Annotated in this window: 102 protein-coding genes, 4 pseudogenes and 1 riboswitch (1 of these 107 running past the window's edge); of the genes and pseudogenes, 45 read left to right on the forward strand and 61 right to left on the reverse strand. The window is 70.2% G+C overall.

The window, feature by feature from the left end:
- Positions 1-114: 114 nt before the first annotated feature.
- Entirely contained in the window at positions 115-468 is a 354-nt protein-coding gene (locus AB0F91_RS09515) for a hypothetical protein (protein WP_360596308.1), read from the reverse strand.
- Positions 469-700: 232 nt separating this feature from the next.
- On the opposite strand from AB0F91_RS09515, the gene AB0F91_RS09520 reads away from it, so the two are divergent.
- Positions 701-1,297, forward strand: a complete 597-nt coding sequence (locus AB0F91_RS09520; RefSeq protein ID WP_360596310.1) for a helix-turn-helix domain-containing protein — start codon at positions 701-703, stop codon at positions 1,295-1,297.
- On the opposite strand, the gene AB0F91_RS09525 is transcribed toward AB0F91_RS09520, so the two are convergent.
- Positions 1,281-2,327, reverse strand: a complete 1,047-nt coding sequence (locus AB0F91_RS09525) for an alcohol dehydrogenase catalytic domain-containing protein (protein ID WP_360596312.1) — start codon at positions 2,325-2,327, stop codon at positions 1,281-1,283. The genes AB0F91_RS09520 and AB0F91_RS09525 overlap by 17 nt on opposite strands.
- Positions 2,328-2,436: 109 nt before the next feature.
- Here AB0F91_RS09525 and AB0F91_RS09530 point away from each other — a divergent pair, with 109 nt between their 5' ends.
- Entirely contained in the window at positions 2,437-3,066 is a 630-nt protein-coding gene (locus AB0F91_RS09530) for an alpha-ketoglutarate-dependent dioxygenase AlkB (RefSeq protein ID WP_360596313.1), read from the forward strand.
- Positions 3,067-3,229: 163 nt separating this feature from the next.
- Here AB0F91_RS09530 and AB0F91_RS09535 read toward each other — a convergent pair whose 3' ends face one another.
- From AB0F91_RS09535 to AB0F91_RS09545, 3 genes are all read right to left on the reverse strand, one after another.
- Positions 3,230-4,504 carry a cytochrome P450 gene (locus AB0F91_RS09535; protein ID WP_360596315.1) on the reverse strand — a complete coding sequence of 425 codons (1,275 nt, stop codon included), beginning with the start codon at positions 4,502-4,504 and terminating at the stop codon, positions 3,230-3,232.
- A 300-nt stretch (positions 4,505-4,804) separates the two neighbouring features.
- Positions 4,805-5,764, reverse strand: a complete 960-nt coding sequence (locus AB0F91_RS09540) for a GH25 family lysozyme (RefSeq protein ID WP_360596316.1) — start codon at positions 5,762-5,764, stop codon at positions 4,805-4,807.
- Complete coding sequence (locus tag AB0F91_RS09545; protein WP_360596318.1) at positions 5,764-5,961, reverse strand: hypothetical protein; 198 nt, start codon at positions 5,959-5,961, stop codon at positions 5,764-5,766. The genes AB0F91_RS09540 and AB0F91_RS09545 overlap by 1 nt, the downstream gene beginning before the upstream one ends.
- Before the next feature lie 452 nt (positions 5,962-6,413).
- Between AB0F91_RS09545 and AB0F91_RS09550 the strand changes: the two genes are divergently transcribed.
- The gene (locus AB0F91_RS09550) at positions 6,414-9,476 is read left to right on the forward strand and encodes an AAA family ATPase (RefSeq protein ID WP_360596319.1); all 3,063 of its coding nucleotides are present in this window, start codon (positions 6,414-6,416) and stop codon (positions 9,474-9,476) included.
- Between the two features lie 266 nt (positions 9,477-9,742).
- Here the strand turns inward: AB0F91_RS09550 and AB0F91_RS09555 are convergent, their stop codons facing one another.
- The 3 genes from AB0F91_RS09555 to AB0F91_RS09565 are packed head-to-tail and all read right to left on the reverse strand — an operon-like array spanning position 9,743 to position 12,177.
- On the reverse strand, positions 9,743-10,588 hold the full coding sequence (locus AB0F91_RS09555; protein WP_360596320.1) for an ABC transporter permease: 846 nt from the start codon (positions 10,586-10,588) through the stop codon (positions 9,743-9,745).
- Positions 10,585-11,571 carry an ATP-binding cassette domain-containing protein gene (locus tag AB0F91_RS09560; RefSeq protein WP_360596322.1) on the reverse strand — a complete coding sequence of 329 codons (987 nt, stop codon included), beginning with the start codon at positions 11,569-11,571 and terminating at the stop codon, positions 10,585-10,587. The genes AB0F91_RS09555 and AB0F91_RS09560 overlap by 4 nt, the downstream gene beginning before the upstream one ends.
- A 36-nt stretch (positions 11,572-11,607) precedes the next feature.
- Positions 11,608-12,177: an NAD(P)H-dependent oxidoreductase gene (locus AB0F91_RS09565; protein WP_360596323.1), complete on the reverse strand. Its 570-nt coding sequence runs from the start codon at positions 12,175-12,177 to the stop codon at positions 11,608-11,610.
- Between the two features lie 169 nt (positions 12,178-12,346).
- Between AB0F91_RS09565 and AB0F91_RS09570 the strand changes: the two genes are divergently transcribed.
- From AB0F91_RS09570 to AB0F91_RS09580, 3 genes are read left to right on the forward strand one after another with little or no spacing between them, the layout of a single operon-like run.
- Positions 12,347-13,342 (forward strand): LacI family DNA-binding transcriptional regulator, encoded by a 996-nt coding sequence (locus tag AB0F91_RS09570; RefSeq protein ID WP_360596324.1) that lies wholly within the window; start codon positions 12,347-12,349, stop codon positions 13,340-13,342.
- Between the two features lie 40 nt (positions 13,343-13,382).
- Positions 13,383-13,943, forward strand: a complete 561-nt coding sequence (locus tag AB0F91_RS09575; RefSeq protein ID WP_360596325.1) for a helix-turn-helix domain-containing protein — start codon at positions 13,383-13,385, stop codon at positions 13,941-13,943.
- Entirely contained in the window at positions 13,940-14,554 is a 615-nt protein-coding gene (locus AB0F91_RS09580; RefSeq protein ID WP_360596326.1) for a class I SAM-dependent methyltransferase, read from the forward strand. The genes AB0F91_RS09575 and AB0F91_RS09580 overlap by 4 nt, the downstream gene beginning before the upstream one ends.
- 85 nt (positions 14,555-14,639) lie before the next feature.
- Here AB0F91_RS09580 and AB0F91_RS09585 read toward each other — a convergent pair whose 3' ends face one another.
- The 3 genes from AB0F91_RS09585 to AB0F91_RS09595 are packed head-to-tail and all read right to left on the reverse strand — an operon-like array spanning position 14,640 to position 19,893.
- Positions 14,640-15,530 carry an ROK family protein gene (locus AB0F91_RS09585; protein WP_360596327.1) on the reverse strand — a complete coding sequence of 297 codons (891 nt, stop codon included), beginning with the start codon at positions 15,528-15,530 and terminating at the stop codon, positions 14,640-14,642.
- Positions 15,527-18,442, reverse strand: coding sequence for a beta-mannosidase (locus AB0F91_RS09590; RefSeq protein WP_360596329.1), 2,916 nt, complete (start codon positions 18,440-18,442; stop codon positions 15,527-15,529). The genes AB0F91_RS09585 and AB0F91_RS09590 overlap by 4 nt, the downstream gene beginning before the upstream one ends.
- Entirely contained in the window at positions 18,439-19,893 is a 1,455-nt protein-coding gene (locus tag AB0F91_RS09595; RefSeq protein WP_360596331.1) for an APC family permease, read from the reverse strand. Before AB0F91_RS09595 ends, AB0F91_RS09590 begins: the two co-directional genes overlap by 4 nt.
- A gap of 107 nt (positions 19,894-20,000) precedes the next feature.
- Here AB0F91_RS09595 and AB0F91_RS09600 point away from each other — a divergent pair.
- Positions 20,001-21,202 (forward strand): annotated as a pseudogene (locus AB0F91_RS09600) (ROK family protein).
- Positions 21,203-21,205: 3 nt separating this feature from the next.
- Here the strand turns inward: AB0F91_RS09600 and AB0F91_RS09605 are convergent.
- Entirely contained in the window at positions 21,206-21,832 is a 627-nt protein-coding gene (locus AB0F91_RS09605) for a TetR/AcrR family transcriptional regulator (RefSeq protein ID WP_360596333.1), read from the reverse strand.
- 224 nt (positions 21,833-22,056) lie between these two features.
- Here AB0F91_RS09605 and AB0F91_RS09610 point away from each other — a divergent pair, with 224 nt between their 5' ends.
- Complete coding sequence (locus tag AB0F91_RS09610; protein WP_360596335.1) at positions 22,057-23,145, forward strand: DnaJ domain-containing protein; 1,089 nt, start codon at positions 22,057-22,059, stop codon at positions 23,143-23,145.
- 125 nt (positions 23,146-23,270) lie between these two features.
- Entirely contained in the window at positions 23,271-23,876 is a 606-nt protein-coding gene (locus tag AB0F91_RS09615; protein ID WP_360596337.1) for a LysE family transporter, read from the forward strand.
- Between the two features lie 48 nt (positions 23,877-23,924).
- Here the strand turns inward: AB0F91_RS09615 and AB0F91_RS09620 are convergent, their stop codons facing one another.
- Positions 23,925-26,381, reverse strand: coding sequence for a M14 family zinc carboxypeptidase (locus tag AB0F91_RS09620; RefSeq protein WP_360597056.1), 2,457 nt, complete (start codon positions 26,379-26,381; stop codon positions 23,925-23,927).
- Between the two features lie 204 nt (positions 26,382-26,585).
- Here AB0F91_RS09620 and AB0F91_RS09625 point away from each other — a divergent pair, with 204 nt between their 5' ends.
- Positions 26,586-27,251: a DUF998 domain-containing protein gene (locus AB0F91_RS09625; RefSeq protein ID WP_360596338.1), complete on the forward strand. Its 666-nt coding sequence runs from the start codon at positions 26,586-26,588 to the stop codon at positions 27,249-27,251.
- Between the two features lie 14 nt (positions 27,252-27,265).
- On the opposite strand, the gene AB0F91_RS09630 is transcribed toward AB0F91_RS09625, so the two are convergent.
- The 5 genes from AB0F91_RS09630 to AB0F91_RS09650 form a co-directional block, all read right to left on the reverse strand.
- Positions 27,266-27,658 carry a hypothetical protein gene (locus tag AB0F91_RS09630; RefSeq protein ID WP_360596339.1) on the reverse strand — a complete coding sequence of 131 codons (393 nt, stop codon included), beginning with the start codon at positions 27,656-27,658 and terminating at the stop codon, positions 27,266-27,268.
- 406 nt (positions 27,659-28,064) lie between these two features.
- Positions 28,065-29,996 carry an AMP-binding protein gene (locus AB0F91_RS09635; protein WP_360596341.1) on the reverse strand — a complete coding sequence of 644 codons (1,932 nt, stop codon included), beginning with the start codon at positions 29,994-29,996 and terminating at the stop codon, positions 28,065-28,067.
- Positions 29,997-30,034: 38 nt separating this feature from the next.
- Entirely contained in the window at positions 30,035-31,252 is a 1,218-nt protein-coding gene (locus tag AB0F91_RS09640) for an acyl-CoA dehydrogenase family protein (protein ID WP_360596342.1), read from the reverse strand.
- Between the two features lie 137 nt (positions 31,253-31,389).
- Positions 31,390-32,028, reverse strand: coding sequence for a TetR/AcrR family transcriptional regulator (locus tag AB0F91_RS09645; protein ID WP_360596344.1), 639 nt, complete (start codon positions 32,026-32,028; stop codon positions 31,390-31,392).
- Positions 32,029-32,033: 5 nt separating this feature from the next.
- On the reverse strand, positions 32,034-32,807 hold the full coding sequence (locus AB0F91_RS09650) for a LuxR C-terminal-related transcriptional regulator (RefSeq protein WP_360596346.1): 774 nt from the start codon (positions 32,805-32,807) through the stop codon (positions 32,034-32,036).
- Positions 32,808-33,049: 242 nt separating this feature from the next.
- Between AB0F91_RS09650 and fabG the strand changes: the two genes are divergently transcribed.
- From fabG to AB0F91_RS09700, 10 genes are all read left to right on the forward strand, one after another.
- The gene (gene fabG, locus AB0F91_RS09655; protein WP_360596348.1) at positions 33,050-33,811 is read left to right on the forward strand and encodes a 3-oxoacyl-ACP reductase FabG; all 762 of its coding nucleotides are present in this window, start codon (positions 33,050-33,052) and stop codon (positions 33,809-33,811) included.
- A gap of 5 nt (positions 33,812-33,816) precedes the next feature.
- The gene (locus AB0F91_RS09660) at positions 33,817-34,269 is read left to right on the forward strand and encodes a MaoC family dehydratase (protein ID WP_360596350.1); all 453 of its coding nucleotides are present in this window, start codon (positions 33,817-33,819) and stop codon (positions 34,267-34,269) included.
- A gap of 128 nt (positions 34,270-34,397) precedes the next feature.
- Entirely contained in the window at positions 34,398-35,423 is a 1,026-nt protein-coding gene (locus tag AB0F91_RS09665) for a phosphotransferase family protein (protein ID WP_360596352.1), read from the forward strand.
- 2 nt (positions 35,424-35,425) lie between these two features.
- Positions 35,426-36,649 carry an acyl-CoA dehydrogenase family protein gene (locus AB0F91_RS09670; RefSeq protein ID WP_360596354.1) on the forward strand — a complete coding sequence of 408 codons (1,224 nt, stop codon included), beginning with the start codon at positions 35,426-35,428 and terminating at the stop codon, positions 36,647-36,649.
- Positions 36,646-37,824, forward strand: coding sequence for an acyl-CoA dehydrogenase family protein (locus tag AB0F91_RS09675; protein WP_360596356.1), 1,179 nt, complete (start codon positions 36,646-36,648; stop codon positions 37,822-37,824). Before AB0F91_RS09670 ends, AB0F91_RS09675 begins: the two co-directional genes overlap by 4 nt.
- Positions 37,821-38,939 (forward strand): acyl-CoA dehydrogenase family protein, encoded by a 1,119-nt coding sequence (locus AB0F91_RS09680; protein WP_360596358.1) that lies wholly within the window; start codon positions 37,821-37,823, stop codon positions 38,937-38,939. Before AB0F91_RS09675 ends, AB0F91_RS09680 begins: the two co-directional genes overlap by 4 nt.
- A 153-nt stretch (positions 38,940-39,092) precedes the next feature.
- A complete protein-coding gene (locus tag AB0F91_RS09685; RefSeq protein WP_360596360.1) occupies positions 39,093-39,947 on the forward strand; it encodes an alpha/beta hydrolase in 855 nt (284 codons plus the stop codon).
- Between the two features lie 368 nt (positions 39,948-40,315).
- On the forward strand, positions 40,316-42,148 hold the full coding sequence (locus tag AB0F91_RS09690) for an amidase (RefSeq protein ID WP_360596362.1): 1,833 nt from the start codon (positions 40,316-40,318) through the stop codon (positions 42,146-42,148).
- The gene (locus AB0F91_RS09695; protein WP_360596364.1) at positions 42,145-42,345 is read left to right on the forward strand and encodes a hypothetical protein; all 201 of its coding nucleotides are present in this window, start codon (positions 42,145-42,147) and stop codon (positions 42,343-42,345) included. Before AB0F91_RS09690 ends, AB0F91_RS09695 begins: the two co-directional genes overlap by 4 nt.
- A 202-nt stretch (positions 42,346-42,547) precedes the next feature.
- Positions 42,548-43,108, forward strand: a complete 561-nt coding sequence (locus tag AB0F91_RS09700; RefSeq protein ID WP_360596366.1) for a GrpB family protein — start codon at positions 42,548-42,550, stop codon at positions 43,106-43,108.
- 98 nt (positions 43,109-43,206) lie between these two features.
- On the opposite strand, the gene AB0F91_RS09705 is transcribed toward AB0F91_RS09700, so the two are convergent.
- The 5 genes from AB0F91_RS09705 to AB0F91_RS09725 all read right to left on the reverse strand — a co-directional run bounded on the left by AB0F91_RS09705 (position 43,207) and on the right by AB0F91_RS09725 (position 48,237).
- The gene (locus AB0F91_RS09705) at positions 43,207-43,824 is read right to left on the reverse strand and encodes a TetR/AcrR family transcriptional regulator (protein ID WP_360596368.1); all 618 of its coding nucleotides are present in this window, start codon (positions 43,822-43,824) and stop codon (positions 43,207-43,209) included.
- Between the two features lie 54 nt (positions 43,825-43,878).
- A complete protein-coding gene (locus AB0F91_RS09710) occupies positions 43,879-44,853 on the reverse strand; it encodes a phosphotriesterase-related protein (protein ID WP_360596370.1) in 975 nt (324 codons plus the stop codon).
- A gap of 12 nt (positions 44,854-44,865) precedes the next feature.
- On the reverse strand, positions 44,866-46,521 hold the full coding sequence (locus AB0F91_RS09715; RefSeq protein ID WP_360596372.1) for an AMP-binding protein: 1,656 nt from the start codon (positions 46,519-46,521) through the stop codon (positions 44,866-44,868).
- Positions 46,522-46,717: 196 nt separating this feature from the next.
- On the reverse strand, positions 46,718-47,488 hold the full coding sequence (locus AB0F91_RS09720; RefSeq protein ID WP_360596374.1) for an SDR family oxidoreductase: 771 nt from the start codon (positions 47,486-47,488) through the stop codon (positions 46,718-46,720).
- Positions 47,485-48,237 (reverse strand): SDR family oxidoreductase, encoded by a 753-nt coding sequence (locus tag AB0F91_RS09725; protein WP_360596376.1) that lies wholly within the window; start codon positions 48,235-48,237, stop codon positions 47,485-47,487. Before AB0F91_RS09725 ends, AB0F91_RS09720 begins: the two co-directional genes overlap by 4 nt.
- 361 nt (positions 48,238-48,598) lie before the next feature.
- On the opposite strand from AB0F91_RS09725, the gene AB0F91_RS09730 reads away from it, so the two are divergent.
- The 5 genes from AB0F91_RS09730 to AB0F91_RS09750 all read left to right on the forward strand — a co-directional run bounded on the left by AB0F91_RS09730 (position 48,599) and on the right by AB0F91_RS09750 (position 53,789).
- Complete coding sequence (locus AB0F91_RS09730; protein ID WP_360596378.1) at positions 48,599-49,105, forward strand: DUF3040 domain-containing protein; 507 nt, start codon at positions 48,599-48,601, stop codon at positions 49,103-49,105.
- A gap of 600 nt (positions 49,106-49,705) precedes the next feature.
- The gene (locus AB0F91_RS09735; protein ID WP_360596380.1) at positions 49,706-50,722 is read left to right on the forward strand and encodes a YihY/virulence factor BrkB family protein; all 1,017 of its coding nucleotides are present in this window, start codon (positions 49,706-49,708) and stop codon (positions 50,720-50,722) included.
- 993 nt (positions 50,723-51,715) lie between these two features.
- Complete coding sequence (locus tag AB0F91_RS09740) at positions 51,716-52,165, forward strand: hypothetical protein (RefSeq protein WP_360596382.1); 450 nt, start codon at positions 51,716-51,718, stop codon at positions 52,163-52,165.
- 330 nt (positions 52,166-52,495) lie between these two features.
- Positions 52,496-53,131 carry a dimethylsulfonioproprionate lyase family protein gene (locus AB0F91_RS09745; protein ID WP_360596384.1) on the forward strand — a complete coding sequence of 212 codons (636 nt, stop codon included), beginning with the start codon at positions 52,496-52,498 and terminating at the stop codon, positions 53,129-53,131.
- Between the two features lie 346 nt (positions 53,132-53,477).
- The gene (locus AB0F91_RS09750) at positions 53,478-53,789 is read left to right on the forward strand and encodes a hypothetical protein (protein ID WP_360596386.1); all 312 of its coding nucleotides are present in this window, start codon (positions 53,478-53,480) and stop codon (positions 53,787-53,789) included.
- Positions 53,790-53,880: 91 nt separating this feature from the next.
- Here the strand turns inward: AB0F91_RS09750 and AB0F91_RS09755 are convergent, their stop codons facing one another.
- The 9 genes and pseudogenes from AB0F91_RS09755 to AB0F91_RS09795 all read right to left on the reverse strand — a co-directional run bounded on the left by AB0F91_RS09755 (position 53,881) and on the right by AB0F91_RS09795 (position 62,818).
- Entirely contained in the window at positions 53,881-54,243 is a 363-nt protein-coding gene (locus AB0F91_RS09755) for a cation transporter dimerization domain-containing protein (RefSeq protein WP_360597109.1), read from the reverse strand.
- Positions 54,244-54,249: 6 nt separating this feature from the next.
- A pseudogene (locus AB0F91_RS09760) lies at positions 54,250-54,495 on the reverse strand (hypothetical protein); the annotation flags it as partial.
- A complete protein-coding gene (locus tag AB0F91_RS09765; protein ID WP_360596388.1) occupies positions 54,492-54,911 on the reverse strand; it encodes a DUF126 domain-containing protein in 420 nt (139 codons plus the stop codon). The gene AB0F91_RS09765 and the pseudogene AB0F91_RS09760, both read right to left, overlap by 4 nt.
- On the reverse strand, positions 54,908-56,203 hold the full coding sequence (locus AB0F91_RS09770; RefSeq protein ID WP_360596390.1) for an aconitase X catalytic domain-containing protein: 1,296 nt from the start codon (positions 56,201-56,203) through the stop codon (positions 54,908-54,910). The genes AB0F91_RS09765 and AB0F91_RS09770 overlap by 4 nt, the downstream gene beginning before the upstream one ends.
- A 3-nt stretch (positions 56,204-56,206) precedes the next feature.
- Positions 56,207-57,496 (reverse strand): FAD-dependent oxidoreductase, encoded by a 1,290-nt coding sequence (locus tag AB0F91_RS09775; RefSeq protein ID WP_360596392.1) that lies wholly within the window; start codon positions 57,494-57,496, stop codon positions 56,207-56,209.
- Between the two features lie 9 nt (positions 57,497-57,505).
- Positions 57,506-59,125, reverse strand: a complete 1,620-nt coding sequence (locus AB0F91_RS09780; RefSeq protein WP_360596394.1) for a dihydroxy-acid dehydratase — start codon at positions 59,123-59,125, stop codon at positions 57,506-57,508.
- Positions 59,126-59,229: 104 nt separating this feature from the next.
- Positions 59,230-60,585 carry an MFS transporter gene (locus AB0F91_RS09785; RefSeq protein WP_360596396.1) on the reverse strand — a complete coding sequence of 452 codons (1,356 nt, stop codon included), beginning with the start codon at positions 60,583-60,585 and terminating at the stop codon, positions 59,230-59,232.
- 118 nt (positions 60,586-60,703) lie between these two features.
- Positions 60,704-61,657 carry a LysR family transcriptional regulator gene (locus AB0F91_RS09790; RefSeq protein WP_360596398.1) on the reverse strand — a complete coding sequence of 318 codons (954 nt, stop codon included), beginning with the start codon at positions 61,655-61,657 and terminating at the stop codon, positions 60,704-60,706.
- 396 nt (positions 61,658-62,053) lie between these two features.
- Positions 62,054-62,818 (reverse strand): SDR family oxidoreductase, encoded by a 765-nt coding sequence (locus AB0F91_RS09795; protein ID WP_360596400.1) that lies wholly within the window; start codon positions 62,816-62,818, stop codon positions 62,054-62,056.
- An 81-nt stretch (positions 62,819-62,899) separates the two neighbouring features.
- Here AB0F91_RS09795 and AB0F91_RS09800 point away from each other — a divergent pair, with 81 nt between their 5' ends.
- Together AB0F91_RS09800 and AB0F91_RS09805 are read left to right on the forward strand one after the other, a co-directional pair.
- A complete protein-coding gene (locus tag AB0F91_RS09800; protein WP_360596402.1) occupies positions 62,900-64,249 on the forward strand; it encodes an amidohydrolase family protein in 1,350 nt (449 codons plus the stop codon).
- Positions 64,246-64,968, forward strand: coding sequence for a GntR family transcriptional regulator (locus AB0F91_RS09805; protein ID WP_360596404.1), 723 nt, complete (start codon positions 64,246-64,248; stop codon positions 64,966-64,968). Before AB0F91_RS09800 ends, AB0F91_RS09805 begins: the two co-directional genes overlap by 4 nt.
- A gap of 60 nt (positions 64,969-65,028) precedes the next feature.
- On the opposite strand, the gene AB0F91_RS09810 is transcribed toward AB0F91_RS09805, so the two are convergent.
- From AB0F91_RS09810 to AB0F91_RS09835, 6 genes are read right to left on the reverse strand one after another with little or no spacing between them, the layout of a single operon-like run.
- Positions 65,029-65,790 (reverse strand): SDR family oxidoreductase, encoded by a 762-nt coding sequence (locus AB0F91_RS09810; protein ID WP_360596406.1) that lies wholly within the window; start codon positions 65,788-65,790, stop codon positions 65,029-65,031.
- Complete coding sequence (locus AB0F91_RS09815; protein WP_360596408.1) at positions 65,787-66,593, reverse strand: sugar phosphate isomerase/epimerase; 807 nt, start codon at positions 66,591-66,593, stop codon at positions 65,787-65,789. The genes AB0F91_RS09810 and AB0F91_RS09815 overlap by 4 nt, the downstream gene beginning before the upstream one ends.
- Positions 66,590-67,516 carry an allantoinase gene (locus AB0F91_RS09820; RefSeq protein ID WP_360596410.1) on the reverse strand — a complete coding sequence of 309 codons (927 nt, stop codon included), beginning with the start codon at positions 67,514-67,516 and terminating at the stop codon, positions 66,590-66,592. Before AB0F91_RS09820 ends, AB0F91_RS09815 begins: the two co-directional genes overlap by 4 nt.
- 20 nt (positions 67,517-67,536) lie before the next feature.
- Positions 67,537-68,274, reverse strand: a complete 738-nt coding sequence (locus tag AB0F91_RS09825; RefSeq protein WP_360596412.1) for an SDR family oxidoreductase — start codon at positions 68,272-68,274, stop codon at positions 67,537-67,539.
- The gene (locus AB0F91_RS09830) at positions 68,271-69,251 is read right to left on the reverse strand and encodes a Gfo/Idh/MocA family oxidoreductase (RefSeq protein ID WP_360596414.1); all 981 of its coding nucleotides are present in this window, start codon (positions 69,249-69,251) and stop codon (positions 68,271-68,273) included. The genes AB0F91_RS09825 and AB0F91_RS09830 overlap by 4 nt, the downstream gene beginning before the upstream one ends.
- Positions 69,248-70,885, reverse strand: a complete 1,638-nt coding sequence (locus tag AB0F91_RS09835; protein WP_360596416.1) for an ABC transporter substrate-binding protein — start codon at positions 70,883-70,885, stop codon at positions 69,248-69,250. Before AB0F91_RS09835 ends, AB0F91_RS09830 begins: the two co-directional genes overlap by 4 nt.
- A 354-nt stretch (positions 70,886-71,239) precedes the next feature.
- On the opposite strand from AB0F91_RS09835, the gene AB0F91_RS09840 reads away from it, so the two are divergent.
- Genes AB0F91_RS09840 through AB0F91_RS09850 form a run of 3 tightly spaced genes read left to right on the forward strand, consistent with a single transcriptional unit; the run spans position 71,240 to position 75,149 of the window.
- Entirely contained in the window at positions 71,240-72,187 is a 948-nt protein-coding gene (locus AB0F91_RS09840) for an ABC transporter permease (protein ID WP_360596418.1), read from the forward strand.
- Between the two features lie 25 nt (positions 72,188-72,212).
- On the forward strand, positions 72,213-73,109 hold the full coding sequence (locus tag AB0F91_RS09845; RefSeq protein WP_360596420.1) for an ABC transporter permease: 897 nt from the start codon (positions 72,213-72,215) through the stop codon (positions 73,107-73,109).
- Between the two features lie 21 nt (positions 73,110-73,130).
- Positions 73,131-75,149: an ABC transporter ATP-binding protein gene (locus tag AB0F91_RS09850; protein ID WP_360596422.1), complete on the forward strand. Its 2,019-nt coding sequence runs from the start codon at positions 73,131-73,133 to the stop codon at positions 75,147-75,149.
- Between the two features lie 448 nt (positions 75,150-75,597).
- On the opposite strand, the gene allB is transcribed toward AB0F91_RS09850, so the two are convergent.
- The 10 genes from allB to AB0F91_RS09900 form a co-directional block, all read right to left on the reverse strand.
- The gene (gene allB, locus AB0F91_RS09855; protein WP_360596423.1) at positions 75,598-77,007 is read right to left on the reverse strand and encodes an allantoinase AllB; all 1,410 of its coding nucleotides are present in this window, start codon (positions 77,005-77,007) and stop codon (positions 75,598-75,600) included.
- Positions 77,008-77,057: 50 nt separating this feature from the next.
- A complete protein-coding gene (locus AB0F91_RS09860) occupies positions 77,058-77,834 on the reverse strand; it encodes an SDR family NAD(P)-dependent oxidoreductase (RefSeq protein WP_360597058.1) in 777 nt (258 codons plus the stop codon).
- Positions 77,824-78,723, reverse strand: coding sequence for an NAD(P)-dependent oxidoreductase (locus tag AB0F91_RS09865; protein WP_360596425.1), 900 nt, complete (start codon positions 78,721-78,723; stop codon positions 77,824-77,826). The genes AB0F91_RS09860 and AB0F91_RS09865 overlap by 11 nt, the downstream gene beginning before the upstream one ends.
- 2 nt (positions 78,724-78,725) lie before the next feature.
- Entirely contained in the window at positions 78,726-79,520 is a 795-nt protein-coding gene (locus AB0F91_RS09870; RefSeq protein ID WP_360596427.1) for an amino acid ABC transporter ATP-binding protein, read from the reverse strand.
- A gap of 17 nt (positions 79,521-79,537) precedes the next feature.
- Entirely contained in the window at positions 79,538-80,197 is a 660-nt protein-coding gene (locus tag AB0F91_RS09875) for an amino acid ABC transporter permease (protein WP_360596428.1), read from the reverse strand.
- A gap of 22 nt (positions 80,198-80,219) precedes the next feature.
- Positions 80,220-81,020 (reverse strand): transporter substrate-binding domain-containing protein, encoded by an 801-nt coding sequence (locus AB0F91_RS09880; RefSeq protein ID WP_360596430.1) that lies wholly within the window; start codon positions 81,018-81,020, stop codon positions 80,220-80,222.
- A 199-nt stretch (positions 81,021-81,219) separates the two neighbouring features.
- A complete protein-coding gene (locus AB0F91_RS09885; RefSeq protein WP_360596432.1) occupies positions 81,220-81,903 on the reverse strand; it encodes a GntR family transcriptional regulator in 684 nt (227 codons plus the stop codon).
- Positions 81,904-82,349: 446 nt separating this feature from the next.
- Positions 82,350-82,688, reverse strand: a complete 339-nt coding sequence (locus AB0F91_RS09890) for a P-II family nitrogen regulator (RefSeq protein WP_285968736.1) — start codon at positions 82,686-82,688, stop codon at positions 82,350-82,352.
- Positions 82,685-83,995 carry an ammonium transporter gene (locus AB0F91_RS09895; RefSeq protein WP_360596434.1) on the reverse strand — a complete coding sequence of 437 codons (1,311 nt, stop codon included), beginning with the start codon at positions 83,993-83,995 and terminating at the stop codon, positions 82,685-82,687. The genes AB0F91_RS09890 and AB0F91_RS09895 overlap by 4 nt, the downstream gene beginning before the upstream one ends.
- Before the next feature lie 214 nt (positions 83,996-84,209).
- Positions 84,210-84,935: a hypothetical protein gene (locus AB0F91_RS09900; RefSeq protein WP_360596435.1), complete on the reverse strand. Its 726-nt coding sequence runs from the start codon at positions 84,933-84,935 to the stop codon at positions 84,210-84,212.
- A gap of 304 nt (positions 84,936-85,239) precedes the next feature.
- On the opposite strand from AB0F91_RS09900, the gene AB0F91_RS09905 reads away from it, so the two are divergent.
- Both AB0F91_RS09905 and AB0F91_RS09910 read left to right on the forward strand, forming a co-directional pair.
- Positions 85,240-86,124, forward strand: coding sequence for a M24 family metallopeptidase (locus AB0F91_RS09905; protein WP_360596437.1), 885 nt, complete (start codon positions 85,240-85,242; stop codon positions 86,122-86,124).
- A 93-nt stretch (positions 86,125-86,217) separates the two neighbouring features.
- Positions 86,218-87,168, forward strand: a complete 951-nt coding sequence (locus AB0F91_RS09910; RefSeq protein WP_360596439.1) for a helix-turn-helix domain-containing protein — start codon at positions 86,218-86,220, stop codon at positions 87,166-87,168.
- Between the two features lie 22 nt (positions 87,169-87,190).
- Here AB0F91_RS09910 and AB0F91_RS09915 read toward each other — a convergent pair whose 3' ends face one another.
- Complete coding sequence (locus tag AB0F91_RS09915) at positions 87,191-88,681, reverse strand: FAD-dependent oxidoreductase (protein ID WP_360596441.1); 1,491 nt, start codon at positions 88,679-88,681, stop codon at positions 87,191-87,193.
- Positions 88,682-88,816: 135 nt separating this feature from the next.
- Here AB0F91_RS09915 and AB0F91_RS09920 point away from each other — a divergent pair, with 135 nt between their 5' ends.
- Positions 88,817-89,431, forward strand: a complete 615-nt coding sequence (locus tag AB0F91_RS09920) for a TetR/AcrR family transcriptional regulator (protein WP_360596443.1) — start codon at positions 88,817-88,819, stop codon at positions 89,429-89,431.
- 12 nt (positions 89,432-89,443) lie between these two features.
- Here AB0F91_RS09920 and AB0F91_RS09925 read toward each other — a convergent pair whose 3' ends face one another.
- The gene (locus AB0F91_RS09925) at positions 89,444-90,406 is read right to left on the reverse strand and encodes a YafY family protein (RefSeq protein ID WP_360596444.1); all 963 of its coding nucleotides are present in this window, start codon (positions 90,404-90,406) and stop codon (positions 89,444-89,446) included.
- Positions 90,407-90,495: 89 nt separating this feature from the next.
- On the opposite strand from AB0F91_RS09925, the gene AB0F91_RS09930 reads away from it, so the two are divergent.
- Complete coding sequence (locus AB0F91_RS09930; RefSeq protein ID WP_360596446.1) at positions 90,496-90,957, forward strand: nucleoside deaminase; 462 nt, start codon at positions 90,496-90,498, stop codon at positions 90,955-90,957.
- 17 nt (positions 90,958-90,974) lie between these two features.
- Here the strand turns inward: AB0F91_RS09930 and AB0F91_RS09935 are convergent.
- Together AB0F91_RS09935 and AB0F91_RS09940 are read right to left on the reverse strand one after the other, a co-directional pair.
- Positions 90,975-91,696 (reverse strand): annotated as a pseudogene (locus tag AB0F91_RS09935) (GGDEF domain-containing protein).
- Positions 91,696-92,193, reverse strand: coding sequence for a hypothetical protein (locus AB0F91_RS09940; protein ID WP_360596447.1), 498 nt, complete (start codon positions 92,191-92,193; stop codon positions 91,696-91,698). The pseudogene AB0F91_RS09935 and the gene AB0F91_RS09940 overlap by 1 nt, the downstream one beginning before the upstream one ends.
- A gap of 321 nt (positions 92,194-92,514) precedes the next feature.
- Between AB0F91_RS09940 and AB0F91_RS09945 the strand changes: the two genes are divergently transcribed.
- The 4 genes from AB0F91_RS09945 (at position 92,515) to AB0F91_RS09960 (ending at position 96,512) form a co-directional block, all read left to right on the forward strand.
- Complete coding sequence (locus AB0F91_RS09945) at positions 92,515-92,700, forward strand: hypothetical protein (RefSeq protein WP_360596449.1); 186 nt, start codon at positions 92,515-92,517, stop codon at positions 92,698-92,700.
- Positions 92,701-92,943: 243 nt separating this feature from the next.
- Entirely contained in the window at positions 92,944-94,281 is a 1,338-nt protein-coding gene (locus AB0F91_RS09950) for a histidine-type phosphatase (protein WP_360596450.1), read from the forward strand.
- 296 nt (positions 94,282-94,577) lie between these two features.
- Entirely contained in the window at positions 94,578-95,537 is a 960-nt protein-coding gene (locus tag AB0F91_RS09955; protein WP_360596452.1) for a chitinase, read from the forward strand.
- Between the two features lie 90 nt (positions 95,538-95,627).
- Positions 95,628-96,512 (forward strand): MarR family transcriptional regulator, encoded by an 885-nt coding sequence (locus tag AB0F91_RS09960; RefSeq protein WP_360596453.1) that lies wholly within the window; start codon positions 95,628-95,630, stop codon positions 96,510-96,512.
- Positions 96,513-97,045: 533 nt separating this feature from the next.
- Here the strand turns inward: AB0F91_RS09960 and AB0F91_RS09965 are convergent.
- From AB0F91_RS09965 to AB0F91_RS10005, 9 genes are all read right to left on the reverse strand, one after another.
- Complete coding sequence (locus AB0F91_RS09965; protein ID WP_360596454.1) at positions 97,046-97,312, reverse strand: hypothetical protein; 267 nt, start codon at positions 97,310-97,312, stop codon at positions 97,046-97,048.
- A 101-nt stretch (positions 97,313-97,413) separates the two neighbouring features.
- Positions 97,414-98,022 carry a TetR/AcrR family transcriptional regulator gene (locus AB0F91_RS09970; RefSeq protein WP_360596456.1) on the reverse strand — a complete coding sequence of 203 codons (609 nt, stop codon included), beginning with the start codon at positions 98,020-98,022 and terminating at the stop codon, positions 97,414-97,416.
- Entirely contained in the window at positions 98,022-98,825 is an 804-nt protein-coding gene (locus AB0F91_RS09975; protein ID WP_360597060.1) for an NAD(P)-dependent oxidoreductase, read from the reverse strand. Before AB0F91_RS09975 ends, AB0F91_RS09970 begins: the two co-directional genes overlap by 1 nt.
- A 53-nt stretch (positions 98,826-98,878) precedes the next feature.
- Positions 98,879-100,045 (reverse strand): acyl-CoA dehydrogenase family protein, encoded by a 1,167-nt coding sequence (locus AB0F91_RS09980; protein WP_360596457.1) that lies wholly within the window; start codon positions 100,043-100,045, stop codon positions 98,879-98,881.
- On the reverse strand, positions 100,042-101,994 hold the full coding sequence (locus AB0F91_RS09985) for a biotin carboxylase N-terminal domain-containing protein (protein ID WP_360596459.1): 1,953 nt from the start codon (positions 101,992-101,994) through the stop codon (positions 100,042-100,044). The genes AB0F91_RS09980 and AB0F91_RS09985 overlap by 4 nt, the downstream gene beginning before the upstream one ends.
- A 10-nt stretch (positions 101,995-102,004) precedes the next feature.
- Complete coding sequence (locus tag AB0F91_RS09990) at positions 102,005-103,606, reverse strand: carboxyl transferase domain-containing protein (protein ID WP_360596460.1); 1,602 nt, start codon at positions 103,604-103,606, stop codon at positions 102,005-102,007.
- Positions 103,603-104,751 carry an acyl-CoA dehydrogenase family protein gene (locus AB0F91_RS09995; RefSeq protein WP_360597061.1) on the reverse strand — a complete coding sequence of 383 codons (1,149 nt, stop codon included), beginning with the start codon at positions 104,749-104,751 and terminating at the stop codon, positions 103,603-103,605. The genes AB0F91_RS09990 and AB0F91_RS09995 overlap by 4 nt, the downstream gene beginning before the upstream one ends.
- The gene (locus AB0F91_RS10000) at positions 104,751-106,457 is read right to left on the reverse strand and encodes an acyclic terpene utilization AtuA family protein (RefSeq protein WP_360596462.1); all 1,707 of its coding nucleotides are present in this window, start codon (positions 106,455-106,457) and stop codon (positions 104,751-104,753) included. Before AB0F91_RS10000 ends, AB0F91_RS09995 begins: the two co-directional genes overlap by 1 nt.
- The gene (locus tag AB0F91_RS10005) at positions 106,454-107,245 is read right to left on the reverse strand and encodes a TIGR03084 family metal-binding protein (RefSeq protein ID WP_360596464.1); all 792 of its coding nucleotides are present in this window, start codon (positions 107,243-107,245) and stop codon (positions 106,454-106,456) included. The genes AB0F91_RS10000 and AB0F91_RS10005 overlap by 4 nt, the downstream gene beginning before the upstream one ends.
- Before the next feature lie 161 nt (positions 107,246-107,406).
- On the opposite strand from AB0F91_RS10005, the gene AB0F91_RS10010 reads away from it, so the two are divergent.
- The 7 genes and pseudogenes from AB0F91_RS10010 to AB0F91_RS10040 all read left to right on the forward strand — a co-directional run.
- Positions 107,407-108,246, forward strand: coding sequence for an enoyl-CoA hydratase-related protein (locus AB0F91_RS10010; protein ID WP_360596466.1), 840 nt, complete (start codon positions 107,407-107,409; stop codon positions 108,244-108,246).
- Positions 108,243-108,842, forward strand: a complete 600-nt coding sequence (locus tag AB0F91_RS10015) for an acetoacetate decarboxylase family protein (RefSeq protein ID WP_360596467.1) — start codon at positions 108,243-108,245, stop codon at positions 108,840-108,842. The genes AB0F91_RS10010 and AB0F91_RS10015 overlap by 4 nt, the downstream gene beginning before the upstream one ends.
- A gap of 243 nt (positions 108,843-109,085) precedes the next feature.
- The gene (locus AB0F91_RS10020) at positions 109,086-112,079 is read left to right on the forward strand and encodes a ribonucleoside-diphosphate reductase subunit alpha (protein ID WP_360596469.1); all 2,994 of its coding nucleotides are present in this window, start codon (positions 109,086-109,088) and stop codon (positions 112,077-112,079) included.
- 70 nt (positions 112,080-112,149) lie between these two features.
- Positions 112,150-113,223: a ribonucleotide-diphosphate reductase subunit beta gene (locus AB0F91_RS10025; protein WP_360596471.1), complete on the forward strand. Its 1,074-nt coding sequence runs from the start codon at positions 112,150-112,152 to the stop codon at positions 113,221-113,223.
- 90 nt (positions 113,224-113,313) lie between these two features.
- Positions 113,314-113,504: riboswitch (cobalamin riboswitch) on the forward strand.
- A 120-nt stretch (positions 113,505-113,624) separates the two neighbouring features.
- Positions 113,625-113,804: a hypothetical protein gene (locus AB0F91_RS10030; RefSeq protein WP_360597063.1), complete on the forward strand. Its 180-nt coding sequence runs from the start codon at positions 113,625-113,627 to the stop codon at positions 113,802-113,804.
- Positions 113,720-114,296: pseudogene (locus tag AB0F91_RS10035) on the forward strand (5-methyltetrahydropteroyltriglutamate--homocysteine S-methyltransferase); the annotation flags it as partial. The gene AB0F91_RS10030 and the pseudogene AB0F91_RS10035, both read left to right, overlap by 85 nt.
- 181 nt (positions 114,297-114,477) lie before the next feature.
- On the forward strand, positions 114,478-115,343 hold the 5' portion of the coding sequence (locus AB0F91_RS10040; protein WP_360596473.1) for a cytochrome P450. The gene runs 595 nt beyond the window's last position; only the first 866 of its 1,461 coding nucleotides appear in the window; its start codon is at positions 114,478-114,480; its stop codon lies beyond the right edge, outside the window.

Below are 115,343 nucleotides of genomic sequence, written 5' to 3' on the forward strand. Positions count from 1 at the left end.
GGCGGCGCGCCGCCCCGGCGCTGTCCTGCTCCGCGCGGCGCTGCGGGGCCCCCTCCCCGCGGGGGGGGGGGGGCGCCCCCCCCCCCCGCGCGGCCCCCCCCCCCCGCGCCGAACTCACTTCGTCCAGAACTTCACACCGCTCCACTGCACCGTGATCAGTCCCGCACCACTGCTGGTGCGATAAGAACCGAACTTGTCGTAATAACTACCGCTCGGGCTGTCGATGGTCTGCTTGAGCGAACCGTTGAGGTACACCTTCTGCGTGCTGCCCACCTGGTTGATGGTGTTGACCCGCACGGACGTGCTCACGGTGGCACCACTGGCGAGCGTGTGACCGCCCTCCACCGCGTACATCCGGCCGCCCTTTTCCACCGCCAGCAGGAAGTACGAGCCGGCGTTCGACCCGTCGCGGAACGTCTGCTTCACGCTGATGCGCGTGCCGCTCATGCTGGTGACCACGACTTCCACGGACCGGTGCCGACCTGTGCACTCGCCCTCGGAGCCACCCCCGCGAGCCCGCACACGACCCCCGCGAGGCGTAGTCTTCCTGGCACTTGCCAACCTCCGTACAACTCAGGGCAGCGGTCGCGAGAAAGGTTCAGACCACTGCGTCGAAACTGGGTGATCACTGTTCGAGCACGGACGAAAACAGAGATTCACGACTCTTGACAGGTTTGTTTGTCAATGCTTGGCTCGGCCCATGCGGGACGTCGAGGTGATCGAGGACCCGGCCGCGGCGGCGGCCGCGCTGGACCCGGTCCGCGCACGGCTGCTCGCTGCCCTGGCCGAACCCGCGTCGGCGGCCTCGCTCGCCTCGCGCGTCGGGCTCACGCGCCAGAAGGTGAACTACCACCTGCGGGCACTGGAGTCGCACGGCCTCGTCGAGCCGGCGGGCGAGCGCCAGTGGGGCGGGCTGACCGAGCGCCTCTTCGCCGCCACGGCCGCGTCGTACCAGGTCTCGCCCGCCGCGCTCGGCGACGCCGGCACGTCGGCGATGGAGCCCGACCGGCTCTCCTCGGCTTACCTGCTGGCCGTCGCCGGCCGGACCGTGCGTGAAGTCGCCGGGCTCGTGCGCCGGGCGGCGCGGGCCGGCAAACCGCTGCCGACTCTCGCACTGGACACGGAAATCGCGTTCCGCTCTGCGCACGAGCGGGCAGCGTTCACCGACGAGCTGACCACGCTCGTGGCCGGGCTCGTCTCGCGGTACCACGAGGAATCGGCTCCGGGTGCGCGGACGCACCGGCTGATGGTCACCGCGCACCCGAAGCCGGCCGACCCGCCTACGCCGGCTGGATGATCACCTTGAGCGCCTGGTGGTCGGCGGCGTTGCCGAACACGTCGTAGGCCTGGTCGAGCTGGTCGAAGGTGAACGTGTGTGTGCCCATCTTCTCCGCGGGGATGCGGCCGCTCGCGACCATCTTCAGCAGCGTCGGAATGGACACGGTGTCGACGAGTCCCATGGTGAGCGTGATGTTGCGGATCCACAGGTCCTGCATGGGAAGTTCCACACCCACGCCGTGCACGCCGATGTTCGCGACGTGCCCGCCGGGCCGCACGAGCGCGGCAGCCGTCTGCAGGGTCTCGGGGTAGCCGACGGCTTCGATGGCGACGTCGACGCCGAGCCCGTCGGTGTGCGCAAGGACCTCCGCGACGGTGTCGGGCCCGGCGGTGACCGTGTCCGTCGCGCCGAACTCGAGGGCCTTTTCGAGGCGGAACTTGTTGGCGTCGATGGCGATCACCTTGGACGCCCCCCACAGGCCCGTGGTCAGGATTGCCGCGAGCCCGACCGCGCCGGAGCCGACGACGGCGACCGTGTCACCCGGGCGCACCTCGCCCGCGAGCACGCCGACCTCGTAGCCGGTGGGCAGGGAGTCGGCGAGGAAGATGGCCTGCTCGTCGGTGACCTCGGCGGGAACGTGGTAGAGCGAGGTGTCCGCGAAGGGTACGCGGACGTACTCGGCCTGGGTGCCGTCGATGAGGTGCCCGAAGATCCAGCCGACGCCGCCGACCGTGCGGCAGTGCGAGGGCATGCCCCGCTGGCAGTAGTCGCAGCGGCCGCAGCGCGTGACGGCCGGTACGAGCACCCGGTCGCCGACTTTGAAGCTCCCGACGGCGTCGCCGACCGCCGTGACCGTTCCGACGGCTTCGTGGCCGAGGATGCGGCCGTCGGTGACCGCGGCGACGTCTCCGTGGAGGATGTGGAGGTCGGTGCCGCAGATCGTGGTGGTGTCCACCTTCACCACGACGTCGGTCACCTCCTGGATCGTCGCGTCGGGAACGTCTTCCCACGCCTTGTTTCCTGGTCCGTGGTACACCAGTGCCTTCATCGCCACCTCCGGGTCGGGACCGACCCTCGACGCTACGTCGAGTCCGCGGAGCCGCCGGTCTCAAATTCAGACACCGAACAGGTGTTCGACGCTCGTGTACGGTGGGGGTATGAGTCACGCACTTCAGGGATCGCTCTTCGGGTCCGGCCTCGAAGGCGCTGCTTTGGGGTCCCTCAACCGGATCCGGCGCACGGACCTGGGCCGCGGCGCGTGGGTCGACGTGCTGCCGGGCTGGCTGTCGGGGTCCGACGAGGTTTTCACGCGCCTGGTCGCCGACGTTCCGTGGCACGCCGAGCAGCGGCAGATGTACGACCGCGTCGTCGCCGTGCCTCGGCTGCTCTGCTTCTACCGCGAAGGCGAGACACTGCCGCACCCCCTGCTCACCTCGGCCCGCGACGCGCTGTCCGCGCACTACGCGGCCGAACTCGGCGAGCCCTTCCGCACCTCTGGCCTGTGTTATTACCGCGACGGCCGCGACAGCGTCGCCTGGCACGGCGACACGATCGGCCGCGGCAGCTCCGAAGACACGATGGTCGCGATCCTCTCAGTAGGCACCGCTCGCCACCTCGCCCTCCGCCCCCGCGGCGGCGGGGAGTCCCGCCGTTACCCCCTGGGCCACGGCGACCTCATCGTCATGGGCGGCTCCTGCCAGCGCACGTGGGAACACGCGATCCCGAAGACGGGCAAGGGGGTGGGGCCGCGGATCAGCATCCAGTTCCGGCCGAGCGGGGTGCGTTGAGCAGTCCCCGGGCGCAGGGAAAAGCCACGATCAGCCGGAGCGGCGGAAAAGCCTCGTCCGGAGCGGTTCTTCGCCGAAACACACCGCCTCGTATCGGTGCGGCACCGCTCCGCTTTCGGGAAGCCGGAGAAGATCCACCGCGGAGATCCGGCGTGAGCCGGTGTCAGTGGACCAGCACCGGCAGTGAGTCGAGGCCGTAGACGATCGAGACCTTGCGGAACGCCAGTTCATCCGGCTCGACGGCCAGCCGCAGGTCCGGGAACCGCTTCACCAGGGCCGGGTAGGCCGTGCGCAGCTCCATGCGCGCGAGCTCCGCGCCGATGCAGCGGTGGATGCCGTAGCCGAAGGCCAGGTGCGAGGACGGGTCGCGCTTCGGGTCGAAGCGTTCCATGTCGGTGCCCAGCTTGGCGTCGCGGTTGGCGACGGACAGCGAGACCAGCACGATGTCGCCCTCGCCGATGTGGACGCCGGCAATGTCCATGTCTTCCTTGGCGAAGCGCGGGAACGCCATCTGCACCACGGTGAGGTAGCGCAGCAGCTCCTCCACGAAGCGGTGCACGGAGTCGTCGTCGCCGCGGACCGCGTCGAACGCGGCCGGGTCGCGGAGCAGCACCAGGGCGCCGAGGGCGAGCATGCTGGCGGTGGTTTCGAGGCCGCCGGTGAGCACACCGTCGGCGAGGCCCGCGAGCTCGAGGTCGTCGATCTCGTCGCCGTGTTCCTTGATGAGCATGCCGAGCAGGCCGTCGCCCGGTTGGTCTCGCTGCTTCTTGACGATGTCGAGCAGGTAGGTCAGCGACTCAGAGATCGCGCCCAGCGACGCGCCCGCGCCGCCGAACAGATCGAAGCGCGCGGTGCTCAGGCGCTGGAAGTCGGCGCGGTCCTCATAGGACACCCCGAGCAGCTCGCAGATCGTGAGCGACGGGATCGGGAGGGCGAACGCCTCCCACAGGTCCACGGGCCCCTCGGCGGCGGCCATCGCGTCGAGCTGCTCGTTCACGATCTCGTCGATCCGAGGCGTGAGGCGGTTGAGCCGGCGCATGGTGAACTCAGGCGTCAGCAGCTTGCGCAGCCGCGAGTGCACCGGCGGGTCGGCGAAGCCCAGCCCGCCCGGGTTCTGGTCCTCGGTCACGCCCGCGTTGCCGACGAGGTTCGTGAAGTCGTTGCTGAACTCCGAGACCTTGCCGAGGACGGCCTTGGACTCCTCATAGCCGGTCACGAGCCACGCGTTCATGCCGAACGGCAGGTCGAGCTTGCTGATGGGCGCCGCTTCCCGGCGCTGCCCCAGCGACGGCACGGGGTCGAGCCCCACGCGCCGCAGCGGTTCCAGCGCGGAGTCGGGCAGAAATGCCATCTTCTCGAGGTCGAAACCCTTTTTCTGCTGCCGGGCGAGGTAGCGGCGACCGGCCCAGGCGAGGATACGCGAGCGGAGACTCCCCATGGCAGCGACACTACCCCATCCGCCGTTCGGGTGATCCGGGCGGAGACAGCTGTCACCTGCGGTTCGAGATCATGACCTGCGCCGTGACCCGGCCGTGACCAGCGGGGAGGGCCGCACCGGCACAAGCCCGGAGAGAACCGATCACGCCGGCTCATCCACAGTGGACACCGAGGTCTCTTTCGGACTGCGCAAAGCCTCGGCGTGCTCAACTCGCCGGAGCCTTCACGCGCGTTCCGGCCACGGCAGGCCTTCCGGGTGAACGTGCGGGGCCGGGACAACCGGCCCCGCACCAAAAGGAAGTCAGGCGCGGTTGTTCACCCAGCCCTTCACCGCACCGGCGCACTGGTAGCGGACGACCACGTGTGACTTGTTCGCGTAGGCCCCGCTGGCCCCGGCGAGATCCCACGGCCCCGGCCGGTCCGCGTCGACCTTTCCGCCGGCCTGCACGGTGACCACGTCCCGGCCCGTCACGCCGGGGGTGTCCCCCACGAGCGAGATGCCGTCGAGGATGATCGGCTGGTCGTAGCTCGACGCCAGCCGCAGGTACCGGCCGCCGTTCACCGGAATGTGGAGCTTGCCCCACTGACCGGGCTCGGTCGCCTCTCCGCGGTCACTGCTCATGTCTCCGTCCTCCTCTTCTCCCGGGGTGCTGAGTGCGCCGAAGTGCGCCGTCGTGTAGCTCTCGTCGAGATCGACGCCGGCCGCCGAGATGCCCGGGATGGTCCCGGACGAGCTGTACTGGTGGATGTCGTAGCGGCCGGCGGCGGCGTCGGGCCGCGCGCCGTAGCGGGCGATCCAGATCACCAGACCGGGGATGCCCCAGCGATCCGGGCGCAGCAGCGTCGCGAGCGCGTTGTTCATGTACACGCCGGGCCGGAACCCGCGAGCTTCGATCCGCTGGCAGAACGCCCTGCCGAACGCGGCTTTCTGGCTGTCCGGGATGTTCGGCACCCCCGACCCGGTCGGGTTGTCCTCCAGATCCAGCATCGGGACGCAGCCAGTGGCGCCGAGCCGGATCACCTCGCCGAGGAAGACGTCGGCCTGCGCCGCGGCGCCGGGACTGGCCTGGACGAAGTGGTACCCGCCGACCGGGATCCCGACGGACCTGGCGCCGTTCACCTCGTTGTCGCCGCGGCCGCCGGCGGGGGTGCCGCCACCGTCGGAGAGCTTGACGTAGACGAACGTGACGCCGGCCCGCTTCACAGCGGGCCAGCTGGTGACGGTCTGGAACCTGCGGTAGATGTCGATGCCGAGCGCCATCAGGAACCGCCTTCCGTGACGTAGGTGGGCGCCGGGTCGGTGTCGCCGAGCTCGCGAACGGGGTCGGCCACGCGGTGGTTCCACCACCGGTGCGTCGTGCCGCACAGGTCTTGCCCACGCCGGGCCTGCCGCGGCGTCCGCGTTTCCGCCCGGAGCGCGGCGACCTCGTCGGTGACGGTGGTCGTGTTCGTCGGCACGACTGCTCCCCCAGTTGCTCAGCTCGGGACAATTTGTCCGTTTCGCGAGTTGGAGCTGCCTTGTAACCTGCCACCCGCGCCACGCTGACGACACCGCCAGCACGGGTATTTCCCTCGCCCGAACGTTGGAGACGGGGAACCTCGCGCCGCATCACGACAGCGAGCGAACTGGTCCGCTTTCGCCTGTCGCGCAGCGGGTTCACCACGAAATCGTCAGAGTATCGCCGTGCGGGGCACCCGTTCGGCACCACCGGTCGCCCTGAGCAGGCTCGGCCGTCCCGCCGACGCGGGCGCGACCGGATTGTCGGTGTCGTCGTCCGGAATGGGGTCGACCGAGACGAGGAGCTCTCCTGCCCGCAGAAACGTGCCGGCGCGGAAGCCCACCCGGAATGGGCGCGACGAACGACGGCGGGCCGTGAGAGGCTCGGCTGACGAACCCGGAGGAAACGGACATGAGTGCGGCGCTCATCGGACGGGAGCACCCCGCCTCGGTGTTGCGCGCGGAGCTGGCGCGCGCGACCGCGAGCCACGGCGGCCTGGTGCTGGTGACGGGAGAGGCCGGCATCGGCAAGACCACGCTCGTCACGGGGCTGGCCGACGAGGCCCGCGAACGCGGGGCGCTCGTGCTGGCCGGCACGTGCTGGGAGTCGGGCAGCGCACCCGGTTACTGGCCGTGGGTGCAGGTCGTGCGCGCGCTGCGCCGGGCCGCGGAGCCGCACGAGTGGGCCGCCGCGGATTCCGCGACGCTGTCGGCGCTGCTCGGCGAATCACCCGAGCCCGGTGACGCGTTCCGGCTGCACGACGCCGTCACGAGCGCGCTCATCACGCTCTCGCACGACCAGCCCGTGGTCGTGGTGCTCGACGACCTGCACTGGGCCGATCCCGCGTCGCTGCGGCTGCTCGACTTCGCGGCGCGCCACACGTGGTTCGAGCGGCTGCTGCTGATCGGCACGTACCGGGACGTCGAGGTCGACGCACCCGGCCACCCCCTGCACCAGCTCGTGCTGCCGCTCGTCGCGAAGGCCACCACGGTCACGCTCACCGGCCTCGACCCCGCGCAGGTCGCCGAGCTGATGGGCCGCACCGCGGGCACGAACCCCGGCTCCGAGCTGGCCGCCGACGTGCACCGGCGCACCGGCGGCAACCCGTTTTTCGTCGAGCAGACCGCGCGGCTCTGGCGCAGCGGCAGCCCTGTCTCGGCCGTCGCCCCGGGCGTGGCCGACGCGTTGCAGCGGCGGCTTTCGCTGCTGCCGGCCCAGGTGGCCGACCTGCTGAGCGACGCCGCCGTGCTCGGCCGCGAGTTCCCGCTGCACTTGCTGGCGGCGGTCGCCGGTGCGCCGGTGCCGCAGGTCGACCACCTACTCGGCCAGGCCGTCGCGGCGCGGCTCGTGGTCGCGCTCGGCGAAGGGCGCTTCGCGTTCGCCCACGACCTGGTCCGCGAATCGCGCTACGCCGGTCTCGGTGCCGAAGGCGCGGCCCGCCGGCACGCGACCGTCGCCGACTCCGGCCTGGTCGGCCCCGCCGAACGCGCCCGGCACGCCTACCTGGCGGGTGCCCTCGTCGAGCCGGCCCGCACCGTCGAGCTGCTCCGGGCGGCGGCCCGGGACGCGAGTGCGCGCCTGGCCATCGAGGAATCCATCGGCCACCTGCGGCGCGCGCTGGAGCGGGCGCCGACGGTCCGGACGCGCGCGGTCGTGGAGCTCGAGCTCGGCACACTGCTGTGGCGCGTCGACGACAAGGACGAGGCCTGGGCGCACTTCGAAGGCGCAGTCGCGAGCGTGCGCGAACTCGACGACGCGGAGCTGCTCGCGCGTGCCGGCCTCACCCTCGCCCGCGCCGACCCGGGCGGCGCGCGCCACGAGCTCGTGTCCGGCCTCCTGCTCGAAGCCCACCGCCGCCTGTGCGCGGGCACGCCGGCCGAACAGCTGTCGCTCGACCGCGTCACGCTGGAGCTCACGGCCCGCGCCGCCATGCTCGCCCGCGACGACGAGGACGACCACGCGCTCGCGTTCTCCCTGTGGGCTCGCCACGACGCCATCTGGGGCCCCGGCAGCGGCGCCGAACGCGAGCGGCTGACGGATGAGCTCGCGGCCGTCGCCCGCCGCACGGGCGATCGCGAAAACGAATACTTCGCGTCGTCGCTGAAATGGGTCGCACTCCTCGAACAGGGCGACCCGCGCTACCTCGACCAGTTCCGCTCATTCCAGGCCCTGACGGAAAACAGCGGCCTGCGCGGCGCCGAGCTGGCCGCGAAAATCGACCGCAGCGTGATCTGCGCCCTCCACGGCCGCTTCGCCGACTCGGACGCCGCTCTGCAGCAGGCGTTGGACGCACACCTCGGCCTGAGCGAACGCGAGTTCGGCTACATGGGCGACCAGCTGCTCTGGAGCACCCTGCTGCTGCAAGGCCGCTTCGCCGAGCTGGCCGAGCTGCCCGCCCGCATGAGCGACGCGGGGCACTCCCACCCCGGTCTCCTGCGCGCCCTCGCCGCCGCCCACGCCGGCGACGCGGCCGCCACGCGCGAACTGCTCGCCGAGGCCGCCGCGGAAGCGCCGTACTCCCGCGAGTTCACCCCGTTGTGGCTACGCTGCCAGGCCCAGGCCGCCGCGGTCCTGGCTGACCGTCCGGCCGCCGAACGCCTCCTGGCCGAGCTCACACCGTACTCCGGTGAGTGGCTGGTTTCCTTGTACGGCTGTGATCTGAGCGGCCCCGTCGACCTCTGGACCGGCCTCTTGGCCGCGACCCTGCGCGACCACGACCTCGCCGCCGACCGCTTCACGTCCGCCGCCCGCTCCGCCGACCGCCTCCGCGCACGCCCGTGGTCGATCGAAGCCCGCAGCCACCTCGCCACCGCCCTGCAAAACCTCGGCGACACCACGCGTGCGGCAGAACTCTCCGACACGGTCACCGCCGAAGCCACGTCCCTGGGCATGCACCACATCCCCGCCCGCGTGCGCTCGGCCCGCGCGGAACCGTTACCCCTCAACGAGTTCCGCCGCACCGACGCCGTCTGGTGCCTCCGCTACGCCGGCCACGAGATCCGCATCCCCGACTCCAAAGGCCTGCGCGACCTCCACTTCCTCCTCGGCCGCCCCGGCACCGACGTCCCCACCGTCCGCCTCCTCGCCCCCGAGGCCGACGTCGCCCCCACCTTCACCGGCACCCCCGTCCTCGACGACACGGCCAAAGCCGCCTACCGCCGCCGCCTCACCGACCTCGACGCCGCCATCGACCACGCCACCACTCTCGGCGACGACACCCGCGCCGCCACCCTCGACACCGAACGCGCCGCACTCCTCACGGAACTCCGCACCTCCTCCGGCCTCGCCGGCCGCACCCGCCGCCTGGGCGACGAATCCGAACGCGCCCGCAAGGCCGTGACCGCCCGCATCCGCGACGCCATCCGCAAACTGGCCGACCTGCACCCCGCCCTGGCCGAGCACCTCCACGCCACCATCACCACCGGTTCGAGCTGCTCATACCACCCGCCCACCCCCACCCCTTGGCGCCTGTAACCGCCGCCACCCCAGCCACACCACCCCAATGCGGCATTGGTTGCGTCGACCGCACCGAACGCCACAGTGGTAACTGAAGCTCGCCCAGCCCCTCCCTCACCCTTCCCCCCGGCCGGCCCCCGATTCTTTTCGCCCACACGGTCTGGACCGGTGGTCAGGTACTCTTTCCCGCCTTTTCAACCGGTGCAGACCGTAGTGAAACCCGAAAATCGGGGTGGCCCCACGACGCCTCTCGAGTGCAATGGTGCGCTCCGCGCGCCGAGCACTCACTTCCGGTTGTACAACCGCATAGTCCACGTGCCGAACACCAACGTCAGCGCCCCGGCCGCGATCAACGTCCACATGATCGCCCCGAAGTCCCAAGCCCCGGCCATCATCGACCGCACTCCACTCACCAACTGCGTAATCGGATTCAGCTCGACGAACACCTGCAACCACCCGGGCATCGTCGACGGATCCACATAGACATTCGACAGAAAAGTCAGCGGCATGATCACCATCATGCTCACCCCCATCACCGACTTCTCCGATCTCAGCAGCAGCCCGAACATCGTCCACACCCACGACAGCCCGAACGAGAACACCAGCAGCAGCACGACCCCAGCCACCACACCCCCGAACCCACCAGGCGGCCGGAACCCCAGGATCAACCCCACCACCATGATCACCACAGACGCGATCACATACCGCAACGCATCCCCGAGCAAATACCCCACCATCGCCGACGGCCGCCAGATCGGCAACGTCCGGAACCGATCGAACACACCCTTCTCGATATCCGTATTGACGGCCAACCCCGTGTACATGGTGATCATCACAACACTCGACGCCAAGATCCCCGGCAAGAAGAACTGCAAATACTGCGAAGGCGACCCAGCCAACGCCCCGCCGAACAAATACGTGAACATCAACGTCATCATGATCGGAAACGCCGTGACGTCGAACAACTGCTCCGGCACATGCTTGATCTTCAGCACGGCCCGCCGTCCGAACGTGATGGACGTGGACAACGCACTGGGCCGCGGTGGCCGTTCCACGGCCACCAGCAGCGCGGCCAAGTCCTCGACCTTCGGCGCCGCCAGCTCGGCGTCAGCCTCGCGTACGGTTGTCACACCGCCACCTCCTGGTTTGCCGGACGATCGGTCAGAGCCAGGAACACCTCGTCGAGGCTCGGCTGGCCCAGAGAAAACGTGTCGACGGTGATCCCGGCCCGCGCCAGCTCCGCCAAAGCCTGCGACGCGCGGTCCGCCGCACCGAGATGCGCATCGGCCGACAGCCGCGCCGTGAGCGCCACCGGATCCGGCTCCAGCTGCACAGCCGCGTCGAGCGTGCGCCCCAGCACCTTCGCCGCAGCCTCGCGCTGATCGGAATCCCGCAACCTCAAATGCACAGCCCCGACCCCGACGGAAGCCTTCAGCTCCCCCTTGGTCCCCTCCGCGATCACCTTCCCGTGGTCGATCACGGCGATCCGCGACGCCAGCTGGTCGGCCTCGTCGAGGTACTGCGTGGTCAGCAGCACGGTGGTCCCCTGCGCGACGATCGCCCGCACGATGTCCCACACCTGGTTGCGGCTGCGGGGATCCAGCCCCGTCGTCGGCTCGTCGAGGAACAGCAGGTCCGGCGTGTTGAGGATGCTGGCCGCGATGTCCAGCCGCCGCCGCATCCCGCCGGAGTAGTTCTTCACCTGCCGCGCCGCCGCGTCGGTCAGTCCGAACGCCTCCAGCAGCTGCGCCGCGCGAGACCGGGCCGCGGGTTTGCGGTGCCCGAGCAGCCGAGCGAGCATCACCAGGTTCTCGGTGCCGGTGAGATCCTCGTCGACCGACGCGTACTGCCCGGTGAGGCTCACGCGGCTGCGCACGGCGTCGGCTTCGCGCACCACGTCCTTGCCGAACACGCGCGCCGCACCGCCGTCGGGCCTGGTCAGCGTCGCCAGCATGCGCACGGCGGTGGTCTTGCCCGCACCGTTGGGGCCGAGGACGCCGTAGACGGTGCCAGCGGGCACCACGAGATCGATGCCGTCGACCGCCCGGGTTTCCCCGAACACCTTCACGAGCCCGGCGGTCTCGATGGCCGGCTCGGCGGTGGCTCTGCTCATGTCCATCCTTCCCCGTTTTGTCCACCCACAGTCGGTTCACGCGCAGTAGGGCCGCGCGCGCCGCCCGTCGCGCAGGGCGAGCCCCCACCAGATGAGCTCGTCGAGCAACGTCGTCACGGCGTGCACGTAGTGCTCCGGATCGGGGCGGAACCCGCCGTCTCTGACGCGAGCCTCGAGCAGGTCGAGGCACACCGCGTCGCGCAAGGTCGCCGTGTGCAGCTCGGTGAACACCCCACGGAGCTGCTCCACCGCGTACCGGCCGGCGGCGCGGTAGCCGTAGGAGACGAACCCGACCGGTTTCGCCCGCCACTCGTCGTACGCGCAGTCGATGGCTTGCTTGAGCGACGCGGGGAAGCTGCGGTTGTACTCCGGCGTGACAACCACGTACGCCTCCGCCGCCGCGATCCGCCGCGCGAACCCGGCCATCGCCGGGGTCGGCCGCGCGGGGTAGCACGCCGGGATCGCGAAGTCGGCGAGGTCGACCACGTCGAGGTCCAGCCCGGTGCGCGCACCGGCCCGCTCGACGAACCACCGGCCGACGCCGCCGCCCACCCGGCCCTCCCGGGTGCTGGCGACGACCACGGCCACCCGCAGCTTCTCCTGCACACCTTGAGGGCGCCAGATGCTCGCGAGCCGCCCGCCAGATCGGATCTGGCAGGCGAGGGTCGGGCGAAGAACGGCTTGCCCGTCAGCACGCTCCCCCGGTCGTGACAGCACTTGTTGAAACGTTTCACCACCGTGTTAGGCTGGCCGTTCCAAGGGTGAGGGGAGGGCCGTGGTCGGCATCAAGGACGTCGCGAAGCGCGCGGGCGTTTCGATCGGCACAGTGTCCAATGTGGTCAATCGGCCCCACGTCGTCGCCACGGCCACGCGCAACCGGGTGCTGTCGGTCATCCAGGAGCTGGGGTACGTGCGCGACGAGTCCGCGCGCCAGCTGCGCGCGGGGCGTTCGCGGATCATGGCGCTGCTCGTGCTCGACCTCGGGAACCCGTTTTTCGTCGACGTCGCGCGCGGGGCCGAGGAAGCCGCGCACTCGCAGGGGATCAACATCATCACGTGCAACAGCGGGCAGCGGGTGGAGACCGAGGCGTCGTACCTCGCGATGCTCGCCGAGCAGCGCGTGCGCGGCGTGCTACTGAGCCCGGTCGACACCGGCGGCGACGCGATGCAGGCCTTCCGGCGCAGCGGGATCCCCTACGTGTTCGTGGACCGCAAGGTGCCCGCGGACGAGGCGAGCTCCGTGTCGGTCGACGACGTCGCGGGCGGCGCGCTGGCCGCGCGGCACCTGCTGGAGACCGGGCACGGCCACATCGGGTTCGTGAACGGTCCCACGATCCTCACGCAGTGCCGCGACCGCGACGCCGGTGTGCGTTCCGTGCTCACCGGCTCGGGCGCTCACCTGTCGGGGGTGGAAGCGGTCGGGCTCGACGTCGCGTCGGGCCGCGACGCGGGCGCGCGCCTGCTCGGCATGAGCCCCCGGCCGACGGCCGTGTTCTGCGCCAACGACCTGCTCGCGCTCGGCGTGCTGCAGGCGATGGTCGGGGCCGGTGTGCGCGTGCCGGACGAGATGGCCATTGTCGGCTACGACGACATCGAGTTCGCGGGCGCGGCGGCCGTTCCGCTCACGTCCGTGCGCCAGCCCGCGTTCCGGCTCGGGCGCACGGCCGCCGAGCAGCTGCTCGCGGAGACGGAGGAGAACCCGCCGCCCCGCCGGCAAGAGGTCTTCACACCGGAGCTGGTGGTGCGGGAGTCGACGCGCGTTCGCCGGTAACTGTTTACACGGATCTGTACAGAGCGCTATAAACACTTTCGTGGACACCGGCCGCAAGCTCCTGCCCCGCGCCGAACGGCGCGCGCAGATCCTCGCCGCGGCGCGGACGGCCTTCGCCCGCGAGGGCTACGCGGCCGCCACGATCGAACTGGTCGCCCGCGAGTCCGGCGTGACGGCGACGATCATCTACCGCCACTTCGCCGGCAAGCCCGACCTGTACCGCGCCGTCCTCGACGACGTCCGCGACCGCCTGCGGGTGGCCACGTCGGGCCGCACCGACCCGGTGCGCGCGGCGGTCGCCGCCGCGGCCGCCGATCCGGACGGCTTCCGGCTGCTGTTCCGCCACGTCTCGCGCGAACCGGAGTTCGCATCGTGGGCGGCCGACTTCCGCTCGCGCAGCTCCCTGGTGGCCGAATCGGCGCTGCCGGCGGAAATCCCCGATCCTGCACGCCGCGCTTGGGCCGCGACCCTGCTGACCACCCTCTCGGTGGAAACGATCCTCACCTGGCTCGACGCGGGCCGCCCCGCTTCCGAGGAGACGGTCGCCACCGCCATCGACGTCGCCTCCACCGCCCTCATCGCCGCGATCGGCGCGCGATGACCTACCACGACGTCGGCCGCTTCGACGCCCGCGCCGACACCTACGACAACCCGGCCCTGCAGCGCTTCTTCGGCGCCGTCCACCGCGCGACGCTGGAGTTCGCCACCGCTGGTTCGCCCCCGCGCACGATCCTGGACGTGGGCGCCGGCACCGGCGAACTCCTCGCTCTGGTCCACGCCCGTTTCCCGGATGCTGTTCTGTCCGGTGTGGACCCCGCGGTCCGCATGCTCGTTCGGGCGCGCGAGAAGTCGTTCCCGGCAACGCTTTCCGTCGGCTCCGTGGAATCCCTCCCCTACCCCGGCGGGCAATTCGACCTGGTCCTGTCCACGATGTCGTTCCACCACTGGACCGACCCGGCCCGGGGCCTCGCGGAAATCCACCGCGTCCTTGCTCCCGGCGGCACCGCGGTCGTGGCCGAACACCTCACCCGCGGCTGGCTCCGCATCGCCTGTCGCCTCCTGCCCCGCCGCAACCGCACGGAGAACATCGCGGAAGTCGTCGCACTGGCCCGCAACGCCGGCCTCGACTTCGCGGCCCAAGCCACGGTCTTCCGCTTGGCTGGGCTGCCTTTCGTCACCGCCCTGCGGCTGCGCAAACCCGAAAACGCCTGAGGGGCGGCACCGAAACGGCACCGCCCCTCAGACCGCGGGTACCCGAAGCTGTGCCGGGTCGGGGCACCGGCACACCTTCGGGCAGCTATCCCCCGGTGCCCAGCCGCATGGCCAGAGCCACCGCACCGAGCAACGAGGCGTCCTGGTCGAACCGCGCCGCCACCAGTTCCGGCGGGAACGGCACCGCCCCGGCCAGCCGGTCGCGCAACGCCGGCAGCAGCACATCGGCCGACCGCACCAGCCCACCGCCCACGGCGATCCGCGAGGGATCGAACGCGATGGCCAGGTTGGCGACGTGCATGGACAACTCGTCCAGCGCCGACGTGACCAGTTCTTTCGCCTGCGTGTTTTCCCGAGCCAACGCGAACAACTCGGCGGCCGTCACCGGGCGGCCCAGCAGTTCCGCGGCCCGGCGGCCCAGCCCGCGTCCGCCGACGGCTTCCTCCAGCGGCGCCGAGCCGCTGGCGAAACCGTCGGTGTCCTGGGGCGCGAGCAGGTTGTAGCCGATCTCGCCCGCGGCCCCGTTGGCGCCGGTGAGCAGTTTGCCGCCGACGAGGACCGCGGCGGCGATGCCGGTGCCGAGGGACAGGAAGACCGCCGGGTCGGCGCCGGCGAGGGTGCCGAACTCCCATTCCGCCAGGGCGGCCGCCTTGGCGTCCGTGCCGGTGGCGATGGGGACGCCACCGAACTCGGCCGCCACGAGCGAACGCAGGTGCAGCTGCTCCCACCCGGGCACGTTGGGCGCGAGCAGGATCCGGTCCTCCAGGACGATCCCGGGGCTCACGACACCGACCGAGTCGACGGGCGCGCCCTCGTCCACCACCAGGGCTTTGGCCCCGGCGAGCGCGCGCGTCACCACCTGCTCGGCCCCCGCCTCGGCGTCGGTGTCCAGCCGGCGCGTGGCCAGCAGGGTTCCGGCGTCGTCGGCGAGCCCCAGCGCCACTTTCGTGCCGCCGAAGTCGATACCCAGGATCACTCGCGAGTCCCCTCGATCGCCGGCGGGCGGACGGCGTGGCCACCGTGGTGGCCGTAGCCGCGGGCGGCGGGCACGACCACATTGCCGGTGTTGAACCCGTCGACGCTGATCACGGCCGGAGCACCGTGCAGGTCGGCCGAACGGTAGGTCACCGTCAGCTTCTGCGACTCGCCGGGCCAGAGCGTGATGTCGTTGTCGCTCCACGTCGCCGCGGCGAGCTGGCTGTCGCCGGACGCCACCCCACCGGAAGCGGTGCTCCGGCGGACATCGGCGCGCAAGAAGAACCCGACGGACGGCGTCTTCGACGTGTTGGTCACCGTCACCGTGGTCGCCGTGTCGGCCCCGTCCGGACCCGCCACGTGCTTCGTCGAGCTCTCGACGCCGATCTGCGCCTTCGGCAGGTCGCGCAGCGCGGACATGTCGCTGTACTGGCTGAGCGTGGCCTGCGGCTCGCCCAGAGTCTTGTTCCAGTCGACAACGTCCTTCTGCGTCGAGAGCCAGTAGACGTTGCGGTCCACAACCTTCCCGCCCTGGGTCACCTGCAGCTCCACGAAGTACACCTGCGCCTTGGCCGGCGGCTTCGTCTCGGCCGGCACCTTCGGCTTGAGCAGGCCGGTGACAACGCCTTGCGAGTTCAGTGATACGTCCTTCGCCGTCTGGTCGTCGAGCACCTTGCCCGCGGTGTCGTAGACCTTGGCCTGCACCGAAACGCCGGCCTGCGTGCCGCCGCCGAGGTTGGCCACGGTCACGGAACCGTTGTCGTAGCCGTAGATCGCGTGCAGCGGCTCATTGGCCTTCTTGGCGCCGAAGAACGCGCCCGGCTGGTCACCGTCGTCGTTGTAGAGCGACCACAGCAGCGTCGGCCAGCCCTTGTTCAGCTGCCAGTACACGACACCGGTCGACGGGTTGTCCTTGTCCGTCGAGTGCGCGATGAAGGACTCGAACTGCGAACGGGTGTTCTCGTAGTTCGCGACCTGGGCCGACTCCACATAGGACTCCAACGAGTCCCACTTCCCGTAGCGCTGGGTGATGGAGTTGTCCAATGTGTACAACGTGCCGAAAGCGTAACCGCCGTGGTCGGGCTCGAAGTTCGCGTGGTACTGGTTGTACGCCGGGTCCTGCCACAGCTTCGCCTGCTCCTCGGGCGACAGGAACCGCTTGATGGAGTCCAACGTGGGCACCGTGTGCCCCGCGCTCTGCTCACTCGCGAAGCCCCACGAACCGCCGGCATTGGTGCGGCTGGAGTCATCGGAGTCGAAGTGCGACGTGTCGTACCAGTAGGCCGGCGGGACCCAGTCGTACGGGCCTTCCTTCTCACCGGAGACACCGAGCGTCGGGGTGCTCTTGTACTCCGCCGAAGCGATCACCGGCACCTGGAAGTCGGCTTCGGAGAACGCGTTCAGCGTCTCGGACTCCTGCCGCGCGACGGGTTCGTTGTCGCTCCAGCCGTAGTTGAACACGCTGGGGTGGTTGCGCTCGCGCTGCGCGATCGAGTACGCGGAGTCGTGCATGATCCGGTAGTCGCGCTCGGTGAGCTTCGAGGCTTCCTCGGGCTGCCAGGCGTCACAGCACAGGAAGCCGCCGATCACCAGCAACCCCGCGCGGTCGGCCTGGTCGTAGAAGTCCTGCGGCATGTCGTGGCCCTCGAGGCGCACGCCGGACAGGCCCATGTTCTTGATGAGCGCGATCTGGTGCGCGGTGTCGGCCTTGTCGTAGCGCAGGAACAGGTCCGGCGCGAAACCGCCGCCGCGGAACACGAAGTCCTTGCCGTTCACGGCGAACAGCCGTGAGCCCTGCGGCAGTGGTGCCGACTTGCCGACGAGCTTCGAGGTCACCGTGCGGATGCCGAAGGTCTCCGAAGACGACGTCGACACGACGCCGCCCTGGGCCACCGAGGTGTCCAAAGTGTACAGCGGCTGCGCACCCATCGAGTACGGCCACGACACGTCCGGCTTGCGGATCGTCAGCGCCGCGAACCTCGCCGGCGTGAACGTCACCGTCTCCTTGGCGTGCGCCGGCACCTTCACGCTCTGCTTGACCACGATCGGCGCGCCCGAGGGCGGGTTCACCGTGGCCGTGACGTCACCGGTCTGCGCCGAGTCGGCGTTGTTGGTGACGTCGACCTTCACCGTCAGCGAGGAGGTGGACATGTCGGCGGCGTTGTCCTGCACCACGTGGGCGTTGTCGCCGGTGAGCGCGTCGGACAGCTGCAGCGTGGGCGGGTACTGGATGCCGGTGTTGTTGTCCGGCGGGATCTGGCCCCAGTCGACCTGGTCGAGCGTGTACATCGTGAGCGGGTTGTTCGGGTAGACCTTGATCGCCAGGGTGTTCTTGCCCGGCTTCAGCAGCTTGGTCACGTCGAAGGTGTGGCCGGCGAACGCGCCGCTCACCACGTCCTTGCCCGCCACCAGCGTGCCGTTGACCCACACGTCGCCCTCGCCGACGATCCCCGGGATGGTGAGTTTGCCGTTCTTGCCCTTGGCGAAGCCGGGGTCGAAGTCCGTGCGGTACCACCACGGGTCGGAGAACGGCTTCGTGGTCACGGGGCCGAGCTTGTCGACGTACCCGAAGCACTTGCGCATGTTGTCGGAGTAGAAGACGTCAGGGCACTTGCCGTTCTGCACCAACGCGTTGATCTCGGTGCCCGGCGCGCCCGCGTCGTCGGCCTTGACCGGCAGCCAGCCCTTCGTGGAGTACCCGGGCTGCGAGACGCGGTCACCGCCGTCCTGCACGCTCGCGGTGGTGAGCACCTGCCAGCCCGACGTGCCGATCGTGGACAGCCCCTGCTCGCGCGGAGCGTGGTGCTGGGGCGACGCGGCGGGCGCCTGGGCCGACGCCGTGGCGCTCACCACCCCGGGGACCAGGATCAGCGCGGCGGCCGCCGCGATCCCGGCGACGAGCGGTTTCCTCATGCCTCAAACCCCTCTTCGGTCGGCTGCTGCTGCGCGAGGACGAACTCCTCGCGGATCTCCTTCGGCCCGAACGGCCACGTCTTCTCCGCCGCCGCGTAGATTCCGAATGCGACGACGCCGAGCACGATCCACGCCACGGAAAGGACGATCGAGAGCGTCGTGGCGGAGATGTAGATGTACACCCAGCCGGCGAGCGCGATGATCGTCGGGATCGGGTAGAGGAACTGGCGGTACGGCCGCTTCAGCGTGGGCTGGCGGCGGCGCAGCACCCAGATCGCGGCGACCTGGGCGACCGACTGGATGATCACGAGCACCGTCACGGCCGCGTTGATCACGTCGGTCAGGGTGAACAGCGAGCCGATCGCGGTGATCACGCCCATCGTCAGCACGCCGGCGGTGGGCAGGTTCAGCTTCGGGTGCAGCTTGCCGAACACCGGCAGGAACACCTTGTCGCGGGCGGCTTCGAACGGCACTCGCGAGCCGCCGAGCAGGCCGGCGAACACCGAGCCGATGGCCGCGATGACGATGAAGACGGTGATCACCTTCGCGGTGACCGTGCCCCACGCCTGCTCCAGCACGGTGGAGGCGACCGACGTCGCGTCCTTCAGCTCGTCGAGCGGGATCGAGCCGAGCACGCCGACCTGCAGCAGGAAGTAGAGCGCCATGATGCCGAGGATCGAGAAGATGATCGACCGCGGGATCGTGCGGCCCGGGTTGCGGACCTCACCGCCGAGGTAGGCGCTGGTGTTGTAGCCGAGGTAGTCGTAGATCGCGATCACGAGGCCGGCGCCGAGGCCGCCCCAGAACGCGCCGCCGGAGCCGAACGCGCCGGGCGTGAAGGCGAACGCCTGGCCGCCGCTGAAGTGGGAGAAGGCCGCGACGATCACGGTCAGCACGGCGAACAGCATGATCACGAACAGCACCGTGGTGAGCTTGCTGATCTGGCCGATGCGCCGGAACAGCGCCAGCACGATCACGGCGATGATCACGATGCCGATGATCTTGCCCAGCGGCGTCACGCCGCCGTCGTCGACCACGCCCGGGATGAGGTACCCGAGGTACTGGACGAGGCCGATGATGCCCGTGGACATGATCAGCGGGATGAACAGCACGGCGCTCCAGGCGAACAGGAACGGCATCAGCCGGCCGGTGCGGTACTGGAAGGCTTCGCGGAGGTAGATGTAGGTGCCGCCGGCGCCGGGGAGCGCCGCGCCGAGTTCGGCCCACACGAGGCCGTCGGCCAGCGCGATGATGGCGCCGACGATCCAGCCGAACATCGCCTGCGGGCCGCCCATCGTGGCGACCATGGCCGGGATGGTCACGAACGGGCCGATCCCGCACATCTGCGTCATGTTGATCGCGGTCGCCTGCAGCGGCCCGATCTTGCGTTCGAGACCGGTCCGTGGAAGATCCGCCGTCCCGGAACCCCCCGAACGGGTGGGTGAGCTCACGTCGTGCCTCCATCCAAAAGTTAGTAAAGGTTCTTAACATAAGTTGTTCGGGGTCGGAAGAGCCGCGTTCGTAAAGTTGTGGAAACGGCGAGGGGGTGGCGGGGAGCATGGCAGGGCCGCAGGTGGGCACACCGGCGAACATGCGCGAGCTGAACCAGCGGCTGGTGCGGACCGGTTGCGCACCGGCGGTGCAGCCACGCGGCCCGGGATCGCCACGGACACCGGGCTTTCGAAGCCGACGGTGGGCCAGGCACTGCTCGATCTGGAGCAGTGCGAATTGGTCCGGGCCACCGTCCACAGCCCGTCGCGGCCGGGGCGCGCCGCCGTCGTCTACCGCGTCGCGCCCGAGGCCGGGCACGTGGTGGGCGTGGACATCGGCCGGCGTTCGATCCGCGTGGCCGTCGCCGACCTGGACGGGAGCATCGTGGCGCGGCTCGACGAGCCGAACCGGTGCCGTTCGGGCAGTGCGCTCGTCCGGACGGTCGGCGACGCGGTGGGCAGCGCGGTCGCGTCGGCCGGGCTGGAGCCGGCCGACGTCGTGGCCACAGTGTCTGGCACGCCGGGCATTCCGGACGCGCACACCGGAACCGTGCACCGGGCGCGGAACCTGCCGGGGTGGGAGCACACGGGGCTGGTGCACTCGCTGGCCGAACGGCTGTGCGCGCACGGTGCGGACCTCGTGGTGGAGAACGACGCGAACCTGTGCGCGGTCGGCGAGCACGCGCTGGGTGCGGCACTCGGCGTGGACGTGCTGGTGTGCCTCAAGGTGGGCACCGGCATCGGAATGGGCGTGCTGGTCAGCGGGATGCTGTTCCGGGGCGCGCACGGCGCGGCGGGTGAGACCGCGGACCTGCCCGCGGGTGCCCGTCCTTCCGGGGCACGCGCTCACCGGCCCGGGCCGATGGAGGACGTCGCTTCGGCGCACGCGATCGTCACGCGGGCCCGGGCGCTGGGCTCGACCGCTCGAAGCGCTCGGGAGGTCTTCGGGTCGGCCGCGGACGGGGATCCGGTGGCGCTGCGCGTGGTCGAGGAGGAGGCCGCGCAGCCGGCGCACGCGGTGGCCGCGGTGACGGCCGTGCTCGACCCCGGGCTCATCGTGGTGGGCGGCGGCATCGGGAGCAACGCGGCGCTGCTCGCCGGGCCGATGCGGCGCGCGCTGACCGCGACGACGCCGTTCGCCCCGGAGATCGTCGCCGGGCAGCTGGGGTCGGAGGCCGTGCTGGCAGGCGCGGTGACGACGGCGCTGGGCACGGCACGGGAGCTGGTGTTCGAACGCCGCGAGCCGCGGCGGACGGCCGCGCAAGCCTGAGCGTCACTTCGCGGCGGCTTCGATGATCGTCAGCAGGTCTTCGAGGTCTTCGGCGAACTCGGCGTCGCAGTCGAGGTGGTGCGGCAGGGGGGCGAGCCGGTGGTGGGCGGGCAGGTCGGCAGGACCGAGCTCGACGCGGCGCGAGCGGGCGAGGCGGGTGCTCGCGGCGAAGCGGCCTTCGACCTCCGAGAGGACGTAGCCGAGGACGAACGTGGACAGCAGGCGTTCCAGGCGCGGGACTTCGGCTTCGGGCATCCCGGCGTCGAGCAGGGCTTGGTACACGCGTTCGGCTGGGAGGAGGGACCGCTCACTCGCCGCCGGACGGGTGAACAGGAGTCCTGCGACGGCGGGGTGCTCACGCGCGACCGCCCGCGCTCCCCCGGCCAGTTCACGCAATCGGGTGAGGGGGTCGAGGTCCGCGCCGGGCGCGGGCAGCAGGGTGAGCAGGTGGGCGGCGATTCCGTCGAGTAGGTCGTCCTTGCTCCGGAAGTAGCCGTACAGCGCCATGGGCGTGAGGCCGAGCCGGGCGGCGACGCCGCGCATCGACAGCGCGGGCAGGCCGCGTTCGGCCGCCAGTTCCAGTGCCGCACCCACGATCTCGGACCGCCGGGCGGTCTTGAGTCTGCGCACCCTGCGGAGTCTGCACCGTAGACCCGCCAGTCTACGGCGTAGATCACGCACCGGAACCCGATCGAGCGACAGTGCACAGCCAGCACGTGTCCGCACTGTCCACTGTGGTCACCGCGGCCGGACGATGAACGGGGTTCACCCCGGCGTGCCGCGGAGGCGGTTGGCGATCGCGATCACCGACCCCATATCGTTGCGCGGCAGCCATTCGGAGGTGGAACGCGAACGTGCCCGAAGTCGACTACTACGCGGTGCTCGGCGTGGGGAAGACGGCGTCGCCCACGGAGGTCAAGGCTGCCTACCGCAGGCTGGCGAAGACGCTGCACCCCGACGCGGGCGGCACCGTCGGCACGTTCCAGCTGCTGCGCGAGGCCTACGACACGCTGAGTGATCCCCGCGCTCGCGCTGCGTATGACGCCGGCATCCCGACCGTGCACGCACGACCGCCGGCAAAGCCGAAACGCCGGCGGTTCAGCGAGGAGCCCGGGTTCGTGCCCGAACCACTGGACCTGGAGCCGGACGAGCTCGAGTGGTGGGAGTTCGCGGCGCAGGATCCGCGCGTGCGCCACGGGCGGCGCCGCGGACCCGGGCACACGCCGGTGGTCGCGGCCGTCGCCGGCATGGTACTGGTGCTGGCGCCGCTGGTCCTGGGGGTGGACTTCACGCCGCCGGTGCTCATCGTGTGGCTGGTGCTCACGGCCGGCACGGCACTGCTGGTGCAGCGCCTGGCCCGCGGCTACCTCGCCGCGCGGCGCGCCCGCAGCGAGTTCGCCGCGGAGTTCGGCGGCGGCTCGGTGTTCGGCAGCCCCGGCGTGGAAGCCGACGAGCTCGCCGAACGCCTCACGGCCGACCTCCTCGAGCGCTACCTGACGCGGCTGCCCGCCGCCCGCATCTTCCACGGCCTCGCCTGGCCGGGCTCCGTCTTCGCCGACGTCGACCACGCCGTGCTGTGCGGCAAACGCCTCGTGCTCATCGAATCGAAGCAATGGCTCCCCGGCCACTACGAAACCGCCGCCGACGGCCGCCTGCTGCGCAACGGCCGCCCCTTCCGCGGCGGCGGCTCCCGCCTCGCCGAAAGCCTCGACTCCTACCGCGACCTGCTCCCCGGCATCGCCCTGCGCGGTGCCATGATCGTCTACCCGAGCCGCGCGGGCGCCATCACCACCGCCGACTACGCCGAGGGCACCCCACCCATGACGCCGGAACAGTTCCTGCGCGAAATCGGCGGCTGGCTGTCGGCGGAACCATCTACTGTGGACCACAATGCACTGCGGACGGTGCGGGGGCAGGTTGTCGGGAGTGGTCGGGCCGCGTAACCCGCCACCTGCGGACCACCCCACGCGCGGCCCGTGGGTGGGCGGCAGCCGGACTCGGCACGGGTTTGCGCGGTCATCTCCCTGGCCCCCGAACACCACTGTCCGGCACGCGAGAGGATGGCGGGGTGAACACCGCAGCGACTCTCGGCACGGTGCTGCTCGTCTACGCGCCCGCGGCGGTGACGCCGGGGCCGAACTTCGTGCTCATCGCGCACACCGCGGCCGCCGGGTCGCGCAGGGCGGCGGTGGCCGTGGCGGCCGGGGTGGTGGCGGCGGGTGGGCTGCTGGCGACGGTCGCGGTGTTCGGGTTGGGCGCGCTCCTCGCGGCGACACCGTGGCTGGCGACCGCGTTGCGGGTCGTGTGCGGGCTTTACCTGGCGTGGCTGGGGCTCAGGCTCTGGTCGAAAGCGCGCGCGCCCGACCTGGCGCCGCTACCGGAGCGGAGGGGTGCGTTCGGCCAGGGAATGCTGAGCAACGTCACCAACCCCAAGGCCGCCGTGTTCTTCGGGAGCGTGCTGACGGCCACGCTGCCGCCGACGGAGCCCGCGACGACGAAGGTGGCGGCGATCGGGCTCATCGTCCTGGCCTCGGCGACGTGGCACCTGTCCGTGGCGCTGCTGTTCTCCTCCCCCGCCGCGCAGCGGTGGTACGACCGGGCGCGGCCGGTGCTGAACCGGGTCGTCGGAGCGGTGCTCGTCGTGCTCGGGGTCGCGTTGGCCGTGACCGGCTGAGAAGGTCCGCGGAGGGCCCCGAGCCGGAGCCCTCCACGGACCGGAACCTCAGCCGTGCGAGCGGTTCTTGGCCGCGCGCGCCGAGTTGGTGCAGATCTCGCCGACGTCGACGGTCTGGCCGCGGTCGAGGTACACGTCCGCGATGCCCGCCAACTTGCCCTTCGCGTTGGTGCAGGTCAGCTGGTAGGCCTCCTTCGGTCCGTACGTCGGCGGCACCGGCGACGCGAACGACACGCCACCGGTCCAGTCGTCCACCTGCGCCGGGTCGGCCTGGGCGTAGTTCACCAGCACCGCGCGGTAGTCACCGGGGGGCGGGTCGAACAGCACGGCGTGCTCCGAGGTGGTGCCGCCGTTGGCCGACGACGTCACGGCGTTGCCCGCGGCGTCGTACACGTACAGGTCCCAGTCGGTGTCCGGGTTCGCCCAGTTCACGTCCACGCTGAACTTTCCGTTGTCCACCTTCGGCAACCCGTCGACGTGGAACGTGAAGCTCTCCGACGCCGGGTTGTCCGGGTACGACTCGTTGATCGGCGGCACGCCCGCCGGGTTCGAAACGGCGTACCCGGCCTGCGCCGGCCCCTGCGGGTCACGCCCGTAGCGGCCCGCGACGTACGGCCGCGTCGACGGGTTCACCGACCACGCGAAGCGGCCGCCGGTCGAGGTGTAGGTGGAGTTGAGGTCGTCGGTCACGTACACGGGCGGCTTGGTGGAGCCGTCCGGCTGCAGCACGGGGGACGTCGGGGTCTGGAACGTCTTGTGCAGCTTGAGCTGGTAGCCCTTCGGCGCGGTGCCGATGAGCGTCGAGTGCGCGGCCGGGTCGGCGGTGTTGCGCAGCATCTCCATCAGCGCACCGCTGTTGCCGCCCTTGCCCGCGCCCGGCGAGGGGACCAGGCCCGCGTACTCGGCGACCACACCGACCTCGTACGGCGTGTGGAAACCGGCGCCGCCGATCTCGATCGTGAAGCCCCAGCCGCCGGTGGCCCAGTACGACCAGTCCTCGGTGGTGCCGGTGGTGTCGTACAGCGCCCAGCTCGGTTCGTTCGTGTAACCGTTGTGGGAGGCCAGCTTGTCGCCGAGCGCCTCGTACACGGGGTCCTCGAGCGGCGGCCGGACGTCGGCGACGCCCGGCGGGCGCAGCACGAGCGCCGCGTTGGTGTGGAAGGTGATCAGGTTCGTCACCTGCCGCGACGACACGACCGAACGAACGTTGCGCGACTCCGGCTCACTGAACGGCGCCGAACCGCGGAACGTCTCGCTGCTCCACGACAGGCCCGCTCCCCCGCCGCCCCAGAAGCCGGCGTAGTTGCGGTTCGGGTCGGTCCCGCGCTGCGCGCCGCCCGGGTTCGCCTTGCAGACGCCGGTGGCGAACTGCGGCGGGGAATCGGCGGCGTTGCAGTTCTTTCTCTTCATCTCGTAGTCGAACCTCGTGAAATCCCCACGGGGTTCGGCTTCGCGGGAGATCGAGAAACCGTCGGGATTCACGATCGGCACGATGATGTTGCGCGTCTTGCCGACGAGCCCGCGGATCGTCGTGTCGTGGGCATAGCCGTTGATCAGCTGGTACGCCCACTCCATCGTGGTCTCACCGGCCGGCCATTCGCGCGCATGGTGCACACCCATGGTGAAGTCGACGGGCTTGCCGTCGGCGGCGTTCGCGACGTCCGTGGCGATCTCCAGCCCGACGACGTCACGGCCCTCCCACGTCGGCTCCGGCAGCGTGAACGCCTTCACCAGCTTGGGGTTCTTGCGCGCGAGCTCCTTCATCTCGTATTCGTAGTCGTACAGGTGGCGGTAGCTCGTGCGGCCGGACGGCAGCACCGAGGACGCCGTCTTCGCGGCGTACTCGCGGTCGGTTTTCGCGTCGCGGATCGACTTCGCCGAGAGGTCCGGCTCGACGACGTCTGCCGTCAGCCCGCTCGCCGCGAGCGTGCGGCGGTCGGCGTCGCCGGCGAGCACGACCTCGACGCCGGTCGCATCGCCCTTCTCGGTGACGTCGAGGCCGAGTCCGAGGAGCTTGTTCTTGTCGGCGCGCGAAGGCGTGTGCACACGGACGAGTTCGGCGCGCTGGGCCGGCGCGGCGGATCCGGTCGGGGTGCCCTGCGGGGTCAGCGCGAGGAAGTCGACGCCGAGCTTCGCCTCCTTCGCGTTGCCCGCGTACCGGCAGCTCTGAATCACGAGCTGCTGGCCCTTCTTCACGAAGCTCTCGGCGAGCTCGTGGCTGCGCAAGGCCGCCGAGGCCGCGACGAGCGCCCCGGTGGCCTTGTCGAACACCGCGAGGTCCCAGTCGCCTTCGGCGCCGGCACCCGGCGTCAGGCGGGTCTGGACCAGGCCGTCGACCGTCGAGGTGACCTCGCGGCGGTCGGTGCCGGGCGCGCCGGCCGGCTGGAGTGCGGCGAAACACGACCGCACCACGGCACGGTCGGCGTGCACCACGTTCTGCGCGGCCGTGGCCGACGTCGGCAGGGCGACGAACGCCCCCGCCAGGACGCCGGCGGTGGCCAGCAGAACCCATGGTCTGGATCTTCCGAGTGAGAATCTGGATGAAAGAGGTGAATTCCCCACGTTCGCGGACCTCCCAGGGCCAAGCCGGGAGCAGGGACGCTCCGGCAGCGAACGACCATATCGGCGCAAAACGCCCCGGGTAACCTTCGGAAGTACGGGATCATCCGCTCACAGCGCGCACATACCCGTCCTGGCTAATCTCGAAGGATGACCGCCCTCGCTGAGGACCGCCGCCCCGCTCTGCTGTCGATCGCCGGCATCGCCGCGTTCGCGATCGGCGCCGTGCTGGTTTTGCTCCTGCAGCTGGTACCGCCCACTGACGAGATCAGCGTGACCAGCCGAACCATCAGCGAGTACGGCCTGTCGGACAACAAGTGGCTGTTCGACCTCGCGGTGGTCCTGGTGGCCGTGGGCTCCGCCGTGACGCTCGCCGTGCTGCGGCTGCAACGGCTGCTGCCTGTCGTTTCGGCTGTGTTCGGTGCACTGTGGACGATCGGCTTGCTCGTGATCGTGGCGTTCCCGAAGACCAACTGGGCCACCGCCACCGGTGGTGCCGCGGGCGGCACGCTGCACCGCGTGGCGAGCGTGGTCGCGTTCGTCTGCCTGCCGCTGGCCATTCTGGTGGCCGCGCGCACGACGTTCCCCCATTCGCCGCGCCGCCGGTTCGCCGCGCGACTGCTCGCCGTGCTCTCGCTGGGCTGGCTGGCGATCATCCTCGGCGCCGTGGCGGTCGCCGCGGTCAACGACGAACGCTGGTGGCTGCTCATCCCGCTCGGCTTGGTCGAACGCGGGATGGCGCTCACGGAGCTGGTCGCGTTGGCAGTGCTGGCGGCGCCGGTTCGTGCGAAGAAACCGGCCCGCGTCCCGAGCTGAAGCCCGGCCGTCGGTCAGAACTCGTCGCCCTGCCCGAGGTCGTGTTCGAGCTGGTCGGCGCGGGCCACCAGGGCGCGCAAGGGCCGGTCCAGCTCGTCCTCGATGTCCAGCGACGGGAGCGGCACCGCGTGCTTGATCAGCGCCACGCCGTCGACCACGGCCGCGCCGCCGACGCCGGACTCGCCGACGAGCTCCAGCAGCCGGCGCAGATCGACGCGGTCGGCCCAGCCGACGGGCGAGGACAGCTCGGCCCACGCCACCCCACCGTGGTCGGGCAGCAGGTGGACGGTCGCCTGCTGGCTACGGCCGTCGTCAGTGGGCAGGCGGAAGCGCAGCCAGCCGTCGTGGTCCTCGAGCACCTCGTAACGCAGGCGCACGAAACTGATCACGTCGTTCCAGATCGTCACGGTCGACACCTCTCGCCCCTCGGCCACGGCGCCAGCTTATCGGGCAGCGGCGCCGCCCCGCCCGGCGCACGCTCCCGGCGAACCGGACGCGCCACCGGATGGCGCGGCCGAGCACTCGAGGCCGCGGGCTGGGCGGCTCCAGCCCCCCCGAAGCCTCCGCTGCTCCGGCCGTGCGGCATCGCACCCCAGCACGGCGGGAGCGGCGGGCTCTGCCAGGAGAGCCTGATCGGCCGGTCACACCCAGCGGCCAATCGGGGGCCTGCGGACGTGGACTGACGGCAGGAGCGCGGCGCACTTCGACCGGCCGGACGACCGCTGGCGGGCGGCGGCGCCGCCCCTGCCGGTGGCGCTCCCGGCGAACCGGACGCGCCACCGGCACGGGCCGACGGCTCCGCGGGCGGGGAGGTCAGCGGGCCGTGGACAGCGCCGTCAGCACCGCGTCCAGGGCGCCGGGGTCCTCCATCGCGCTGGTGTCGCCGCGGGGAGCGCCCTCGACGAGGACGTCGCGCAGCAGGCGGCGCATGGTTTTGCCCGTGCGCGTCTTCGGCAGGGCCGTGACGGGATAGACCTTGGCCAGCCGCGCGTAGCCGCCGAGTTCCTCACCGACGCGGCGGATCAGCTCGGCCGACACCGAGTCGGCATCGGCTCCGGCCAAGAGGGTGACGAAGGCGATCGGCACCGTGCCCTTCGTCGGGTCGGGCACGCCGACCACGGCGGCCTCGGCGACGCGCTCGTGTGCGGTCACGACGCCTTCGATCTCCATCGTGGAGATGCGGTGGGCGGCGACGTTGATGACGTCGTCCGCGCGCCCGAGCACCCACAGGTGGCCGTCGGCGTCGAGGACGGCTTCGTCCTTGGTGTTGTACCGGCCGGGGAACTGATTGAAGTACGCCGAGAGGTAGCGCTCGTGGTCGCCCCACACCGTGCGCGCCAGGGTGGGGAACGGCCGGGTGATCACCAGGTTTCCCTTGGTACCGGCGGGGACCGGCCGGCCGTCGTCGTCCACGATCTCGCAGTCGTGGCCGGGCAGGGGGCGGCCGGCGGAGCCCGCCTTCAACGCATCGACGCCGGTCACGGGGTAGGTCCAGGTGGAGCCGGTCTCGGTCTGGCCGTAGGCGTTGACGATGGGTACGTCGAGGTGCGCGCCGGCCCAGGTGAACGTCTCGGCGTCGAGCGGCTCGCCCTGCACGGTGATCAGCTTGAGGTGCGGCAGCGGGTGCGCCGCGCACAGGTCCTCGCCGAACGAGCGCAGCATCCGCAGCACGGTCGGCGCGGCCAGCACCTGCGTGACCTCGTGGCGTTCGCAGAACTCGTAGAAACGTTCCTTCGTCGGGGTGTCGAGCGCGCCCTCGTAACACGCGATCGTGGTCCCGCACGCCAACCCGCCGATCACGGCCTGGATCGGGAAGGTCAGCCAGCCGACGTCGGCGGCCACCCAGTAGACGTCGCCCTCTTCGAGGCCGGCCTGCCAGTAGGCGTTGGCCCACGTGCCGACCAGGAACCCGGCGACCGAGTGCACCACGCCCTTCGGCGTCGACTCCGTGCCGCTGGTGAAGATCAGGAACGCGGGGTCGTTCGCCTCCAGCGGCACGGCCGGCGTGCCTTCGGGGTGCCGGGCGACGAGGTCGGCGTAGGAGACCTCGCCCGCTTCGAGCGGTAGGTCGCGGCCGGTGCGGTCGAGCACCACGACGTGGCCGAGGTCGGGCAGGCCCGGCCGGGCCGTGCGCAGGGTCTCCAGCAGTGGCACGAGCTTGCCGCGCCGGTAGGACGCGTCGGCGACCACCACGGCCTTCGCACCGGAGACCTTGAGCCGCGCGGCGACGGCGTCCTTGCCGAAGCCGGAGAACAGCACCGTGTAGATCGCGCCGATCCGGTTGCACGCGTGGATGGCCGTGAACGCCTCGACGAGGTTCGGCAGGTAGATGGCGACCACGTCGCCCTTGCCGATGCCCAGCTCCAGCAGCCCCGCCGCCAGCGCCGAGGTCTCCCGGGCGAGCTCGGCGTAGGTCACCGTGCGGGTGTCCCCCGGCTCGCCCTCCCACACCACGGCGGCGCGGTCGGCCGTCGCGGGGTCCTCGGCCCAGCGGTCGACGCAGTTGTCGGCGACGTTGAGCAGCCCGCCCGTGAAGTACCGGAACTCGGGCAGGTCACCGCTGCGCACCTCGTCCCACGGCCGCATCCACCGCTGCTTGCCCGCGGCCCACGCCCAGTACTCGTCTGGGTCGCGATCGTGCAGCGCCCGCGCGCCCGCGATCTCCTCGGCCCGGCTCGCCGAACGCCACCGCTGGGGAAGTTCCTGCAACGGAACGGAGATCAGCTGTTCCACACTGTCGGCCACGGCACACTCCCATGTGTGTTCGATCGATCGGCACCTGCTCAGACGGCCAGCCCCAGTGAACGCGCGATCAGCATCCGCTGCACTTCGGACGTGCCCTCGCCGATGGTGAGGATGCGGGCGTCCTGGTGGTGGCGAGTTGCGGCCGTCTCTTCGATGAAGCCGTAGCCTCCCTGCAGCTGGGTCGCCAGGTAGGCGGCCTTGTTCGCGGCTTCCGACGCGACCAGCTTCGCCGTGGCGGCGGCGTCCCTGATCGACAAGCCGTGATCGTACTTCCACGCGCCGTCGTAGGTCAGAGTGCGGGCGGTGGCGGCCAGCGCGGCGATGTCCGCGGTCTGGAACGCCACGGCCTGGTGGTGGCCCAGCGGCTTGCCGAAGCTCGTGCGTTCGGCGACGAAGCGCAGGGTGTCGGCCAGGCAGCCGCGGGCGAGCCCGGCGCTCATCGCGGCGATCGGCAGCCGCGCCCAGGTGAGGAACTCGAGCGCGTCGCGGTAGCCGCGGCCCGGTTCGGACAGCAGCGCGTCGCCCGGCACGCGGACGTCGTCGAAGAACAGCGGGTGCGTGTCGGAGGAACGCCAGCCGAGTTTCGGGTAGCCCTTGCCGACGGTGACGCCCGGCGCGTCCAGCGGGACGAGGAACGCCGACACCGGCGGCCGGCCGCGCTCGTCGTCGCCGACCGCGGCGAGCAGGATCACGTAGCGCGAGAACGGGGTGCCGGAGTTGGTGATGAACTGCTTGGCGCCGTTGATGATCCAGCCGTCGCCGTCCTGACGCGCGACGGTGCTGATGTTGCCGGCGTCCGACCCGCCCGACGGTTCGGTGAGGCCGATCGAGACGAACGTCTCGCCGGTGGCGGCCGAGGGCAGGATCTCGCGGCACAGCTCGGGCCGGTCCTGGGCCAAGTGGGCCAGCAGTGCGGCGCAGATGGCCTGGACGTGCACCGTGACGGCGAGCGAAGAGTCCACTGTGGCCAGCTCCTCGACCGTGAGGCACAGCGTGCGCAGGTCCGCGCCGGCGCCGCCGAACTCGGCCGGCACCATCAGCCCGAAGACCCCGAGCCGGCCCGCCGCGCGGACCAGGTCCGCGTCGAACCTCGACTCGATGCTGCGCCGGGAGGCCTCGGGCGCCACCACCTCGGCGGTGAACTCCCGCACGGTGTCGCGCCACTGCAGGTGCTCGGGGGTGAAGGCCCAGGGCAGCTCGTACCCGTGGTCGGCGTGCTGGCCACCCCGCACGGAGTTCGTGGTGGTCGCGGTCATTCGGCATCACCTGTTCTCGGGGTTCCCCGCCTCGGGGACGGCGGGAGCACGGGATCGTCGGGCCCGGCCGGGGACTGGGCCATCCGGACCAACGGTAGGTGCGGCGCGGTCGCGCGGATACCCACGAGTGGGGGTGGTCAGCCGCCCGTGCCGAGGAACGGCGCGACGAGCAGTTCGGCCAGCTCGTCCGCCAGCTCCACGGGGCCCACGGCGCCGGCCGGGTCGTACCAGTCGGGCAGGTAGGCCAGCGTGCCGTACGCGATTTCCAGGCACAGCCGCGCTTTCCGCGGGTCCGTGCCGAGCTCCCGCGCCGTCTCCTCGAACACGGTCGCGTGCTCGCGGCGCAGACCCAGCACGGCGTCGGCCAACGCGGGCACGCTCACGCGCGCCTTGAAGAACAGCGGCACGTACTCGGGGTAGTCACGGACCTCGATCAGCACCTGTTCGCGGAACAGCCGCCGCAGCCGTTCCCGCGGCTCCGGTTCGGCCTCGACGATCGCCCGCAGCCGGGCGGACACGTCGGCCGCCGACTGGCGCAGGCAGCGCAGGAAGAGCTCTTCCTTCGAGGAGACGTAGTAGTAGAGGCTGGCGCCGCGCAGGTCCAGCTCGGCCGCGATGAGGTCGAAATTGGCGCCTTCGTAGCCGTGGTGGGCGAACACACGCGCCGCGGCGCGTTCGAGCCGCGCCACCCGTTCGGCCCGCTTGCGTTCGGCCCGGGTCACCGGCGCGGCAGTCACCGGCGCCTCGTCGGGCCCGCCGGGCGTCAGGTTCCCCACCGCGGTCACGGTAGCAAGCCGGCCATCCGCGCGCGGTAGACGGCTTCGCCGCGGGTGTGACTGTCCAATTTGGCCATCGCGCTCTTGAGGTACGACTTCACGGTCTGCACGGTGAGGCCGAGGCGCCGGGCGACGTCCACGTTGGCGTGCCCCATCGCCACGGCGGTGAGCACGTCCAGCTCACGCGGCGAGAGCCGGATCGGCAGGTCGTCGTCCGCCGGTTTCCCGGACAGGCTCGCACCCAGCTCCCGGAGCCGCCGGCGCACCTCGGGGTCGGTGACGGCGTCCGCGATGTCCTCGAGCTCCGCGGCGATGTCGCCGGCCGAGCGCCGCGGCGGGCTCGGTGGTTCAGCCACCGCCGAGCGCTTCACGAGCTCGACCGCCCGGTCGATCAGGCCCTCGCCGAATTCGACCGACGTGCGCGCCGCGCCGTAGACGACGTCGCGCACCACGCCGTCGGTCTTCACGGGCACGGCGAACATCGCGCTCAGACCCTCACCCGCCACGGCGTCATCGAAGCGATGCGTGATGCCCTTGGCCGCCACGTAGTCCCGGACGAACACAGGCCGTTCCAGCGCGATGCACCGGCCGCCGACACCCTCGCCCCGGGGGATGACCAGGTTCCGCAGGAGGTCGGTGCGGGCGCCGTCGAACCGGTCGAGCACGAACGTGCCCGTGCCCTGGTCGACGCGGGCCGCGAACGCGATGTCCACGGGCTCGAGCGCGCGGACGGCCCGAAGCACCCCGTCGACGCGGATCTGGGGCATCGCCGTCGGCATCCGCGACTCCTTCCGCCTCCGCGCAGAGACCCAGGTCACTTTACGGAGGGAGCCCTGGAATTTCTAGTCAAGCCTTGAAATCCGTGGGTCGACAATCCCGCCCGACCGACGGCCGTCCGGGCGACCATGAGGCCGGTCACAGTGGCCCGCCGCGAGGCCCCCGGGTATCTTCGCCTAAGCATCCGCTTAGCCGGGCAGACTGCGTGCCCGCTCGCTGTTTCTCAACGATGAGGAGGGTCCTCGTGACCGATTCCCCCGCCCGGGTTGCCATCGTGACGGGAGCCGGCCGCGGCATCGGTGCCGCCGTCGCCCGCCGTCTCGCCTCCGACGGGTTCGCCGTCGGCCTGCTGGACCTCGACGAGTCCGCGGTGAAGCAGGGCGCCGAGGCGATCGTGGCCGAGGGTGGCCGGGCTGTCGGCGTCTCGCTGGACGTCAGCGACGCCGATCAGGTCGAGGCCGCCGTCGCCCGCGTCGCCGAGGAGCTCGGCGCGCCGACCGTGCTGGTCAACAACGCCGGCATCACGCGCGACAACCTGCTGTTCAAGATGACCGAGAACGACTGGGACTCCGTGCTCGGCGTGCACCTCAAGGGCTCGTTCCTCATGACGCGTGCGGTGCAGAAGTATCAGACCGAAGCGAAGTGGGGCCGGATCGTGAACCTGTCCAGCACCTCGGCGCTGGGCAACCGCGGCCAGGTCAATTACTCCGCCGCCAAGGCCGGCATGCAGGGCTTCACCAAGACCCTCGCCATCGAGCTGGGCAAGTTCGGCGTGACCGCGAACGCGATCGCGCCCGGGTTCATCGCCACGGACATGACCGCGGCCACCGCCGAGCGCCTCGGCATGGACTTCGAGGACTTCAAGAAGGCGGCCGCCTCCCAGATCCCGGTGCAGCGCGTGGGCACGCCGGACGACATCGCCCACGTGACCTCGTTCCTCGTGAGCGAGGGCGCGGGCTTCGTCTCGGGCCAGGTCATCTACGTCGCCGGCGGACCGAAGGACTGATGGCCATGCGCGTGTTCACGAACGTCGACGAGTTCGCCGCCGCGGCGGGCGAGCACCTCGGCGAGAGCGAGTGGCTCACCGTCACGCAGGAGCGGGTGCAGCAGTTCGCCGACGCCACCGACGACCACCAGTGGATCCACCTCGACACCGAGCAGGCCGCGGCGGGACCGTTCGGCACCACGATCGCCCACGGGTTCCTCACGCTTTCGCTGCTGCCGCACTTCGGCTCCCAGGTCTACCGCGTCGACGGCCTGAAGATGGGTATCAACTACGGGCTCAACAAGGTGCGGTTCCCGCAGCCGGTGAAGGTCGGGGCGAAGGTGCGCGGCAGCGCGGACCTGCTCGAGGTGACAGACGCGCCCGGTGGCAAGCAGGCTGTGGTGCGGTGGACCGTCGAGATCGACGGCGAGGCCAAGCCGGCCTGCGTCGCCGAGTTCGTCGCCCGCCTGATCGCCTGACCCGGCAGCACTGCCCGACCACCCGCCTGACCACGCGAGAGGCACCCGGCCCGGGGACACCCGGGCCGGCGGCTGTACGACATACCGACTAGTCGGTAGCGTGGCCCGGTGACCCCTGAGGAGGCCCGATGACCCCGTCCGACCCGCCAGGACTCGACCTGGCCCGCCTGCGCGCCTACCTCGACGAGCAGCGGCCCGGCCTGGTCACCGGCGAGCTGACCGCCGAGGTGGTGCAGGGCGGCCGCTCGAACCTCACCTACATCGTGGGCGACGGCACGCACCGCTGGGTCGTCCGGCGGCCGCCGCTCGGGCACGTGCTGCCGACGGCGCACGACATGGCGCGCGAGTTCAAGGTGATCTCCGGCCTGGCCGGCACGGCGGTCCCGGTGCCGGGCACCGTCGTGCTGTGCCAGGACGCCGACGTGCTCGGCGCGCAGTTCTACGTGATGGAGTTCGTGGCCGGCACGCCGTACCGCACCGACTCCGAGCTCGCGGTGCTGGGCACCGAGCGCACGCGTGAGATCGGGTTCCGGCTCGTCGACACGCTCGTGGACCTGCACGCCGTGGACCCGGAAGCGGTGGGGCTCGGCGACTTCGGCCGGCCCGACGGCTTCCTCGAACGCCAGCTGCGCCGCTGGAAGAAGCAGCTCGACGGCTCGCGCAGCCGCGACCTGCCCGGCGCCGACGAGCTGCACGACAGCCTCGCCGCGAAGCTGCCGACCTCGGGCCCGGCGACGATCGTGCACGGTGACTACCGGCTCGACAACGTGCTCGTGGACGGCGACGACCGCATCACCGCGGTGCTCGACTGGGAGATGTCCACCCTCGGCGACCCGCTCACCGACCTCGCGCTGCTGGTGGCTTACGCCGAGCGCGACAAGGTGTCGCTGCAGATGGTGTCCAACGCCAGCTCGGCACCCGGCTACCCGAGCACCGACGAGGTGATCGCCCGCTACGCCGAGCGCTCCGGCCGTGACGTGTCGGCGCTCAACTGGTACGTGAGCTTCGCGTTCTTCAAGCTCGCAGTGATCCTGGAAGGCATCTACTTCCGCTACCGCAAGGGCCAGACCGTCGGGTCCGGGTTCGAGGGCATCGGCGACGCCGTGGCCCCACTCGTCTCGCACGGCTACGAGACGCTCAAAGAGGAGAAGTAGTCATGGATTTCGCGTTCGACGCGCGCACCGAGGAGCTGCGCGGGCAGCTGCTCGACTTCATGGATTCGCACGTCTACCCCGCCGAACCGGTCTTCGAAGAGCAGCTCGCCGAGCGCGAGAACCCCTGGTCGTCGGTGCCGGTCGTGGAGGAGCTCAAGGCGGAGGCACGCAAGCGCGGCCTGTGGAACTTCTTCCTGCCCGGTGAGGACGGGGCGGGCCTGACCAACCTGCAGTACGCGCCGCTGGCCGAGATCACCGGCCGCAGCCCCCGGCTCGCACCGACCGCGGTGAACTGCGCCGCGCCGGACACCGGGAACATGGAAGTGCTGCACATGTTCGGCAGCGAGCAGCAGAAGAAGCAGTGGCTTCAGCCGCTGCTCGACGGCGAGATCCGCTCCGCGTTCGCGATGACCGAACCCGACGTGGCCTCGTCCGACGCGCGCAACATCGCCACCAGCATCCGCCGCGACGGTGACGAGTACGTGGTCAACGGCCGCAAGTGGTTCATCTCCGGCGCGATGAACCCGAACTGCAAGATCATGATCGTGATGGGCAAGACGGATCCGGACGCGCAGCCGCACCAGCAGCAGAGCATGATCCTTGTGCCGCGTGACACTCCGGGCGTCACGATCAAGCGCGGCATGCACGTGTTCGGCTACACCGACGGCGACCACGGCGGCCACGCCGAGGTGCTGTTCGACGACGTGCGTGTGCCGGCGGAGAACCTCATCGCCGACGAGGGCGCCGGGTTCGCGATCGCCCAGGCCCGCCTGGGCCCCGGCCGCATCCACCACTGCATGCGCGCGATCGGCATGGCCGAGCGGGCACTGGAGCTGATGTGCCGCCGCACGCTCTCGCGCGAGACCTTCGGCAAGCCCATCGCCGAGTCCGGGGTGGTGCAGGACTGGATCGCCGAGTCGCGCGTGCGCATCGAGCAGCAGCGGCTGCTGGTGCTCAAGACCGCGTGGCTCATGGACACCGTGGGCAACCAGGGCGCGCACACCGAGATCCAGGCCATCAAGATCTCCACGCCGATCACGGTGGAGTGGATCCTCGACAAGGCCGTACAGGCCCACGGCGCCGGTGGCGTGAGCCAGGACTTCCCGCTGGCCGAGCTGTGGGCGGGCGTGCGCACGCTGCGCCTGGCCGACGGCCCGGACGAGGTGCACAAGCGCTCGCTGGCGCGGCGTGAGCTGAAGAAGTACCGGGCGGAGGCCGGCCGATGACCCCCGACGACCTCCGGGCGCAAGTGGCCGAGTTCCTGGCCGCGCACGACCCGAAGACCACCGACCGGCTGGAGTTCCTGCGCGCCCGTTACGACGCGGGCCTGGCGTGGGTGCACTTCCCCGAGGGCCTCGGCGGCCAGGGCGCTCCGCGCGCGCTGCAGCCGGTGGTCGACGCCGCGTTCGCCGCGGCCGGCGCGCCGGACAACGACCCGCGCCGCATCGGCATCGGCCTCGGCATGGCCGCGCCGACGATCCTCGCCTTCGGCACCGAGGAGCAGCGCACGCGCTACCTGCGTCCACTGTGGACGGGCGAGGAGGTGTGGTGCCAGCTGTTCAGCGAGCCGGGCGCCGGCTCCGACCTCGCCGCGCTGGCCACGCGCGCGGTGCGCGACGGCGACGACTGGGTCGTGACGGGGCAGAAGGTGTGGACCTCGAGTGCGCATACCGCGCGGTGGGGCATCCTCGTCACCCGCACCGACCCGGACGTGCCGAAGCACCAGGGCATGACGTACTTCCTGTGCGACATGACCGCGCCCGGAGTCGAGGTACGGCCGCTGCGCCAGATCACCGGCGAGGCCGAGTTCAACGAGGTGTTCCTCACCGGTGTGCGGATCCCGGACACGCAGCGCCTCGGCGCCGTCGGCGAGGGCTGGAAGGTCGCGCAGACCACGCTGATGAACGAGCGCGTGGCCATCGGCGGCAACGCGCTGCCGCGCGAAGGCGGCCTCATCGGCATGGTCTCGAAGACCTGGCGCGAGCGGCCCGAGCTGCGCACGCCGGAGCTGCGTGACCGGCTCGTGCAGCACTGGGTGGAGGCCGAGTCCTTGCGGCTGGCCGCTTCCCGGCTGCGCCAGCAGCTCACAGCCGGTGCGCCGGGGCCGGAGGGCTCCGCGATGAAGGTGGCGTTCTCCGAGCTGAACCAGAAGCTCACCGGGCTGGAGATCGAGCTGCTCGGCGAAGAAGGCCTGCGCTACGACGACTGGACGCTGCGGCGGCCGGAGAAGGTCGACTTCCTGGGGCGCGAGGCGGGTTACCGCTACTTGCGCGCGAAGGGCAACTCGATCGAGGGTGGGACCTCGGAGATCCTGCGCAACATCATCTCCGAACGCGTGCTGGGGCTGCCGTCCGAGCCGCGGGTGGACAAGGACGTCGCTTGGAAGGACCTGCCGCGATGAGCGAGCTACCCACCCCGGATCTGCTGTACTCCGACGTCGAAGAGGACCTGCGCGCGTCGGTGCGCGACCTGCTCACCGACCGGGCGTCGCCGGCCGCGCTGCTGGCCCGCGTGGAGACGGCCGAGCCGTACGACCTGAAGCTGTGGACGACGCTCGCCGCCGACCTCGGCGCGGCTGGGCTGATGGTGCCCGAGGAGCTCGGCGGGCACGGCGCTTCGGCGCGCGAGACGGCCGTGGTGCTCGAAGAGCTGGGCCGCAGCGTGGCGCCGGTGCCGTTCCTCGGCAGTGCGGTGCTGGCGACGTCGGCGCTGCTGGCGGCGGGCGGTTCGGTTGTGGCCGAGCTGCTCCCCCAGCTCGCCGCGGGCGAGCTGACGGGTGCGCTGGCCGTGCCGCTGTCGACCGCACCGGGGGCGGCTTTCCCGGGGACGGTGTCCGTGAACGACGACGGGACGCTGAGCGGGCGGGCCGGCACGGTCGTCGACGCGTCCGTGGCCGAGCTGCTCGTGGTGCCCGCGACCGGGCCCGACGGGCCGGGGCTGTACGCGGTGGAGGCGTCGGCGGCCCAGGTGACCGAGCTGGTGTCGCTCGACCTGACGCGGCGCGTGGCCGACGTCGAGCTGGACCACGCCGCGGCGCGCCTCGTCGTGAGCGGCGCGGCCGCGGAGGCGGCACTGGACACCGCGCTGACCACGGCGGCGGGGCTGCTCGCCTCGGAGCAGACGGGGCTCACGGAGTGGGCGCTGACGACCACCGTCACCTACCTCAAGGGCCGCTACCAGTTCGGGCGCCCGGTCGGCGGCTTCCAGTCGCTCAAGCACCGGCTGGCGAACCTGTACACGGACCTGGTGAACGCGCGTGCGACGGCGCGGTACGCAGCCGACGCGCTCGCCGGCGGCTACGACGTGCCGATCGCGGTGGCCGTGGCGCAGGCACGCGTCGCGCCGATCGCGGTGCACGCGGTGGAGGAGGCCATCCAGCTCCACGGCGGGATCGGCATGACGTGGGAGCACCCCGCGCACCTGTTCCTCAAGCGCGCCAAGAGCGACGAGCTCGCGTTCGGTACGCCGGGCCGGCACCGCGCGCGGCTGGCGGATCTCGTGGACCTGCCGGCCTGAGGTCGGTTCCGGGGCCCCGCCCGCCGTTTCGGCCGGCGGGGCCCCTCCCGTGGTGGACACTGTGGACGGTGGTGCCCGGCACGTACGAACAGGCGGCAAGAGTGCACTTTTTCCTGTGGTGGCCGGAAGCTTCCGCTTCCTAGCCTGGTGATCATGGTCCCGGGCACCGAGCAGCTGACGATCACCGTCGGCACCCACCGCCACAGCGCGCTCGCCGCCGGCCCCGCGTCCGGGGACCTCGTCCTGTTGCTGCACGGATGGGCGGAGTTCGCCGATTCGTGGACCACGGAACTCGCGGCACTGGGCGCGGCCGGCTACCGCGCCGTCGCGGTCGACCAGCGCGGCTACGCCTCGGGCGCGCGGCCGCTGGACGTCGACCAGTACTCCGTGCGCCACCTCATCACCGATGTGATCGCCTTCGCCGCGGCGCTGGGATCCGACCGCTTCCACCTCGTCGCGCACGACTGGGGCGGCATGGTCGGCTGGGCGTTCGCCAGCGCGCACCCCGACCAGCTGCGGTCCCTGACCATCCTCACCACCCCGCACCCGGCCGCACTGCACCGCGCCGCCACCGACGACACGCGCCAGTTCCGCGATCTCGGCTACGTCCGGTTCTTCCGCCACCTCGACGGCCGCGCCGAAGCCTCCCTGCTCGCCGACGACGCCGCCGAACTGCGCGCCGCGTACGGTGACCGCGTGCCCGCCGAGCTGGTCGAACGCAACATCACGCGACTGACCGAGCCGGGCGCTTTGACGGCCACACTCAACTGGTACCGCGGTCCGGCGGCCAGCGAGTTCGACATCCCCGCCGGCCGCATCTCCGTGCCGACGCTGTACCTGTGGGGCAGCGAGGACCCGTACCTGGGCCGCGCAGCGGCCGAGCTGACCCGCTCGTACGTCGATGGCGAGTACGAGTTCGAGGTCGTCGAAGGGGCCAGTCACTGGCTGCCGGAAGAGGCCGGGGAGTTCCTCCTGCCGCGCCTGCTGGACCACCTCAACCGACATTGAGTTTTCTGTGTTGTCTGCCTCGGCTCCACCGAGGCGGGCGAGATCGCCTTTGAGCCGGCCTCTGGATTGGGCGGTCTGATCGGCCGGGGCCGATCGCACCGCTCAATCCAGAAGCCGGCGCGATCTCGCGCCATGGTTCGGTTGCGGTCGCGAACCAAGGTGGGTGGGCGGGGCGGCGCGGGGGCGGGAGGACCTCGTTGTCGGGCAAGGGTTCCTCGAAATCAGCCGGTGTGTCCGGACTGGAAATGTGCTCGTTATATCCGAAACGCTCGCGCAATCGTGAGGTCCTAGCGTCTCGCCTGCCCTTCCCCACCGGTTCAGAAGCGAGGCAGTACGTGGCACAACCAGGAAGACTCACGCGGAGATCCGTGCTCGGCGGCGCCGGTGCGGCGGTCGCCGGCGGCACCCTTTCCCTCACGCTGGGTGCGGCGCCGGCGAGCGCGGCCTCGGCCGGCGGCCCGGCGCTGCCGCCGGTGAACCAGATCCCCCACCGCGGCCGGCTCGTGGACTACGAGATCACGGAGCTCGCCGCGCTGCTGCGCGCGGGCCGCACGTCGAGCGTCGAGATCACCCAGGCCTACCTCGGCCGGATTTCGAAGCTCAACGGTCCTTTCGAGGTGTACGGCGACAATGGCGCGTACAACGCGTTCGTGCGCGTCGACACCGCCGGCGCGCTCGCCGCCGCGCGAGCCGCCGACCAGCGGATCTCCACCTGGCGCCGGCACAGCGGCGACCTGTCGCCACTATGCGGGATCCCCATGGGCATCAAGGACTCCGTGGGCATCAAAGGCCTGAACGCACAGGACGGCAGCCCGGCGTTCACCGGCAACAAGGCGCTTCAGGACGCCACGGTCGTCGCCCGGCTGCGGGCGGCCGGTGTGGTGCTGCTGGGCAACACCATCTGCTCGGCCTTCTCCGGCTCGATCACCGGCACGTTCGCGGGCAACGCCTGGAGCCCGTCGCACGTGCCGGGCGGATCGAGCCAGGGCTCGGGGGTCGCGCCCGTCGCGCGGCTGGCCGCGGCCTGCATCGGCGAGGAGACGGGCGGCAGCATCATCATGCCGTCGGCCGCGAACGGCGCCAGCGGGATCAAGCCGTCGCTGGGCACGGTGTCGATCGCCGGGCTCATGCCGCTCTCGCCGGGGTACGACGTGCTCGGCCCGATCTCCCGCAGCGCACGGGACTCGGCGCTGATCCTGAGCACGATCCTCGGCCCGGACCCGGTGAACGACCCGCAGACGCTCTCGGCGCCCCTGCCGTTCCCGGCGATCCCGTCGTCGCCGCGGCCCGGGCGGACTCCGTTGCGGGGCCTGACGATCGGCATCCCGCAGGCGGACTGGATGAACGTGGGCGGCACCATCAAGACCGGGGTCAGCCCGCAGGACACCTACGGCGCCGAGCACCTGAAGGCGTTCAACCGGCTGGTGGGACAGCTGAAGAGCCTGGGCGCGCAGGTTAAGGAGTTTCCCGGTCTGGACATGACCGACCCCGCGCAGAACCCGTACTTCGCGTCGGCGGACGTGCTGGCGACGGTGGACGGATCGCCCGTGTCGCCTTCGGCGGCGGTGGTGAACGCGAACCGCTACGAGGTCCGGTTCGTCGCGGCGGTGGCGGACTTCTGCGCGAGCGGCATCCCGACGGCCGACGCCGTCGCGACCCTCACCGGCCAGTACGGCCGGCGCGCACCCGGTGAAGCGGCGGCGAGCTTCGCGAGCGCCGACCGCTTCAACGGCGGCATCCCCGCCTCCGTCCGCTACGAGGGCGAACAGCGGCGGCGCCGGCTCATCGCCAACTACACCCGCGCGTTGGAAGACGCCGGCGTCGATTTCATGCTCGTACTGGCCCTGGGCGACGTGATCGGCGAACGCGCGGGCGGTGGCCCCGGCTTCCCGGTGTACCGGGCTTACTACCAGGTGCCCAACGCGCTGGGCTGGCCCATGGTGAGCTTTCCCGTTGGCTACACCGCGGGCCTGCCGATCTCGGCCCAGTTCTGGGGACCGCGCTTCGCGGAGCCAGCCCTGGTCCAATCCATGGTCGACTACCAGGCGAACTTCCCCGAGTACCACACCGCGGCCCCACCGGACCCGGTCTTCGGGACCCTCACCCCGAAGCTGGCGCCGCGCGCCCTCGCCCCGGCCTCCGAGGATCCGACCAACGACCCGATCCTGGGCGAGGAAGCGATCAGGAGGGCTCTCTCGTGAGCGTCGCCGAACCCACCCGGTTCCTGACCGTGGACTTCTCGACCCCGGTGGACATCGGGTTCCTCCCCCAGCACGCGGAGACCCCCGCCGTGCCCCCGCTGACGATCGGCTGGGCTCCCCGGCTGGGCACGACGTACCTCCCGTTCGACCCGGCGGACGAAACGGTGCCGGGCAGTGCTGGGTCACTCCGCCCGTGATCCTGGCGGACACTGTGTAGTTTGCCTCGGCTCGGCCGAGGCGTGCGAGATCGCCTAGGAGCCGGTGTCGGGATCGAGCGGTCGGGATCGGCCGGGGCCGAGCGCACCGCCCGATCCCGACACCGACGCGATCTCACGGCTTGGCCGGCTACGGTCGTGACTCGGCGCGTTTTGTCGGTGCCCGCCGGTAGCGTGCGGGTTTATGGGTGATCCGCCTGTTTGGGCTTTCGAGAAACCGCACGTCGCCGCTCCCGACTCCGCGTGGCCGGCGCGCGGGGCGGCGTTGTGCGCGCGGTTGGCCGTGGTGCTGGAGCCGTGGCTGGTCGGGGGGGTGCAGCACGTCGGATCCACGTCGGTGCCCGGGTTGGCGGCGAAACCGGTGGTGGACGTGATGGCTTCGGTGTCGGATGTCGATGTGGTGGTGGAGTCCGCCGGTGCGGCTCTGGCGGCCGAGGGCTGGGCCTATGTGCCGCCGTCGGTGGACATCGCCTCGCCGTGGCGGCGCTTCTTCGTGCTGCCCGACGCCACCGGTGAGCATCGAGCGGCCCACCTGCACGTGATCCCGACCGGCCACCCGCGTTGGCAGGCCCAGCTCACCTTCCGCGACACCCTGCGCGCGGACCCGGCCCTGGCCGCGGAGTACGCCTCGCTGAAACACCGGCTCGCGGAGGCCGAGTCGGACCGCGAGGCTTACACGGCGGGCAAAACGGACTTCGTCACCCGCGTCCTGGCCCGCCACGGGATGGTGCTGCCCGCGGAATGAGGTGCCCCACCCAGCCACAGGGCGAGATCGCGCTGAGGCGATCTCGCCCGCCTCAGCGGAGCCGAGGCAGACAACACAGCCCAGGCAGAAAATACAGCTCAGGCCTCCGGCCGCAGCATGGAAAGAAGCAAGTCGGCGAACTGGTCCCCCACCTCGCGTGCCGACAGGGACCCACCTCGGCGATACCACGTGCCCAGGTGATGGACCGAGCCGAAGAAGAAGTCCACGACCAGGTCCGCGGGCTTGTCGGTGCGGAACTCGCCCGAAGCCTGGCCCTCTTCGATCAGGCGGCGGAATCGTTCGTGGTACTTGCGGCGTTCGGCGCGCACGGCCCTGCGCTTGTCGGCGCTGAGCTGGTGCATGGACTGCAGGAAGATGGTGTTGTCGTCGAGGTTGTCGATGCTGCTGACGACCACGTCGGACGCGGCGGCGGCCAGGCGTTCGCGCAGGGGCGCAGCGCTGGAGGCGACGCGTTCGAGCTGGGAGGTCTGCTCGCGCAGCACGCGGGCGTAGATCTCGTAGAGCAGATCGTCCTTGGAGCCGAAGTAGTGGTACATCGCGCCCTTGGTGACGCCGGCGGCCTCGACGATCTCCTGCACCGACGTGCGGTCGAAGCCCTTCTTCGCGAAGAGCTTCGTCGCATGCTGAAGCAGGCGGCGAGGCACCGCGGGCGACTCGTCGGAGACGACGGCCTTGCGCGTGCCGGCCCGGGTCATCGCCGCACCCCCTCCGGGAACTCAGAGAACTGCCAGCCTACCGGCCGCGGCCGGTCAGTACGCGCCCCCGTGGTCGAGCAGACGGCGCGGGTTGTCGACGAGCATCGTGGTGAGGTCGGCTTCGCTGACGCCGCGTTCGCGCAGCGCCGGGAGCACGTCGTTGGTGATGTGCAGGTAGTGCCAGTTGGGCAGCACGGCCTCGCGCACCGGTGCCTCGAGCCAGTCGAAGTAGCACGACGCGTCGTGCGAGAGCACCATGCTGCGGGCGTACCCGCGCTCGCACATCGCCGCGACCGTCGCCACGCGCTGTTCGAACGGCAGGTAGACGTCCACGCCGAAGCGGTCCATGCCGAGCAGCGAACCGCGGTCGGCCAGGGCCGTGAGGTAGTCGAGATCGGCCGAGTCGCCGCTGTGCCCGATGAGCACGCGGCTCAAGTCCACGCCCTCGGACTCGAACACGTCCTGCTGCTCCAGCCCGCGGCGCGTGCCCGCGTGCGTGTGGGTCATGATCGGCACGCCGGTGGCCCGGTGCGCCTTCGCGACCGCGCGCAGCACCCGCTCGACGCCGGGCGTCATCCCGGGCTCGTCCGTGGCGCACTTGAGGATCCCCGCCTTCACACCCGTGCCGGCGATGCCCTCGGTGATGTCGCCGACGAACATCGCGACCAACGGGTCGTCACCACCGAGCATCGTGCCCGGCCCGCGCAGCGAGAGGTAGTGCGGCACGTCGTTGTAGGTGTACAGCCCCGTCGCCACGACGATCTGCAGGCCCACCTCGGCGGCGACTTTCTGCACGCGCGGCACGTAGCGACCGAGCCCGATCACGGTCGGGTCCACGATCGTGTCGATCCCGGCGTCCTTGAGCGCCTGCAGCTTCGCGATCGCCTCCGGCACGTGCACGGACTCGTCGAACCCGTCGTGCTCCGGGTAGTTGGCCACGAACTCGGGGCTCAGCACGAAGATGTGCTCGTGCATCAGCACCTTGCCCAGCGCCGCCGGTGCCACCGCACCCCGGACCGTCTCGACCACCGTCACGTCCTCCTATCCCCGGGCGCGCAGCTCACGCCTCAGGATTTTCCCGCTCGTGGTCTTCGGCAGCTCGGTGAGCACCTCGACCGATCGGGGGTACTTGTAGGCGGCCAGCCGCTCGCGGCAGTAGGCCACCAGCTCGTCCGGGTCGGGCGTCGCACCCGGCGCCACGCTCACGTACGCCTTCACGGTCTCGCCGCGGTACTCGTCCGGCACGCCCACCACCGCGGCCTCGCGCACGGCCGGGTGCGTGTACAGCACGTCCTCGACCTCGCGCGGCCACACCTTGAACCCGGAGGCGTTGATCATGTCCTTCTTGCGGTCCACGACGTAGACCCAGCCGTGATCGTCCATGAACCCGACGTCGCCGGTCAGCAACCGCCCGCCCGGCAGTGCCTCGGCCGTGGCGTCGGGCCGGTTCCAGTACCCGGGCACGACCATGGGCCCTTCGACGGCGATCTCGCCCGCTTCGCCGAACGGCAGCTCCGTGCCGTCGTCAGCGAGGATCCGCACGATCACGCCGGGCACCGGCAGCCCGATCGACAGCGTGCCCGAAGCCGGGTCGACCGGCGCCTCCACTCCGCTGGGCACCACGACGCAGCCGGCTGTGGTCTCGGTGAGGCCGTAGCCGTTGTGGATGTACTGGCCGAACCGGTCGCGGAACGCGTTGACCACCGCCGGGGGCAGCGCCGCGCCGCCCGAGTACAACGCGTCGAACGAGGCGAAGTGCTCAGAAGTGACGTCCGGGTGCGCCATCAGCGCCATGTACGCCGTCGACGGGCCCACCATGTACGCCGGCTTGTGCTCCAGCAGCGCGCCGAGCACCACGCCCGCCTCGAAGCGGTACGCGAGCGCCAGCGTGCCGGCGATCTCGATGGCGTAGGCGACCTCGCACACCATCCCGGTGATGTGGAACAGCGGCGCGAGCGCGAACACCGTGGCGCCCGGCGCGACGCGGCCGGCGCCGGCGAGGATCACGGCGTTGGTGCCGAGATTGCCGTGGGTGTTGGTGGCGCCCTTGGGTTTCCCGCTCGTGCCCGACGTGTAGCTGATCAGCGCGACGTCGTCGAGGCCGAGCTCGGGGTCGGGCGGCGGGTCGCCGGGCGTCGAGCGCAGGACCTCCAGCAGGTCGGCCGCGCCCGGCGTCGCCTCGCGGCGCACCTTGCCGAGCACGCGCTCGTCGTCGCGGGTCTGCAGGTCGAGCTCGCTCGTGGTCACGGCGACCGTCACGGAGCTGTCCGGCACGAGGGCGCCGATGTAGCCGTGCCACGCCTGCTGTGAGCAGACAATCGCCTTCACCCCGGCGTCGGTCAGCACGTGGCTCAGCTCGCCCGCGCGGTACATCGGGTTGACCGGCACCACGATTCCACCGGCTTTCCACGCGCCGAGCAGGGCGATCACGAACTGGGGAATGTTCTGCAGCACCAGCGCGAGCCGGTCGCCGCGGCCGAACCCGGAGGCGGTGAGGTGACGCGCGAACGCGTCGGAGAGCTCGTCGAGCTCGTAGTAGGTGATGCGGCCGTCGAAGTACGCCAGCGCCGTGGACTCCGGGGCCCGCGCGACGGTGCGGCGGAAGGCTGCCAGCGGCGTGGTCGGCGTGAACTCGCTCGCGGCGGCGCGCTCCTCGTCGTAGCTCGCGAGCCAGGGCTTCGCGTCGTACCAGCTCATCCCGCAGCCTCCCGTGGACACCGACCAGTCGGTATGGGGACGCTAGAGACCCCGCCGACCGTGCGTCAACCCTCCGAACCCGGACGGGCACGCAATAAGGCACGGGCGGGCACGTCAAGGCCGGAACCACCCCGTTGGGGCGTTCGGTGCGCTGAACGCCACCAACGCCACCTCGGGGTGGTCCAATCCGTGGCGGTCAGTCCTCCGGGAGGGCCTCGATCTTGCGCTGCAGCTTGTTCATGCCGCCGAGCCAGCGGTCGGTCTGCGTGGCACGCAGCGCGTAGTACTCCGCGACCTCCGGGTGCGGCAGCACGAGGAACCGGCCTTCGTCGATGGCCGCGAACAGCGAGTCGGCCACCTGGTCCGGGTCGATCGCCGACGCGCCCATCAGCAGCTGGCCACGCGGGCCGCTGCTCTCCAGCATCGCCGTGCGCACGCCTTGCGGGCAGATGGCCTGCACCGTGATGCCGCGGTGGCGGTAGGTCGCCGAAAGCCACTCGGCGAAGGCCAGCGCGCCGTGCTTCGTCACCGAGTACGGCGCCGAACCCAGCGTCGTGAGCAGGCCCGCGGCCGACGCAGTGGCGATGAAGTGGCCCTTGCCGCGCTCGAGCCACGCGGGCAGCAGTTGCTTGGCCGCGCGGACGTGGGCCATCACGTTGACGTCCCAGGTGCGCGCCCAGTCATCTTCGCCTGCCTGCTCGTCGCCGAAGGGCGCGACGCCCGCATTGGCGCAGAAGACGTCGATCTCGCCCAGCGTCTCGCGAGCGGCCGCGAGGAGCTTCGCCACGCCGTTTTCGCTCGCGACGTCGCCGGTGAACGAGGCGCCACCGACCTCCGCGGCCACTTCCGCGGCGGCTTCGCCGTTGAGGTCGGCCACGACCACGCGCGCGCCGTCGGCCGCGAAGCGACGGGCCAGCGCCCGGCCGATCCCGCCGCCGCCACCCGTGATGACGACCCCGGCGCTCACAGGCCACCGCCCAGGGTCACGCCGCCGTCGAGGACCACGGTCTGGCCGGTCATCCAGCCCGCGTCCTCGGAGAGCAGGAACGCCACCGCGCCCGCGATGTCCTCGGGCACACCGAGGCGCTTCATCGGGTAGGCCGCCGAAACTTCCTCTTCCTTGCCCTCGTACAGGGCGGTCGCGAACTTCGTCTTGACCACGGCCGGGGCCACCGCGTTCACACGGATCTTCGGGCCGAGTTCGGCGCCGAGCTCCTGCGTGAGACGGATCAGCGCGGCCTTGCTCACGCCGTACACGCCGATGCCGGGCGACGCGCGCAGGCCCGCGATCGAGGCGACGTTGACGACCGAGCCGCCGTGCTCGCCCATCCATGCGTCGCGGGCGCGCTTGGTCCAGGCGATCGGCGCCAGCACGTTCACGGCGAAGATCTTCGCCGCGGCGGCCGGGTCGATGTCGAGCGTGGACCCGTAGACCGGGTTGATGCCGGTGTTGTTCACCAGCATGTCGAGCCTGCCGAACCGCTCGATCGTCTTGGCGACCGCCTCGTCCTGGTGCCCGGTGTCGTCGGCCTTGCCGGGCACGGCGATCGCGAAGTCCTCGCCCCCGAGCTCGGCGACGGCCTCGGCCAGCGGCTCGGGCTTCCGCGCGGTGATGCACACCTTCGCGCCCCGCTCGACCAGGCCCTTCGCGATGGCGAGGCCGATCCCGCGGCTGGCGCCGGTCACGATCGCCACGCGGTCCTTGAACGAGTTCACAGCACTGGTCTCCTGTTCTGCAGCCGATGGCGGCTAAGCGCTTGCTAAGTGGAGGTTACTGGGGATCCATCCCCACACACCAAACCTGGCCGACATCCGCCTCCGTCGCGGCGCCCATCGCCCCGCGCCAGACCGCGCCCGGCTCCTTGACCGTCCTGCCCGGATCACCACACCGGCCGTGCGGGGACCCGGGCACCCATGACCCACGATCTGGCACGGCGCCGCCGTGCTCTTCCGTCGAGACCCGAACGGCGCCGCCACCGTGGGCCTCAGAGTTCGCATCAAGATTCCTCTTGTGCTGCGTTCACAGTGCGCGCTCCAGGCTGGTAACCAGGTACTACTGGCGACCAGCCAACGGGACGTGCTGGCCTACACCCTTCCCCCTTCTCTCGCGCAGCCTGGAAGATCTATCAAAGCGCCGCCGTCGCCGCTCGGTCATCTCGCGCGAATCCGTCGATTGAAAAAATCGATGGTTGACGTTGCCCGGTGCGGGTATGCCACGCGCCGAGTGCTGCCGGCAGCATCGTTTTTCCGGATCGAGGTGGCGGCGATGGACTCAACGGTTCCGGGAGGGCGGAGGACCGTCTCGGCACGGAACGCGGCTCGACGTCTGCGCGCGACCGAACGTCAGTTCAAAGCCACGGATGCCGCGTGGGTGCAGCAGACCTTCGGTGAGGTCGCGTGGCCCCTGCGTCGCGGCTGGTTGGCGGTGAGCGTCGCCTTGGCCGTCATCGCGCTGGCGTTGATCCTGTTTGGCGTGCTCGTGGTGCTACCGGTGGCGTTCGCGGGATTCGTCGTGGGCAACATCGCCGTCTGCATGCACCTCGAACGCCAACGCCGGCTCGAAGGCCGTGTGAAGAATCGGTGACCTGCCGCCTGGTTGACGAAACCCTCGCGCGCTTCCGCGGCGAACGGGTGGGGCCGGTCTCTCCTGAGAGTGGCCAGTAGTCGTTGCTCGAGCGGCTGCCTGGCGGAAGCCGGCTCAGCGGGGAGTACAGCGCGTCTCCCAGTGCGGCCCCGCGGTTGTTGTCGCGGGCCCGGCACGCCGGCTCGCGCCAGGTGATGCCCAGGGCGAACCGTTCGCGGAGGGAGCTGCGCAGGAACTCGGTCCCCGGTCGACCACCTGCGGGCGCGGGGACTGCCACCCGAAGACGCCGGCGCCCTGCGCGGAGGCGAGGTGGCCGCCGCGCGCGCCGCCCGCGCCGAGAACGACAAACCGACGACGCCGAGGGTTTTTCCGCCCCCGATTCGCGACGGCGCCGCATGGAGGAGCCGGTGAAAAAGGCGGCTGCGAGGCTTGTTGAGCACGAGGTGACCGAACCCGACACACCAGGTCGTCGGTGACGTCGCCGAAACCGCTCTCTCGGGTGGCCATGGGCGGCTCTTCTCGAACAGTATCGCTGTGGACGGGAAACACGGGCGCCCTCGCACCGGCGGTGCATGTGGTTTGCCCGGCCGGTGGGCGGGTATGTCCGCGGCGGCCGAGACGGAGGTGGTTCCGGTGGGTGGACGGCGCAGGGAGCCGGAAGGACCGACGAAGCTGTCGCGCAGCTCGTGGTGGGGCGTGCTCAGGCGCACGGTGCGGCAGTTCGGGAAGGACAACGTCACCGACTGGGCCGCTGCGCTCACGTACTACGGTGTGCTGTCCATCTTCCCGGGCCTGGTGGTGCTGATCGCGGTGCTGGGACTGCTCGGACCGGGCGCGACGCAGACCGTAATCGACAACGTCAACCAGATTGTGCCGGGCCAGGGCCGGCAGATCCTCGTGGGGGCGATCCGGGAGCTGTCGGGCGCCCGCGGGTTCGCCGGGCCGCTCGCGGTGGTCGGACTGCTCGGTGCGTTGTGGTCGGCATCGGGCTACCTCGGTGCGTTCATGCGTGCGGGCAATGCGATCTACGGCATGCCGGAGGGCCGTCCACTGTGGAAGATCCTGCCGCTGCGCGTGGCGCTGACGGTCGGCATCGTGGTGGTCCTGGTGGTCTGCGCGCTCGGTGTGGTGGCGACGGGAACCGTCGCCCAACGGCTGGGTGATCTTCTCGGGGTCGGCCGGACCGGGGTCCTGGTGTGGGAGATCGCGAAGTGGCCGGTGATCGCGGTGCTCGTGAGCCTCGTGTTCGCGCTGCTCTACTGGGCCGGACCCAACGTGCGGCAGCCGAGCTTCCGCTGGTTCACGCCGGGAGGGCTGGTCGCCGTCGCGCTGTGGGTGCTGGCCTCGGCGGCCTTCGCGCTCTACGTGGCGAACTTCGGTTCGTACAACAAGACTTACGGCTCGCTCGCCGGGGTCATCGTTTTCCTGGTGTGGCTGTGGATCTCCAACATCGCCGTGCTGCTCGGCGCCGAGCTGGACGCGGAACTGGCGCGCGGCCGCCGGCTCGAGGCGACCGGCGACCCCGGCGAAGACGAGCCGTTCCTGCCGCCACGCGACACGAAGGCGATGGACGAGGACGAAGCAGCCGCCGTGGCCGAAGAGGCCGCACGGGAATGAGCGCGGTGCCGCCCACTTCCCTCCTCTCGGGGTCGTACCCGTGCCCGATGAGTGTTCTCGAACCCCCGTGGTTTCGCCGGGCGGTAGGCGGGTAAGGGAGCGGGCATGACTGGTTCTGCCCAGACCGGCATGAATTTGTCGACGGCGACCGCGCTTGCGGGCTTGGCACGCTCGCCAATGTGCCGGCCACCCACCCACGTCGGGCGGCGGACCAACCGTGACGCGCACAGTTGGCGGCCCTCACCGCCGTGCCCAGGCTGAGAAAGCGGGCAGTTTGCCGGAGGGCGCGCTCGCCCCGGTCAGCGGTGCCTCAGGCGGCTCTGGGAACGGTCGTTCGAAAAGACGCGCGGTTTGCGGTACCGCACGGGCTCGACATCGAGGACGGTCTCCGCGCACACAGTCTTCCCGTGCTCCTCCGGGAGCTGACCCCGGGCGTGACTGAGGGACACCAATGCGTGAGCAGGTCGAGGCGGCGTTCGATGACGTTACGGCCGAGGTCATGATGAGACGGTCGGACGTGCCCAACCACGTTGCGAGCTTTCGTCGTTGAGGTGGTCACGCTCGCCGCGGGCATGACCGGGGTCGATGCTCAGCGGGCGGGATGTTCTGCGCCTCGTCCACAGTGGTGAACGACGTCCCGGTAGCGCGGTACTGGCGGTCGATCTGGAGGAGGACGGACAGCCCGGCCGAGTGGAGGAAGGTGACCTCACTCTGGTCGTGGACCAGTGAGCTGGTTGCTTCGGCGTCGCCGTTTCGACCTCGCCCGCCGCGTGAGCGATGCGGACTGTGACTGTCTGCTCGCGTGCGGCGCAAGACGTCGCTGCTTGCGGGGTCGGGCTGGCTCATGGTGCCGGCTTCCGTGGGCGAGATGGCGACCGCCGCCGCGGCGCGAGCCCGCGGTGCCGAGGGCAACACCGCGAAGTCCAGGCGACCTCCCGCAAAGCCACGATCCCGCCGTCCAGGACCACCTCGCCCAGCTCCGGCGCGGCTTTCATGATCTCGGGGAACCGGCCGGCCAGGTCATTCTGCCGACGCGACTGGAGCGCACTGGTCGCGGCGAACAGCACCGCGCGCCAGCCGCCATACTTCGTGGCGTTCGACCTGCGAGCCGACGCCGCAGACGACTTGCGGTCGCTGCCGTATCAGCGCCGACGGGACCGGCTTGAGCAGCTCTTCGCGGTGGCGGTACCACCGCTGCAGTTGGCGCCGAGCACGACCGACCGGACTACCGAGGTGGCGTGGATGCCGCCGGAGGTCAGCGCCGAGGGCATCGAGGGCGTGGTGGGCAAGCTCGTCGACGCGCCGTATCGCCCAGGCGGCCCCAGCGTGGGCGAAGACCCGCCATCAGGTCTCCTCGTCGGCACATCGAACCCACCCCAGCGCAGGTACAGGATGAGAGTGGCCTCGTCCGCGATCACCACCTCGGGCCGGGAGCGCGGGTGACCTAGGCCCCTTCGGGCGACGCAATCGGTGTGCTTTCTCGCGGCCGACTGGTCGCCGGAAGTCGGATCGGGCGGGAGGACCGGCCAGCCTGGTGCAGGCGGAGCAACCAGGTGATCAGCCCGGCGCTGCGGACAACCGCGGCCGGCAGGGTCTTGAAAGACGCCGAAGGCCTGGCCGCGGCGCGCCCTGTCCCGGCACGAGCAGGGCGGCGAACCCGTCCGCCGACCGGCGTCCGCCCCCACGCCTCCGTCCGGGAGTATGGGCGAGCAGAACAGGCAACCGGCGGCGATCAGTCCGGATCGTCGTAGCGACCGCAGGGAGACGACCTCGGTGACCGCAGGAAACTCCTCACCGGCCACTGCCGCGGTGACCGCGCTCGTCACCGACCTGGCGCGGAGGCTGGCGAGCGAGGGTCTGTCCGAGCACGCGGCCGACCTGCGCAGCACGCAGCCGACCGCGCCGGTCGCGCCTGCGGCGCCGAGCGCCGCCCTGCCGGCTCTCCGCCACCTGCCGAAAGCGCTCCGCATCGCGCGCGCGGACGACGTGACCGCACTGGCGCAGGCGCTGACGTCCGCGCGATGGACGCAGACCCACACCTACGTCAGCAATCCACCTCACGAACGCTTCCTGCCCGGCTACGCGCACTGCACCCTGCTCGGCCCCGCCGCCGCACTGCCCGTGGCCATCGACCCAGCCGGCCTGGTCACGCTCGGCGTCCTGCTGCTCGGCCCCCACCTCCACTACCCGGCCCACTGGCATCCAGCCGACGAGGTCTACGTGCCGCTCACCAAGGCCCGGTGGTCCACCGACGAATCGCCCTACCTCCCACGCGAACCCGGCACGATCGTGCACCACACCCCCACCCAACCGCACGCCATCCACACCGACGCCATCCCCCTCCTCGCCCTCTACCTCTGGCGCGGCGACCTCCACACACCCGCCCGCCTCATCCACCCACCCCGCTGAAACCCCGCGTCAACACCCAACCGAGTGCGTACGACGACCCCGCAAGCGCGAGCTCAAGAGCGGGTGGCCGCCAGCTACTCCCTCGATCGCCGGGGGCGTTCTGACCCCAACCCGGTGTCCTCTGCCTGATCGACTCCTCACCCAGCGGGGCCCCCGCCCGGCTCCTGCCCAGCAGCATTGGCGCGACTGGTGACCTCCGCGGTGCAACGGGTTGAACGATTCGCTCCGTCTCCCCATCACCGGCGGCCCAGGCCGGCATCGAGGGCGCCGGCGGACAGCCAGCTCGCACGAACCCGACGGAGGGACAGAAGTCATGGACGCTCCCACAGCTGACGGCACGGTGCGCATGCTGCTGCTCACCTCCGACCTCGACGAGCCGGGCACCGTTCAGCTCGACACGGTCATCCCCTACCACATAGGTGCCGACGGCATCGTGTACTGGAATGCGCCCTGCGAATCCGGGTTGACGTTCGTGCTGCTTGACCTCGATCCCACAGACCTGCCCAGCGGTGTTCTGCACCAGCGACCCGACGGTTCCGAAGTGCTGCGCACGATCGACGGCTATCGCCTGGAGGTCGACACCGGAAACGGAGTGGCGGTCTTCGCACCGAACGGGCAACGTCGATCGGTGACCGGCATCTTCCTCGTCAAGCCCTAGAGTCCGCATCGCCGACCGGTTGGTCCTGCGCCCCGTGCGCCGAGGCTGACCACTCACCCGGCGGGTGGTGACCTGGGCTTTTCCTGGCCGGTTACGCTCGCGGACAGGTGTCGCCGGGCGGGGACGGTCCCGCCGCGCGGCGACCAGGACACGGGCGAGGATGGCCGAAAGAGGGGCCCGTAGGCGATGGCTTACCGCTGAGGCGGTGCTCGGCGTCGTGGGCGATCGCGTGCGTCTGCAGGAGGGGCAGGGTGGGCTCGACGTCGAGTTCGGATTCGGCGATGAGGGTGTGTCCGACCCAGCGCAGCCGAATGGTGGCGCCCCCTCGCACGCCGGGCGGGGCGGGGCGGCGAGGGTCTGTTCGGCGGGCGTCGAGCAGTACCGGGTCGATCGCGTCGAGCATGCGGGAGAACACTTCCTTCGCCGCGCCGCAGAGCACGGAGAGGATGGCCACGGTGATCAGCAGGCCGACGACCGGGTCGGCCCGGCGCCAGCCGATCGCGGAGCCGCCGGCGGCGAGCAGGACCGCGAGGCTGGTGAATCCGACGGTGCGGGCGTGCAGCCCGTCGGCGACCCACGCGGCCGAGCCGATCTGCCGGCCGACGGTGAACCCGGTAGCGGGCGACGATCTCGTTGCCCCGGGCTCGCCCGGGAAATCACGGAAGTGACCGGGGCCGACACTCTCCGTGCCGGCCCCGGGCGTCAGCGTGGGAGCACCCGGACCAGCCCGCGATCGGCGTCGACCTCGACGAGGTCGCCGGTGGTGATGCGGGCGACCGGGTCGTCGTCGAGGTCGGTGACGGCGGGAACCCGGGTGACGATCGCGCCGAGCGCGGCCTTCGTCGTGAGGCGGGTGAAGACCATCGCGAGCGGCGCGGTGCCGAGCAGCCGCGTGGACTGGAAGAAGCCCGACCACCCCGAGGACCCCTTGGCACCCGGGAACACCAGGACTTTCCCGGTGAAGCACACGCCGAACAGCTCATGGCGGCGTTCGATGATCGTGCCGGTCGCCGGGTCGATGCCGCCCCAGCCCGAGATCGTTTCGCGGGAGACGAGCGCTTCGCCGACGACCCGCCCGGGCACGATGCCGCGGCCGTGCAGCAGCACCCCGGGCGCGGTCATCGAACTGCCTTCCCGAGCGAGCCGCGCCAGCGACCGGTGACGGCGGCGTCGACGCATTCTTCGAGTGTGCCGAACCACGCCTCGATCCCGAGGATCGCGGGCAGGTAGTGGGCCTGCTTCGCGGAGTCGGTCGCGAACACCCTCGTGCCGGCCGGGGCGACGCGCGACATCGCCGGGCAGGAGTCGGTGAGAACGCGCCCGCCGGCCCGCCGGATGGTTTCGGTCCAGCCGTTGCGGTCGGCGACCGTCCGCAACGCGCGAGGGGTCATCAGCCACAGTTCGCACCCGGCAGACAGCGTGCGCCCCTCCAGCGCGCGAGCGACCCGGCCGACCTGCTCCAGCGAAGCGTGCGGGCAGCCCAGCAGGACGAAGTCGACGTCCTCGCTGTCGCCGATCGAGTTCAGCGACTCGTAAACCGCCCGGCGCTCGGCCTCGCCGTACCGGATCGGTTCGGGGATCGAGCTACCCCCGAAGGCGGCTTCGAGAGTCGGCGCGTCCGGGGTCCGGCCCGGCAGGTGGTACATCTCCACGCCACCCGAGGACGCGGCCGCGGCACCGAAGTGCTTGACGTCCGCGAGATCCGGGCTGCCCAGCTCACCGACGACGACCGGCCGCTCCTCCTGGACGACGTCGCCGGCGAAGTAGCCGAGCATCCCCCAGTCCTGGAATCCGTTCGGCGCCAGCGTCGTCTCGATGAGGTGCGTGCCGTAGCGGTTTTCCCGGTGGTGGTTGCCCCAGCACGGGATCCGCCCGGTCAGGCTCGCGGCGCCCGTCGACGCACCACCCTCGCAGTTGGTGCGCGCGCCCAGGACCGAGTTGGCGTAGACCACCGCCGAGGACTCCATCCAGGCGACGTGCTCGCCGTAGGTCGGGAGGTTGCCGACCTGGTAGGGCGTGCAGGTGGCGAGCACGTTGACCCCGCGGCTGCTGGCGAACGACTCGGCCTCGGCCTGCAGGTCGATCTTGTGCTCCGGGTAGGGCATGATGCCGCGGGCGTCTTCGCCGAACCCGTGCTGGAGCTGGCAGGTCGGGACCCGCATCGGTGGGATTTCGAGGTCGTCGTCGCAGTCGAGGCTGATCACCGAGAAGGCCTTGGCCCAGCCGCCCTCGGCCACGAGTTTCTCCTTGGCCGGCGAAGGCTGTGTGGTCGTGCCCGCGACGTTGCGCGTCTCGCAGAGCCGCTCGGCGCCCAACGCGTCGGCGTAGCGGATCAGCAGGTCCATCGCCGCCGCGACCGCGTTGCCTTCGGCACCATCGCGCATCCGTTTCTCTTCATCGGTGAGCCGCACCATCGCTCAGCCCTCCACGTTGTCGCGGATGCGGTCACGCAACGCGGTCAGCTCGACGTCGTGGACATCGCCGCCCAGCGTCAGGTCCAGCGTGTGCGCGGCGGCGCTGCCCATCGCCGAGCACGGGCCCATCACCCGAACGCTCGACAAAGCCGCGGCGTCCCCGTCGACGCACCGTCCGGCCGCGACCAGATTCCGCGCACCCGGTGAGGTCAGGCTGCGCAGCGGGACGTAGTGCACGTGGTCCGGCCCGAACGTCTCCCACGCGTAGCCCGACGCCCGGTCGTGCAGCTCCACCGGCCACGCCGTCCGCGCCACCGCGTCCTCGAAACCGGTGCCCTGCTTGACCTCGTCGAGCGTGAGCTGGTGATCGGCGGCGAGCCACCGGGTCTGCCGCCGGCCCGGAAAGCCGTACGCCAGCACGGAAGCGTCCTTGAACGCCGCCGGGAACTCGGTGCGCAGGAACTCGACGACCCGGTCTGCCTGCGCCCGTCCCCGCAGCTGCGCCTCGGTCGCCGCGACCGCGGTCAGGGGCGCCTCCACGTGGGTCATGTTCATCACGGCGGTGTTGCGTCCCGGGAAGAAGAAGGCGAGCCCGTCACGGCGGATGAGGCCGTACTCGTCGGCTTTCTCGTCGATGCGGGCCACCAGTTCGGCCGGGTCGGGTTTGGCCGACTCGACCAGGCCGGTGAGCCGGATCTGCTGCGAGCCCCACACCGTCCGCTCCGGCACCCGGCACGGCAGCCCGGCTTCCCACGCCAGCGCCGCGTCGCCGGTCGCGTCCACGAACCCCTTGGCGCGCACCGAAACCGGACCATACCGGCTCGCGAAGTCCACCCGCTCGATCACTCCGCCGTCGATGCCGACCCCGCTGATCGAGGCACCCAGGACAACCCTGATCCCGAGCTCCGAGACGAGGTTCTCGAACCACCGGCCCAACGCGACCTCGTCGTAGGGGACGGTCTGGGTGTGCGTGCGGTTGTACGCGATGTCGCCGGAACGCTCCAGCGCCGGGAACATCTCGTCGAAGATCCCGTGCGTGAGCTGGTGGTACTCGGGAGCGTTTCCGTAGATCCCGCAGAACAGCCCGATCATGGAGTTCACGCACTGTCCACCCAGGACGGGAAGCGCGTCGGCGAGCACGACGTCGCGGCCGCGGCGTTTCGCGTCGATCGCCGCGGTCAGGCCGGCGATGCCCGCGCCGACGACGAGAATGTCGGCTTCGAGCGATTCCCCGGAGCGGTCGGCGGGCCGGGTGACGGTGTTCACCCGCAGATCGGTCAGTGCGTGAGGCAACAAAACTCCTTAGGACGAAGAAGAACGGCGCAGCGTCGCGCCACGGTCGAGCGGTTCCACCGCGTCGGCGTACACCCCGAGCCACGAACCCGGGCGAGCCGGCCAGGTCTGTGGAGAGCGGGTGCGGGGGTAGTCCGCGAGCCGCTGCTCGAGCTCGGCCGGTTCCACGAGCAGCTCGACGGTGCGAGCCGGGACGTCGATCGCGATCTCGTCCCCGGTACGCACCACACCGAGCGGGCCGGGGACCCCGCCTTCGGGGGTGACCTCCCCGACGACGATGCCCTTGTTGACGAGCCCCGAGAGCTGCCCGTCGGTGACGAAGGCGACCTGCTCGCTCAGCCCGGCACCGTTGAGCGCGAAGACCACGGCCGACGCCATGCCCATCCCGGGGGTTCCGGTGACGCCGAGCCCGCGGAGAACGAGTACCTCGCCGGGCTGAACCTCGCCGCGCTCGATCGCCGCCGTGGCCTCCGGCGCCGACTCGTAAACCCGCGCCGGGCCGCGGAAAGCGCGTGCGCGCGTCTCGGTGACCGAAAGCTTCACGATCCCGGTGCCGGGGCAGAGACTCCCCCGCATCAGCACGATCGTCGATTCCGGCCGGATCGGTTCGGCTCTGATCACGGCGGGGTCCACCGCCACGCCGGCGAGGTTCTCGGCCATCGTCCGGCCGCTCATTGTCGCGACCGAGCCGTCGACGATGTCGCCGAGCCGGGCCAGCACCGCGCGCGCACCGCCGGCGTCGTCGAACTCCTCGATCGACGCCGGCCCGTTGGGCCGCACCGCGGTGAGGGGACCGACGTGGCGTCCGAGCTCCTCGAACAGGCCGTGGACGTCGAAGTCGCCGGGGAGCTCGGTGGCGATCGCCTCGAGGTGCTTGACCGCGTTGATCGACCCGCTGACCGCGATCACCGCCGCCACCGCGTTGCGGACCGCGCCCGGTGTCATCACCGTGCTGGGCCGCCGGTCGGCCTCGACCGCGGCCATGATCGCGGCGCCCGAGGCCCGCACCGCCGCCCACATGGTGTCGCTGTTGGCACGGGTCGGCGCGGTGCCGGGCAGTGCCATGCCGAGTGCCTCGGCGACGATGTGCATCGTGTTGGCCGTGCCCATGCCGGTGCAGACGCCGGGGCCGGTGATCGCCCGGTCCGACATGGCGCAGAGGTCGTCGAAGCTGATCGCGCCCGACGCCAGCTTCCCGGCGTCGACGAACACGTCCTCGATGTCGACGCGGCGGCCGTCGTCGAGGGCTCCGCAACTCTGGTAGCCGCAGGCGATGACCAGCGTGGGCACGTCGGTGCGCGCGGCGGCCATCAGCTGCCCGGGGGTGGTCTTGTCGCACGAGGCCAGGCAGACCATTCCGTCGAGCTGGGCCCCGTCGACGACGGCTTCGATGTCGTAGGACACCAGGTCGCGGCCCGACAGGACGTAACCACCACCACGGCCGGCGGCCATGATGAAGTCGGTCGGAGCGACCGTCCGGATTTCGAACGCCAGCCCGCCCGCGGCGTCGATCGAGTCCTTCACCGCCGAGGCGATCGCGTCGAGGTGGGCGAAACAGGGCGCCAGTCCGGAGGACGAGTTGACGACGGCGATCTTGGGGCGCCGGATCTGCTCGTCGGTGTAGCCCATCGATTTCCACTGCGTCCGGGTCGTCGCCCACCGGGGTGATCCGACCGGGTGGTTGCTGCGCGGCCCTGGCCTGGTGATCGTGACCTCCGGGGTCGGTTGCGGGATCATTCGGACGCGGCGTCCGCGTGCGGTGCCGCCGCCCCGGCCGGCTCGCCGAGCAGCACGGTGCCCCGCGTCTCCGGGCCGATCCACGCACCGACGAAGAAGAGCACACCGCCGATGACGATCAGCACCACGGCGGTGTACTCGTAGGGCAGCACGGCCTGCAGCACGGTGATCCAGACGCTGTACAGCGCGGGCAGGATGAGGCTGAGGGTGTAGACCGTGCCGTAACCCGAGGAGCGGACGCCGGCGCCGAAGCGTTCGTTGAGGTAGACGACCAGGCAGCCGAGCGGGGCGTTGGGCAGCACGAAGGCGACGACCGCGACGATCCCGATCGGCAGGAACCCGGCCCCGGAACGGGCGAGCAGAACGAGGAGCACGTAGGCGAGGCTGGCCCCGAGGGTGATCGCCACGGCGCAGCCGAGCAACAGCTTGCGGCGGCCGATCCGCTGTCCCCACACCCCGGCGGCGATCATGCCGACGATCGTCGCGACGTTGGCGATGATCTCCAACGTGCTGACGTCCGAGGGGTTCTGGTGCAGGACCCCGACCAGGAGCCCGGGCATGAACGACAGGACGATCTGCGCGGCGAACCACATTCCGGTCATCAGGAGGAATACCTGGCCGAAACCGCGGATGTTGCGCCGGTTGAACAGCTGGAAGAGCGGCGCGCGATTTCCTTCCCGGGATTTCTTGAGCTCCTCGAGATCGACCTCTTTGACGCGCGAGTAATACACGACGTAGGCGATTCCGAGCAGGAACCCGAAGAAGAACGGAATGCGCCAGCCCCAGGATTGCAGCGCCGGGCCCGAAAACCTCTCCAGCACGACGAGCTGGATGACGCTGATGAGCGTGATGGCGGCCGGCGCTCCGGCGGCCATCACGCCGCCGACCAGGCCACGGCGGCGCATCGGCGAGCGCTCGATCGCCAGCGGAACCGGCCCCGCGTATCCGCCGCCCAGGAAGATCCCGCCGATCAGGCGGAGCAGGATCAGCCCGACGATCGACCCGTAGCCCCAGCTCGCGTACCCCGGCATGAGGCCGATCAGCAGGGTCACGATCGTGAACCCGATCCCGGTGATCATGGTGACGCGCCGCCGCCCGATCCGGTCGGCCAGGTTGCCGAAGATCGGGCCGCCGATCGGCCGTCCCAGCAGGGTCACGACGAAGATGACGGTCACGAGGGTGACCTTCGTCGTGGCCGACATCGAGGCGGGTTCGAAGTAGTCCATCACCGCCGGCAGCACGAGCGCGGGCAGATAGATGTCGAAGCTGTCGACGAACAGCGAGAGGATGCCGCCGACGACCGATCGTCGTGCTTCGGGAGTCAGTCGCTCTTCTGTCAGGGGTACGGTCATCGACATCCAGGAATTCCTTCCGATCACGAATACCGCACCGATGCGATATATCGCTGCCACCGAAAGAGTCTAGGAATCCGCACCAGGGCCCGGAAGTCAGAAATGCTGATCCCGATTATCAGCCTGGGTTATGGTCACGCAGCCCCTCGCCGATGCCGCGCAGCGCCTCGCGCAGCCACGCGTGCGCCGGGTCGGGATCGAGATCGTCGTGCCACCACAGGCTCTCCACGATCCCCTCCGGTTCGCCGGGGCACTCGAGCACCCTGAGGTCGAACCGCTCGGCGAACTGGAGCGCCAGGCGGCGTTGCACCAGCGCGATCCGGTGGGTGCCGGCCACCAGTGCGGGCACGGCCTGGTAGCTCTCGACGCTCAGCGCGACCCGCGGCGCGATGCCCAGCGCGGCGAGCCTGCGGGGCACCGGTGGCAGCGCCACCCCCGGCTCCCGGTGATAAGGCACCACCCAGTCCAGCCGCTGCAGGTCGGTGAGGGTGAGCGCGGCGTCGCCGAGCTCGTGGCCCGCCCACACGACACACACCCACTCGTCGCGGAACAGCTCGACCGACCGGAGCTTGGGTTGCTCCTCCAGCTCGATCGGCGGCGCGATCACCCCGTCGACGAACCGGACGACCCGGGGCAGGTCGGCGCTGAGCGACTCCCGGACGAGCCGGATCCGCAGCCGCGCGCGTGGCGCCTCCCGCTCGAACAGCTCGGCGAGGGATTGCCCGATCACGGTGAGCGTGTAGTCGGCCATCAGCAGCGTGAACTCCCGCACCGACGTGTCGGGCGCGAAGCTCGAACCGGTGGCGAACAGCTGCTCGGCGGCCGCGCACACGTCCTCGACCTGACGCGTGAGCTGCCGGGCCAGCGGCGTGAGCACGTAGCCGCGCCCGGCCCGGACCAGCAAGTCGTCCTCGAAGTGCCGCCGCAGCCGCGCCAGCGCCGCGCTCAACGCCGGCTGGCTGACACCGACCCGCTCCGCCGCGCGGGTCACGTTGCGCTCCCGCAGCAGCTCCCGGAGGACGACGAGCAGGTTGAGGTCGAGCCCGGCCAGCTGCGACGTACGGCGGCTCATCCCGCCCCGCCGTCTGTGTGCCCGACCATTCCCGTCACCTTACGGGGCCGGGTCGCCGCGGCGAGGCGCTGTGCCGTGTCTCCCGGGCCACGGGCGGAGGCCGGGCACCGCTGTGCTCTTCCGCCAGGACCCGAACGGCGCTTCCCAGGGGCCCGGCCTGCGCGTCGGGGTTCCCGCCGTGCCGCGCTCCCGATGCGGGCTCCGAGCCGGCGACCAAGTCCTGCCGGCGATCAGCAGACGAGACGAGAGGAAGTTCTCTTGGCCGACGCCGTTCCGGAGCTGGTCGTCACCCGAGTGCACCGCCAAGCCCTCGCCCGCTTCGGGGCGGTGCACGGCGAGCTGATGGCCGTCGCCCTCCTCGATGAGCTCGCCGGAAGGCCGTTGCGGCCCGAGTGGTCACAGCGCGCGGATGGCTCCGCCGTCGATCGAGACCAGGCTCCCGGTCACGTAGGACGCGGCCGGCGAGAGCAGGACCGCGGCCATGCGTCCGAACTCGGCCGGGTCGCCGAGGCGGCGCAGCGGGATGGCCGCTTCGGCCCGGGCCCGTGCCTCCGGGTCGCCCTTCTCGAGCGCGAGAGTGCGGTCCGTCAGCACCTTGCCGGGCAGGAGACCCAGCACCCGGGTGTCCTGGGGGCCGAGTTCGTCGGACAGGTCCTTCACCAGCATGCCCAGACCCGCGCGCAGCCCGTTGGACACGGAGAGCCGTGGCAGCGGCGTCTTGGCCGAGCTCGACAGGACGAAGGCGATCGCCCCGCCGTCGGCCCGGTCCTCGCTCTTCGCGAGCAGCGGAGCCAGGTGCCGCACGAGCCGGACCGTACCGAGGAAGATGCTCTCGAACGACTGCCGCCACACCTCGTCGCTGACGGCCGTGGTGACCCCGGGCTTGGGCCCGCCGACGCTCACCAGGGCGCCGTCGACGCGGCCGAACGCCGCCAGTGCGGCCTCGGTGAGCAGGCGCGCAGCGTCGGGATCGGCGTTGTCGACGGCGACCCCGGTCGCCGCGTCGCCCAGCGAAGCGACGGCCTTCGCGACCTTTTCCTCGTCGCGCGACGACACGACGACCTTCGCTCCGTCGCGGACGAGCGCCTCCGCCGTGGCGTAGCCCAACCCGCTCGTACCGCCGGTCACCACGTACACGCGTTCCGAAAGACCGAGATCCATGGACACCTCTCACACTGGGGACAGCGCATAACATATTCGCTGTATGAAGTTCCGTCATGCTAACCTCAGGAGGTGCACGATGTGAAGCTCGCATTCCGCGGCGGCCTGGTGACCACGCCCACGGGCACGCGGCTCGCCGACGTGGCCGTGTCCGATGGCCGGATCGTCGCGATCCACGAGCCCGGGACCGTGAGCGCCGAGCGGGTCGTGGACGCCGACGGCCTGCACGTCCTGCCCGGCGGAGTCGATCCGCACTGTCACCTCATGGCGGGACTGACCCCGTCGACCCGCGCGGCCGCGCTCGGCGGAACCACCACCGCGCTGTCGTTCTCCCTGCCCGAGGACGGCGAGGCGACCGTGTCCGCGTTCAAGCGGGCCCAGGACCTCGTGGCGCAGGACCTCGCAGCCGTGGACCTCGGCCTGCACGCGATGTGCTACCGCCCCAACGAGCTCACCGCCGCCGACGTGGCCGAGCTGGCCGAGCTCGGCGCCGACGCCGTGAAGGTCTTCCTCGCCTACCCCGAACTGGGGATCATGGCGACCGGGGACGGGCTGTACCGGACGATGCTGGCAGCGAAGGCCGCCGGCCTGCCGGTCCAGGTCCACTGCGAGGACGGCGAGATGGTCGAGGCGCTCGTCGAAGAAGCCTCGGCCGAGGGCCGCCGCGGGCCGCGCACGTTCGGCGGTGTGCGCCCACCGGTGCTCGAGGAGGTCGCCGTGCGCCGGGCACTCGGGATCTCCGGGCTCGCCGGCGGACGTCTCTACGTGACCCACCTGTCGAGCCGCGAGGCGATCGACCACGTGCGGGCCTCGCGGGCGGCCGGTGAGACCGAAGTGACCGCCGAAGCCTGCCTCCACCACCTGCTGTTCACCGAAGACGAGTACGACGGGCCTCGCGCGGGCGCACTGCTCGTGGCTCCCCCGCTGCGAGCCGAAGACCACGTCGCCGCCGTTCGCGAAGCTCTGCGCGACGGCACCTTGGACACGATCGGCTCCGACCACTCGCAGGAGCGAACCGAAGTCGACCGGCGGATCTCGCCGTGCGGCGACGCTCATTACGGCATCCCCGGCATCGGCGCGCGACTGCCGCTGATGCTGTCGTGGGGCCTCGACAACGGCGTCCCGCTGGACCGTCTCGTGCACGTTCTCTGCACCGGTCCGGCCGACGCGTTCGGCCACCCCCGCAAGGGCCGGATCGCGCCGGGCGCCGACGCCGACCTGGTGTTGTGGGATCCTGCTGAGAGGTGGGTGGCGGACGAGTCCTCGTTCGCCGACGGCACGAGCATCAGCCCATACGCGGGCACGGCGGTACGCGGCCGGATCCGCTCGGTCTGGACGCGGGGGCGCGAACTGGTGCACGAAGGCGAGTTCACCGGTTCCGGGGAGCCGGGACGGCACTTGATTCCGGAAAGGGGAGGGAAGACGCGATGACGGAACTCACGCACAGGACCGAGGAGAGCGCGGGCGAGGCTTCGCTCGGTCTCGCGCCCCGTCCCGACAGCCTCGCGATGTCGGTCTACAACACCATCCGTCAGGCCATCGTGGACGGGAAGCTGCCCGCCGCGAGCCGCGTCACCGAAGCCGGCCTCGCCAAGCAGCTCGGTGTCAGCAAGACACCGGTGCGCGAGGCGCTGCTGCGCCTCAAAGAGGTCGGTTTGGTCGAGTCCGACGGCCCTCGCGCGGACCGCATCGTCACACCGTCCGCGGTCCGGCTGCGGGACGCGTACGAGGTGCGGGAAGCGCTCGAGATGAAGTCCGCGCGCCTGGCCGCCGAACGTGGTCACCGCGACGTCCTCCTCGCCGCCAGGCACGAGGCCGAGCGCACCGTGGTCGCCGCGGACAAGCGCGACTTCGCCGCGTACCGCGCCGCCGACGAGGCCTTCCACACGACGATCGCGCGGGCCACCGGCAATGCCAGGCTCGCGCGCCTCATCGACGACGCGAACGCGATGATCATCGCGCTGCGCCAGCGCGACCTTCCCGGCATCGATGCCTCGCCGGTGTGCGCGAGCCAGCACATGGCCATTTCGAAGGCGCTGCTGGACGGCGATGTCGAGCTCTCGAGCAAGCTCATGGAAGAACACGTGCGGTCCGTCGGAGACAACGTGGTGGCGTATCTGACCGACCACGGGGCGCCGCAGCACGCCTGACCACGTCGTCGTCGGATGGACCGGTGGCGTGACGGGCTGGTCGCCACGCCACCGGTCCGGTCAGCGGGCGGTCCAGCCGCCATCGACCATCAACGTCGTACCCGTGATGTAGCTGGCGTCGTCGCCGGCCAGGTACAGCGCAGCGCGGGCGACGTCCTCGGGACGGCCGAGGCGCGGCCACGGAGTGCGGCTCGTCCAGTACTCCTGCCACGCGGGGTCGCCGGCGCGCGGACTCGGGCCGGTTTCGATCTTGCCGGGCGCCACGGCGTTGCAGACGATGCCGCGCCCTGCGTACTCGGCCGCGATCTGGCGCGTCAGCTGGCTCAAGGCGGCCTTCGACACGCCGTAGGCGGTGTCCTCGCGCGCCGCGACGATCCCGTGTTGCGACGTCACGTTCACGATGCGGCCGCGGACCTCCGGCCGCCCTTCCTGGGTCAGCATCTGCCGCACCGCCGCACGGCTGAGCACGAACGGCGCTGTCAGGTTGACAGCGAGAACCCGGTTCCACTCGTCGTCTGTCGTCTCGAGGAGCTCGTGCCCGACGCTGGTCGCGGCGTTGTTCACGAGCACGTCCAGCCGCCCGAAGCGTGCGACGGCTTCGGGCACCAGGCCGTCCACCGCGACCGGATCGGCCAGATCGCACTCCACGAAGACGGCACTCTCCGCGAGCTCGTCGGTCGGCTCGCCACCGTGCCACGCTTCACGCACCCGGTCCGCGACCACGACGTGCGCACCGGCTTCGGCGAAGCGCAACGCGATGGCGCGGCCGATCCCGGACGCCGCCCCCGTCACCACGGCCACGCGGCCGCTGAGGTCGCTCACGTTCGGCTCATCTCCGTCAGTTTCCTCAGCTGGACAAGGTCGGTGGCCAGGCTGCCGGGCTCCTGGGAGCTCAGGTGGTCCAGCACGAACCAACCGGAGTAGCCGGCCGCTTCGAGCGCGTCCGACACCCGCGCCCAGTCGACGATCCCGGTGTCCAGCGCCGTGCGCCGCCACACCCAAGTCCCGTCCTCCGCCCGCTCGGGCGCGACGTTCTTCACGTGTACGTGCCGCAACAACGGCCCCAGCACACCGGTGGCCAGGAACGGGTCCTGCCACCCCTCGCGGGCGAGGCTGCCTGGGTCGTAGACCACACCGACGTGGTCGACGTCCACATCGGACAGCGCCCGCCGCGCGAGCGACGGATCCGGCACCAGCGTCGTGGGAGCCGGCTCGAGCAGGAGCCGCACACCACGCGCTGCGCATTCGGCGGCCTTGTCCGCCAGCTGCGAGCGCAGGCCGGTGAAGTCGCTGTCGAAGTCGATGCCGTGGCCTGTCGCGTAGACCCGCACGTGCGGGGCGTGGAGCGCCACGGCCAGCTCGCACACCCGCTGCCACAGCGGGCCGGAGTAGGCGAGGGCGTCCGGTTCGTGCACCGCCACGCCCGCGCAGGCTAGCCCGGTTTCCTCGGCGGCGCCGGCCACGGCGGCGAGCTGGGCGTCCGACGCGGTGAGCGCCAGGGCATGCCCCACCCCGACGCCCCACTCGACGCCGTCGAGCCCGTGCTCCGCGGCGACTGCGCACAGCCGCCGCGGAGCCAGGTCCGGCAGCGCCGCGCTCGCGACGGCGAGCGGTACCGCGGTCATCGAGCCCCCGTCCACTCGGCGTGGTGGTCCAGCCACCAGCGCGCGATGTCGAGGCGCCGCATGAACGACACACCTTCCTTGCCCGACACGTACTCCAGCAGATCCCGCACGGCGCTCGCCCGGTTCGCCTGCCCGCTCCACCGCGGGTGGAGCCCGACCGTGAGCATCCTGGGCCCGAGCCCGTGGTCGATCTCGTCGCAGAGGTAGTCGATCCCGAGGCGCATGCTCTCGAAGAACTGCGACGGCGAGCCGTATGTCGGGTTCAACAGGTAACGAGTGTCGTTGTAGACCTTCGAGTACGGCACCATCAGCAGCTGCTGCCCGGACACTTCCGTGAAGTAGGGCAGCTCGTCGTTGCACACGTCGGAGTCGTAGAGGAAGCCGCCTTGCTCGACGAGCAGGTCGAGCGTGTGCTCGCTCGGGAACGACCGCAGGTACCAACCGAGTGGCCGCTCCCCCGTCGTGCGTTCGAGCGACTCGACGGCCAGCCGCAGGTGCTCACGTTCCACCTCCCGGTCCACGCGGTTGTACTCCAGCCATCGGTAGCCGTGGCCGATCACGTCGTGCCGGCTCTCCCGAACCCATTGGGCCACTTCGGGATTGCGCTCCAGCGCCGTGGCGCACGCGCCGATCGTGACCGGCACGTCGAACCGGTCGAACAGCCGGGCCAGCCGCCAGATGCCGACTCGACTGCCGAACTCGTAGTGCGTCTCGCTGCCGAAGTCCCGGATCGGCGGGTCGACCTCGTAGTCGTACTCTCCCCAACCGTCATTGTGGTCGTCGCCGTCGAGCACGGAGTACTCCGAGCCCTCCTCGTAGTTGACGACGATGTTGATGACCAGCTTCTCCTCGCCGGGCCACCGCACCCGCGGGGCATGCCGCCCGTACCCGACGAAATCCCGTACGCGCGTGGTCTCTGCCACCATCCGCTCCCTCTCGTGATTCACCCTGCGGTCCAGCCGCCGTCCACGGGGACGACGGCACCGGTCATCGAGGCCGAGCGCGGTCCCAGCAGGAACGCGATCGTCTCGGCGACGTCCTGCGGCGGCGCGGGGGTGCCGAACAAGTTCCGGTCCCGCACGCGCTCGGCCTCGCGGCCGCCGGTTTCGTCCCGGCCGCTGCACGCGAGCATCGGAGTGTCGGTCGGCCCCGGGCACACGCAGTTGACGCGGATCCCGTCCGGCGCGTGGTCGACGGCCATTGCCCGGGTGAGCCCGATCAGGCCGGCTTTCGCCGCGCAGTACGCCGGAAACCCGGCGCCGCCGACCATGCCGTACTGCGAGCTGACGTGGACGACGGCCGCGCCTGACCTGCCACGCATCAGGGGCAACACCGCGCGGGACACCAGGTACGCACCAGTCAGGTTCACGTCCAGCGTTCGCCGCCAGGACTCCGGTGGGGTCTCGGTGACGTCGCCGGTGTACCCGCCGATCCCGGCACAGTTGACGAGCCAGTCGACGCCGTCGAACTCGGTCCGAATCGCCTCGGCCGCCGCGCTCACCGACCCCTCGTCCGACACGTCGGCCGCCAGCGGAAAGTACGTCTCCTCGTAACCGGGATGTGCGGCACCGGCGCCGAGGTCGAAACCGGCCACGCGCGCGCCCGCGGCGAGGCACACCTGCGTCACGGCACGCCCGATTCCCGAGGCCGCGCCGGTGACGACGACGTTCGGTGCGGTCACGGCACCGCGACCGTTCGTCCGGTTACGAGCGCTTCCTCGCCCGCGAGCGCGACCCGCAGAGTGGCCAGGGCATCGGCGGGGGTGCAGGCCACCGCGGCGGGGTCACCCGCCTTCACCGCGGCGAGGAACCGCGAGTTCGACGCGCTGAACGGCTCTTCGGTTACCCCTGCGGACACTTCCAGGCCGCGGTTGCGTCCGGTCATCCTGAATTCCGGGTCGAGCGCCATCCTCAGCACCCCGGAGTCTGTGACGACGTCCAGGCCGTAGCGGCCCGGGACGTCCGCCGGCGTCCAGGCGATCACGATGGTCGCGACGGCACCGTTGGTCATGCGCAGCACCAGGGTCAGCGCGTCGTCGATGTTGCGGGCGGCGACGCCGGGCCGGTCGACACGCACGGTGCTGCCGGACGCGAAAACGGATTCGACCTCGCCGGCCACCGCCCGGGCCAGGTCGATCTGGTGGCTCCCGCGTTCCAGGAGATTGCCACCGCCCTGGGCCTGGTCGAGGAACCAGGGCCGGGCCTCGGTCGGACCCACGCTGTAGCCGGACAGGCTCACGACGTCGGAAGACTTCAGCTCCGATCGCACGGCGTCGAGCAGTTCGAGCGCGCGCCACTGGTAACCGACGGCGCACACCACCCCGGAATCCTGGGCGAGCCGGGTCAGCTCCGTCGCCTCAGTGAGGTCGCGGGCGACGGGCTTCTCGAGGTAAACCGGGATGCCGCGAGCGAACGCTTCCCGCGCCGGCGCCAGGTGGTGTTGCGGCGGAGTGCAGATCCACACGGCGTCGAGCTCCGTAGCGAGCAACCCGTCGACGTCCGTGCAAGCCTGAGCGCCGTAGCGTCCCGCGAACTCGGCCGTCCGCTCGGAATCGAGATCACACACGGCCCGGATCTCCACGTCCGCACGACCGGCGAGGTCCGTGAGGTGGCTTTCGCCGATCCAGCCGAGGCCGACCAGCCCGATCGCCGTGCTCATACTGCGCTCCAAAGGGTTCGCGGGTCGAAGTGGTTCGCGGGGCCTTCGGCCAGACCGCCGATGGACACGCCGGTCACGCGCAGGTTCTTGATCCAGTAGCCGATGACCGCCGGCACCTGGTCGTGCTGGATCGCGGCCATCCGCGCGGCGGCCTTGAGCCGGGTCTGCTCGTCGAGCGAGGCGTTGAGATCGGCGAAGGCGCGGTCGAAGTCAGGGTTCTTCCAGTGGGCGGCGTTCCAGATGCCACCCGACGTGTACGCGGGCAGGATCGCCTGGCTCGGGACGCCGCGCGCACCCCAGTCGACGATGCCCATCGGCACTTCGAGCCAGGGCTGGCTGTTGCCCGTGCCGTAGTAGGCGCTCTGCTGTTGCACGTTGAGCTGCAGATTGATTCCCGCCGGCTTCAGCGCCTGTTGCGCCAGGACCGCGTACTGCGGGATCTCCAGGTACTGCTCGGTGGTCAGCGTGACCGGGAAACCGCCTGCGTGCCCTGCGCGGGCGAGCAGTGACTTCGCCAGCGCGTAGTCCTGCTTGCGTTGGGGGACTTGGGCAATCGCTTGCTTCGAGACCGGGAAGACGGGTGCGAACGAGTGGTCGTTGCCGACCTCGCCGTCACCGCCGAGCAAGGCCTGAACCAGCGCGGGGCGGTCGAAACACGCGGCGACGGCCTGCCGCACCAACGGGTTGTCGAACGGCGCCTGGTCGGTTCGCATGTGGAACCCGCGGTACTCACTCGACGGGCTCTTGATGATCTTGATGTTCGGGGTTTCCTGCAGGGCCTGCGCACTCTGGTGCGGCGCGATCGGCCACACGTTTTCCTTGCCGCCCTGCATGTTGAGGGCGATGGTGCTGTCATCCGCGTAGTAGGTCAGGCGCAGGTTGTCCAGGTAGGGGTAGCGCTTGTCCCAGTAGTCGGGATTGCGCGCGAAGGTGGCGCCGGACTCTGGCTGGTAGCCGGTCATGACGAAGGCGCCCGTCCCGACGTGCCCCTTCGCGAAGTCACCGATCTGGTAGTTCTTCGGCAAGATGATCGCGTTGAAGTTGAATGCCGAGACGAGATAGGGGAAGTCCACGAACGGCTGATCGAGGTGGAATGTGACCGTGTGGTTGTCGACCTTTTCGATGTTGCCGTGCGAGAAGATTCCCTTGAACGCCGACAGCGCCGAGGAGTTGACCTTCGGATCCGTCAGCAGGTTCATCGTGTACACGACATCGTCCGCGGTGAAGGGCTTGCCGTCGTGCCACTTCACCCCCTGCCGGAGCACGAAGGTCCAGGTGTCCGGTCGCTTGGCCGACCACGACACCGCGAGCCGCGGGTCCAGGGTGTAGTCCGCGCGCGGGAAGCACAGGTATTCACCGGCGATTTGGGCTGTCGTCTGACCGCCCTGGTTGTAGAGCGTCACCGGGTCCACGAGCGAGGCCGGCCGAGTGATCGCGACGTTCGCCGTGCCACCTCGGCGAGGCGGGCCGACCGCCGGCACGGAGTTGATGCCACCGCCTTGACCGCAGGCCGAGAGGATGGCCGACGCGGCCGGCAAGCCGAGCCCCAGCACACTGGCCCGACGCAGGAATCCGCGCCTGCTCAGCCGCCGGGCCCGCACCTCTTCGAATAGGTGGTACTCGTAGTCGTCCATCGGCAGTTCCTCACTCGGGCGCACCGAACGGCGTCACCGGGTTCCGATCCTCAGACTCAGATCGGGATTTGATATTCCATATAAGTTAGCTCTCTCGGCCTACTGAGCACAATCCCCAGCCCGGCCAGCGTCCCACTTGACCCCGCCGCAATTCTGCCCTGACCAGCAGTATTGCCGCACGCTGAGCAACAAGAACGTAACACGACGAGACCGCGGCGAACCGTTGCTTCCCTCCCGAGTGATAGATACGCTATACAGAATATCAACCGGCGGGTGTGGTGCTCGCCCGTGACAAACCACCTCCCCGGCGTTCTCCCCGGGTGCGCCCCACCAGACGACAGGCTGGGCTCAGACATGATCGGATTCATCACCAAACGGCTCGGGCTGAGCGTGCTGACGCTCCTGCTCGTGTCGATCATCGTGTTCGCGGTTTCGCAGGTGCTCCCCGGTGATGTGGGACGCACGATCCTCGGGCCGTACGCGACCAGCGACCAGGTCGCGCAGTTGAACCACTCACTCGGGCTCGACCGGCCCCTGCCCGTGCGCTACCTCGACTACATGTGGGGCTTCCTCCACGGCGACTGGGGCAAGTCCTACCTCCTGCAGGAGCCGGTCACGGGCCTCGTGCTGGGACACCTCGGGGATTCCCTGCTGCTCGGCGGGTTCGCGCTCGTCATCGCCGTGCCGATCTCGCTCGGCTTCGGCGTGCTGGCAGCCCTGAGGCGGGACAAGTTCACGGACCGCGCGATCTCCGTGACCGGGCTGTCCCTCATCGCCCTGCCTGAGTTCGTCGCCGGAACGGTGCTGCTCGTGGTGTTCGGGGTGTCGCTCAAGTGGTTCCCGGTCTCGTCCTCGGTGCCGCTGCCCGACGTAGTGGACGTGTTCCGGCAGTTCATGCTGCCGGCGATCCCGCTGATGTTCGTCCTCTTCGGCTATATCTCGCGCATGGCGCGCGCGGGCACGGTCGACGTGCTCGAATCCGCGTATGTGCGCACAGCCGTCCTCAAAGGACTGAAACCAGGCCGAGTCATCGGCAAGCACGTCCTGCGCAACTCGCTGCTGCCGGCCATCACGGTCGTCAGCGCCCAGGTCGGGTACGCAGTCGGCGGCCTCGTCGTAGTCGAGAAGCTCTTCAACTACCCCGGGATCGGCCAGCTCATCTACACCTCGGCGACCGGGCACGACCTCCCGGTACTCGAGGCGGCCGTGCTCGTGATCGCGGTGATCTACACCGTGGCGAACCTCTGCGCCGACCTCCTCTACGGCGTGCTCAACCCCCGCATCCGGCTCGCTGCGGCGTGACCCGGCCGGACGAGAAGGAGCTTTCATGACGTCAACCGAGACGATGGCCGCGCCTGCCACCGGCCAAGCGGCGCCCCGCCCGGCGTCCACGGCCGCCAAGGCCCGCCGGCGCGAGATCGTGCGCGGTCTGCTGCGCTCCCCCACGTTCCTCATCGGTGCGGTGATCTTGCTGTTCTGGGTCGTCGACGCCATCTTCTGGCATGCCTTCGCGCCGCACGATCCACAGCAGATCTTCCTGCAGACACTGCAGGGCCCGTCGGGTGTCCACTTGTTCGGAACGGACAACCTCGGCCGGGACGTGTTCTCGCGCCTGCTCGCCGGCGCCTCCCCGGTGCTCACCATCGCCCCCGCGGCCACCGCGCTCGGTCTCCTCGGCGGCGTCGTACTGGGCCTGTTCACCGGGTACTACCGCGGCGTGCTCGACGACGTCGCGATGCGCATCGTCGACGCGGTGCTCGCCTTCCCGCTCGTGATCATCGCCGTGCTCGTGCTCACCGTGCTGGGCTCCGGTGAGCTGCCGGTGATCCTCCTCATCGCCGTCACGTTCGTCCCCGGTGTCGCGCGCACCGTGCGGGCAGCGGTGCTCACCCAGCGGGAACTCGAATACGTCGCGGCCGCCAAGCTGGCCGGCGCGTCGGGCCCGAAGATCATGTTCACCGAGATCCTGCCGAACGTGACCGGTCCGATCATCGTCGAAGGCACGGTCCGGCTCGGCTACGCCATCTTCACGTCGGCAACGCTGTCGTTTCTCACGCTCGGCATCCAGCAGCCGTCACCGGACTGGGGTCTCACGATCTCGCTGGGCCAGGTCTACCTGCAGGTCGCACCGTGGATCGTCCTGTTCCCCGCATTGGCGCTGGCGACGCTGGTCGTCGCCGTCAACCTCGTCGCCGACGGCTTCCAGCGCGTGCTGGACGCCTGACCTCCCCCGGAAGGCACCGTTATGACCACCACGCTGGAGCAGCCGACACTGGCCGTGCGCAACCTGGACATCAGCTACCGGAGGGGTTCGCGGGTATCGCCGGTCGTGCGCGACGTGTCGTTCACGATCCGGCCGGGCGAGGCGTACGGCCTCGTCGGCGAGTCGGGCTGCGGCAAGACCACTGTCGCCATGTCGATCATGCGGTACCTGCCGGACAACGCGATCGTCAGCGACGGCAGCGGCATCACCTTCTCCGGTGAGGACGCCCTGTCCGCGGGCAAGGGCACGCTCCGCCAATGGCGCGGCGGGCGGATCGCCATGGTTTACCAGAACCCGGGCGCGTCCCTGAATCCGTCCATGCGTATCGGAGCACAGGTCGCCGAGGGCATCAGGGTGCACAGTGGACTGTCGAGTGCGGAGTGCACGGAGAAGGCGCTCGAGATGCTGGCCAAGGTCCGGATCCCGGACCCGGCCGCGTGCGCTCGCCGCTACCCGCACGAGCTCTCCGGCGGCCAGCAGCAACGCGTGATGATCGCGATGGCGCTCTCCGGGAATCCTGATCTCCTGGTGCTCGACGAACCCACCACCGGCCTGGACGCGACCGTCGAAGCCGAGGTGCTCGAGCTGATCAAGCAGCTGCGCGAAGAATTTCACACCGCCGTACTCTTCATCAGCCACAACCTCGGCATCGTGGCACAGATCTGTGACCGCGTCGGCGTGCTCTACGCGGGCCGGCTGGTGGAAGAAGCGCCCGCGGACGTGTTGTTCGCCGCTCCACGGCACCCGTACACCCGCGACTTGCTCCGCTCCGTGCCACGCCACGGCGTCACGAAGTCGGCCGGGATGCTCGCCACGATTCCCGGATCGCTGCCTGCGCCCGGTACGGCACTTACCGGGTGCCCGTACGCAGCACGCTGCGAACTCGCCACCGACCGCTGCCACATCGAAACACCGGCTGCGGAATCGCACGGCACCGACCACACCGTGAGCTGCTTCCACCACGACCGGACCCGCGCAGTGAGCGAAGTCGAACGGTTCTCCGAAACCGAGCGGACGACCGCGGAAGTACTGCTGGAAGTCCGCAACCTGACCAAGCGCTACCGCACCGGTGGACACGAGTTCACCGCCGTTTCCGACGTGTCGTTCGACCTCCACCGCGGAGAGGTCTTCGGTCTGGTCGGCGAATCCGGGAGCGGCAAGAGCACTATCGCCAAGTGCATCGCAGGCATGATTCATCCGTCCGAAGGCACGCTGCAGTTCGAGGACATCACGCTCTCGAAGAGGCCCGGGCGAGCCGAGCGGACGATGCGCCGGAAGATCCAGATGGTCTTCCAGAACCCCGACAACGCGCTCAACCCCCGCCACCCGGTGCGGCGGATCCTGGGCCGAGCCGTGAGCCTGTTGAACGACCGCCTCCGCGGCCGAGGGCGCGAGGACCGCGTCGAAGAGCTCACGTCGTCGGTGCGGCTCGAACCACGCCACCTCGACGTGCGCCCCGGCGCGTTGTCCGGTGGGCTCAAGCAGCGCGTGGCGATCGCGCGGGCGTTCGCCGGAGCACCCTCGCTCGTGCTGTGCGACGAGCCGGTCTCGGCGCTGGATGTCTCGGTGCAGGCCGCGATCCTGAACCTGCTGGTCGAACTCCAGGTGGCTCAGGACGTGGCCTACCTGTTCATCTCGCACGACATGTCCGTGGTCCGGTATCTCGCCGACCGGATCGGGGTGCTCTACCTCGGTCAGCTCGTCGAAATCGGCACGGCCGACGCCGTCTTCCAGCCACCACACCACCCTTACACCGAAGCGCTCCTCTCGGCGGCACCCGACCTCGACCCGGACGAGGCCCGCCAGCGCATCCGCCTCGACGGCACTTACCCCAGCGCCTCGGCTCCGCCGAGCGGGTGCCGCTTCCACACGCGGTGCCCCCGGGCGCTCGGGGACGTGTGCCGCACGCAGGAGCCGCCGTGGCAGGACACCGGGAAGGGCAACCGATACCGCTGCCACATCGCGCCGGAGGACCTCCTGCGCCGGATCAAGTCCGAATAGGACGGACTCAGGCGGTTCCGGCCGGACCCCGGCCCCGGCCGGAACCGCCTTTCCCCTGAATGGCGTTCCAGGACCAGTACCCGACTGCGGCCCGTAAGCAACACGGGCCGCCAGGCTCGTGATCGAGGCCGGAGTCCTGAGCGAGAATCTTCGCTCGGAACCGGTATCCCGAGAACGCCGAGGAAGTTTTCGAAGGCCGTGCTCTGGTGTTCGCGGCGGGAGGGGGCACGGCACTCCGAGCGCCCCGCATCCCGGGGATCGGTAGGACTGTCCTCAATTGCCTGTCGCGGTCACACGGCGTCGCAGCTGTGAGCGGCGCGCTCGGCAAGTCGACGTGCAAAGTTCATGTGCTGGAGCGCCGCCCGGCAATGGTCCGGTGCAGGCGATCGCCGCTCGAATTCGAAGTGGCGCACGTTAGGATACCGGGAAAGCCGAGTGACCCGCCGTGTCAGCTCGCCACGGCGCGGCGAGCCGACACACGAGCCCGGTCGGGCCGGACGAACCGGCCGTGGCCGGGTTCGGCAACGATCTGCCCTCGGTCGAAAACCCGCTGTCCGCGTACGAAAGTGGTTACCACGCGCCCGGTGAACCGGGAACCGTCGAGGAACGTGGCGTTCGGTGCGGCCTTCGAGAAACCCTCCGGGCGGAACGTCCATTCGCTGGTGGTGTCTACCAGCACGAGATCCGCGTCCGCGCCCGGAACTATCCGGCCCTTGGCCGGCAGGTCGAAAATATCGGCGGCCCGGCCGGACGTGAGCCGCGCGACGTCGGGCATCGTGAGCCGGCCCTGGTGCACGGCAGTGAGCAGGATCGGCAGCATCGTCTCCAGCCCCGGCAGTCCGGGTGGCGAGACGAAGATGTCGTCCTCACCCGTGGCGATCTCCTCCGGACGGTAGGGACAGTGGTCGGTGCCGATCACGTCGATCCGGCCCGCGCGCAGCTCGTCCCACAGCCGCTCCACCGTCGCGGCGCTGCGCAGCGGCGGATTGCACTTCGCCCACGGGCCGAACTCGAACAGCGCTTTCTCGTCGAGCTGCAGGTAGTGGGGGCAGGTCTCCACCGTCACCTGTACCCCGCGCGCCCGCGCCTCGGCGGCAAGCACCACCGATTCGGCGCTGGACACGTGGACGGGCTGCACCCGCGCACCGGTGGCGGCCGCGAGCGCCAGCACCGTCGCCACCGAGGCGTCTTCGGCGATCTCCGGCCGGGCCGCCGCATGGATCGCACCGGGCAGGCCGTGTTGCCGACGGGCGGCTTCCCCCGCCACGGTGAGGATCTGCTCGTGCTCGCAGTGCAGGGCATGAACCAGTCCGGTGCGCGCCACCTCGCGCATGACTTCGTGCAGCCGCCCGGTGTCGGGGCAGGACAGACCGTGGAACTCCGCCTCCCGTCCCGGTGCCGGCGCGTGCAGCCACGTTTTGAACGCCACCGCGCCGGCCTCGGCCATCGCGCCTATCTCGTCGCGATTCTCCCATGCCGCGCCGCCGTAGAGCGCGTAGTCGACGAGGGCGTCGGGCTGCAGCTCGATCGCGCGCCGCGCGAGGGTGGCGCCGGAGTTGACCGGCGGGTCCGACGTCGGCATCTCGCAAATGGTGGTCACTCCCCCGGCCGCGGCGGCCGCCGTGCCGGTGCGGAACGTCTCGCGATCGGGTCGTGCCGGCGCTCGCAGGTGGACGTGCGTGTCGACGAGGCCGGGAAGCAGATGCAGCCCGCCGGCGTCGACATGTTCGGCTGCCGGGGGCCGGGCACCGGCGTCGAGAACGTCGGCCACTTGTCCACCGGAGATGGCCACTGTCGCCCGGCGGACGCTGTCTGCGCTCACCAGCCGCACGTCGTGCAGAACCAGATCGTATTCCACAGTACTCCTTGTCGATCCGCCAAAAGTCTTGTCAGCAAACGGTTCTGCCGTCACTGTGCGACGTAGCCGCCGTCGGCGACGAGGGTGGCCCCGGTGATGAAGGACGCCTCGGGCGAACACAGGAACGCCGCAGCGGAGGCGATCTCGTCCGGCCGCCCGAAGCGGCCGAGGGGCACCCGGCCAAGCGCCGTCGCCCTCGCCGCCGGGGCGTCGCCAGTCCTCACGAAACTGCGTTCGAGGAAGGGCGTCTCGGTGGGCCCCGGGCAGAGGCAATTGACCCGGACGCCGTCACCTGCGTGGTCCAGTGCCAGCGACCGGGTCAGGTTCACGACGCCGCCTTTGCTCGCCGTGTACGCGACCGAGCCGCGGGTGCCGACGAGACCCAGCTGGCTCGCGATGAGCAGCACCGCGCCGCCGCCGGACCGGGCGAGGTGCGGAATGGCAGCCGCGGCGAGGTGGAACGCCGCGGTCAGGTTGACCGACAGCACACCGCTCCACTCCTCCACCGCGAGTTCGGGTGCGGTGCCGCCGACCGACATCGCGGCGCTGTGGACGAGGACGTCCAGTCCACCGTCCGCAGCCGTCTCCTCAACTGCCTCTCGCGTCGCGATTCCGTCGGCGAGGTCGAGCAACCGGCCGCGGTGGCCATCGCCCGGAAGCTCCTGCACCGCGACCTTCAAGGCGGCGGGATCACGGTCGAGAACGGTGACCGAGGCGCCCTCCAGCGCGAGTCGCCGGGTGATGGCCAGGCCGATACCGGCCGCTCCTCCGGTGACCACGGCACGGCGACCGGTGAACCTCGCCGCGATCGGAGTTTCAGTAAGCATGGTCACGGAGCCATTCAAGATAGGCGGCCAACGCATCGGGCAGCGGTGTTGCCGCGCGTCCGGACAGTTCCCGCAGCCTCGTCACGTCGAGGAGGCCCCTGCGGTGCTCCGGCGGCAGGCTGAGGGAAAACGGGGCTTCTTTCGGCTCGACCGGTCCGACTGCCGAGTTCACGGCGTCGGCCAAGGCAGCCAGAGTGATCGCCGTTCCGGAGCCGACGTTGTAGAGCCGGTGCGGCGGGTCCGCCGTGGCGAGTGCCGCGATGCCTTCCGCGATGTCGCCGACCCAGGTCGGGTCGAAGGTGCCTCCCGCCTGCCCCGGGTCCACCCGGACTGCGCGGCCGGCGAGCGCCGCCCGGATCGCGGTGTAGGGCAACGACATCACCTGGCGGGTCCCGGTGTCGCGTTCGAGCGGGCCGTAACACGCCGCCACCCGCGCGATCACGGCGCCGGCTTGAGCAGCCAGTCGCTCGGCCGCGAGTTTCGAGGCCGGGTAGTCACCGGGATCGGTTCGAACCGGACTGTCCTCGTCGAGCACCGCGCGATCCGCGTAGACCGATGCCGACGAGACGTACACGACCCGTGCGTGCCTCGCGGCGGCGAGGACCGCCGCTGTCCCACCGACGTTGACCTCGTGGAGAGCTCGGCGATCCCCATTGGTCACGGCCGCCGCGTGAACCACCACGTCCGGCCGCACATCGGCGAACACCGACGCCGGCTCCCGCACGTCGAGCTCACGAAAGTCGACGGCGTGCTCACCCCACAGGACCTGGACGTCCGGCGACGGTTCCACCAGATCGGCCGCGACGACGGGGCCGCCCCGCGCGGCCAGCGCACACACGAGGTGAGCGCCGAGGAACCCGGTACTGCCCGTCACGATCGTCCCGGCCACGATCACACGGTCCAGGAAGATCGGCGGACGTGGTCGAAGAACGCCCTCGTACGCTCGTTCACCGGGTTCTCGAACACCACGCCCGCGGGCCCTTGTTCGGCGATGTGACCGCCGTCCATGAAGACGACTCGATCCGCCACTCGTCGTGCGAAGCCCATCTCGTGGGTCACGACGAGCATGGTGAGGCCGTCGTCGGCGAGCTGTTTCATCGTTTCGAGCACTTCACCCACGAGCTCGGGGTCGAGCGCCGAGGTCACCTCGTCGAACAGGACCAGGCGCGGCCCCATGGCCAGTGTCCGGGCGATCGCGACCCGCTGCTGCTGACCGCCGGAGAGCTGGCTGGGGTACCTGTCCTCGAAGGCCTCCATCCGAACCCGGGCCAGCAGCTCCCGCGCCTTTGCCTTCGCCTCGCTCGGGTCGGTGCCGAGCACACGCACCTGACCTTCGGTCACGTTTCGCAACACGCTGAAGTGGGGCCACAAGTTGTACTGCTGGAAGACCATTCCGACGCGGCTGCGCAGAGCGCGCATCGCCTGTTGTTCTTCCTTCCCCGTCATCTCGGCGTGCAGGCGCACGCCGTCGAGCGTGACTTCACCCGCGGTGGGCTTCTCGAGCCAGTTGACGCACCGCAGCAGCGTCGATTTACCGGTGCCTGACGGGCCGATGATCGCCACGGTCTCGCCTGCGTGGACCTCGAGGTCGATGCCCCGGAGGATTTCGTTGGTGCCGAAGGACTTGTGCAATCCGCTGAGGTGCAACAGCGGGGGCGCGGCTTCGGTGGCCGGCTGCTGTGTCATGTCTTGCTCCGGTCGGCTCATCGGTCGGGGAGGGCGAAGCGGCGTTCGCTGTAGCGCTGCGCCAGCATCAGCAGACTGGTCACGACCAAGTACAGCAACCCGGCGGTGCCGAGGATCTCGACCGCACGGTAGGTACTCGACACGATCTGCTGCGCATTGAGCATCAAGTCCGGCACCGTGATCACGGAAACCAGCGCGCTGTTCTTCACCAGCAGGATCGCGTTGTTGATGTACGGCGGGATCACGATGCGCACGGCCTGGGGCAGCACGATCCGGTGCATCGTCTGCACGTAGGTCATGTTCACCGCCAGCGCCGCTTCCGTCTGCGTTCGCGGGATCGCTTCGATGCCGGAGCGGATGATCTCCGCCTTGTAAGCCGCGGAGTTCAGCGTCATGCCGATCACCGCCGCGGCGAACGCCGGCAGCTGCAGTCCGAAACTCGGTGCCGCGTAGTAAATGAAGAACAGCACCAGCAGCACCGGGGTGCCGCGCATGATCCACACGTAGATTCCCGCGAGGACCCGAAGCCATTGCCGGTGCGAGATCCGGGCCATGGCGATGAACGTGCCGAGCACGGTCGCCAGCACCAGGGTGATGGCCGAGACCTCCACGGTGACCAGCAATCCGTCGAGCAGCAACGGGAAGTACTGCGCCACGACGGAGAAGTCGAGATTCATGGGTGATTCCTCTTCGTCGCGCTCACTGCTTGAACGGTTGGCCGAGCCACTTCTGCGCGATGCTCTGGTACGCGCCGGCCTTCTTGGCATCTTCGATCGCCTTGTTGACGGCCTGCAGCAACGCGTCCGAACCCTTCGGGACACCGACGGCCAGCGCGGTCCCGTCCGTGCCGTTCTGCGACACCGCGTATCCGGCGCCGTCACCCGACTTGATCCAGTACAGCGCGAGGATCCTGCCGGTGACCATGAGGTCACATCGGCCGTTCTTCAGGTCGGAGAACGCTTCCGCCTGGCCGGGATAGCGGGTTACCTTCGCCGCTCCGCCAATGCGTTGCACGGGAGCCTCGCCATTGGACGAGCCCGCGACGACGCAGACGCTTTTGCCCTTGATGCTCTCCGGGCCGGTGATCCCGCTTTCCTTCTGCGGATACACCGCGACAGCGTCGTCGTACCCGATCGGTTCGGAGAAGTCGACGACCTTCTGCCGGTCGGGTGTCACACGCAAGCCCGACATCGCGATGTCGAACTTCTTCGCCTGCAGGCCGGGCACGATGCCGGAGAAGTCCAGCGTCTTCCACTCGACCTTCGTTCCGAGGCTTTTCGCGATGAGGTCCGCCCAGTCGGCGTCGATGCCGACAAAGCCTCCGGAGGGATCCCGGAAGATCGTCGGTGCGTTGTTGCCGGAGGTGCCGATCGTGATGGCGCCGTGGGACTTGATGTCGTCCAGGTTCGACCCGCCCGACGAGCAGGCGGACACGGAGGTGAGTGTCAACCCCGCGGCGAGGACCGAGAGCCAGGTACGCAGGGTGCGGCGTGGATTCATGATGTTCTCCTCGACGGTGAGGATCGGTGGGACGGGGAAAGTCGGGCGGGGAGGAGGCGCGAGGGAGCGCGCCGATGTGTTTCAGGGGAACGTCATCGACCTGGGGAGCCGGATCAGGCCGGGAAAGTGGGGGTACTGCACGGCACCGTGACTGTCACCGTGCCGCTTGCCGGCGGCAAGCCTTGCCTTTCCGTCCGGTTCAGCTGAAGATCTCCTCCGGCTGCGCGGTCTCCAGCATGGCGAGAACCCGTTCCCGCAGGGTGTCCAAGTGCTCGGCCATGGCTTCTTGAGCGGCCGGCGCGTCGCCGTCGGAGATGGCGGCTGCGACACGCTGGTGCTGTTCGCCGCACCGAGCGCTCTCGGACATTTCCGGTACATCACGCTGACGCAGGGCCCACGTCAGCACGTAGTAGTTCTCGATGTCGGCTGCGAGCTTTGCGTTGCCCGAGCCGGTCGCGATCAGGGTGTGCAAGATCCGGTCCGCACCACGGCGACCGGATTCGTCGCTGGCGATGGTGCAAGCGAGTCCTTCGTCCGCGGCTTTCCTGATCTTGCTGCAGACGTCGTCACTCGCCCGCTCGGCCGCGAGGCCCGCGGCCAGGGATTCGAGACCGCGGCGCACCTCGTAGGCATCCTGCACGACCTTGACCGAGGGCTGGACGACCTGGAGTCCACTGCCGGGCCCGGGCTCGACGAGCCCCACGTGCTCGAGGCGGATCAGCGTCTCGCGCACCGGGGTCTTGGAGACCCCCAGCATCGAAGCCAGTTTGGCCTCCGACAGCCGCTGCCCCGGCTGCAGCCGGCGATCGACGATCGCCTGGCGGATCTCGTCGAAGACACGGTCGGTGATGCTGTCCCGCTGAACGTCAAGTGGATCGAGCATCACCGGCTCCGTATCTCATATCCGTATCTCGTATCTGGATACGGGACTATAGGCGCCACTCAAAGTTTCGGTCAATACCGCTTGACCTGGCCATTTTCGCGACATGGGGTACGCGGCCTCAGCCAGCTGTCCCGGTCATCGGTGCCGTATTGCGCCAATCGAGTGATAAAGGCGGAGCGACTCCGCGGGAATGCCAGCTGACCACGTTCCCGAAGGACGAGGTCGCCCACGTCGGGTTATCTGCCGGCCTGCGCACTCGCCGAAGCCGAGGTGCGGCCGCCGGGCACCCCCCGAAGACGTTGTCGCCGTGCCGGACGAAGGTCAGCGAGGAAGCGGAAATCGCGTGGACGCCGAAGCCGTGGATGGCGATGCCCGGGGCGCCGGCACCGGCAGCGAGCAGGCGGTCGTGATGATCATTCTCAGGCGCTGCGCCACCCGCTCCAGATCTAGAGCGCGTCGCGTCCGCGTTCACCGGTGCGGACGCGGACGACGGTCTCCACCGGCGTGACCCAGATCTTGCCGTCGCCGATCTTGCCGGTGTGCGCGGTCTCCCGCACCGTCCGCAGCGCGCCCTCGACCTGGTCGTCGTCCAGGAGGATCTCCAGCCGGTACTTCGTGATGAAATCGATCGCGTACTCGGCGCCCCGGTAGACCTCGGTGTGCCCCTTCTGCCGACCGTATCCGCGGACCTCGGTGACCGTCATCCCCGCGATGCCGAGCTCCTGCAGGGCCTCCCGGACCTCGTCGAGCACGAACGGTTTGACGACGGCGGTCAGCAGCTTCATCGCGTCTCCTCGCGCGCCGGCCGGTGCGATCCCAGTGCACCGGCGGGCGCGCTCCCCCGGCGTCCGGATTGGACTGCCAGCTCGTACGCGCCTTCGGCGTGCTCGGCCTCGTCGACACCGTCGATCTCAGCCTCGCGGTCGAGCCGGAATCCCATGAACTTGTGCATGACCCAGCCGATCAGGAAGGTCACCACGAGCGAATACCCTAGTACCGCGAAGGTTCCCACAGCCTGGCGCCACAGCTGATCGAATCCGCCGCCGTAGAGCAGGCCGTCGACACCCTGCGGATCCACGCTGACGGTCGCGAACACGCCGATCAGCAGCGTCCCCACGAACCCGCCGACGCCGTGCACCGCGACCACGTCCAGCGCGTCGTCGAACCCGTACCGGTACTTCAGGCCCACCGCGAACGAACACACCACCCCGGCGATCGCGCCGATCGCGATCGCGCCGATCGGTTCGACGTAGGCACAGCCGGGGGTGATCCCCACCAGCCCGGCCACCGCGCCGGACGCGGCGCCGAGAGTGGTCGGTTTCCCGTCGCGGAACTGCTCGACGAGCAGCCAGCCGAGCACCGCGGCCGCCCCCGCGACGGTCGTGTTCAGGAACGAGGTGGCGGCCAGGTTCTTCGCGGCCAGCGCGGAGCCGGCGTTGAAGCCGAACCAGCCGAACCACAGCAGACCGGCGCCGAACATCACGAACGGCAGGTTGTGCGGCCGGGCGGCCTGCTTCGGCCAGCCGTGCCGGCGGCCGAGCACGATCGCCAGTGCCAGCGCGGCCGCTCCCGAGTTCACTTCGACGACGGTGCCGCCCGCGAAGTCCAGCAGGTGCAGCTTCGTCGCGATCCACCCGTCCGGGGCGAAGACCCAGTGCGCCACCGGCAGGTACACCAGCGTGACCCACACGACCGAAAACAGGGTCCAGGTCCAGAACCGGGCCCGCTCGGCGATCGCGCCGGCGAGCAGCGCGACCGTGATGACCGCGAACATCATCTGGAAGGCCACGAAGGCGAACAGCGGCACCTTGGTCCCCGCCGGGCCGACTGACTGCTGGGCGACCCCGTGCAGACCGGCCAGCCGCAGATTCCCGAGCAGCCCGCCGAACCAATCGCCGCCGAACGCGAGCGAGTACCCGTAAATCACCCAGATGAGACCGACGGTGGCGAGGCAGATGAACGTCATCGCCATCACGTTCAGCACGCTCCGTGCGCGGACCATCCCACCGTAGAACAGCGCGAGGCCCGGCGTCATCAGCATCACCAGCGCCGCGCTGCCCAGCAACCACGCCGTGCTTCCGGTATCCACCACGCTCGGGCTCCTCCTCGCCTCACCGACCAGCGGCAGGAAGCTAACCGGACAGTGTTACGGGCATGTTTCCGCCGCGAGTCCGCCACCTACCCGCAACCCGGCGAAACAGGCGAACCGCAACCAAGCGGACGAGCCGCGGAAGCGCCCACCGGGCCGGTCGCCGTGTGCGCCCGCATCGTCGCGATGGCCCGGGCGCGCCCTCGCCGGATCCTGCTCAGATATTCAGCGCCAACCGAATTGCCCTTCCCAGTGCCTTCGGAACGAGCAGCGACATGCGACTGCCGGGTACTTCTTCGGCATTTCGGCGAGCCAGTGCCGACAGAGTGCGGTGGATATCGTGCGACGGATACCGGTCATGGGCGTGCCTCATGGCCCCAGGCGGCAGATCCCACCTGCGGATACCGGCGAGATCCGCCATGGCACCACATTGGACGTAGTAGCCGATCGTGTCCACGGACCTGTCCAGACCAGGTGTCGCGTGCGCGACCACGGCATCTGCAGCCTCGAGGGCCCGGCGGCGCGGCGCGCCGGCGCGGTCGAAAACGTCGAGAACGTTCTCCGCGGATCGCCGCGTGAAGTCCTCCCCCGGCACACTGACCAGCATTCCGGAGTCGTGCAGGAGTGACGTCACGAAGAGAAGTTCGGAGTCAACACCGACCTGGTCCACCTGAGACAACGCTGTGCCGAGCAGCCAGGTCCGATAGCCGTGAAAGAGAAGCGTAGCACCCTGTTTCTTGGCCGTTTCGATGGCAGCCCTCGCCACCGGGGTGCCAGGAACCGCCGGCAGGGTATTTTCAGTCGAGCGCGACCTGTTCACCGGCCACGTGATGAAACCAGCGACTGCCGCCAAAATAAATGTTCGCATGCCAGCGCGAACGGCCGAACGCTCAGCGCGAGTCAGTACACCATTCGTTTCGCAGACCCATTCATAACTGGCCATCGCCGACGCCGAGGTTGGCGAGGTCGATCCACTGGCCGCGTCGCCACTTGCACACACGAGGACTCCAGGAGGGGAACTGAGACGGAGACTGGCCGCTTCCAGTGTTTGCGCTCAGGAAGGTCCGGGCAAGGCAGCGAGCGACCGGTATCCCACAGATTCGGACCCGGCTGCGCCGGGTTTGGCAATCTGGACTGCTTGCGTCCGGATCTGTGGGGTTGCCGTCCGGTTCTGCACTTCAATGCCACACAGAACTCGAAGACGCTGGAACTGATCCACATCGCCACGCCACCGGAGGCACCAGACCTTGACCCGTGAACTGTTCACCGACGAAGAACTCGCAGCGTTCAAGGCAGCCCAACGTCTCGCGTTCGACGCGGTCGTCTCGGTCGAAGCCGAGTTGCACGAGGGCATCACCGAGCAGCAGGCAGCCGCGAAGCTCGAGCACTGGCTTCGCGCGCGTGGCGTTTCTCACTTCTTCCATTACGGCTTCGTTTGGTTCGGTGAACGTACTCGATTTTTAGATTTCCCCCAGCTCCCGCGGCGAGCCCGAGATATTTTCGATACCAAACTGGCTCACTTCAGCGGGCATTACAGGCCGAGCGGTCGCCGATTGAAGCAAGGCGATGCCGTAATCCTCGACATCGGCCCTATCCACCGGCGTGGAGCCGCCGATATCGGGTACTCGTGCGCTCTCGGCGAGCCGACGGATGAATTTCACAAAACTCGAATGGCACTGGCACCCTATCGTCACATGATCCTGGACATGGTGAGAAACGGCGACTCCCAGCGCAGGATCGACAAGGAGATATCCGACTACACCAAAGATCAAGGTTATGTGAACATTCACTCGATGTACCCCGGGTCCGCGATCGCGCACCGTGTCGGCCGAGTGCCCGGCCTGCGGTTGCCGACGTTCAACGTGAAGGGGTTCAGCCCGCAAACCGTCAGTTACCTGGCCGGCGACGTCGCCAAGTCGGCCTTGCGGCTGAATGTCCGCTCCGCGCCGTTCTGGCAGCCGAACTCCGATCGGCCTTGTGAGCCAGGCCTGTGGGCATTCGAGCCGCACATCGGCCGCGGCAACGTCGGCGCGAAATGGGGCGAGGTTCTCGTGGTCACCGAGGACACCGCATACTGGCTCGACAACGACCTGCCGCATGTCCGCTATTGGGCTGATCACGGCGTTGTTTAGGATCTTTGCGCTTCAGGACGACCCGCACTTCGGAACCGAGCGTCGGGTTCGACGATTGCGAGGTCAGGACAGGTGCCCAGCTCGAGAAAAGTAGTGTTCGTCGTCTTCGAAGGGGTGAAAAGCCTGGACGTGGCGGGGCCGGCCGAGGTCTTCGCAGAGGCCAACCTCTTCGGGGCGGACTACTCGTTGTGCTATGTGTCTCCCTCGGGTGAGGCCGTTGCCACCTCGACCGGTTCGACCATGCCCGTCGACGGCCCCGCCGAGAGCGTGTCGCACGCGGACACAGTCGTCGTCTGCGGCGGCGATGTCCTTGTTGCCGCCCCCATCGAGCCTGATCTCGTGGCCGCCGTCCGGTTGTTGCGCGAGCGAGCACGTCGCCTCGTTTCCATTTGCACGGGCTCCTTTGCCCTGGCTGCCGCAGGCGCATTGTCGGGGCGCCGGGCCACCACCCATTGGCGCCATGCGCAGCTTCTTGCTCGCGCGTTCCCGGACGTCGACGTCCTACCGGATGCCCTCTTCGTCGAAGACCGGGGAGTGTTCACGTCGGCAGGGGTGTCGGCTGGGATCGACCTTGCCCTGGCATTGGTGGAGGCCGACCATGGTCCCGACACCGCGCGTGCCGTAGCTCGGAATCTTGTCGTGTTCATGCAACGTCCAGGTGGCCAGTCGCAGTTCTCCGCTCCCCTGGAAATAAGACCCGCTCGGACGCCGGCGCTGCGACGCGTTGTCGATCTCATTTCCGCGGACCCTGGTTTGGACCACAGTTCCAGCCGTCTTGCCGACCTCGTCGGGGTGAGTCCGCGTCACCTCATCCGGCTCTTCCAGACAGAGTTCGATACGACGCCCGCAAGGTACGTCGAGCAAGTCAGGCTTGATCACGCGAAGTCGCTGCTGGACTCAGGACACAACGTCCAAGAGACGGCCGCGGGCGCGGGATTCGGAAGCACGGAAACAATGCGTCGAACCTTTGTCACCCGATTGGGCATCTCGCCGAGTCAGTATCGCGACCGGTTCAAGAGCACGACACCGCGTGACAGACCGTAGGAAGACACCGCGCTTGCCCGGGTCAGCTCCGGGAAACGGACAGCACTTCGTTGAAGGCCTCGGTCGACGACGGGTGCGTGTAGATCGCGTCACGCAGATCCGCCGCGGTCACGCCGTGACGCATGGCCAGCGTGACGGTGTTGATCAGCTCCTGTGCGTCCACGCTCAACAGCGCGGCGCCGAGGACCTGATCCGTCTCCGCGTCGATGACGAACTTCATCATCCCCCGGGTCTCTCCGAGGATCTTCGCCTTGGGCATCGCGACGATGTCCGCGACCGCCTTCTGCGACACCTTCACCGCGTACCCTTGCTCGCGTGCGTCCCGTTCGGTGAGCCCGACTCGGGCCAACGGTGGCGTCAGGAAGAGCGCGTACGGGAGGTGCACCCGGTCGGCGGTCGATCGAATTCCGCGACCCGTGAGCTGATCGGCGACGATCCTGCTGTCGTCGAGGGAGACGTAGGTGAACTGCGGTCCACCCTTGACGTCGCCGACCGCGAAGATGTGCGGCTGGCTGGTCCGCAGGCGATCGTCCACCACGACCGCACCGGCGGCCGTGGTGGCCACGCCCGCGCGATCCAGGTGCAGACCTTCCGTCGCCGGCTTGCGGCCCGCCGCGACCAGCACCGCGTCCACGACGATCGAGTCCTCGCCGTCGCCGCACCGGTAATCAACTCGGGCACCCGCAGCCGTCTCGGTCATCCGGATGACCTGAGCGCCCAGAACGAACTGAACTCCGGCGTCGGCCAGCACCTGGTGCGCGGACGCCGCGACATCGTCGTCCTCGCGGCCGAGGATGCGCGGCGCCCGGTCGAGCACCGTCACCTCACTGCCGAACTGCGCGAACATCGAGGCGAATTCGATGCCGACATGGCCGCCGCCGAGCACGGCCAGCCTCCGCGGGAGGTTTTCGCGTCCGATGAGGTCGGTGCTCGTGTGCACTCGGGAGCTCCCGGCGAGTCCGGGGATGTCGGGCACCACGGGCTCGGCCCCGGTGTTGATGACGATGGTGTCGCCGGTGACGGTCAGCCGGTCGTCGCCGGCGCTGACCTCCACGGTTTTGGCGTCGACGAAGGCGGCCCGGCCCGTGAGGACGCTGACCGAGTCGATCGAGTCGAGGGTGACGAAATTGACGCCACGCAGCTTGGTGGTCAGGTTCCGGGTCTTCTCGACTGCTTCGCCGTGGCCGGCACCGGTCTCGGCGTGGTGGATCAGCGACTTGGTGGGTACGCACCCCACGTTGGGGCAAGTACCGCCGTACATCTCCGCCGACCGCTCGATCACGGCCACCCGCTTGCCACTCCGCCCCATCGCGGCGGCCAGCGCCTTCCCACCCCTGCCGAACCCGATCACGACAAGATCGAAGTGTGTGGTGTCCACGTTGGACATAGCTCTCCTCCGGGGTGTGCTGTGCGGCCTCGATCGACGACCGATGAGATGCCGTACGTTCAAGGTATTAAATGTACGTACATTTAGCTGCGAGTTGTGTCGAGCGCGACAGTCCGAACGCGGCAACCAGAAGCCTCGACGCCACGCGCCCGGCGGGCCGCATCCGCTCGCGTCACCGGATCTCTCCACAAAGCAAGCGCTTAGACTGGGCGGACGGTTCACGCCCGCCGGGCGCGTCAGCAGATCTGGGAGGATCGCCGGATGACGACTTCGCTCTCGGCCGAGCTGTGGCCCGACGTGCAGCCCGAGACCGCACGCCGGCTGATGTTGGCCGGTGTGGAGTCCTTCGCGAAGCGCGGGTACCACGCCACGACCACGCGGGACATCGCCGGCGCCGCGGGCATGAGCCCCGCCGCGTTGTACGTGCACTTCCCGTCGAAGGCGGCGCTGCTGTTCGAGATCAGCCGCAGCGGCCACGAGCAGACGCTGGCCTTGGTCGAGAACGCCCTGGAGAAGGCCGAGGACCCGGTCGAGCGCATCCGGCTCGTGGTCGAGGACTTCGTGGCCTGGCACGCGCGGCGCCACACCGTCGCGCGGGTCGTGCAGTACGAGCTCAACGCGCTGCCGGAGAAGGAGTTCGAGGTCGTCGCGGAGCTGCGGCGGCGCATCGAGCGCATCGTGCGCGACGTGATCGCCACGGGCGCCGAATCCGGTGCGTTCTCCGTGACCGATCCGCACACGGCGGCGCGCGCGGTCCTCTCGCTGGGTGTCGACGTGGCCCGCTGGTACAGCGAGCGCACGCGCCAGACGCCGGCCGCGCTGGGCAAGGAGTACAGCGAGCTGGTGCTGCGGATGCTCGGCACGCGAACAGCCTGACCCTCGACCGGCTCAGCTGCGCGTCGCCGCCGAGGCGAAGCGCTCCGCGATGCGCGCCAGCCGGTCGAGCAGGCCGGGCGGCGCGTCTTCCACCACGAAGTCGTAGTCCCACTGCGCGAGGTAGAACGGCGCGGCGGCGAGGTCGGTCGCGCCGGTACGCAGCCGGCACGTGTGCTCGTCCACGGGCTCGACGGTGCCGGCGGTCGGCGGCACGCGGGCCGCGAGCACCTCTGCCGGAACCGACACGAGCAGCGACATCTGGTGTGCATACGGCGCCGAAGAGATCGCCTGCGACACGTACGCGGCGAGGTCTTCCGCGGGCGGTTCGCGCGGCGTGAAGCGGAACCCGGGCGCCGGCACGCCTTCGATGCGGTCGACGCGGAACGTGCGCCAGCCGTCGCGACCCAGGTCGTAGGCGACGAGGTACCAGCGACGGCCGGTGTGGACCAGGCGGAGGGGTTCGACGTCGCGCTCGTTGACCTGACCGGTGTGGTCGGCGTAGGTGAAGCGCACCCGCTCGCGGTCGCGGCAGGCCGCGGCGATCACGGTGAGCACCTCGGCGCCGACGACCGGTCCCCCGCCGCCGAGCTGCAGCATCGCCGAGCCCATCGCGCTCACGCGGTGCCGCAGCCGTGCGGGCAGCACCTGCTCCAGCTTGGCCAGCGCCCGCACCGATGTCTCCTCGATGCCCGACACCGTGCCGTTCGCCGCCGTCCGCAGCCCGACCACGACGGCCACGGCCTCGTCGTCGTCCAGCAGCAACGGCGGCAGCGCGGCGCCGGCCCCCAGCCGGTAGCCGCCCGCGACCCCCGGCGTCGCGTGCACCGGGTAGCCGAGGCCGCGCAGCCGCTCGACGTCGCGGCGGACCGTGCGCACGTCCACGCCCAGCCGGTCGGCCAGGTCCGGCCCCGGCCAGTCGCGGCGGGCCTGCAACAGGGACAACAGGCGCAGCAGCCGCTCCGAGGTTCCGTACATGCGGGCCACTCTGCCAGACCTCGCGGACAGAAACGGTCCTCGATGTCCGCGGACTTGCCTTCCGCGAGCGGGGCCGGTGAAGTGTGGCCATGCAGATCGATCCGCACGCGTTGCTCGCCGTCGCCCGCGAGGAAGCCGAACTCGGCAAGGCTGAGGGCGGCGTGCCGATCGGTGCCGCCCTCTTCGACAGCTCCGGAGAGCTCCTCGGCCGCGGCCACAACCGCCGCGCGCAGGACGGCGACCCGTCGCTGCACGCGGAGACGACGGCGTTCCGCAACGCCGGGCGCCGCCCCCACTACCGCGACACGATCATGGTCACCACGCTCTCGCCGTGCTGGTACTGCAGCGGCCTCGTGCGCCAATTCGGCATCCCGCGGGTGATCATCGGTGAAGCCGAGACCTTCTCCGGCGGCCACGACTGGCTCGCCGAGCACGGCGTGCGCATCGAGGTCCTCGACGACCCCGCGTGCACAGCACTGATGACGGAGTTCATCGAGACGCGGCCGCAGCTGTGGTTCGAGGACATCGGCGTTCCGTCCACTGCGGACTGACCACCTGCGCCTCCGGTCTACTCGGCACACACGGTCCGGTTGCGACCACCGGCTTTCGCGCGCCGCACGGCTTTCACGGTGGCCGCGAACACCGCGTCCGCCGTGTCGCCGTCGCCGGGACGGCAGGCGACGCCGACCGAGACCGTCGCCCAGGCGAACTGCGGGCTGCCATAGGGCGCCTTCAGCGCGACGGCCGTCGAGGCGACGCGCAGGCGGATGCGTTCGGCGACGGCGAGCGCGTCGAACGGCCTGGTGCCGGGGAGGAACACGGCGAACTCGCCGCCACCGGAGCGCCCGACGAGGTCGGCGGAGGGAGTTCGTCGCGCAACGCGTCGGCGATGGCACGCAGCACGGCGTCGCCGACGCGGTGGCCGTGGCGGGCGTTGACGTCGCCGAAGCGGTCGAGGTCGAGCACCAGCACGGAGGACGCCGGGGCCGGCTGCACGCGGACGGCGTCCCACCAGGCGGATGCCGTGAGGGCACCGGTGCCCGCGTCGGCCGTCGGCTCGGCGCGCGGTGTGGCGCCGACGCCGCCGCGGTCGAGCACCACGAGGGCCGCGGCGAGCAGCGGTACGACGAGCGGCGAATCCACCACGGCCCAGGCGAGTGCGATGTCCAACACGACCATCGCGATGTCCAACAGCAGCCCCGCCACGCCCTGCCGGTAGCCGCGCACGACCCCGGCGAGCGCCGCGTCGACGAGTGTGAAGACGACCGCCGCCGCCACGAGCAGTCCCATCAGGCGGACGTCGCCCAGCGAGCTCGGCGGGACCGGCACCGCCCACGCGAGGAACCGGCCCGCGAGCAGCACGGCCAACACCGTCGCCGCCACCTCGAAAACCTGCGGTACGGCGCGCGCCGCCGCACGCGCAGCCACCGGTGCGCGCCCGAGACCACCACGAGCACCATGGCGGGCACTGACGGCAGCACCACCGCGCCGTCGAACACCCACGGTGTGCCGAAACCCGGGCCCAGCGATGTTTCCCCGCGTCCGCGTTCGGCGGAACGGCTCAGCTCCGCGCTCACCAGCAGCCCCGCGACCAGCACGGCGAACCGCGCGGAACCCGCGAGCGGCACAGGAACCAGCACCGCCACGGCGATCGTCGCGACCACGTCCACGCACACCACGAACGCCGCCAGCGCGCGGGTGCGCACGCGCCACAGCTCCCAGTCCGCCACGGCGAAGCGGAACCGGCGCCGACCACCCCCTCCGGCCGTCGCCGGATCCCCCGCCATTTCGGCAAAGTAGCCGGTTCGGCGCGGTTTCGGCACCGTCTTGAGTGGGGCAAGTGCTTCGGAGCCGCCGGGCCGGGCGGATGGGTCCGCAGCGCGGTGAGAGCGATCGCCGCGCAAGCATGATCAGCCGGCGGTGTGCGCGGAGAACCGTCGGCTCGAAGCCGGTAACGGTTTCAGACCGACGAGAATAGGAGCTTGCAAGCAGACCATTCGCCGCATTGTGGCGGCCGGTGCCAGCGCGGAGCCGCTGACGCTCGGGCTGCCGGGACCGCCTCGGCGGACACGTACAGCGAGACGAGAGTCGCCGCCGGGCCCGACGGTGTGAGCAACGACCACACCAACACCGGTACCGACGGCACCGGCGGCGCGAGCTTCGAGCAGGGCCAGGACTGGGCCGGTCCGGACGGAGGCTCGTCGAGCCACCTGTACTCGAACCCGGAATCGGGCTCCGGTCACCACAACGAGAGCGGCCTCCTGACCGGGATTCTGGGCGGCCTGGGCCGCTGATCCTGGCGCCGACGGTGATGATCGGCTGTGCGAAGCAGCCGGCCACCACCGTGCTGTCTCGACCCGGTGCCGCCGGGTGCGTCCCTCCGGCGGACGCCGACCGGCATCCGCGCCCATCACCGCGTTTTCCCTCACCGGCACCCCGGGAATTCACCGACGCGATACCCGCCGTCCCGAACGGCGTCACGACCGGCGTGTCTACTGAGCCCTCCGTTCACCCAGACCAGAGAGCGGGGTAGCTCGATGAGACGTGTTGTGGCCGGAATCAGCGGGGCCGCGTTGGCGCTGTCGGGGCTGTTCGCCCTGCCGGCGCAGGCGCACGTGGGGAACGCGACGCAGGACGCGTTCACCACCAAGACCGCCTACGAGCCGCAGGGCGACCTGTACTCCTACGAGTGGCTGCCTTCGTCGTTCCGCCCGGTGTTCACCGAGAACGTCTCGCGCCATGGCGCGCGCACATTGTCCGACAGTGACGACGCCGACGCCTTGCTGGCGCTGTGGAACACCGCGAAGTCCGAGGGCGCGCTGACCGGCGTCGGCAAGCAGCTGGGCCCGGACGCGCAGGCGCTGCTCGCCGCCAACGCCCGCGACGGCTACGGCCTGCTCACCCAGGTTGGCCGCGACGAGATGCGCACCACCGCGCAGCGCTTGGTGCGCCGGCTGCCGTCGCTGTTCGCCGATGCCGCGAAGGGAACCACGCCGAAGATCGACGTGGTCGCGTCGAGCCAGCCGCGGACGGTGGACAGTGCCAACGAGTTCGTGGCCGGCCTGAAGTCCGCGAAGCCCGGGCTGGCGACCACGGCCACCCGCACCGACGACGACCTGCTCTACTTCCACAAGTCGAATGTCGAGTACAACAACTACGTCGACAACGACCCGCGCGTGGCCGCCGTCGAGAAGGCCGCGACGGACCAGCCGCGCACGCACGCCGTGGCGCGTTCGGTGCTGCAGCGCAGCTTCTCGAAGCAGTTCGTGGACGACGTCGCGGCCGGGAAACACGCGGAGTTCAAGGACGAGATCGCCGCGGCCGACGCGGTGTACGCGCTGGATCAGGTCACGGTCGACCTCGCGGGCGAGGGCCACTGGCACTTCGACCGCTACATCACGCTCGACGAGGCCTCGTGGTTCGGCTACCTCGACGACGTGACCTCGTTCTACGAGAACGGTCCCGCGTTCTCCGGCAGCGACATCACGTACAAGATGGCCGGCTGCCTGCTCGACGACATGTTCGCCCAGCTCGACGCCAAGCGCGCCGGCACCACCACGCGCGACGCCGAACTCCGCTTCACCCACGCCGAGGAGATCTTCCCGCTCGCCGCGCTGCTCGGCCTGCCGGGCAGCACGAAGCAGCAGCCCGAGAGCAAGCTGTTCACCTACGCGAACAACCCGTTCCGTGGCGCGCAGGTGGCACCGATGGCCGCGAATATCCAGTGGGACCTCTACACCGACGGGCACACCTACCTCGTGCGCATGCTCTACAACGAAAAGCAGACCGCGTTCAAGGCGAGCTGCGCCCCCGTGCACCGCGGCAGCTCCTTCTACCGGCTCGACGAGCTCGAACGGTGCTACGCCCAGTCCTGAATTCTCAGCACCACCGGGTGAGCCCGTGGCGGTCGATCGCCGCGGGCTCGTTCGCATTTCCGGGCACGACAACGGCACCCTTGGCGCGTCCATGATCACCCGCCGATTCCGTTGCCACCACCGACTTTCGGCTGTTTTTTTCTGTCTGCGGTGAGACCTTGACACTTCTTAATGGTCTAGTCCATTGTGACGGCACACATCCCCACCGAGTGCTCCTCTGAGTTGATACCGCCGCATCAAGCATCGGAGGTGCTCCACACAAGCGCGCTCACGCGTGCGTCCACGTTGGAGGACCAATGAAACCCCTGCGCCGTCTGGCCACCGTCGCGCTCGCCGCGGGTGCCGCGCTGGCCACCACCCTCGGCCTCGCCCCGTCGGCGCTGGCCGCGCCGGACCCCGTGCTCGCTTCGCCGTACCTGTACCAATGGGGCGGGCAGACCGACCCCGCCGCGGCCATGTCAGCCACCGGCGTGAAGGCGTTCACGCTGGCCTTCATGCTGTCCGACGGCGGCTGCAACCCGAAGTGGGACGGCAACCGCGACCTGAACGGTTCGGATGCCGCGCTGATCCAGAAGATCCGCTCGGCCGGCGGCGACGTGATCCCGTCGTTCGGCGGCTGGTCGGGCACCAAGCTCGGCTCGCAGTGCGGGTCGCCGGAAGACCTCGCCGGCGCGTACCAGAAGGTGATCGACGCCTACCAGCTCAAGGCGATCGACCTCGACATCGAGAACACCGACGAGTTCGAGGACGCGACGGTGCAGGACCGGATCCTCAACGCCGTGAAGATCACCAAGCAGAAGAACCCGGGCGTCCGCGTCGTGATCACGATGGGCACGAGCCCGCAGGGCCCGAGGGAGTGGGGCAGCCGCCTCGTCACGCAGGCCAAGACGATCGGCGCGAACGTCGATGTCTGGTCGGTCATGCCCTTCGACTTCTCCAGCGGCGGCGACATGGCCGCGATGACGAAGTCGGCCGTCGACGGCTTGAAGGACCAGCTCAAGTCCGCGTTCGGCTGGAGCGACGACGAGGCCTACCGGCACAGTGGCCTTTCGTCGATGAACGGCAAGACCGACAACGCCGGCGAGAACGTGTCCGTCGCGAACTTCACCTCGATCCGCGACTACGCGTCGAGCCACCACCTCGGCCGCTTCACGTTCTGGGCCACCAACCGCGACTGCGGCGGTGGCGGCGAGTGCAGCGGCATCGACCAGGAGAAGTACGCGTTCACGAAAATCGTGGCCGGGTACCAGGGCTGAGCTCCGACGGGGACCCCGCTTCGTCGCGGGGTCCCCGCTTCTTCGGTTCGATAGTAGCCATGGACATAGTATCCATGTACATTATCTGTCGTGCGCCTCGAGAACCCGACCACCGGCCACCTCGTGTGGCGGCTGTCCATGAAATGGCGGGCGGCCGTCGACCGGACCGTGAAGCCGCTCGGCCTGACCCACGCCCAGTACTCGCTGCTGGCGACGCTCACCGGTCTAGTGGTGCGCGGGGTCCGGCCCAGCCAGCGTGAACTGGCCGACCACATGGGCCTCGAACCGCTACACGTGTCGAAGCTGGCGCGGGCGCTCGAACAAACCGGCCTCCTCACCCGCCCCCCGGACCCGGACGACCCGCGCGCCGTGCGGCTCGACCTCACCGCCCGGGGCCAGGAGGTGATCACCGAGGCGATCAGCCTCGTGCGTGACCTGCACGAGGAACTCACCGCGCAACTCGGCGGCTCCCGCAGCGCGCGGACCCGCCAGTTCCGCGACACCCTGCAGACGCTGCTGGGTGACGACCCCGCCGGAAGTGAGAAGACCATGACCACAGCCCGTGCCGTCGGCGGTCGCGACCTGAACCTGGCCGCCGCCGCGTCCCGTTCCCTGCTCATCGCGTTGCTGGACCGCGAAGGTCTGGACTTCACCGAATACGTGGTCCTGCGCACGGTGGCCCAAGGTGCCCAGCCGGCCGCCACCCTGGTCGAGACCATCGCGGCGACGGCCGTCGCGCCTGCCGAGGTGGTGCGCGCGGTGATCGACCGGCTTGTGGCCGCGGGCCGGCTGACCCGCGGGGACGTCGTCGACGTCACCCCGGCAACGCGCGACCTGGTCGAACGCCTGACCGCCGACTCGACCCAGGCCGGCGATCGGCTGTTCGCGGGCATCGCGGCCGCGGACCTGGAGGCGGCGAAACGCGTACTCGACACTGTGACGGCGCGAGCGGGCGAGATCCGCTCGCAGCTCTGACACCCGGGTCGAGCGCGCGGGGCGGTTCGACCTCGTCATCCGAGGACAGGCGCCTGGACCACCGGGCGCGCGGGGCGAGGCCGGGGCGCGCGCCAAAGTCAAGAAACCAGGCCGGCGAAGCCGCGCGCAGTCGAGGCCGCAGCACGGCCGCCGGCAACATGGTTCGACCCCATCGCTCCAGGCCACGGGCCTGGACCACCGGCGCGCGAGGTGAAGCCGGCCCGCGGGCCAAAACCAAGTGGCCAGGCGAGCAAACCCGCGCGCAGCCGAAGCCGGCGGCGGATAATCCGACCTCGTCGTCCGAGTGCACGGCCAAACCCGCGGTGCGCCCCGAAACCGGGTCAAGCACCCAACCACCAGCTGGTCACGAGCGAATCCGCGAGCCACGGCGGCCGGCGCCGGCGTGGCTCGACCGCACCCCTGTGGGACGCGAATCGGACCACTCGCACTCAAGCCCGGGACACCCACTCCTGGACCGAAGGGGCGCCCGAACGGGCGAGTGAAACCCCCGTCGGCGACATCTCGTGGTCGTCTCAGGCGGCGACGGTGATCTCCAGCGCGGCGTGCCCGGCTTCGGTCAGCTCGGCGGGCACGCGGCCCGCGGCGTCCTGCACGGCGGGGCGGATGTACCCGCCGTGGGCGAGGTTGTGGGCGGTCATCTGGTCGCAGCAAGCGAAACCGTCGATAAAGAGGTCGGGCTCGCTGCTCGTGGTCATCTCCGCGCGGTGGGCGGCGACCGCCCTGAGCATCGCCATCGCGCGGTGCGTCAGCTCGATCGCCGCGCCTTCTGAACCGGACACCGGTACCGACCTTCTTCCTGGTGGAGCCACTTACTCGGAGTCATCGTCCGTTGGGCCGAATGTGTTAACAACCACATCTTATTAGGCCGAAGTTGTGACGTTCACGAGGCCTCACCGGTTCCGGAGAGTCGCACCTCCAACGTGTGGGCCCACTCCCGCACGATCTGGCGCCGCCGGCGGGCGTCATCGGTGAGGAGGTTGGCGAGGCCGAGGCCGCGGGCCAGGTCCAGGGTGGCCTGGACCAGCTCGCGGACCCCGGGGTTCGCCTCGTCGACGCCCAGCAGCTCCACCGTCACGCGGTGCGCCTCGCGGCCGACGCGAGCCTCCAGCGGCACGAGGGTGCCACGCAGCTGCTCGTCGGACGACGCGACGGCCCACAGCTGCAGCGCGGCGCGGAACATCGGCCCGGTGTAGAGGTTCAGCACCATCTCCACCACGCGCTCGATCCGCGACGGCCCCGTGGGCAGCCCGTCGGCCTTCGTCCGCAGCTCGGTGATCTGCGCCTCCCCGAGCAGCTCCACGGCCGCCGCGACGAGGTCCTCGCGGGTCGGGAAGTGGTGCTGCGCGGCGCCGCGCGACACGCCGGCGCGTTCGGCGATCACGGCCACCGTGACGCCGTGCCAGCCCCGCTCGCCGATGCAGTCCATCGCCGCCTCGATCAGCCGACGGCGAGTCGTACGGCTGCGCTCCTGCTGCGGTTCCCGGAGCATCAGGCCGGATCGACCCAGAAGTCGAGCTGCAGGTCCGCTTCCGACGAGCCGATCCGGTACTTCGACAGATCGGTCACACCTTCGGCCGCGAGCACCTCGTCGTCCAGGAAGAAGTTGCCGGTCGTCGAGCGGCTCGGCCGGGTGAGGATCGCGTACGCGGCGTCGGCCATGATCTCCGGTGTGCGGCTGCGGTCGGCCAGCTCGGCGCCCACGACGTTGCGGATCGCCGCGGTGTCGATCGTGGTGCGCGGCCACAGCGAGTTCGCCGCGATGCCGTCCTTCTTCAGCTCCGCCGCGAGCCCGACGGTCACGAGGCTCATCGAGTACTTCGCGATGCTGTACGCGAGGTGCCCGGCCGTGAACCACTTCTCGTCGAGGCTGATCGGCGGCGACAGTGTGAGCACGTGCGGGTTCGCCGACTTGCGCAGGTGCGGGATGGCCAATTTGGACAGCAGGAAAGTACCGCGCGCGTTGATGTCCTGCATCAGGTCGTAGCGCTTCATGCTCACCTGCTCGGTGGGCGTGAGGTCGATCGCGCTGGCGTTGTTCACCACGATGTCGATGCCGCCGAACTGCTCGACGGTCTTCGCCACCGCGGCGGCCACGCCTTCGTCGTCGCGGACGTCGCCGAGGATGGGCAGCGCCTTGCCGCCCGCCTTCTCGATGGCCTCAGCCGCGGTGTAGATCGTGCCGGGCAGCTTCGGGTGCGGTTCGGCGGTCTTGGCCAGCAGCGCCACGTTCGCGCCGTCGGCGGCCGCGCGCACGGCAATCGCCTCGCCGATGCCGCGGCTGCCACCGGACATGATGATCGTGCGGCCTGCCAAGGACTTCTCAGTCTTCTCGGACACACTCACTCCTAATAGGACTTCGGCAGCCCGAGGGTGTGCTGCCCGACGAAGTTGAGCACCATCTCGCGGCTCACCGGCGCGATCCGGCCGAGCCGCACCGCGGTCACGAGCGTGCCGAGGCCGTACTCGGACGCGAGCCCGTTGCCGCCGTGGGTCTGCACGGCCTGGTCCACGGCGTGGATCGCCGCCTCCGCGGCGGCGTACTTGGCCATGTTGGCCGACTCGCCGGACGCGAAGTCGTCGCCGGAATCGTAGAGCGAAGCCGCCTTCTGCGTCATCAGCTTCGCCAGTTCCAGCTCGATCTTGATCTGCGCCAGCGGGTGCGCCAGGCCCTGGTGCGAGCCGATCGGCGCGCCCCACACCTGGCGCTCGTTGGCGTACGCCACGGCCTTGTCGAGCGCGTAGCGCGCGGTGCCGAGAGAGAACGACGCGCCCATGATGCGCTCGGGGTTGAGGCCGGCGAACAGCTGCGCGATCGCCGCGTCCTCCTCCCCGACCAGCGCTTCGGCCGGCAGGTGAACGTCGTCGAGGAACAGGCCGAACTGCTTCTCCGGCGAAACCAGGTCCATCTCGATCTGCTTGAACTCGAACCCCGGCGTGTCGGTGGGCACGATGTAGAGGGCGGGCTTGAGCCTGCCCGTCTTGGCGTCCTCCGTGCGGCCGACCACAAGGACCGCGTCGGCCTCGTCGACACCGGAGATGAACACCTTGCGTCCACTCAGGACCCAGTCGCTGCCGTCGCGCCGCGCGGTGGTGGTGATCTTGTGCGAGTTGGAGCCGGCCTCGGGCTCGGTGATGGCGAAGACCATCTTCTTGCTGCCGTCGGAAAGCCCCGGCAGCCACTGCTTCTTCTGCTCGTCCGTGCCGAAGCGCGAGATCACCGTGCCGCAGATCGCCGGCGAGACGACCATGAGCAGCAACGGCGAGCCGGCGGCCGCGAACTCCTCCAGCACCGCGGCGAGGTCGGCGATCCCCGCGCCCCCGCCACCGTACTCCTCGGGCAGGTTCACGCCGAGGTAGCCGAGCCGGCCGGCCTCGTCCCACAGCTCGACGGTCTTCTCGCCCGAGCGGGCCTTCCTGGCGTAGTACTCGTGCCCGTACTTGCGCGCCAGTTCCGAGGCCGCTTTGCGCAGCGCCACGCGCTCCTCGGGCTCGACGAAGTTCATCGCGTTCATGCTCGTTCTCCCACCACAGCCAGAATCGTGCCGACCTCGACCTGCAACCCGACTTCCACCGGCAGCTCGGTGACCACGCCGTCGGCGGGCGCCGCGATCCGCTGTTCCATCTTCATCGCCTCCAGCCACAGCAGCGGATCCCCCGCCGCCACGGCGTCACCCACGCCCACCGCGAGTCGCACGACCGTGCCCGGCATCGGCGCGACGAGCGAGCCCGCCGCCAGCGCGGCCGACGGGTCGGCGAACCGCGGCTCGACGGTGAACGCCACCGAGCCAAGCGCGGAGTCCACAAAGGAAACGTTCCCGTGCCGGGCGACCGCGAACGTGCGCCGCAGTCCGGCCACGTCGAGTACCACTCGGCCCGGCTCCGCCGAGACCAGCCGCACGTCGTCGTAGCCCTCGGCCCGCAGGCCGTCCCGGGTCAGCGAGTACAGGACCTCGTGGGTCGAATCCCCCCGGGTGAAGACCTTGCGCTGGCCGGCCGAACGCACGTTGCGCCAGCCGCTGGGCAAGCGGCCCAGCGTGGTCGCGGCCGCACGGTTGCCCGCGGCGTCGGCCAGTGCGGCGGCGAGCGCGGAGAGCTTCTCGGCGTCGCCGCCGACCAGCGGCTTCACCAGGGTGTCGAGGCCGTGGCGGTCAAAGAACGCCGTGTCGGTCTCGCCGGCCAGGAAGGCCTCGTGGCGCAGGAGGTTCACGAGCAGGTCGCGGTTGGTGACCACCCCGTGGATCTTCGCCCCGGCCAGCGCGGTGGCAAGCCGGCGGGCGGCTTCCTGGCGGGTCGGGGCCCACGTGATCACCTTGGCGAGCATCGGGTCGTAGTGCACGCCGACGACGGACCCGCTCTCCACACCGGAGTCGAGCCGCAGCCCCGCGCCGTGCGTGAACTGGCGGTCGACGCCGGGTACCTCGAAGGCATGCAGCGTGCCGCTCTGCGGCTGCCAGCCCGCGGCCGGGTCCTCGGCGTAGAGCCGCACCTCGATCGAGTGTCCTTGTGGCGTGGGGGGTTCCGGCGGCAGTTTCGCGCCCTGGGCCACGGAAAGCTGCAGCGCCACGAGGTCGAGGCCGGTGACGTTCTCGGTCACCGGGTGCTCCACCTGCAGCCGGGTGTTCATCTCCAGGAAGTAGAACCGCCCGTCGGGACCGGCGAGGAACTCGACCGTGCCGGCGCCGACGTAGTCGATGGCCGACGCGGCCTTGCGCGCCGCGTCGAACAGTTCCGCGCGCATGGCTTCGCCGACGAACGGCGACGGCGCTTCCTCCACCACCTTCTGGTGCCGGCGCTGGATGGAGCACTCACGCTCCCCCACCGCCCACACCGTGCCGTGGCGGTCGGCGAGCACCTGCACCTCGATGTGGCGACCCGTCTCCAGGTAACGCTCGCAGAACACCGTCGGGTCGCCGAACGCGGAACCGGCTTCGGCCCGGGCGCTCTCGACGGCCTCGGCGAGCTCGTCCAGTTCCCGGACCACCCGCATGCCGCGACCACCGCCACCCGCGGAAGCCTTGACCAGCAACGGCAGATCCGCCTCGGTCACCGCGGCCGGGTCCAGTTCGGACAGCACGGGCACACCGGCAGCGGCCATGATCCGCTTCGACTCCACTTTGGAGCCCATCGTCTCGATCGCCGCGGGCGGCGGGCCCACCCACGTGAGCCCGGCGTCGAGCACGGCCCGCGCGAACGCGGCGTTCTCGGAGAGGAACCCGTAACCCGGGTGCACAGCGTCGGCGCCCGCGTCGGCCGCGGCCTTCACGATCAGCTCCGCGCGCAGGTAGGTCTCACCCGGCGCGTCGCCCGGCAGGCGGACCGCGACGTCGGCCTCGCGCGTGTGCGGGGCAGCCGCATCGGCGTCGGAGAACACGGCCGTCGTGCCGATGCCGACGTCGCGGCAGCTGCGGAACACGCGGCGGGCGATCTCGCCGCGGTTGGCGACCAGCAGGTTGTGGATCACGACTGCACCCCTACATCCGGAAGACGCCGAAGCCACCCTCGGCGCCCTTCACTGGTCCGTTGTGGATCGCCGACAGGCTCAGGCCGAGCACCGTGCGGGTGTCGCGCGGGTCGATGATGCCGTCGTCGTAGAGCATGCCGGAGAGGAACATCGGCATCGACTCGGCCTCGATCTGGTTCTCGACCATCGCGCGCATCGCCGCGTCGTTCTCCTCGCTGTACTCCTGCCCCCGGCCGGCGGCCGCGGCACGAGCCACGATGGACAGCACCCCGGCCAGCTGCGCCGGGCCCATCACGGCCGACTTCGCGCTCGGCCAGGCGAACAGGAACCGCGGGTCGTAGGCGCGCCCGCACATGCCGTAGTGACCGGCGCCGTAGGACGATCCCATGAGGACGGACAGGTGCGGCACCTTCGAATTCGACACGGCGTTGATCATCATCGCGCCGTGCTTGATGATGCCGCCCTGCTCGTACTCCTTGCCGACCATGTAGCCGGTGGTGTTGTGCAGGAAGACGAGCGGCGTGTCGATCTGGTTGGCCAGCTGGATGAACTGCGCGGCCTTCTGCGACTCCTCGCTGAAGAGCACCCCCTGCGCGTTGGCGAGGATCCCGACGGGGTAGCCGTGGATGTTCGCCCACCCGGTGACCAGGCTCGAGCCGTAGAGCGGTTTGAACTCGTCGAAGTCGGAGCCGTCCACGACCCGGGCGATCACCTCGCGCGGGTCGAACGGCACCTTGAGGTCACTCGGGACGATGCCCAGCAGGTCCTCGGGGTCGAACAGCGGCTCCGCGTACTCGCTCCGAGGCGCCGGCCCCTTCTTGTGCCAGTTCAGCCGTTTGACGATACTGCGGCCCAGCCGGATCGCGTCCTGCTCGTCGACCGCGAGGTAGTCGGCCAGGCCCGAGGTACGGGCGTGCATCTCGGCCCCGCCCAGCGACTCGTCGTCGGACTCCTCGCCGGTCGCCATCTTCACCAGCGGCGGGCCGCCGAGGAACACCTTCGCGCGTTCCTTGACCATCACCACGTAGTCGGACATGCCCGGCAGGTACGCGCCACCCGCGGTCGAGTTGCCGAACACCAGCGCGACGGTGGGCACCTTCGCCGCCGAAGACCGCGTGATGTCGCGGAAGATCCGGCCGCCGGGAATGAAGATCTCTTTCTGCGTCGGCAGGTCCGCGCCGCCGGACTCGACGAGGTTGATCACCGGCAGGCGGTTCTGCGCCGCGATGTCGGCCGCGCGGAAGCTCTTCTTCGTGGTCCACGGATTGCTCGCGCCGCCCTTGACCGTCGGGTCGCTCGCGGAGATCAGGCACTCCACGCCCTCGACCACGCCGATGCCGGTGATCACGCTCGCGCCCACGCGGTAGTCCGAGCCCCACGCCGCCAGCGGCGAGAGCTCCAGGAACGGTGAGTCCTCGTCGATGAGCAGCTCGATCCGTTCGCGGGCCAGGAGCTTGCCGCGCTTGCGGTGGCGCTCCACGTACTTCTCGCCGCCACCGGACACGGCCTTGGCGTGCTCGACGTCGATTTCGGCGAGCTTCTCGAGCATGGACTCGCGGTTGGCGGCGAACTCGCCGGACCGTGTGTCCACAACAGACCTCAGTGCGGTCATGCGGTGTATCCCAATCGCTTCGCGGCCAGGCCGGTGAGGATCTCGGTGGTACCGCCGCCGATGCCCAGGATGCGGACATCGCGGTAGTGCCGCTCCACTTCGGACTCACGCAGGTAGCCGAGCCCGCCGTGCAGCTGCACGGCCTCGTTCACCACCCATTCGGCGGCTTCGACGGCGGTGTTCTTGGCGAAACAGGCTTCGGCGATCACTTCTTCGCCGGAGACGTGGCGCACGGCGGTCTGACGGGTGTACGTGCGCGCGACGTCGGTCTTGCGCGCCATCTCGGTGAGCTTGTGCTGCACGAGCTGGCGCGAGATGAGGGGACGGCCGAACGTCTCGCGCAGCCGGCACCAGTCGAGCGTGAGGTCGAGCGCGCGCTGCGCGTGGGCGTAGGCCTGCACGGCGAGCGAGAGCCGCTCGGTCACGAACTGCGTGGCAACCTGGGCGAAGCCGCTGTTCTCGGCGCCCACGAGGTTTTCCACCGGCACCCGGACGTCCACGTAGGAAAGTTCGGCGGTGTCGGAGGCGGCCCAGCCCATCTTCTCCAGCTTGCGCGAGACCGTGAACCCGGGCGTGCCGCGTTCGACCACCAGCAAGGAGATGCCGTGCGCGCCCTCGCCGCCCGTGCGGACGACGGTGGTCACGAAGTCGGCGCGGCAGCCGGAGGTGATGAACGTCTTGGCTCCGTTGACCACGTACTCGTCGCCCTCGCGCACGGCGGTGGTGCGGATGCCGGCGACGTCGGACCCCCCGTCGGGCTCGGTGACGGCCAGCGAACCGATCTTGGTCCCGGCAAGCGTCGGGCGCACCCAGCGTTCGACCTGCACCGGATCGCCGGCCTCGGCGATGTGCGGCACGGCGATGCCGCAGGTGAACAGCGACGCGAACAGGCCGCCGGAGCCGCCCGCGTAGTGCATCTCCTCGGCGACCACGAGCGAGTCGAGGTAGTTGCCGTCGCCGCCGCCCACGGACTCGGGGAACGCGACGCCGAGCAGCCCGAGGTCCCCGGCCTTGCGGTGCAGCTCTCGCGGCAGCTCGCCCACGCGTTCCCAGTCGTCGAGGTGCGGCAACACGTCCTTCTCGACGAACCGCCGCACAGTCGCGCGCAGCTCTTTGCGCTCCGGCGTCGCGAACGGGTCCATGATCACAGCAGCGCCTCCGGCACGTCGATCTCGCGCGCCCGCAGCCATTCACCGAACGCCTTGGCCTGCGGGTCGAACCGCGCCTGCGAGGCCACGCCCTCACCGAGGATGTCCTCGACCACGAAGTTCATGGCCCACAGGTTCGGCAGCAGGTGCCGGGTCACCGGCAGCCGGGCCGTCTCCGGCAGCAGCAGGCGGAACTCGGTGACGGTGAGGCGGTGCACGAGCCAGCGCCACGCCTCTTCCGAGCGCACCCACACGCCGAGGTTGGCACTGCCACCCTTGTCACCGCTGCGCGCGCCGATCACGCGGCCGAGCGGGACGCGGCGCACCGGCCCGTCCGGCAACGGCTCGGGCAGCGCGGGTTCGTCCACTTCGGTCAGTGCGAGAGTCCGGGTGGACGGCGCTATGTCGACAACTCGACCGTCGGGCAGCACCGCGATGTGGGGTACCTCGGCAGCGTCCACAAAGGCCGCCGAGTAGACGCCGTACGGCGAGGCGTCCGACGGCGGCGCGGTCACGTGGAAGCCGGGGTAGCTCGCGAGCGCCAGTTCCACCGCGGCGCCGCTGAACGCGCGGCCGGCGATCTTCGGGTCGGCGTCCTTCACCGCGACGTGCAGCAGTGCACTGGCCTGTTCCTCGGTGCCGGCGTCACGGTGGTCCGTGCGCGCGAGTGTCCAGCGGACCTCGGCGGGCGGCTTCCGTTCGAGCGCCGTCTCCAGCTGCTCACGCACGAGCGCGGCCTTTTCCTCGATGTCGAGGCCGGTGAGCACGAACGTGGTTTCGTTGCGGAACCCGCCGAGCCGGTTCAGCGCGACCTTGAGCGTGGGCGGCGGGGCTTCGCCGGTGACGCCGCTGATGCGCACGCGGTCCGGGCCGTCCTCGGCGAGGGCGAGTGTGTCGAAGCGTGTGGTGACGTCGGGGTTCGCGTACCGGGCGCCGGTGATCTCGTACAGCAGCTGCGCGGTGACCGTGCCGGTGTTCACGACCCCGCCGGTGCCGGGGTGCTTCGTGATGACGCTGGAGCCGTCGGCGTGGATCTCGGCGATCGGGAACCCGGGCACGCCGATCGGCTGCTCGCGAAAAAACGCGTAGTTGCCGCCGGTCGCCTGCGCGCCGCACTCGATCACGTGCCCCGCGGCGACGGCGCCGGCCAGCGCGTCGTAGTCCTCGCGCGTCCAGCCGAAGTGCGCGGCGGCGGGCCCGACGATCACCGAAGCGTCGGTGACGCGGCCGGTCACGACCACGTCGGCGCCTGCGTTCAGGCACTCGACGATGCCCCATGCGCCGAGGTAGGCGTTGGCGGTCAACGGTTTCCCGAACCCGAGCTGGTCGGCACGCCCGATCAGGTCGTCGCCCTCGACGTGCGCGATCCGCACGTCCACGCCGAGCTTCGCGGCCAGCTCACGCAACGCCGTCGCCAGGCCCGCGGGGTTGAGGCCACCGGCGTTGGCGACGATCTTCACGCCTTTTTCCTTGGCCAGCGAAAGGTTTTCCTCCATCTGCCGCAGGAAGGTCTTGGCGTAGCCGCGTTCGGGGTCCTTCATCCGGTCGCGGCCGAGGATGAGCATCGTCAGCTCGGCGAGGTAGTCGCCGGTGAGCACGTCGAGCGGCCCGCCCGTCAGCATCTCGCGCACGGCGGAGAACCGGTCGCCGTAGAAGCCCGACGCGTTCCCGATCCGGATGGGCGCCCCGGTCACGCTGCTCATGCGAACTGCCCCGGCTTGCGGCCCCGGCCGGGAGGACCGGCGAACGCCTGCGCGATGGTCAGCCACTCCCCGATGTCGGCGCCGGTCGCGACCAGGTCCGTGTCCGCGGGGTGGCGCCGCTGCGTGATGACCAGGCAGAAGTCCACGGCGCTGCCGGTGAGCCGCTGCTCGGCGTCCTCGGGCCCGAACGCCCACGTCGTGCCGTCCGGCGAGGCCAGCTCCACGCGGAACTCCTCCGGGGGCGGTGCCAGCGAGTTGAGCTTGAAGGCGAAGTCCCGCGTGCGCGTGCCGAAGCGGGCGATGTGCCACAGCCGGCCGGTCGGCCGACGGGCGAGCCCCAGCGCGTCGAACACGTCCTGGCCGTGGGCCCACGTCTCCATCATCCGCGCGGTGGCCATGGACGCGGCGCTCATCGGGGGGCCGTACCACGGCAGCTTCTGCCCGGCCGGCACCGCGGCGAGCGCTTCGGACAGCGCCGTCCGCCCGGCGCGCCACTGCGCGAGCAGCTCCTGCGGCGGCGTCGCGGCGCCTTCCTCGGCGGCGAGGTCGACGTAGTTCTCCCCCACGCTCAGCAGGTGCTCGACCTCGGCCTGCCACTCCTCGGGCCGGGCCGCGGCGATCAGCGCCTTCGAGTCCGTCCAGGCCAGGTGCGCGATCTGGTGCGCGACCGTCCACCCTTCCGCCGGTGTCGGCCTGGCCCACCCCTCGGGCGGCAGCCCGGCCACCACGTCGTCGATCGCCTGCGATTCGGCCGCCAGATCCCCGAGGATCACGCCGAGATCAGCCATCCTGCGCCTCCATGCGTCCTCTCGTGAGCACTGCGCGCTCAGCCCCACCCTCGCACCCCGACCGCGGAAAAATCAAGCGCGCCTGATTGTTTCTCCGGATCGAGCACGCAGCCGCTATTGACACGTTGCCAGTAGAACACCGTTGTCCTACCGTTCCAGCCATGAGCCCCTACGCGGACATCACCTACGAGGTCGCCCACCGGATCGCGACGGTCAAGCTGAACCGGCCCCGGGCGCGCAACGGGTACACCGTGCGGATGGCCGACGAGCTGGGCGACGCGATGGACCGCGCCGACCGTGACGAGGACGTGCGCGTGGTTGTGCTCACCGGGACCGGCAAGGACTTCTCCGTGGGAGCCGACCTCTCGTCCGGCGGGTTCGACTTCCAGCTCGGCGAGGGCCCGCCCGACGGCTGGCAGGAGCCGGCGGGCCGGTGTTCCAAGCGGATCTTCACGATGAACAAGCCCGTGATCGCCGCGTTGCGTGGCGCGGCAGTGGGCGGCGGCATCACGATCACGCTGTCGTGCGACTACCGGCTGGCGGCCGACGACTCGAAGTTCGGCTTCGTGTTCACCCGCCGTGGGATCTACCCCGAGGGCGCGTCGGCGTGGTTCCTGCCGAGACTCGTCGGCATGGGCACGGCCGTGGACTGGATGGTGAGCGGACGCGTCTTCGGCGCCGAAGAGGCGCTGCGGAAGGGGCTGGTGCACAGCGTTTACCCGCCGGAAGCCGTGCTGGACAAGGCTTACGAGCTCGCGCGTGACCTCGTGGCGAACACCGCGCCCGTGTCTGTCGCCGTCACGCGCCAGCTGCTGTACCGGATGGCCTCGGCTCCCTCGCCGTTCGAGGTGCACGAGGTGGACTCGAAGCTGATCGGCGGGATCGCCACCAACCCGGACTCGATCGAGGGCGTGCTGTCGTTCCTTCAGAAACGCCCGGCAGAGTTCAAGCTCCGCGTCGACCACGACCTGCCGCCCTATCTCCCCTGGATCGCGGAATGACCGCCTACCCGCCCGAACCGTGGCACCTCGCGGGCCAGGCGCAGCTGTCCGGGTGGCTGCTCCCGGCCGGCAAGCTGCCGGAACTGCCCGAAGGCGTCGAACCCGTCACCACCGGCGGCCACGCCGCGGTGTTCACCGCGTGGATCGACTACCGCGCGCCCGGGCAGCTGAGCTACCACGAGCTGCTCGCGGCCGTCGCCGTGCGCGGTGGGCTCACCGCGTCGATCACCGACATCTGGGTCGACAGCGAGGCCTCGCTCGCGGGCGGGCGCGAGCTGTGGGGCATCCCGAAGAACCTCGCGACGCTCGAGTTCAGCGGCGAGACCGAGTTCACCGCGGCCACCGAGGAAGGCTGGATCGCCACCGCCGCATTCTCCCGCCGTGCCGGGCTGCCGGCCGCGCTGCCCGCGCGGTTCGAGATCGCACAGACGCTCGGCGGGCGGCTCAAGCGCAGCCCCGTCGCCTCGCGCGCGAAGCCGCACGCGGCCGCTGCCGACTGGTCCGTGAACCCCGCCGGACCGCTCGGCTTCCTGGCCGGACGTCGCCCGATCGTGAGCGCGAGCCTGCGCGACTTCACCCTCGTCTTCGGCGGCTGACCGCCCCCGACCAGCCGCTCTGAGTGATCGACTAACCCGCGAGGGTGAGCCCGCGACACGCCACCCCTTGGGGCACGTGCGAGCCCGAACCCCTAGATGTAGTCTCTGTGGACCGGCAGCCCCCAGCGACGGGGAGACCGCTCAGGAAGGGCAGCCGGGCCGATTTGAGAAACCGCAGCGCACGGCCTTGTGCGGCCGTGCGCCGATGAAGCGCGCCCATTTTCGACTTTGTTGGAGACCCGCATGTCAGTGGAAACCGGTCAGCGTCCGCCCTCGTCGGCGGACTCGGCACCGAGCGCGGTTCGCGTGATCCGGCGCGACGGCAGCGTGTCGCCGTTCGACGCCGGCAAGATCAGCGTCGCCCTCACCAAGGCCTTCCTCGCCGTGGAGGGCGGCGACGCGGCCGCTTCCTCTCGCGTGCACCACGTCGTCGCCGAGCTGACCGAACAGGTCGAGGCATCCCTGCTGCGCCACGCCGGCCCCGAGCCCGCCCTGCACATCGAGCAGATCCAGGACCTCGTCGAGCTCGCCCTGATGCGCGGTGAGCACCACAAGGTCGCCCGTGCCTACGTGCTCTACCGCGAGGAGCGGTCGAAAGCCCGCGAGGCCGCCACCCCCGCGCCCGCCGAGGCCGCGATCAGCGTCAAGGGCACCGACGGCTCGCTTCGCCCGCTCGACTGGGCGCGCGTGTCCCACGTGGTGGGCGAGGCCGTGGCCGGGCTCGACGACGTGTCCGCCGAGCCGGTGCTGGCCGAGGCCAGGCGCAACCTCTACGACGGCATCAGCGCCGACGAGCTCGCTCTCGCGCAGATCATGGCCGCCCGCGTGCTCGTCGAGCAGGAGCCGAACTACTCGTACGTGAGTGCGCGGCTCCTGCTGGACAAGCTGCGCGGAGAGGCCCTGAGCTACCTCGCCGGCCGCCCGCGCCAGGCGAGCCAGGACGAGATGACCGCCGAGTACCCCGCGTACTTCCGCACCTACCTGCGCCGTGCGGTCGAGCTGGAGCTCGTCGACGGCGAGCTGCTCACGTTCGACCTCGACAAGATCACCGCGGCCATCCACGCCGAGCGTGACCTGGACTTCGGCTTCCTGGGCCTGCAGACCCTGTACGACCGGTACTTCCAGCACCACAACGGCACGCGCTTCGAGCTGCCGCAGGCGTTCTTCATGCGCGTGGCCATGGGCCTGGCCATCCGCGAGGACAAGCGCGAAGCCCGCGCGATCGAGTTCTACGAGCTGCTCTCCACCTTCCACTTCATGGCCTCGACGCCGACGCTGTTCAACTCGGGCACCACGCGCGCCCAGCTCTCGTCGTGCTTCCTGACCACTGTGGACGACGACCTGGACTCGATCTTCCAGGCGTACAAGAACAACGCGCTGCTGGCCAAGTACTCGGGCGGCCTCGGCAACGACTGGACCCCGGTCCGCGGCCTCGGCGCCCACATCAAGGGCACCAACGGCCAGTCGCAGGGTGTCGTGCCGTTCCTCAAGATCGCCAACGACACCGCGGTCGCCGTGAACCAGGGCGGCAAGCGCAAGGGCGCGGCGTGCGCGTACCTCGAGACGTGGCACGTGGACATCGAGGAGTTCCTCGACCTGCGCAAGAACACCGGTGACGACCGCCGCCGCACGCACGACATGAACACGGCCAACTGGGTGCCGGACGAGTTCCTGCGCCGAGTCGAGGCCGACGCGCAGTGGACGCTGTTCTCCCCCAACGAGACGCCGGACCTGCACGACCTCTACGGCAACGCGTTCGCCGAGCGCTACCGCGAGTACGAGGCCGCCGCCGACCGCGGCGAGATCAAGGTCTTCCGCCGCCTGCGTGCCGTCGACCTGTGGCGCCGCATGCTGACGATGCTGTTCGAGACCGGCCACCCGTGGATCACGTTCAAGGACCCGTGCAACCTGCGCTCGCCGCAGCAGCACGTGGGCGTGGTGCACTCCTCGAACCTGTGCACCGAGATCACGCTGAACACCAACATCGACGAGGTCGCGGTCTGCAACCTCGGCTCGGTGAACCTGCTCAAGCACGTCACGCCCGAGGGCCTGGACACGAAGCGGCTCGAGAAGACCGTGCGCACGGCGGTCCGCATGCTCGACAACGTGATCGACATCAACTTCTACACGATCCCCGAGGCGCGCCGCTCCAACCTGCGCCACCGCCCGGTGGGCCTGGGCATCATGGGCTTCCAGGACGCGCTGTTCGAGCTCGGCCTGCCGTTCGCCTCCGATGGCGCGGTGAAGTTCGCCGACGAGAGCATGGAGCACATCTCCTACTACGCGATCTCCGCGTCGACCGACCTGGCCGAGGAGCGCGGGCAGTACCAGTCGTTCGAGGGCTCGCTGTGGAGCCGCGGCATCCTGCCGATCGACTCGATGCAGCTGCTGATCGACGCGCGCCAGGGCGACGCCCTCGCCGTCGACACCTCCACGACGCTGGACTGGGCGCCGTTGCGCGAGCGTGTGAAGACCGTCGGCATGCGCAACTCCAACGTGATGGCGATCGCGCCGACCGCGACGATCTCCAACATCTCCGGCGTCGGCCAGTCGATCGAACCGCTGTTCCAGAACCTGTACGTGAAGTCGAACATGTCGGGCGACTTCACCGTGGTGAACCCGCACCTGGTCAAGAGTCTCAAGGCCCGCGGCCTGTGGGACGAGGTCATGGTCAGCGACCTGAAGTACTTCGACGGCAGCCTCGGCCAGATCGACCGCGTGCCGGACGACCTCAAGGCGCTCTACGCCACCGCGTTCGAGATCGAGTCGAAGTGGATCGTGGACGCCGGCTCGGTCCGGCAGAAGTGGATTGACCAGGCGCAGTCGCTGAACCTCTACATCGCGGCGCCGAGCGGGCGCAAGCTCGACGAGCTGTACCGCTACGCCTGGCACAAGGGCCTCAAGACCACGTACTACCTGCGCGCACAGTCCGCGACGCACGTGGAGAAGAGCACCCTGCGCGGCACCGACGGCAAGCTGAACGCGGTCTCGGCCGCCCCGGCCGCCACCGCTGCCGCCCCGGCCGCCCCGGCTGCGACGGCCGCCCCTGCGCCTTCGCCCGCGCCTTCACCCTCGGCCGCCGTCCCGGCGAGCCCCGCCGCGGCCGTGCCCGCCGCGGTCCCGGCCGCCAAGCCCGCCGAGCCGAAGGAAATGCCGAAGGTCGACGACATCGACTTCGTCGCCACCGAAGGCGCCTCCTGCCGCATCGACGACCCCGACTGCGAAGCCTGCCAGTGACCTCCTCGCCGGCGGTGCGGCCGCCGAAAACCGGCCGCACCGCCGGCGAGCCTTTCCTTGGAGCCTCTAGATGACCAACGTGGAGACCACGGACGCCACCGGCCTCGGCGAGATCGAGGTCGGCGCCGCCCGGATCAACGTCGACGACAAGCGCATGATCAACGCGCGCGCCGACGTGAACCAGCTGCTGCCCATGAAGTACCGCTGGGCGTGGGACAAGTACCTTGCCGCGTGCAACAACCACTGGATGCCGACCGAGGTCGCCATGCAGGCCGACATCGCGCTGTGGAAGTCGCCGGACGGACTGACCGAAGACGAGCGCCAGATGCTCAAGCGCAACCTCGGTTTCTTCGCCACCGCGGAATCCTTGGTGGCTAACAACATCGTGCTCGCGGTGTACCGCCAGATCACCAACCCCGAGTGCCGCCAGTACCTGCTGCGCCAGGCGTTCGAGGAAGCCGTGCACACGCACACCTTCCAGTACATCTGCGAAAGCCTCGGCCTCGTCGAGGGCGAGCTGTTCAACATGTACCGCGAGGTGCCGTCCATCTCCGAGAAGGACGCGTGGGCGCTGAAGTACACGCAGAACCTCGAGAACCCGGACTTCGAGACCGGCACGCCGGAAGCCGACCAGGCATTCCTGCGCGACCTCGTGGCGTTCTACGTGATCTTCGAGGGCATGTGGTTCTACACCGGCTTCGCGCAGATCCTCTCGCTCGGCCGGCGCAACAAGATGGTCGGCATCGCCGAGCAGTACCAGTACATCCTGCGCGACGAGTCGATCCACCTGAACTTCGGCATCGACTGCATCAACCAGATCAAGATCGAGAACCCGCACCTGTGGACCGAGGAGTTCCAGGCGGAGATCCGGCAGATGCTGACCGACGCGTGCGAGCTGGAGGTCCGCTACGCGCGCGACACCATGCCCCGCGGCATGCTGGGCCTCTCGGCGCAGCTGTGCGAGCAGTACATGCACTTCATCACCGACCGGCGCGCCCAGCAGATCGGCCTCGCGCCGATCTTCGGGGAGACGGAGAACCCGTTCCCGTGGATGTCGGAGGCGATGGACCTGAAGAAGGAGAAGAACTTTTTCGAGACCCGCGTGATCGAGTACCAGTCGGGCGGCGCGCTGGACTGGGACTGATCAGCGGCAGGACTGATCCCGGTCTCCGGGATCACCGCGGACGTCGTGCCACGCGGCGCCCCGCTCCGCTGGGCTCGGCCACGCCACTGGTTCACCAGGGCGTGGCCGGGCTTTTCGCATGGCCGCACCCTGGCGAGGCCACAGGGCACCCGGTGTGAACCCGGGACTGCCCCGCAGCGGTGAGTGGGAACGAAAGCCGTCACCACGATTTCGTGGTCAAGCACTGGGCGCGAGCTCGGCGCAAACGAGTCCGAAGACCTGCCCGTCGTAGGTACGCCGGTGGCGTGCGTGAGTCCGGGCCCCGTGGGAGCACGCTGCCCGCATACGCTGCGCTGAAAGCCGAGGGCGTCGAGTCGGTGCAGCTCGACGAGCCGGCGTTCGCCAGAGAGCTCGACGCAGCCGTGTACTTGGCCGCCGTGCACGCCGAGATCGACCGCGTGGTGCGGCTGCAGGAGGAGCTGGGTCTCGACGTGCTGGTGCACGGCGAACCCGAGCGCAACGACATGCTGCAGTACTTCGCCGAGCAGCTCGCCGGGTTCGCCTCGACCGAGCACGACTGGGAGCCGCGGGCGTGCGCGTGATCCAGATCGACGAGCCGGCACCGCGGGAGCTGCTGCCACTGCGCGCGGCCACGCGGCCTACTTCGACTGGCCGGTGCGCGCGTTCCGCGTCGCGGCGGCCGGAGTCTCCGAAAGCACCCAGATCCACCCGCACATGTGCTACCGGAGTTCGGTGAGGTGCTCTCGGCGATCAACCGTCTCGACGCCGACGTGACCGGCATCGAAGCCGCGCGCTCGAAGACGAAGGCGCTCGAAGACGGAGGTGCTCGCCGACCCGTCAGGCGGCGGGTTCGCGCGCGGCGTCGGCCCGGGCGGCTACGACATCCACTCGCCGCGCGTGCCGGGCGTCGAGGAGGTCGGAACCTGCTGCGCACGGCGGCGGCCGCTGTGCCCGCGCACCGGCTGTGGGTGAACCCCGACTGCGGTCTCAAGGCGCGCGGCGACGCCGAGGCGGAGCACCGCGTTGTGCCACCTCGTCGCGGGGGCCCACCGGTCCGCGCCGAGCAGGACTGAACAACCCCGAGCAACCGCAGGCAACCCCGGGCAACGGTGCTTGGCGGCGCAGACCACCGCCCGGCACCGGATCTTCGTCAAGGATCACCCGGATGGAGCCGGCGGAAGGTATTGTCATTCGGTCAACAGCGCGGCACGGTGGAGGTTCGGACCGGGTTTCCGCCAGCGAAGGCAGGTCGCCATGACGAGCGCAGCCGGCAAGGTCGGCAAGGTCGCCGAGAGCCTGCGTGAGCGCGTGCCCACGCTCACGTCGATGCCGCTGCCCCGCACCGTCGACCAGCGCTGGCGCGCGGCCACCTACCCCGTGCGCGAGCTCGCGGCGCCGCCCGCCGGCAGCGGCCTCAAGCCGGTGCTGGGCGACGACGGCCCGCCGGTCGTGGGCCACGCGCTGGAGATGATGCGCTTCGGCCTGGACTTCAGCTTCAGCCGCTACGAGAAGTACGGCCCCATCTCGTGGATGGGCGGCTTCGGCCGCCGGATCGTGTCGCTGTCCGGCCCCGAGGCCACGCAGATCGCCCTGGTGAACAAGGACAAGGCGTTCTCGCAGGAGGGCTGGAAGTTCTTCATCGAGAAGTTCTTCGACCGCGGTCTCATGCTGCTCGACTTCGGCGAGCACCACCTGCACCGGCGGATCATGCAGAGCGCGTTCACGCGCGAGCGGCTCGTCGGCTATGTCGGGCAGATGGGCCCGGCCCTGCGCGCCGGCGTCGAGGCGTGGCCCGGTGGCACGCGGCCCCGGCTGTACTGGGCGCTCAAGCAGCTCACGCTCGACGTGGCGACACGCGTGTTCATGGACATGCGTTCGCCCGACGACGCGATGCGGATCAACCGCGCGTTCGTGAACACCGTGCGCGCGGGCACGGCCCTGGTGCGTTACCCCGTGCCCGGCGGCCGCTGGTCCGCAGGCCTGCGCGGCCGGCGGCTGCTGGAGCGCTACTTCGGCGAGACCCTGCCGGAGAAGCGCCGCGCGGGCGGCGACGACCTGTTCGCCGCGCTCTGCACCGCCACCACCGAGGACGGCGACCGGTTCACCGACGCGGACATCGT

It is taken from the genome of Amycolatopsis sp. NPDC023774 (genome assembly GCF_040639695.1).
In the GTDB taxonomy this organism is placed as follows: Bacteria; Actinomycetota; Actinomycetes; order Mycobacteriales; family Pseudonocardiaceae; genus Amycolatopsis.

Excerpts from the sequence above, each read along its gene's own strand:
- AB0F91_RS09735 (WP_360596380.1), top strand. The coding sequence starts at position 49,706 with ATGTCCGCGGCGGCCGAGACGGAGGTGGTTCCGGTGGGTGGACGGCGC.
- AB0F91_RS09870 (WP_360596427.1), bottom strand. The coding sequence starts at position 79,520 with ATGACACAGCAGCCGGCCACCGAAGCCGCGCCCCCGCTGTTGCACCTC.
- AB0F91_RS09650 (WP_360596346.1), bottom strand. The coding sequence starts at position 32,807 with ATGCCGACGGCGATGCCCCAGATCCGCGTCGACGGGGTGCTTCGGGCC.
- AB0F91_RS09780 (WP_360596394.1), bottom strand. The coding sequence starts at position 59,125 with ATGGGCTACACCGACGAGCAGATCCGGCGCCCCAAGATCGCCGTCGTC.
- AB0F91_RS09790 (WP_360596398.1), bottom strand. The coding sequence starts at position 61,657 with ATGAGCCGCCGTACGTCGCAGCTGGCCGGGCTCGACCTCAACCTGCTC.
- AB0F91_RS09860 (WP_360597058.1), bottom strand. The coding sequence starts at position 77,834 with ATGCTTACTGAAACTCCGATCGCGGCGAGGTTCACCGGTCGCCGTGCC.
- AB0F91_RS09890 (WP_285968736.1), bottom strand. The coding sequence starts at position 82,688 with ATGAAGCTGCTGACCGCCGTCGTCAAACCGTTCGTGCTCGACGAGGTC.
- AB0F91_RS09525 (WP_360596312.1), bottom strand. The coding sequence starts at position 2,327 with ATGAAGGCACTGGTGTACCACGGACCAGGAAACAAGGCGTGGGAAGAC.
- AB0F91_RS10025 (WP_360596471.1), top strand. The coding sequence starts at position 112,150 with ATGACCAACGTGGAGACCACGGACGCCACCGGCCTCGGCGAGATCGAG.
- AB0F91_RS09670 (WP_360596354.1), top strand. The coding sequence starts at position 35,426 with ATGGATTTCGCGTTCGACGCGCGCACCGAGGAGCTGCGCGGGCAGCTG.
- AB0F91_RS09660 (WP_360596350.1), top strand. The coding sequence starts at position 33,817 with ATGCGCGTGTTCACGAACGTCGACGAGTTCGCCGCCGCGGCGGGCGAG.
- AB0F91_RS09685 (WP_360596360.1), top strand. The coding sequence starts at position 39,093 with ATGGTCCCGGGCACCGAGCAGCTGACGATCACCGTCGGCACCCACCGC.
- AB0F91_RS09980 (WP_360596457.1), bottom strand. The coding sequence starts at position 100,045 with ATGAACGCGATGAACTTCGTCGAGCCCGAGGAGCGCGTGGCGCTGCGC.
- AB0F91_RS09550 (WP_360596319.1), top strand. The coding sequence starts at position 6,414 with ATGAGTGCGGCGCTCATCGGACGGGAGCACCCCGCCTCGGTGTTGCGC.
- AB0F91_RS09840 (WP_360596418.1), top strand. The coding sequence starts at position 71,240 with ATGATCGGATTCATCACCAAACGGCTCGGGCTGAGCGTGCTGACGCTC.
- AB0F91_RS09705 (WP_360596368.1), bottom strand. The coding sequence starts at position 43,824 with ATGACCCGGGCCGGCACGCGCAAGGCCGTCGTCTCCGACGAGTCGCCC.
- AB0F91_RS09750 (WP_360596386.1), top strand. The coding sequence starts at position 53,478 with ATGCTGCTGCTCACCTCCGACCTCGACGAGCCGGGCACCGTTCAGCTC.
- AB0F91_RS09920 (WP_360596443.1), top strand. The coding sequence starts at position 88,817 with ATGACGACTTCGCTCTCGGCCGAGCTGTGGCCCGACGTGCAGCCCGAG.
- AB0F91_RS09530 (WP_360596313.1), top strand. The coding sequence starts at position 2,437 with ATGAGTCACGCACTTCAGGGATCGCTCTTCGGGTCCGGCCTCGAAGGC.
- AB0F91_RS09885 (WP_360596432.1), bottom strand. The coding sequence starts at position 81,903 with ATGCTCGATCCACTTGACGTTCAGCGGGACAGCATCACCGACCGTGTC.
- AB0F91_RS10010 (WP_360596466.1), top strand. The coding sequence starts at position 107,407 with ATGAGCCCCTACGCGGACATCACCTACGAGGTCGCCCACCGGATCGCG.
- AB0F91_RS09765 (WP_360596388.1), bottom strand. The coding sequence starts at position 54,911 with ATGACCGCGCCCGGGGTGCTGCTGCACGGCCGCGGCATCGTGCCCGGG.
- AB0F91_RS09845 (WP_360596420.1), top strand. The coding sequence starts at position 72,213 with ATGACGTCAACCGAGACGATGGCCGCGCCTGCCACCGGCCAAGCGGCG.
- AB0F91_RS09940 (WP_360596447.1), bottom strand. The coding sequence starts at position 92,193 with ATGGCGGGGGATCCGGCGACGGCCGGAGGGGGTGGTCGGCGCCGGTTC.
- AB0F91_RS09990 (WP_360596460.1), bottom strand. The coding sequence starts at position 103,606 with ATGACCGCACTGAGGTCTGTTGTGGACACACGGTCCGGCGAGTTCGCC.
- AB0F91_RS09975 (WP_360597060.1), bottom strand. The coding sequence starts at position 98,825 with ATGTCCGGTGGCAGCCGCGGCATCGGCGAGGCGATTGCCGTGCGCGCG.
- AB0F91_RS09875 (WP_360596428.1), bottom strand. The coding sequence starts at position 80,197 with ATGAATCTCGACTTCTCCGTCGTGGCGCAGTACTTCCCGTTGCTGCTC.
- AB0F91_RS09675 (WP_360596356.1), top strand. The coding sequence starts at position 36,646 with ATGACCCCCGACGACCTCCGGGCGCAAGTGGCCGAGTTCCTGGCCGCG.
- AB0F91_RS09830 (WP_360596414.1), bottom strand. The coding sequence starts at position 69,251 with ATGAGCACGGCGATCGGGCTGGTCGGCCTCGGCTGGATCGGCGAAAGC.
- AB0F91_RS09795 (WP_360596400.1), bottom strand. The coding sequence starts at position 62,818 with ATGGATCTCGGTCTTTCGGAACGCGTGTACGTGGTGACCGGCGGTACG.
- AB0F91_RS09950 (WP_360596450.1), top strand. The coding sequence starts at position 92,944 with ATGAGACGTGTTGTGGCCGGAATCAGCGGGGCCGCGTTGGCGCTGTCG.
- AB0F91_RS09590 (WP_360596329.1), bottom strand. The coding sequence starts at position 18,442 with ATGAGGAAACCGCTCGTCGCCGGGATCGCGGCGGCCGCCGCGCTGATC.
- AB0F91_RS09715 (WP_360596372.1), bottom strand. The coding sequence starts at position 46,521 with ATGAGCTGGTACGACGCGAAGCCCTGGCTCGCGAGCTACGACGAGGAG.
- AB0F91_RS09540 (WP_360596316.1), bottom strand. The coding sequence starts at position 5,764 with ATGGCGCTCGGCATCGACATCTACCGCAGGTTCCAGACCGTCACCAGC.
- AB0F91_RS09640 (WP_360596342.1), bottom strand. The coding sequence starts at position 31,252 with ATGACCGCGACCACCACGAACTCCGTGCGGGGTGGCCAGCACGCCGAC.
- AB0F91_RS09900 (WP_360596435.1), bottom strand. The coding sequence starts at position 84,935 with ATGGCCAGTTATGAATGGGTCTGCGAAACGAATGGTGTACTGACTCGC.
- AB0F91_RS09970 (WP_360596456.1), bottom strand. The coding sequence starts at position 98,022 with ATGCTCCGGGAACCGCAGCAGGAGCGCAGCCGTACGACTCGCCGTCGG.
- AB0F91_RS09680 (WP_360596358.1), top strand. The coding sequence starts at position 37,821 with ATGAGCGAGCTACCCACCCCGGATCTGCTGTACTCCGACGTCGAAGAG.
- AB0F91_RS09560 (WP_360596322.1), bottom strand. The coding sequence starts at position 11,571 with ATGAGCAGAGCCACCGCCGAGCCGGCCATCGAGACCGCCGGGCTCGTG.
- AB0F91_RS10005 (WP_360596464.1), bottom strand. The coding sequence starts at position 107,245 with ATGGCTGATCTCGGCGTGATCCTCGGGGATCTGGCGGCCGAATCGCAG.
- AB0F91_RS09740 (WP_360596382.1), top strand. The coding sequence starts at position 51,716 with ATGATCTCGGGGAACCGGCCGGCCAGGTCATTCTGCCGACGCGACTGG.
- AB0F91_RS10020 (WP_360596469.1), top strand. The coding sequence starts at position 109,086 with ATGTCAGTGGAAACCGGTCAGCGTCCGCCCTCGTCGGCGGACTCGGCA.
- AB0F91_RS09785 (WP_360596396.1), bottom strand. The coding sequence starts at position 60,585 with ATGACCGTACCCCTGACAGAAGAGCGACTGACTCCCGAAGCACGACGA.
- AB0F91_RS09520 (WP_360596310.1), top strand. The coding sequence starts at position 701 with ATGCGGGACGTCGAGGTGATCGAGGACCCGGCCGCGGCGGCGGCCGCG.
- AB0F91_RS09770 (WP_360596390.1), bottom strand. The coding sequence starts at position 56,203 with ATGGTGCGGCTCACCGATGAAGAGAAACGGATGCGCGATGGTGCCGAA.
- AB0F91_RS09850 (WP_360596422.1), top strand. The coding sequence starts at position 73,131 with ATGACCACCACGCTGGAGCAGCCGACACTGGCCGTGCGCAACCTGGAC.
- AB0F91_RS09535 (WP_360596315.1), bottom strand. The coding sequence starts at position 4,504 with ATGGGGAGTCTCCGCTCGCGTATCCTCGCCTGGGCCGGTCGCCGCTAC.
- AB0F91_RS09665 (WP_360596352.1), top strand. The coding sequence starts at position 34,398 with ATGACCCCGTCCGACCCGCCAGGACTCGACCTGGCCCGCCTGCGCGCC.
- AB0F91_RS09925 (WP_360596444.1), bottom strand. The coding sequence starts at position 90,406 with ATGTACGGAACCTCGGAGCGGCTGCTGCGCCTGTTGTCCCTGTTGCAG.
- AB0F91_RS09625 (WP_360596338.1), top strand. The coding sequence starts at position 26,586 with ATGACCGCCCTCGCTGAGGACCGCCGCCCCGCTCTGCTGTCGATCGCC.
- AB0F91_RS09955 (WP_360596452.1), top strand. The coding sequence starts at position 94,578 with ATGAAACCCCTGCGCCGTCTGGCCACCGTCGCGCTCGCCGCGGGTGCC.
- AB0F91_RS09880 (WP_360596430.1), bottom strand. The coding sequence starts at position 81,020 with ATGAATCCACGCCGCACCCTGCGTACCTGGCTCTCGGTCCTCGCCGCG.
- AB0F91_RS09835 (WP_360596416.1), bottom strand. The coding sequence starts at position 70,885 with ATGGACGACTACGAGTACCACCTATTCGAAGAGGTGCGGGCCCGGCGG.
- AB0F91_RS10015 (WP_360596467.1), top strand. The coding sequence starts at position 108,243 with ATGACCGCCTACCCGCCCGAACCGTGGCACCTCGCGGGCCAGGCGCAG.
- AB0F91_RS09700 (WP_360596366.1), top strand. The coding sequence starts at position 42,548 with ATGGGTGATCCGCCTGTTTGGGCTTTCGAGAAACCGCACGTCGCCGCT.
- AB0F91_RS09580 (WP_360596326.1), top strand. The coding sequence starts at position 13,940 with ATGACCTACCACGACGTCGGCCGCTTCGACGCCCGCGCCGACACCTAC.
- AB0F91_RS10000 (WP_360596462.1), bottom strand. The coding sequence starts at position 106,457 with ATGAGCAGCGTGACCGGGGCGCCCATCCGGATCGGGAACGCGTCGGGC.
- AB0F91_RS09930 (WP_360596446.1), top strand. The coding sequence starts at position 90,496 with ATGCAGATCGATCCGCACGCGTTGCTCGCCGTCGCCCGCGAGGAAGCC.
- AB0F91_RS09815 (WP_360596408.1), bottom strand. The coding sequence starts at position 66,593 with ATGACCGCGGTACCGCTCGCCGTCGCGAGCGCGGCGCTGCCGGACCTG.
- AB0F91_RS09805 (WP_360596404.1), top strand. The coding sequence starts at position 64,246 with ATGACGGAACTCACGCACAGGACCGAGGAGAGCGCGGGCGAGGCTTCG.